Genomic DNA, 115,343 nt, shown 5'->3' on the forward strand with positions numbered 1-115,343 from the left:
TTTATTTGACTCGACATCGTTTTGATTTGCTTTTCAGCGTCTCGCCCCGTGTCAGTGGGTGCGCATTATAGGGAGAATTTAAAAGCGCGCAACCCCTTTTTGCAATTAATTTTCAGAAATGTGTTCAACCGCTCAAAAAGAGAACAAAAACACTAAAAACACTAAAAACACCATGTTTTTGTTTGGATTTCATACAAAAATCACTTTCTAGTCTCCTAAAAACTAAAAAAGCAGGCCTGTGCCTGCTTTATAAAATATCTATAACATGAATATTAGAACTTATATTCAATACCAAGACCTAAGTAATCTTCTTCTGTACCTTGCTCTTCATCAACTGTTGAGTAGAAGCCATATAGTTTGGTTGATTTATTTAGCTTGTGATCAATACCAACACTAAAACCATCTACATCTTTAGAATCTACTGCATCAAAGTCAATTGTTTGATATTGCACTTTAAAGGTGTTTTTACCGAAGCCATATGCAGCATTTAAAAGGAAGCCATCAGCAGTGCCTGTACCATCTACCTTTTCTTGCTTCTGGTACATTGCACCTAATTTAAGTGCGTCAGTTGCTTTAAATTGACCTGTAACACGTAAAGCATCATAACCTTTCACTTCACTGTCACCGGCTACGGCAATATAGTATTTAGACTTTTTCAGCTTTGAATCACCATAAGTAATTGCACCAGAGTAGCCATTTTCACCATCTGTTGAGTCTTCAGCAATGAAAGTTGCTAATACTTTAAAGCCATTAAAACTTGCCGACTTATAAGAAATCGTATCACCAAGGCGGTTTTCACCTTTAAAAAGGTTTTTCACATCAGCTTCTAAATCATTAAACTGGTCAACTTTGCCTTGTGAAAGCTTAAAAGCGGTGTCATTACGACCAATTACTACTTCACCGAAACTTCCTTTTAAACCAACATACTGGCTTCTTGCTGTAATATTGTCTTTATCACCCTTTGAATCGGCATCTGATACATCAACTTGGAATTCAAGCTTATAAATTACTTCTAGGCCGCCATCTAGTTTTTCTGAGCCTTTAAAACCAAAGCGTGACGCATTGCTTTTAATTTCTGTCGCACTTCCAGCACCTTCATCACTCGATTGAACAGATACATTTGCCTTGCCGTATACTTTAACATCTGCATTAGCATTAGCAGATAACGCACCTAGTACAGCAAGTAGAAGTGTTGATTTAACTAGTTTCATGTAATTTTCCTCAATATCGCAACACATGATGATTCAAAACGACGCTAGTTTCTCAGCTGTTAATGACAGAAATATTACACACAACATATTAGAGTCAAATAATTGCAAATAAACTGCATTAAAAACGTCATAAAAGTATGTTTCAGCTATAAATTATAGGAGAGGAATAAATTATTACTTAATTTTTGCAATAATCTTTATTACATCATCTATAAGTAATTTTGAGTTGAATTGCTTTATAGATAGGTTAAGGTTAATAGTATATGTATAGGTGAATTACCGAGCGAGTACTGAGTGACACGTCGAATCCTAATTATTGAAGACACCCCAACCATTGCTAGAGTGCAAAAGCATATTGCAGTTTCTGCAGGTTATGAGGCTGACATTGCTGAATCACTAGCACAAACAAAAGAACTACTCGACAATAATAGTTACTTTTGCGCAGTTGTGGACTTTATTTTACCTGATGCGCCTAACGGCGAAGCAATTCACTATACAGTGAACTCTGATATCCCCACGATTGTCATGACTGGTAACCTAGACAATCAAACTCGTGAAACTGTCGAAAAATACCCAATCATCGATTACATCACCAAAGAAAATAAACAAGCTTACCAATATCTTAAAAAGCAACTTATGCGTTTGCCTCGAAATGAGTATGTAAAAGTATTGGTTGTTGATGACTCCCGTCAGACAAGAAATTACATCAGCTCTCTATTAGTGAGACATAAGTATAGGGTTCTTGAGGCATGTGATGGTATTGAAGCCCTCGAAGTATTAAAACAAAACCCAGACATTTCTGTCGTGATCACTGACAATGAAATGCCAAACATGAATGGCGAAGACTTGTGCAGTGAAATACGACTGCAATATTCTAATGATGAAAAAGCCATTATCGGCATTTCTAGCTCTAATGCATTACACCTCTCAGCTCGATTCATAAAGAGAGGCGCGAACGACTATCTTCGCAAGCCATTTAACGCAGAGGAGTTTTATTGCAGGCTTAGTCAAAACGTCGATATGCTGGAATATATAGCCACAATAAAGCGCCAAGCTAACTCTGATTATTTAACAGGCTTACCTAATCGTCGTTACTTCTTTGAGTTTACTAATAAGTCATTAAGACAAAAAGCCGCTTCAAATAATGAGGTGGGGCTGGCAATGATAGATGTGGATCACTTTAAAGCCATTAATGATAACTATGGCCATGATGCGGGAGATGATGTGCTCAAAGCTCTTGCTCAAGCATTTGACTCTCACTTCCCTGGTCAACTTACTGCAAGATTAGGAGGCGAGGAATTTGCCGTTTATTTTGCTAATGCTACGCAAGAAGAAAGTTTAGCTTTATTAGATAAATTTAGAGATTATCTAGATATACATAGTGCTGGATTAACCAAACACAATATTCACTTTACGGTATCAATAGGTGTTTGTAGAGCTGTTAGTAAAAATGTTGATAGTCTGATAAAAGAAGCTGATATAAAACTTTATGAAGCAAAGCATTCAGGTCGTAATAAAGTGATCAGTTAATTAAGACTAAGTGGCTGGCATTACAATGCAGCCACTTAAAATATTCTATTATTTCTTTTTGCTTGCCCTTAAGCTGTCCCAACTATACAAAGCCAACGCCCCCCAAATACAAGCAAATGTCACTGCGCGTTCAATTGAGAACTCCTCGCCATACAAGGTCACCGCCAAGGTAAACATGATACTCGGACCAAGATACTGAAACAGACCTAATGTGGAATAAGGTAGACGTTTCGCAGCGCCAATAAAACACAACAGAGGTAAGGTTGTGACCACTCCAGCACTGACCAGCAATATATTTAGGATCACTTCATTATTAAACATATCTGAGCTAACCGTCGCAGGGGTCAAGTACCAATATATAATTGCAAACGGCATTAAGATAAGTGCTTCGATTAACAAGCCAGGTAGTGATTCTACTGGCATTTTCTTTCTCAAAAGCCCGTAGATTGCAAACGAGCTTGCCAACGCAAACGCCACTACAGGAAAAGAACCATACGCGATCACTTGTAATAACACCCCTAGTGAAGCAATCGCGACGGCGATGATTTGCCATTTTCGCAAGCGCTCGGAAAGAAAGATGACACCAAGCAATACATTTAACAGTGGGTTTATGTAATAACCGAGACTCGCGTCGAGCATGTGATCATTATTAACAGCCCAAATAAACAACCCCCAATTGAACCCGAGTAAAGTAGAGCTAACACAAAGCATCCCCAATAACTTTGGTTTCTTGATGACATGCTGGATCTGATGCCATTGCTTCGCAGCGAATACAATGAGAATTAAAAACAACACCGACCAAATCACTCGGTGAGTCAAGATCTCTAGTGCCGCTATAGACTCAATCTGTTTAAAGTAGATGGGTGCCATGCCCCACATTAAAAATGCTAAGACAGCATAAAGGTAACCCTGTTGGGTCTGATTATTTAGCATCAACACGACTCAAAAAGTAAAAAACCATTATACCTTGCTAAGTTGGTTGCAAATAGACAGAAAATAGGAACTTACAGACATAACATGGCAACTACATGTAAACCGTCAAACACAACAGCGCAAATAAATTTACAGACAAGCAATGCAAAAGCCACTAAAATGCCCGCCATGAAATCAGACCCTATCTGCGAACATTCAACCCTTGCTAAGCAAGCATTAGAAGACACTTTTGGCTACAGTGAATTTAGAGCTGGCCAAGAGGCTGTAATTAATGCGGCACTAAATGGACAAGATACGCTCGTCTTGCTGCCTACCGGTGGCGGTAAATCATTATGTTATCAGATCCCTGCGCTTTTATTTGACGGCGCATCGGTCGTCATTTCGCCTTTGATCTCGTTAATGGAAGATCAAGTCTCTCAGCTTCAAGCAATTGGCGTTAGTGCAGCATACATCAATAATACCGTAGATTTTACACAGCAAAATGCGATTTTTAATCAATTAGCCGAAGGTACATTAAAGTTACTTTATGTTGCACCAGAAAAAGCACTGCAGTTTGATTTTATTCAAAGGCTAAAGAACTTAAACATTCGCTTCTTCGCGATTGATGAAGCCCATTGTGTATCTCACTGGGGGCATGATTTCAGACCGCATTACCGTCGCTTAAGTGAACTCAAACAGCACTTTCCTCACTGCCCTATGATGGCCTTAACGGCTACGGCAGATATTGCGACACGCCATGATATTGCACACCAGCTTGGGTTAAATGCACCTTATATTCATACAGGTAGTTTTGACAGACCAAATATTCGCTACACCATTGAAGAAAAGTTCAAACCTCTTTCTCAGCTCATGCGCTATTTACGCGATCAAAAAGGCCAAAGCGGCATTATTTATTGTACTAGTCGTAAGCGTGTAGACGATATCTCAGAAAAGCTTGCCGAAGCTGGCTTTAATGTCGCCGCATATCATGCCGGAATGAGTAATGATCAGCGTCAATTTGTACAAAAAGCCTTTGCCAGAGACGATATCAATATTGTTGTTGCAACCGTCGCATTCGGTATGGGGATTAATAAATCAAACGTACGCTTTGTGCTGCATTACGATATACCTAAGAGTATTGAGGCTTATTACCAGGAGACTGGTCGAGCTGGTCGTGATGGACTTGCCGCAGAAGCCATCATGTACTTTGATCCTGCTGATATAGGACGAGTAAAACGCTTTTTTGAAGATATTCCTGACGAGGCTAGACGTAAAGTAGAAGAGCAGCGCTTTCAGGCAATGGCAAACTTTGCAGAGGCGCAAACCTGCCGTCGACAAATATTACTCAATTACTTTAGCGAATATCAGAGAGAGCCTTGTGGCAACTGCGATATTTGTCTTAATCCGCCGAAACGCTTTGACGGCACTTTAGTCGCACAACAAGCCCTATCTTGTGTATATCGCGCGCAACAACGCTTTGGTTTAGGGTATATCGTCGACTTATTACGAGGGGCAAACACCAGTCGAATTCGCGATAACGGACACCACGAATTAAGTACCTATGGTATTGGCAAAAGCCATAGCGTTGAGTATTGGTTAAGCATTTTGCGGCAGCTCGTTCATCATGGCTTACTTGCTCAAGACATAACACAAGGCGCAAGCCTTAAACTGACAGAAGCAGCAAGAGCCGTATTGCGCGGTGAATATGTATTGCAATTGGCCGAACCGCGCTTACAAGCTAAGCACATATATCAAGATAAATTGGCGCAATTTAATTACGACAAAAAGCTGTTTGCTAAGCTACGTAGTTTACGTAAAGAACTCGCCGATGCCGATGATGTACCGCCATATGTGGTCTTTAACGATAAGACACTGGCAGAAATGGCGCAGAAAATGCCGACTGATGATGCCGAATTCTTAAATGTGTCAGGCGTTGGTTTTAGTAAACTCAGCAAGTATGGCGCACCGTTTATGCAACTTATCCGAAATTATTTAGCCGCGAGTTAATGATGACGCAAATTACCTTTAATACTGAATTTAATTTTCTGCAGATCGCACCTGACTTTTTCCCCGAGGCCGATGAATTTGGCTTCTGGGGTCAAATATTCTTAAACCATGAGGCTATTTCTATTCTTGAAACCTCCGAAGGCGCAGATCGCCATCAAATACGCTTTTGTTGGCATGGACATAATTTTAATCTTAACTTTGAGCATTACAGCGAGAGTTTATGGGTAAGCCCAGAAGGGGTTGAAGCGGAACTTTTACTTGAAAAACTGCAACTATTTTTGCTTTCTACCCTTTCATAATAATTAGACAGACCTCCATTTTTCTGCTTAATATAATGATATAAAAGAGGATAAACAGCAGGAGGAAGGTAATGGTCACAAGGTATTGTCAGCCCGTATTGCTTTTATTCTCTACATTTTTCGTCAGTGGTGCTGCATTTGCAGAACCAAATATCTTCAACTCTCAAGAAAACAGCTGCAGTAATCAACGCCAAGACAGCAATGATGACATCAACCTAAAGCGCCAACTCGACACTCAGCAAACTTTTCCCAAAGAAGCTGAAAATAAGCGTATAACAAAAATCACCTTAAAACAGTTAAACGTTTTCGACACCAGCTTACCGGAAGAAAATAACTTTTTATTTCGCTTTGCAAACCACGCGCATATCACAACAGAACCTGAAGTTATCTTAAATACTTTATTATTTAATCAAGGCTCAAAATATGACATCAAGGAATTAGCAGAGTCCGAGCGTTTATTACGTCAACAAAATTATCTTTATGATGCCCGCATATATGCAGAAGAGACATGTGAAGACGAAGTACATGTTACGGTTGTAACTAGAGACTTATGGACTTTACTGCCCGACATTAGTTTTAGTCGCAGTGGTGGTGAAAACTCCTCGCGCCTTGGCTTTCGAGAAACAAACTTACTAGGATATGGCAAAAGATTATCTTTCACCGCAACTGAAGATAAAGATAGAAACGGTTATTTATTTGTTTATGACGACCCAGCTATCTTATCGAGTCGTTACCGAGGTCGCATAGAGTATGCTGACAACTCAGATGGAGAGCGGCATTATTTAGGGGCTTACCTGCCATTTTATTCTATTAAGTCGACGCATAGTTATGGGTTTTATACTTTTGCGAATAAACGGGTAGAATCGATTTATTCTCGAAACGAAGTCGTTTCTGAGTTTTTACACGACACTGAAATTAACGACGCGTATTATGGTTTCGCCGTTCAGGCACCTAAACAATGGACACATAGATATACTGTGGGTCTACACAATGAACAACACAACTTTAAAACCACCCCTTACTCTTTTCTTGCTGTTGCAGACAACCGAGCACTCACCTACCCATATTTTCAGGGTCAATGGCTTCAAGACGATTATATTAAGGTGCGTAATTTTGATTCAATTTACCGCACAGAAGATTTAAATTTAGGCTGGAATGTAAAAGCCAAACTCGGTTATTCATCGAATAACTGGGTAGATGACGACAGTCACGTCATTTATCAATTTTCCGCAAGCAAAGCGCATTACACAACCGAACGCAGTTTATGGCGATTCAATACCAGTATTCAAGGAGAATGGAATACAGACCAAAATGAAGCCCGAAACTTCATAAGTGCCGTTAACTTTCAATATTATCTAAATACCAGCATACAGCAATCATGGTTTGCGAACTTATCTTTGAAATATGCAAAAAACTTAACGGCAGACAAACAATTGGTTTTAGGCGGCGAGACTGGACTAAGAGGTTACCCGTTAAATTACCAACAAGGTAGTCGTAGCGCTTTAGTTAATTTAGAAAAACGTTACTACTGGGAATATGACCTACTGCAACTTTTCAAGGTAGGAGGAGCGCTTTTCTTCGATGCAGGTAAGGTTACAGGCAAAGCACAAGTTAATACCGATAATTCACTACTGAAGAATATAGGCATGGGATTAAGGCTTGCACCGAGTCGAGCCAATGCTGGCATTGTATTGCATTTGGATATTGCAGCGCCAATAAATAAAGAAGATAACATTGACAGTGTGCAATGGTTATTTACGGTTAAAAACCGCTTTTAAAAACAGCTCATGGCGCTCTCGGCAGGGATCGAACCTGCAACTCAGCTTCCGGAGAGCTACGTGATATCCATTTCACCACGAGAGCACACGAACGATGCATATAGTAATGTCATTCCTTTGCAAATACTAGCATTTCACTTTCAGCTGATTAAATAACAGACTAAAAACAAAAATATTAATGCTTTTTAGCGATTTTTTGTATTTTTGACTATGCTTAGATTTTGATTTACCAGTATTATAGACAGCAAGTTACTACGTTTTATTAACATAAAGCGCCGTGTAATGCGGTAACAACAACAATAAAAGCTTAACACATCAAGAGGAAGCTATTATGAGCCAAATGACCACGCAGCAAGTTGCTGAGTTTTTAGAAGTAAAAGTGGAAAGAGTGAAAAGACTTGCTCGTGAAAACCTATTAATCGCAAAAGGTGAAGACGCACAAGGTGATCCCGTATTTGATCAAGCTGACGTAGAAAAATACAAAGAATTAGCAAAGCGATTAGGTGGTATTTAGCCGCTTTAATTGTAATGTGTGTGAAGTGGCTTTTTCTACTTCACCTCGCACATCATACCAAGAGATACACAGCAATAGATAAGCATTCCTAAATACCCTTAATTTCTCTATTGCATAATCGGGTACTGCGATACCCTTACTTGCATAATAGATATTCAGCATCCACACTATTTCGTCATTCGTGAGCTGGAAGCTGGTTACAAGCCCAGCTAAGTCGAAATAAACATCGCTAACTGCTGCATATTCAAAATCAATCACAACCACTCCCGCTGCAGTCGCTATTATATTTTCTCTGACTAAGTCGTTATGGCAACACCCTAACTCTTTTGGATAACTATCAAGTAAGCGAAAACAGCTCTCTAACTCTGAATTAAAACGCTTTTTAAGAGAGGCGCTTAAATCTGACAATACGTGTTTTATACCTAAAGAGACAGGCAAATTGACCAATGGTTGTTGATGTACTGCAGAGATTGTCTCCACCAAATTACATAATCGTTTTTTATCTATGCCCTCAGCTGCTTCATCGATATACGTGAACAGCGCAACTTTAAGCCTCTCATCCCAGCGAATGACTTCTTGAATATTGGACTCTGATTTTGCTATTAGACCCTGAAAAGCGAGGCTTAGCGAGGGCATGTCATTTTGATAAAGCTTGAGCAAATATTTATTCTGTTCGACAACAATTAAATAATTATGATTACTCAACCCTGATGTGATTTGATAACACGCTTTAACTTGCCTGAAAGCAAAAGATTCAGCAACGAACCCTCTTACTTCATCAGGCAGATTTTGGAAGCTATAGGCTCGCAAGTGGTAAGCCATTTCTTTGTTCGTGTTCTTCGTACCAACGTTTGTAACCCCAACAAGCTATAACCGTATAAAACACATAAAGTACAAAGGTCGGATAATATCCTTTCACAAAGAACAGGTACATAGATGCGGCATTAATGATGATCCAATAAAGCCAGTTCTCTAAAACCTTTTTAGCCACTAAATACGTTGTCATCACGGCAAAACAGGTTGTAAAACTATCTAGATACGCAAAATCAGCATGGGTGTAATTGTCCATAACAAAGCCGACACCTGTTGCCGTTAAAGCGGTGACAATGATGATATAAATATGTCTTAACAATGGCCAAGAAATAATAGGGGCGACTGAATCAGGCTGCTTGCCTTGTTGCCACATATACCAACCCACTACCGCCATTACCATGTAATACACATTTAATGCGGATTCCATCAACAACGCACCATTCCAATACATAATGGTATAAATAAATGTACTAAGAAAAGCCGCAGGCCAGCACCATTGATTCTCTTTCACAGCTAAAAAGACATAAGCCAGAGAAAGTATGACTGCGATGTACTCCCAGCCAGACATAGCAGTAAAACCGGAAAATGTGGCGCTTAAAAATTCAATCATTGCGGCGATAAATCTCCAGAAATGAACTTACACACAAAGACAATCTTCCCAAACTCTGCAAAAGAGCGTTTCATTTCTTCTTGAAGTACCGACATAACCAAATCATATTCACCAAATACTTGGGTAGACATGGTATTCGTTAAAACCTTAAGCTCTGGGTGTGTATTTAAGCGCTCAATAAAGGCTTTGATAAAAGGGATATAATCTGAGTGAAGTGGATATTTGCTAATTTCTACAGATAGCTGCATTTTGAAATCCATAATAGAAGTGTTTTACCTATTTTAGCCTCTGAGATTTTTTAAGGAATAGTTTTATTTAGGTTTTTGCCCGTCATAAAATCCGCTTTTGGAGTGTAATTGATCCAGTCTTGCTGGTGAGTAATGAGCCCTTTTTCATTAAATTGTAGTGTCATAACAAATCGCCAAGGTCCCATTTTTTGGCCATGGTAAATAAATTCATTAAAGTGCCCTGATATAACGGCTTGCCGCTGTTGCTCATCAATAACCAAGCGCTCTACTTTAAAGGTCTTTAAATCGTCTATAACTTTAAAATTACCACCGTTCCAATTATAAAAAGCAGCAATGCCTGATTTTCCAACAGCGTGATGACCATATACTAAATCTTCTAACTGTGCAGAATCTGCATACAGCTTTAAAAATGCATCAAAATCGACTCTAGCCTGATAGATTGATATAAATTGCTCAACTTGAGGTTTTATAGTGGGCACATTATTTTGCTTAAGCGGACTTTTACAGCCGATTAAAAGCAAACCAATGAAAATAGCAAAGCACCTTGTCATATATTTTCACCTCAACAATCAAAAAAGCGCGCTCATCGCGCGCTTAAAGCCATTAACTACCGACAATACCTAATGGCGTGGCATTTTTCCATGCGCCTCGAGTAAAGTCAGGAATACTAATAGATTCACTACGATTCGCGACTGACTGAGCTGAAAGTGGTGAGATCACCGACCAAGCTGCACCATCGTATACATCTTGATCTAGCGCTTCACCGTTGCGTAAACAATAAATCATGCGCCAGAACATTAAGAAATCCATGCCACCATGACCGCCATTGCGTTCTGCTTCTGCGCCCATTTTCTTCCACAGCGGATGATCATATTTGTCATACCAAGGGGACATATCATGCTCCCATTCATGGAAGTTATCTAGATTACCGCCCTTTTCAAGTGCGATACGATTCGGGAAGCCCGCAAACACACCATTTGTGCCTTGGATCAAATTATGACGAGAGTAAGGTCTTGGCGTGGTTGTATCGTGTTGTACCATGATGGAACGACCTTTAACCGTTTTGATCATGGTGGTATTCATATCACCGGCAATATAGTTCAATTGATTCCGTTGATGATCCGCTGGGAATTCTCGTTGTGCATAGGCCGCTCGGCCCAATGCTGGAGAACTCATAGAAGTTAAGTAATCAAAACGGTCACCGCGGTTAATGTTCATATATTGAGAAACAGGGCCTAAGCCATGAGTTGGGTACAAGTTACCATCACGCTTTGCATGCCAACCCGTTCGCCAAGAACCTGTTTTATGCTCGATTTCTTTCATTTGCCAACGCAGTTCATGAATATAAGCGGCTTCACCATGCAGTAATTCGCCGAATAGTCCCTGACGAACCATATTAAGCACCATCAACTCATCACGACCATAGTTGACGTTTTCCATCATCATACAGTTTTTCTGAGTGCGCTCTGCGGTATCGACAATGTCCCACATCTCTTCGACTGTCAGTGCCAAAGGCACTTCAACAAATGCATGCTTTCCACTGTTCATAGTGTCAATGGCCATAGGTGCATGCCACTTCCAAGGCGTTGAGATGATCACAATATCTATATCATCACGGGCTAGCATATCTTGATAGGCTAAATCCGCACCTCGGTACAGAGCTGGTTTTTTTAAGCCTCGCTCAGCTAAATAATTAGCAGAACGTTCCAAAACCTCATCATGAGTATCACAAATTGCGACAATTTCAGCGCCTTCAATATGGCTCATGCGGCGCACATGACCATAACCACGCTGGCCAACGCCGATAAACCCAACTCTGACCACGTCCATTTTTGGTGCGATAAGACCAATAACCGATTTACCTTTCTGAGTCGGTACAAATGCTGTGCTTGAGTTTGATGTTTGCGCACACCCTGCAGCGACACTCGCTGCGGCAGCAACACCTGCGGCTTTGAGAAAGTCACGTCTATTTAATTGTTTCATTATTATTTTTCCTCTTTGTAACCACTTATACCAATCGGTGTAATTAAGTAGCCTATTTTGAGGTGGATAAAACTTTGCGATAGCAAGGCAAAAATTTTGCTGTTTAGTTATTCTAAATGATAAATTTTTAACACAGCTAGCGTGAGTTTTAGCTTCTCAAATTGGTTAAGTATTATGACTGATTGGTATTTACCCTAACCAATAAGTAAAGCGCTGTCATTCAGTTGCGACCAATATATGTTCCTATTTTGTTTTGGCACAAAAAAAGCGCCTATGGCGCTTTTTATATGTCTTAACTAATCAATTTAGCTATGTATTAATTTTTCAAGCAGGGCTTCTTTTGCAACCACATCTTGATATAACTTAAACTGATTTCTCGCTCGATGCAGATTGTGCTCACTGTGCTTAGTCGCAAAGTAATTATCACCATCTAAGTAATCGGTTAAGAAACGAAGACCAATCATAAATGGCATTACTTTCGCCCCCAGTAAAAAGCTTTGCTTTTCTTCTGGTGTAAGCTCATTTTCTAATGGAGCAACATAACCTTTAACTAAAGCGGCAAAAATCTCTTCTCGTACTCGTACATTATCAAGGTTTGTTGAATCTTCTTCTTCAGGAGAGCAGAACGTACGCACCATATCACCAAAATCAAACAGCCAATAACCAGGCATACATGTATCAAGATCAATCACTGAACGTGCGCCATCGGTTTCTTTACAGAACAGCATGTTGTTGATTTTGGTGTCATTGTGACACGGTCTAAGTGGAATGGTGCCGTAGATCGATTCTAGCTCATCTGCAAGACCAAATTGCGCTTGGCAAAACGCAATTTCCTCTTGGCATTTTTCAGCTCTATTTTCACTATCTGCTTCAAGTTTGTCGTTAAACGCAGCAATTCGCATAGCAAGGTTATGAAAGTCAGGAATAACATGGTGTAGTACTTGTGCATCAAAGTCTGACAATGCCAAGGCAAATTGGCCAAATGCATTCGCCGCAGTTTGCGCCTTCTCTGGGCAACTCACCACATCTTCGCTGTAACTCTTACCAATAAACTCTAGAGCACGCCACACTTCACCATCGACCTTCACTAGGTATTCTTCTGAGGTGGTCGGCAAATGCTTGATAATCTCTAATTCATAGTCATTCTTATCAGCTTTTTCTGTAAGATGCTGTTCAATAGCTCGAGCATTTTCAACCAAATGTTCAGGGGTAGGAAATACTTCGGTATTTAGCTTTTGCACAACCACAGCTTGTTGTGAATCTTTTAACAACATTGTGGTATTAATATGACCACTACCGATTGGTTTAATTGTGGCATTTTCATGGTCTAAACCAAATTCTTGCGACAAATGCTCAGCTATCGCAGTGTTAGTCATAGTCACCTCAGATACTGGTGTAATGGGCGTGATAGTTTGCTCATCCTTGACGATGTTCATAAATCTTTCCTGCTACGCTTGTTAATTCTTCTTTAAATGTGACACCAAACCAAAAATCAACGGCAGAATAAACACGCACTGAAACATGCTCACTTTCTATGCAGGCTTGGATGCAATTAGGTAAATAGTACTCTTTTTTGACATCGCTGTCATAAGCTTCTAGGAATTTTTTAAAATCATTTTCTAGTTTAGCCATCAAGATGGGTGTAATACCCCAAAAAGTCATAGAAGCTAGGCTATGGCTGTCTAGTGATTGTAATTCGCCCTCAATTTCTCCCACCAAACCATATTCTGTTTGATGAATATTTAAGGTTTCAGTAACCTGCTTGAGTGTTTGTTGCTCAACTTCACAAATACCTCGATTTACTCCACCTTGCTCTGAGAGGGTTTTCTCAATTGGGAAGGCAACCATAGCCATACAGCTATCATCTTGCGATTGATTGAAATGCTGAACCATTTGTTTATAAGCATTGGGTCCATAATAGTCGTCAGCGGTAATAACAACAGCAGGGCCATTTAAGTAAGGCTTTGCACATAATAATGCATGCCCTGTGCCCCAAGGCTTAGTGCGATGCTCGGCTAAATGCTTAAACTCAGAGGGCAGCATATCAATACTTTGCTCAACCAAAGTAATTTTCATCGAATTCGGTAGTCGCGGTAGGATTACTTGCTCTAATTCTGCACGAACGGATTTATTAATGATTAACACCGCTTGCTTGATGCCTGCATTGAATGCATCTTCAATGCTCAGTTCCATAATGGTGCGCTTAAGTTTGGGCAGTGGGGTAATTTGTTTGTTACCACCAAATCGACTTCCAAGCCCACCGGCTAGCACCACAAGCGTTAAATTATTTTGCTCTGTTGCCATTTAAAATTATTGACCAAAAATTAACAGGCGCAAGAGTGTACCAGCTTTAGGTTAGATAATCAGCGAAAAATTGTATACACATTAGTGGTATAAGGTGAGAATAACAATGCATTCTCACTAGGCCACGTTTAATTAAAAACTTTGGCAGAGATATTTAACTTCTTGGTATTCCTCTAAGCCTTGCTTTGCCCCTTCTCGACCAAGACCCGATGCTTTCACTCCACCAAATGGCGCGACTGGATTTGAGATGAGAGCTTCATTAATACCCACCATGCCATATTCTAGACTGCTCGCTACACGCTGAACTTGTGACATGTCTTGCGAATAAAAATACGCAGCTAAACCTTCATCAACGGAGTTAGCCATAGTGAGTGCCTGATTTTCATCTTCAAAAGTTTGAATAGCGACCACAGGCGCGAAGATTTCACTTCGACTAATCTCCATACTTTGGTTAACCTCAGTCAAAATGATAGGTGCCATAAACTGCCCCGCTTTTTCTTCACCTTGGTAGGCAATTTTGGCACCTTGCAAGGTGGCATCTTCAACTAGGTTTTGTGCTTTAAGTTTCGCTTGTGCGTTAATCAATGGGCCTAAATCGGCACCTTCAGTAAAGCCATTAGCCACTTTTAACCGAGCAGTTTGCAGCTTTAATTCTGCTAAGAACTCATCTAAGCATGTGTTTTGTATTAAGACTCTATTAGCTGCTACGCAGGTTTGTCCCGCGTTTCTAAATTTCGCCACCAACAGCCCTTGCACCGCTTTTTTAATATCGGCACTTTCAAATACCATAAAAGGCGCATTGCCACCGAGCTCGAGAGAAGCTCGCTTAATTGACTGGGCGCTTTGCGCTAACAAAATTTGTCCGACTCGCGTTGAGCCGGTGAACGTAATTTTTCTAACTTGTTTGTGTTCACAAAAAAATGCGCCAAGCTGTGCTGCATCTTCTGTGACTAAGGTTTGAAAAGCCCCCGCTTCCATACCCGCTTGCAATGCAAGCTGACACAACGCCAATGCACTTAATGGTGTATATTCAGATGGCTTGAGGATAAAACTACAACCCGCAGCATAAGCCGGCGCGACTTTTCGGGTGATCATAGCAAGGGGGAAATTCCACGGTGTAATACCAAATACCACGCCTACTCCCTGCTTAATGACAGTCAGCTGTTGAGTTGGACTATTAGCCGGAATGATTTCGCCATAACTACGGTGCGCTTCATCTGCAAACCATTTTACAAAACCCGCTGCGTAATCAACTTCGGCTAAAGATTCTTTTAAGACCTTGCCTTGTTCAAGGGTGACAAGTTCAGCTAATGCCTGCTTATGCTCTATGATCAAACTATGCCATTTTAATAACACATCGCTGCGTTGTTTAGCAGTGGTTGTTTTTAGCGCTTCAAAACATGTAATGGCAGCATCTAATGCATGCTGACAGCCTGCCATATCAACCGATGAAAGTGTTTCAATCAACTGCTCGTTAGCAGGGTTATTTATGGTGAAAGTATCGCTACCTTGATACGACTTACCATTAATAAATGAGCTATTTAACGCCTTATGCCAATACATGCTATGTCTCCTTAAACAAAAAACCCGTAGTAAAGACTACGGGTTTTCATAATCAAAATCGATTAATGATCTTCATTCACAATATTCAGGTTGTATTTTGGAATTTCTACAACCAAGTCTTCATCGTTGATGATTGCCTGACAACCTAGACGTGATTCAGGCTCTAAGCCCCATGCTTTATCTAGCATATCATCTTCTAACTCGTCACTTTCTTCTAGTGAGTCAAAACCTTCACGGATCACCACATGACAGGTTGTACATGCACATGACTTCTCGCAGGCATGAGGAATTGAAATACCATTTTTTAAAGCAACATCCAGTACAGTTTGACCTGTTTTTGCTTCAATTGCCGCGCCTTCTGGGCAAAGCTCTTCATGGGGTAAGAAAATAATCTGTGGCATTACTTATACCTCGTCTACAGACTGCCCAGTAAGGGCTTGTTTAATTGACATATCCATACGGCGCGAAGCAAATTCACTACTTGCCGCATCTACAGCTTCAATGGCTGTTTTAATTTCATCTGGTGATGTCGCAGTTTCACGTAAATCAGCCAGCTTTTGCATTTCACTACGAAGTGCAGCTAATTCGTCATCATTTAATAATTGACTGTCTGTTGATAGAGAAGCTTCTAATGCTTCTAATACGCGCAGCGCTTCAACTTGCTGCTCTTTCAACATACGCGCTTGCATATCTTCTTTGGCATTGCTCATTGAATCTTTAAGCATTTGTGCAACTTGATCGTCAGACAAACCAAATGACGGCTTAACTTGGATCTCTGCTTGCACGCCCGTTGATTTCTCCATCGCAGACACGCTCAACAGACCGTCTGCATCCACTTTAAAGGTGACTCGAATATGCGCTGCACCAGCCGCCATTGCAGGGATACCTTTTAAGCTAAATTTAGCCAGTGAACGACAATCATCTACCAGCTCACGTTCGCCTTGCAATACATGCAATGACATGGCCGTTTGACCGTCTTTGAACGTCGTAAACTCTTGCGCACGTGCAACTGGAATCGTGGTGTTGCGCGGGATGATTTTCTCAACCAATCCGCCCATGGTTTCTAGCCCTAGAGACAGTGGTAATACATCTAACAGTAACATGTCTGAATCTGGCTTGTTGCCTACGAGAATATCTGCCTGGATCGCAGCACCGATTGCGACCACGCGATCTGGGTCGATAGAAGTCAGTGGCTTTTTATCAAAGAACACTTCAACTTGCTCACGAATAACTGGCATACGGGTTGAACCACCCACCATAACAACTTGCAAGATTTCTTCATGCGATACATCAGCATCTTTTACTGCACGGCGACAGGCACGTAATGTCTTTTTCACTAACGGCATCACCATTTCAGCAAACTGAGCGCGTGTTACTGTCACTGTGTGAGTTGTCTCTCGTAGCTCTAAACCAACATTAACGGTTTCGTAACTCGATAGCGCTTCTTTACAAGCTTTGGCTTTATTGATAAATAAACGCAACTCAGAATTATTTAAATCATTAATTTGCGTTTGTTCTTTAAAATGTGCGACAAGTGCAGAGTCAAAGTCGTCACCGCCTAAGCTTGAGTCACCGCCTGTTGCTAAAACTTCAAATACACCTTGGTTTAAACGTAAGATAGAGATATCAAATGTACCACCACCTAAATCGTAAACGGCGATCACGCCTTCTTGTCCTGAATCTAAGCCATAAGCAACGGCAGCAGCTGTTGGTTCGTTCAATAAACGTAGAACATTTAGACCGGCAAGTTCTGCAGCATCTTTGGTGCTTTGACGCTGTGCATCATCAAAGTATGCTGGCACTGTGATCACTGCCCCTTTAATTTCTTCACCAGCAAAGCTTGCTGTTGCACGATCTTTAAGTGACTTTAAAATCTCTGCTGATGCCTGTACTGGGTTGATTGCACCCACTACAGTATTAATGGCTAAGCTGCCATTATTTTCAACGAACTCGTAAGGCAGTTGCCCATAACTTTGTTCAATCTCAGTTTGAGATTTGCCTAAGAAACGCTTTACTGAAATTAACGTATTAGTCGGGTCTTCTGCTGATGCCGCAGCGGCAGCTTGACCCACTGTGATCTTATCAGCTTCATAGCGAACCACAGATGGCAACATCGCTGAGCCATCAAAATCAGTTAGGGTTTTGGCTTCACCACTTTGTACCGTCGCAACCAAAGAGTTTGTGGTACCAAGGTCAATGCCAATAGCTAGCTTATGTTCATGAGGTGCCGCGCTCTGCCCCGGCTCAGCAATTTGCAATAATGCCATAATGCTCTACGTTCTTAGGTTCGTGTCTATACTCTTCCTACTTAAAGCTGCAGCGGTGTTGACTGCTCTCGTTCTCCCCCAATTACATAGAAAATCTATGCTCATGGGCTTTCACTCGATTGCGCCTACCTGCAACTACAAGTAGTTTGAGTATTAAACCAATTTGGTTTAGTCGAATAAACTGTCTTCAATGCGTGCTAATTCATCACGCAATTTGTATACAAATTTTAGCTTTCGAATGTTATCAGCTGCAGCGTCTAATTGCTCATCGTCATCACTGTTTAATTGCGATGCAAGTTGTGCTGAATATTGTTTATCAAGTAGCTTAATTTCTTGTTCAAAATCTTCGATAGCCACTTCTGGATCGTTACTCTGCGGAAGATCTTCTAGCGCTTCTCGCAGTTCCATTTGCTGCATTAAAAACATCGGATCTTGTAAAGTCTGCTGCTCAGCGCGAATGTCTTTGCCTTTTTCGCTCAACATATACTCAGCGCGTTTCACTGGGTGTTTTAACACTGCTAATGCATCGTTGATCTCTGCGGCTTTTTGAACAGCCAGCAGTTTTTCGCGTTCACTTTTTCCGGCATACCGGTCTGGGTGAACAATACGTTGTAATTCTAAATAGCGGGTATTAATGGCATTTAGATCAACATCATATGAAACGGGAATATCAAACAATTCAAAGTAATGCATTAGGTTAACTCATTCAAAAGCGCTAAAATTATTATGCTAAATGATATTATACAACAAAGCCCTACCAAGGCAGGGCTTTGTTAACAACAGCAAGGTCAGTTACACTGTAAAACTTTCGCCGCAGCCACATTCGTCTTTTTGATTCGGGTTAGTAAATTTAAACCCTTCGTTTAGACCTTCTTTCGTGTAATCAAGCTCTGTACCGTCAAGATAAACCATGCTTTTCGCATCAATGATGACTTTAACACCATTATGCTCAAACACTTCATCACCTTCGTCTAACTCGTCTACGAACTCTAATACGTAAGCTAAGCCTGAACAGCCCGTCGTTTTAATACCTAAACGAAGACCGATGCCTTTGCCACGATTAGCTAAGAATGTCTGAACGCGATTAGCTGCCGCGTCAGTTAATGTTACTGCCATGCCGCTCTCTCTTATTTAGCTTGTTTGCTTTTGTAATCTGCAATTGCAGCTTGAATCGCATCTTCAGCTAGAATTGAGCAGTGAATTTTTACCGGTGGTAATTCTAGCTCAGCAGAAATATCTGTGTTTTTGATTTCAGAAGCTTCGTCTAGTGTTTTGCCTTTCACCCACTCTGTTACCAGTGAAGATGATGCAATCGCACTACCACAACCATAAGTTTTGAACTTAGCATCTTCAATAACGCCTTGTTCAGACACTTTGATCTGCAGCTTCATCACGTCACCACATGCAGGTGCACCCACCATGCCTGTTGCAACGCTTGGATCGTTTTTATCTAGAGCACCTACGTTTCTTGGGTTCTCTACGTGATCAATTACTTTATCACTGTACGCCATAATTCTTTCCTCGCTACCCGCTATAAACTTGCTACACGTTAAATTAGTGGTGAGTCCACTCAACGCTATCTAAATCAATACCTTCTTGGTGCATCTCCCAAAGTGGAGACATTTCACGAAGACGGCCAATTGAGTTTTTAAGTAACTCAACAGTGTAATCAATCTCTTCTTCAGTCGTGAATCGACCGATGCTGAAACGAATTGAGCTATGTGCTAGCTCGTCATTACGACCTAGCGCACGTAATACATACGATGGCTCAAGACTTGCTGAAGTACATGCAGAACCAGAAGATACCGCGATGTCTTTTACAGCCATTAGTAATGACTCACCTTCAACAAAGTTGAAGCTGATGTTTGAAATGCCAGGCACCGATTGATCAATCGCACCGTTGAAATACACTTCATCCATGCTCATCAAGCCATCAAGTAAACGCTTGCGAAGCGTGCTGATGTGCGCATGGTCTTTTTCGAAATCTTGTTTAGCAACACGGAAAGCGGTACCCATACCAACGATTTGGTGAGTCGCTAACGTACCAGAACGCATACCACGCTCATGGCCACCACCGTGCATTTGTGCTTCTAAGCGAGCACGTGGCTTACGACGAACATAAAGCGCACCAATGCCTTTAGGGCCATAGATTTTATGCGCAGAGAAAGACATGAAATCAACTTTTAGTTCTTGTAAGTCGATTTTTACTTTACCCGCACTTTGCGCTGCATCTACGTGGAACATGATCTTGCGCTCACGACACATCTCACCGATGGTCGTAATATCTTGAATAACACCTAGCTCATTGTTCACGTGCATCACGCTCACAAGTACCGTGTCATCTCGCATTGCTGCTTCTAATTTTTTAAGGTCAAGTAAACCGTTTTCTTCAACTTCTAAGTAAGTTGCTTCAAAACCTTGACGCTCTAACTCACGGAATGTATCTAAAACAGCTTTGTGCTCAGTTTTAACCGTGATGATGTGCTTGCCTTTCTTCTTGTTGAAGTTAGCAGCGCCTTTAATTGCTAGGTTATTTGATTCTGTCGCGCCTGAAGTGAAAACAATTTCACGCGGATCTGCATTAATTAAATCAGCGATATCGTTACGCGCTTGGTCCACTAGCTCTTCGGCCTGCCAACCAAAACGGTGTGAACGTGATGCTGGGTTACCAAAATTGCCATCCATAGTCAGACATTGCATCATTTCATCTGCAACGCGCTGATCAACCGGAGTGGTTGCTGCATAATCTAGGTATATCGGTAATTTCATTGGTTTCTCCGCTTGACGCCAACTTAAAGTTGACAGCTCACTTGAATGTTATCTAGTTGCTTTATGGCAGTTTTAACAGCGCTATCTTGACGAGAAGCAACTGACTGCACATCAGATTTGGCGACTAACTCAGCTAGGGAAATATTATTTAAAAACTCAGCAATACGCTCACTTAGATCTGACCATAGTGTGTGAGTTAAACAACGCATGCCGTTCTGACAACCGCCGCCTTCACCGTGACAACGGGTTGCATCAACTGACTCGTCGACTGCATTAATCACATCACCTACAGAGATAGTTTGCGAATCTCGGCCAAGTAAATAGCCGCCGCCCGGTCCACGCACAGAGCTCACTAAGCCATGTTTACGTAAACGAGCAAATAATTGTTCTAGGTAAGATAATGATATTTCTTGTCTTTCAGAAATATCAGCTAAAGGAACTGGGCCAACATCGGCGTGCAAAGCAACATCGAGCATCGCTGTGACTGCGTATCTGCCTTTAGATGTTAGTTTCATTATTGCCCCCTCAGCGTTTTATCAGGTGGTGAATTTTAATTACCTGACTAGGATAGTCAAGTATTACTCACTACACTTACCACTAAAGTAACAAGTGCAATACTTGAGTAATTTACTCAAGTACTGCTCATTGTAATTACCCGACTAAATTAGTCAAGTATTAAGCAAAAAATAATCAGGGGTTATTTATTGCCTGTGGACTTGTTAATTGAAGTCAAAATACCGCGTAAAATATTAAGCTCTTGATCTTCTGGGCGAGCGCGATTGAACAGACGCTTAAGCTTGGTCATTACCATGCCGGGGTGCTGCTTGATGATGAAACCGGTTTCTTTCAATGTGCTTTCTAAGTGCTCGTAGAAAAGCTCCATTTGCTGAGAGCTTGGGTAAACTGCATCGTCTTCTTCTACTGGCTTATCTTGCTTATCTAAAAACGCCATACGCGTTTCGTAGGTAAGGGTTTGAACGGCCATCGCAAGGTTTAATGAACTATATTCAGGATTTGCAGGAATACATACGTGGTAGTTACAAAGTTGCAGCTCCTCATTAGTCAAGCCACTGTTTTCACGACCGAAAACTAAAGCTACAGGGCCGCTTTCAGATCCATCAACCAATTTTTGAGCGCACTCTCTTGGCTCTACCATCGGCCAAGATAAGGTACGTGAACGGGCACTTGTGCCAATTGTTAGTGAACAGTCTGCAATGGCTTCTTCTAACTTGCTCACCGTCACGCTATTACCTAGCACATCAGTTGCACCAGCTGCGAGTGCACTGGCATGGCTATCCACCTCACAAGCCGGGTCAACTAAATATAGTTTTGATAACCCCATGGTTTTCATTGCGCGTGCAACTGAACCAATATTGCCAGAATGAGAGGTGTTAACTAACACAATACGAATATCTTCTAATGCCATTTCACTAAGCCTTTACGACGAAAATTGATAATTGGCTAAGTTTACCACAGCCTTTTTCTGCCACTCAAAAATCTTCGTTTATATTTTTTAATAGCAATTTCAACACGGTCAAAAAAACAACAATTTTATTTTGTTTTTTGGGTTTACTTTAAGGCAAAAATCGCTAGAATACGCCGTCCTGTGCTTACTGCATTGTCAGTAGGCAACGAATTTATACTGTTCTTTTACAACCCAAAGGTAATGCTATGCATCCAATGTTAAACATTGCGGTACGCGCTGCGCGTAATGCAGCTAAAGTGATCTTACGTGCAAGTGAAGATTTATCACGTGTTGAAGCCCAACAAAAAGGCAACAACGATATTGTTACTAACGTAGATAAAGAAGCGGAAGCTATTATCCGTGAAACGATTTTAAAAGCGTATCCAGAGCACTCAATCGTGGGTGAAGAACTAGGTGTTACCGAGGGTAAAGATGCTGACTATCAGTGGATTATCGATCCATTAGATGGCACAACAAACTTCATCAAAGGCATTCCTCATTATGCCATCTCAATCGCACTTAAAGTAAAAGGTCGTTTAGACCAAGCGGTTATCTACGATCCTGTACGTAGTGAGCTATTCACTGCTTCTCGTGGTCAAGGCGCACAGCTAAACAGCACGCGTCTTCGTGTTGCTAAAAACAACGAAATCGCAGGTACTGTGCTAGCGACTGGTTTCCCATTCAAACAAAAGCACCACATTGATGCATACACTGATGCATTTAAAGCGCTATTTGTTCACACAGCTGATATTCGTCGTGCAGGTTCTGCGGCATTAGATATGGCTTATGTTGCAGCTGGTCGTATTGATGGTTTCTTCGAAATCGGTCTTAAGCCTTGGGATACAGCAGCTGGTGAGTTACTTATCAAAGAAGCTGGCGGCATGATCACTGATTTTGCTGGCGGTACTAACTACACGAAGAGCGGTAACATTGTGTGTGGTTCACCTAAGCTTTGCCAACAGATCGTAAAAGAAATTCGCCCGACATTAACTGAGTCATTACTTAAGTAATTACGACTGTATTGGGTTTAAAAAAGGAGCCATCGGCTCCTTTTTTGTTTTGTCGAAAGTAATTTATTCAGCATTAAAATACGGATTCTTCAACCTGATGGCCTTATCAGGCTGATACATAGATAACCGCGCTAAATCTTTGTCAAAGTAACGTGAAAATAACGCATCAAATTCACCGCTTTTTTTTAATTTATTCAATCCACGCTTTAGGTCATCTGCCAATTGTGGCTTTGCTTTATTCACGAAGAAATAAAATGCTGTTGGATATTCCAAATATACATTCGGCAATAACACAAATTTATCCGGGTTTTCTTCAAGCTCAGAGTTCACTTCAATGAAAGAACGAGGAAAGTAGTCTACTCTACCCGCAGCTAATAATTTAAACATAGCTTGATAATTAGAGAGTGGCTTTATCGGCAGGTTGTGGAAAGCCAATATTTTAGTATCTGGCCAGTCATGCCCTTGTACAGCAGTAAATGCTTTTAATTGCTCAATACTTTTAAGTTCTGCGAACTGTGCAAGACGCTCTTTTTTCACCATGACCGCCCGCTTGCCTATGTAGCCCTTGAATAAAGGTACAGGTATAGCTATTGCGATTTGCTCACGGTCAGGGCTGGTCATACTCCAATGCAAGTCAACTTTTCCTGACGAGAGTGCCATCAAAGTACGCTGTTGATGAGGGTGAACAGTGACATGCTCATAATCGTAAGTGGCTCCTGCAGCTATTAACGCTTTATCGAGCAACTCATAAAGGTAATGATCTCGCTCATAAAGCTTTCTTGGCTCTTTCGCGACTTTTATGGTTTCAGTTTCTTTTGCCTGAAGCTGAAAAGCAGCACAAACACTTATAATAATGAAAAAATTGATGAGTCTCTGCATATAGTGGGCTCCCACTCATTTTATTCTAAGCTACCCAAAATAGAGCCATGACTCAAGTATTTCTGATTAAGAAACAATCGCCACTGTTGGTCGGCGCTTATTTGCTACAAACAAATAGCTGTTACGATAACGTTTGGCTTCCTTCTTGGCATCCGTTGCTAGCGCCGCGACCTGATGACTGTTATGACAGCTATCAACATGAGGTGACACAAGGCCAATTGACAATGTGAGCAAAGGCACAAACTGCTGCTGTCCTTCTCGGTTTGTAGCCCAATACCCCCCAGCTTTAACATGCTCAGCGGTAAAATAGCTTTTAGACTTCAACTCAAACTCATTAATAATTTCTCGGCAAAGTGGTTCGGCATCATCACCATCAAACACCACCATGAAGTCATCACCACCAATATGTCCAACAAATCCAGAAAAGTCAGCACAGCACTCACTGATCACATCGGCTAGCAGCTTTATTACACCATCACCGCTGGCATAACCATATAAGTCATTAAATTGCTTGAAGTGATTCAAATCGATATAGGCCAAAGTAAACTCTTGTTTATTAAGCAGTCGCTGCTCTATGGCTTCGTTAATTGCAACATTACCCGGTAACATAGTGAGCGGGTTGGCATGCTGGGCATTGCGAATTTTCTCTTCGGTAATGTGTTTTAAAATCGCTCTAAGTGGCACCAAACCTAAATACTTTCCGCCTTGCGTCACCACAATGTGGCGACGAATATCAAAGTCTTGCTCCGTAATTAACTGACTCACTTCATCTAGCTGAGTTTGCTCATCAACAATTAATGGCTGTTTATCCATAAGAGAAGCCAAAGGCTTTTTAGCATACAAAGCATGACCATAAGGCGCTGCAAATACTTCTGTTAGCTGATCACGGTGCAATAAGCCGACAGGAGTTTGATAATCATCCACCACTGCAAGGCTCATCAGCTGTTTGTCTTTTTCAAAAACGCGGTGTGCGTCTTGGCACAATACGCCATTTAATACCGCTGGGGTGACATGTGTTAATTCCCCAATTGTTTTAACTAAACCTCGATGTATCACATTTCCCTGTGTTTGGCTCGACTCTTTTAGAGTATTTGGGTAGGCATTCAGTGGAGCATGTGCAGGTCGTGCAATTAAAAAACCTTGCGCATTGGTAATTCCCAACTGGGTGATTAGTGCTAATTCTTCAGCGCGTTCAATTCCCTCAGCAATAACAGCTGTACGCGTTGCTTTAGCAAGCTCGATAATAGACTTTAAAAACTCACGTTTAACCAAACTTTGATCGCAATGATCAATAAAGTAGCGATCGATCTTTACAAAATCAGGCTGTAACTCTGACCATTGTTTTAACCCTGAGTAACCCGCACCTAGGTCATCAATAGCAATATTAAAGCCTAATTTACGGTAATGACCGATGGTTTTAAGCAACAAAAAGCCGTCATCTACTTTATCTTGCTCTGTCACTTCAATTACAACTTGATTGGCCTGTAACCCATATTGCTGAATAAGCTGAAGAGTTTCACCTCTAGGGTGGTTTGGGTCTAACAATGTATTCGGGCTGACATTTAGAAATAATTTGCCCGACAGGTTTAATTCGGCAAAGCGCTCAATCGCTTTTTCACGGCATAATAGCTCTAATTCAGAGAGTTTATTAAAACGCTGTGCTGCAGCGAACAAGGTGTTTGGTGATTCTAGCTCAGATCCTTTAGGACCTCGACTAAGTGCCTCAAAACCTAAAATAGTTTGCCGCGCAACATCGCAAATTGGTTGAAATAAGGGCTCAACCAAGCGTTCGTCTAAAATTGTTTGTAAACTCTGCGCGTCAATTTTAAACGCCTCTATGCGACCACTCTCCACTGCAGATCACCAAAACAGAAACAGTATCCGGTTAGTTTACAACCGCAGTATGACAATTTTATTGCGCTCGAAATCTGTTCTAGCCAATTAAACTTGCAGGGTTTAAAATACTTGTTTGGAAACCAAACCACGTTTCAAGCCACAGATTTAATTATGACATCACAAACTCGCGGTAATTTATTTATTCTTTCAGCGCCTTCTGGTGCTGGTAAATCAAGCCTGATCAAAGCACTGTTAGAGAAACATGCTAATATTAAAGTCTCAGTATCTCATACCACTCGCGACCCTCGCCCAGGTGAAAACAATGGTGAGCACTACCACTTTGTCAGTGTAGATGAATTCAAAGCATTGATTGAACAAGGCGACTTTTTTGAATGGGCGCAAGTTTTCGAAAATTACTATGGCACTTCAAAAGCAGCGATAGAATCTCAACTTGAGCAAGGCATTGATGTGTTTTTAGATATTGATTGGCAAGGTGCGCGTCAAGTTCGTGAATTAATGCCATCAGTAAAAACGGTCTTTATTCTACCGCCGTCGCAAGCCGAACTTGAAAATCGCTTAAATAACCGCGGACAAGATTCTCAAGAAGTGATTGCAGGCCGTATGGCGGAAGCAAAATCAGAAAGCTCGCATTATGATGAGTTCGATTATGTATTGGTAAATGATGATTTTGATACAGCTCTAATGCAACTTGAACATATTGTTATGGCTGCTCGCCTTGAACTGGATGCACAAAAACACCGTCATCAAAGTTTAATTGCTGAGTTATTAGCTTAATCTCTCTCATTTAAACAAGATAAATTTTTAACCACCTATTGGAGAATTGGTTTGCATCAAGTAAACTTACCAATTCGACATGAATAACTTTGGAGTGCTTCGATGGCTCGCGTAACTGTAGAAGATGCAGTAGATAAAATTGGTAACCGTTTTGACTTAATCCTAGTAGCGGCGCGTCGCGCTCGTCAGATTTCTGTAGGTGGTAAAGATCCTATGGTTGATGCTGAAAACGATAAACCAACTGTAGTCGCTCTACGTGAGATCGAACAAGGGCTTGTGAACAACTCGTCTCTTGATATGATCGATCGTGAAGAGCAACAAAACCAAGAAGCTGCAGAGCTTGCTGCGGTTGCTGCAATTGTTGGCGGTAACAGCTAAGACCCCCTGCACTTCATACTCAAAGCCAGCTTTTATGCTGGCTTTGTTGTTTTTAAGCCTATACAACAAAATAATTACTCTCTGTAGACATAAAAGTCACAGCTAGCCATTGGTTTCTCTGATAATTCATCGTATATTCATAGCATCATATTACTTCACTGGAACATTGGAGTGTGAATGTATCTTTTTGAAGGCCTGAAGCAAAAGATCTCAGAATACCTTTCCCCCGCTGACGTAGAACTGGTTCAAAAAGCCTACGTGGTGGCGCGTGAAGCCCATGAAGGGCAAACTCGCTCTAGTGGCGAGCCTTATATCACTCACCCAGTTGAAGTGACACAAATTCTTGCCAGCATGCGTTTAGACCATGAAACCCTCATGGCGGCACTCATGCATGACGTGATTGAAGACACCGATTTCAGCAAGCAAGATCTTGCTGAAATTTTTGGCAATACTGTCGCGGAGCTTGTCGAGGGTGTAAGTAAGTTAGATAAACTCAGCTTTAAAGATAAAAAAGAATTCCAAGCTGAAAACTATCGCAAAATGATCATGGCGATGACGCAAGATATCCGCGTTATTCTGATTAAGCTTGCCGACAGAACCCACAACATGCGTACGCTTGGCGCACTTCGTCCAGATAAGCGTCGCCGTATCGCCCGTGAAACGCTAGAAATTTTTGCGCCTATCGCGAATCGCCTTGGTATTCATGACATTAAAAATGAATTAGAAGACTTAGGTTTTCAGGCGCTTTACCCAATGCGTCATCGCGCTTTAAAATCAGAAGTTGCTAAAGCTCGCGGTAACCGTAAAGAAGTGATCAGTAATATTCAAAATGAGATCAAATCTCGTCTTGAAGAAGCTGGTATTCAAGCGAATGTCAGTGGCCGTGAAAAACACTTATACAGCATATATCGTAAAATGCTCAACAAAGAACTGATGTTCAATGAAGTCATGGACATTTATGCTTTCCGTATTGCTGTTGATAACCTAGATACTTGTTATCGTGTACTCGGTGTGGCTCATAACTTATATAAGCCAATCGAAACACGTTTCAAAGATTATATTGCCGTACCAAAAACCAATGGTTACCAGTCACTACATACTTCACTTGTTGGCCCACATGGTATTCCAGTCGAGATCCAAATTCGTACCCACGATATGGATCAAATGGCTGACAAAGGGGTTGCTGCACATTGGATGTATAAAAAGGCCGGTGACAGTGCAGGCCATACGGCACAGCAACGCGCTCGTCAGTGGATGCAGAGCCTACTTGAATTACAACAAAGTGCTGGTTCATCGTTTGAGTTCGTTGAAAACGTTAAGACTGAGCTATTCCCAGAAGAGATTTATGTCTTCACGCCAGATGGCCGCATTGTAGAGCTTCCAATGGGTGCCACTGCCGTCGACTTCGCTTATGCGGTACATACCGATGTCGGTAATACTTGTGTAGGCGCGCGTGTAAATCGTAAACCTTATCCGCTCAGTAAAGCGCTCGACACCGGTCAAACTGTAGAAGTAATTACCAGCTCTGGTGCCCACCCTAACGCCACTTGGTTAAACTTCATTGTTACTGGTAAAGCGCGTTTAGGGGTTCGCAACTACCTGAAGAGCCAACGCGAAGAGGAAGCCTTAGAGTTAGGTCGTCGCTTACTCGATTCTGCCCTTGGCGAATATCAATTAAGTGATATCTCGCAAGAGCAAATCGACCGCGTATTAGCTGAGCACAAACTTTCAACCATGCTTGAACTGCTGGTTGAAATTGGCTGTGGCAACATCATGAGCATGCTCATCGCTAAGCGCTTATTGCAAAATGATGATCTTGACGAAGATGATGGCAGTATTGAACACCTAGCTAAGAAGGCTAAAGCTGCCATCATTGGTACTGAAGGCATGCTCGTTAACTACATGAAATGCTGTCGTCCAGTACCAGGTGATGCCATCACCGCTTATGTAAGCCAAGGTAAGGGCTTAAACGTTCACCGCCAAGAGTGTAAAAACATTAAAGGCTGGGAAAGCGAACGTTCTAAATATTTCGTCGTAAAATGGGATGACAACCCAGAAAAAGAATATATTGCAGGTCTTAGAGTTGAAATCATCAACCACCAAGGTACGCTTGCAAAATTAACCAGCGTGGTGGCAAGTACCAACGCAAATATCGTCGAAATTGCCACTGACGAAAAAGAAAGTAACTTATATATCATTGATTTAGGTATCACGGTTAAAGACCGTGTTCACGTCGCTGATGTGATGCGTAAGATCAGGGTGATGCCTGACGTTCAACGTGTATACCGTAAAAAGTAGGATTATTATGAACAAAGCAATTATTTCAACAGACAATGCACCTGCAGCTATCGGCACATATAGCCAAGCGGTTAAAGTAGGTACTGCTGTATACCTGTCTGGCCAGATCCCATTAGTGCCAGACACTATGGAAGTGATCTCAGAAGACTTTGCAGAGCAAACGCAACAGGTGTTTAAAAACCTAACTGCAGTGTGTGAAGCAGCGGGTGGTCGCTTACAAGATATGGTTAAGGTAAATATCTTCCTGACTGATTTAAGCAACTTCGCAACAGTAAATGAGATCATGAGCCAGCACTTCTCAACGCCATACCCTGCTCGTGCAGCCATCGGTGTAAGAGAATTACCTAAAGGTGTGCAAATCGAGATTGACGGCATCATGGAATTGCCTTCAACAAACTAATTGATAAAAGTTGTAATCAAAAAAGCCAGTCATTGACTGGCTTTTTTATTTTTTAAGTACTGTTAGAGGTTAAAACTGAACAGTTGCACCTACGTATAACTGACGCCCTAAAGGCACATAACCTAGTAATTCTCCACTTTTCGCAAAACCTGAGCCCGCCGTGAAGTAAGACTTGTCAGTTAAGTTCTCAACTCGAGCATTGAGCTCTAATGCATCAAATAACGCATAGTTAGCTGCTAAATTAAATACAGTATAAGATGGTAAAGTTGTGTTGTAGAAAGAAATTGATGGTCTATCCGAACGATATTGCATACTCGCATTAACGTTTAACTTTTCCCATGACTTTGAGATTGTGTAGTTAAATGACTTACTTGGGCGACGAGGAAGATCTGTACCTTTCGTATCGTCTTTAGCATCTAAGAAGGTTAAGTTTACGTTGTGATCAAAACCATATGCCGAAGTCGTTAAGCTCAGCTCAGCACCTTTCATCGTTGCACTGTCAACATTGTAAGGAATGTATTTGCCTGTATCTGCGTCATATTGATTAGAGATTAAGTTATCAATCTGATTACTAAAAATCGCAAATTCATAACGAGCAGAATCCGTTGTTACACTCAAACCTAGCTCATTGTTGGTCGCTTCTTCTGGTTTAATATTTAGGTTTGGTAGATACCAAGGGCTGCCTTTCACAAAAGCATTAGTTAAAGAAGGCGCTCTAAATGCTGTTCCGTGGTTGAAATGCATGCTCACATACTTGTTCGCTTTGATACCAAAAGCACTGCTATATGTATTTGCTCGACCATGAAAATCGTAGTCGTCAGAACGCGTAACTAAGCTTGCTAAAAACTTGCCGTCATCATAAAAACCACCGACAAAAACAGCTTGGTTATCACGAGACGTTTCAGAGAATGAAGCACTAGAACCACTTAAATCTTCATCTAACAGATTCGCTCCAGCTGTTAATTGCAACTCTTCATTAAGAGTATATAGAGTTCGATACTCTAATTCTGTTCGCTCTGTACTGTAAATATCTTCAGCATCAGTGCCCGTTTGTATGTTTTCTTCTTGCGAAAGACTGATTGCAGCAGTGTGGGTAAATTGTGCTGTTTTCTTTTCCCAGCCTAACTTACTCGTAAAGTTTTCGAAGTTATACGCATCGTTGCCCCAAGCATTATCATAATCTGCTTGACCGCTGCTGAACTGGCCAATGACGTTAAATACACCAAACTGATCAGCATCGTAGTTTAAATTAACGCCTAAATTGCGATTTAGGTAGCCATCCTGATCATGATCTTTACCTATTTCAGATTCTGGATCTTTGGCAATTACGTCATAACCATCAGTGCGCTCAAAACCAAAGTTAACGCTCACATCTAAGTTATCACGACTAAATTTAGTCGTACCTTGTAGATTAAAATAGTTATGCGCACCCGTTGTCACGTTTACTTGATGCTGTTGAGCTTCACGCGTAATAATGTTGATCACACCAGCAACGGCATCAGAACCATAAATTGCAGCGCGAGCGCCTTTAACTACTTCAATACGCTCAATACTATTTACAGGAATGTTAGTAAAAGACACATCGCCAGAGTTCGCATCGCTAATACGCACACCATCTACTAATACAAGTGTATGCTTGGTTGCTGCACCACGTACAAACACACTCACTTTTTGCCCATAGCCACCATTACGAACAATATCGACACCTGACAATGTATTTAATAGAGACGGAAGATCTCTGACATTTGATTGCTCAATTTGAGCTCTATCAATAACACTCACTGTCGCAAGTGCGCTATCAATAGATTGAGAGAATTTATTCGCGGTAACCGTGATACGTTCGATAGGTTGAGCCTGCTCAGCAGACACAGAAAAAGATAGTGCAGCAGCAACGGCAGCACCAAGCAAAGATTTTTTAAGCATAATAATTCCAAACTTGCGCCCACCGCACAAGTAACAACAAGTAAATTAGCTCAAGGCCGGTCTCCGGACTTTGCATTTATCAGAGCAGATATCTGCATCACCGTTGCGGGGGCAGTGTTGGACTACATACTTCCCTGAGTATATTCACCAACTTCCCGATTATCTCGATTTAATTCAAAGGTATTTTGGTGTTACCCACCACAAATCGAGCACCTTGAAAAGAGGCGCTATTGTGCACAAATATTATAAAAAAGGCAATGGACGTCTAGAAATCTAAAGGGCGTGAGCGCCCTTTAATTTTGAATTATTGAATTAATCGCGGAAGTTTTTAAACTGGAAAGGCTGACCTAGTTCACCAGTACGGATCAATTGCATTACTTCTTGTAAATCGTCGCGTTTTTTACCTGTTACGCGCACTTCTTCACCTTGAATAGACGCTTGGACTTTGATTTTTGAGTCTTTAATAAGCTTAACGATTTTCTTCGCCATATCTTTATCAATACCCTGCTTAAGTGCAACTTTACGTGACACATATTTACCAGAGCGCTCAATATCTTTAAGCTCAAGGCTTGAAACATCTAAGCCACGCTTTGACGCTTTTGCAGCAATGATATCGAATAACTGCATAACTTGCTGATCAGCTTCAGCTTTTAGTGTAATTGTTTCGTTTGCAAGCTCAATTGATGCATCCACACCACGGAAGTCATAGCGTGTTTCAAGTTCACGGTTTGCATTATCTACCGCATTTTTAGCTTCTGTCATTTCAATTTCAGAAACAATGTCAAATGATGGCATTATCTATCTCCTAATCATGTTATGGGCTGATTATAACAAGCAAAAACCAACTCGGTGAAAAAATTTATCTCAGCTGATAACATCTATTTACAGAGCACTTTCGTATATTCACCCACCATCCATTTTTCGGTGATATACTGGCTCTACTTTGCCTGCATAGAGATATAGGAAGTTTTGTGACTCGGCGTATTTACCAAGTTCTACTAATCATCACTTTAAGTATTTGTACTTTTTTATTTGCTAAAGAGATCCAGCACTCTGGTATACGTTTCGAACATGCCGACAAGGTTGCGCATTTCGGTATTTTCTTTGTGCTTGCCTTTATTATGCACCACGCTATTCGCTTTCCAATCTGGCTTCAGCTTTGTTTATTAACTGCTTACGGTGTAGGAATTGAATATATGCAGGATACACTTCCTTATCGTCAGGCCTCGATAGGTGATTTTGTTGCTGACTTCGCGGGCGCAGCCAGTTATTACCTCGGATACTTTGCTTGGCGAGAATGGCGAGTTCGAAAGAATGGCTAACATTCACATTCTCGGTGCGGGCGCTGTCGGTTTAAGCTTTGGATTTCATTTAAGCAAGCATCATCCAGTCACGCTACTGACTCGAAATAAACAAAACGTCGCATTTAATTATCAAGAAGACGAAACCGTCACGCCAATAGCCGCCAACATAGCTAACGTAACAAGTTTTACCCCACAAGATACAATCTCTATTTGCTTTATCTGCGTTAAAGCTTACCAGCTCAGAGATGCGTTCAATGCCATTCAACCCTTTCTAACGCCTGAAGCCAAGATAATTATCAGTCATAATGGTATTACTGATTTAGCTGAGATCACGTCGCAACTCAGTACGACTCAAAGCCTATACTTTATGAGTACATCACGCGGTGCACTTAAAGCATCGAGCAACACAGTGGTTCAAACAGGCATTGGTGCAACCTATTTAGGTGCTTGTAATACTGAAGCTGAAAATAGCATTGATACTTTTTATAAAGCGGTATTTGCTGAAAGTATTTCTCACAGTGCTATCCATCACGACATTACATTGCTGCGCTGGCAAAAGCTGATGGTTAATATTGCCATTAATCCACTCACCGCTTTGCACCAAGTTCAAAATGGACAATTACTCAAACCGAATTACGCCACACAAGTGATGAACTTATTAAACGAAGCCTGTTTCATCGCAGGCAAGCTAGGCGTTGATATCACTTTAGCTGAAGCGCTCAACAGTGCATATACCGTTATGCGACAAACTCGCAGCAATAACTCATCAATGGCACAAGATATTAAATTGGGTAGAAAAACAGAAATTGACTCTATCTGTGGCTATATCGTCAGTGAAGCAGAAAAGCTGGGATTGGATGCACCGTATAACCGGGCCATGCTTGAACAAATCAACCGTTTGGAACAAACAAGCTAATAGCAAAAAGCCGAGTTAAACTCGGCTTTTTAACAGACACTAATACATGTTATGGACGGTACACTTTTACATTCATGTAGCCGTTTTCATGCAAAATAAGTGCTTGTAACTGACTCATTACGCCACGGGCACAATATAAATAATATTCTTTATCTTGAGGCAGATCACCAAACTTAGTCGCTAATCTAAAGAATGGAATATGCTCTACTTCTACCCCTTCAAGCTCAAGTGGGTTTGCATCCTCTTCTTCTGGCGAACGAATATCAAGTACCACAGCATTTTCAGGAAGTTCACTAACAGTTTCGGCTTCTTTAACTTCTTCTTTCGCTTCTTCTTCGATTTCGCGAATGTCTTTTACTGTCGCGTTTTTAATCACGGTATCTAAAACATCAAAGTCGAACTTGGCTTCTTCTTCCAAGATCTTTGACATTTTCGCTTTTACAGTTGGTTTCTGAGAAATAACACCACAGTATTCAGGCATAGATTCTGCCATTTCTACCGTACCAATTTCACGGGCAATCTTAATGATATCTGCTTTGTCATGTTGAATAAGTGGGCGTAAAATCAGTGTTTCAGTTACACGGTCGATCACACTTAAGTTAGCCAGTGTTTGACTTGATACCTGACCGACACTTTCACCTGTGATTAACGCGTGAGCATTTACTTTTTCAGCTACTGCTGCGCCTGCACGCATCATCATACGCTTAAGTACGACACCCATTTGGCCGTTTTCTACATTTTCTAAAATCTCAGCAACGACAGGTTCAAAGTCTACCGTGATGAACTTAACTTTGTGAGTAGAGCTATATTGCTTCCATAGATAGTGACTTACCTGTTTCACGCCGATTTCGTGGGCAGCACCACCAAGGTTAAAGAATAAGAAGTGAGTACGCGCGCCTTTACGCATCATCTGATATGTCGCTACGCCTGAGTCAAAACCACCTGAGATCAGTGATAATACATCTTCTTGTGTCGGCAGAGGGAAGCCACCAATACCATAGTGAGTGTGGGTAACAATATAAGCCAGATCTTTTTTGATCTCGATTTTAACCACAACTTCAGGCTTACTTAATTTAACCTTAGCACCTTCAACATTTTGGTTAAGACCACCACCAACATAACGTTCTACGTCTGTTGAAGTGAAATCATGATTACCGTTACGTTTTACACGAACGCAGAAGGTTTTCCCCTCAATGGTATGGCTCGCAAGTTCTAAGGTGCGCTGATAAATATCGTCAATGGTTTCAAAAGGTGTTTCTTGTACTTCGATAAATTGCACAATACCAGGTACGCGTTTTAGGTTATCAATAAACCATTCACGGGTTTGTGCATCGCTAATATCCGTTTCAACTGCAATGTTATCCCAGTTATTTTTTACGCGAACTTTTTCATCTCGACGAATTAAAATCATCTTGATGTTTTTCTCAAGTAACTTGGTAAAGCGTTTACGAACAGATTTACTCTTGATCGCGATTTCAGGGTGCAGTTTTACGATAAATTTAAGCATAGAAACACTCTTAAGGTGGGCGAATGCGCGCCGCGTCAGTCGGGCGCGCGATTATAGCAAATTTCTATGCGATGAGGAAATAAACAATATTAGTTGATTAGGCAATACTCGGCAAAGCCTCATCAGCCAATTGCTGATACTGCTTTTGCAGATCGCTAATTTTCTTAAAACTCAAATCAGTGCAATATGGTTTGACTAAAACCAATACTTTGACAATACCGTTATAGATATCTTGTTGCTCTAATACCCCTGTCATACGACGTGCTTTAACGTAAGGTGTCCAGAAGCTCACCGTCATCTTTAACATGTGCGCAAATTCAGATGCATCTTCATCTGAAATTTCTATTACGCCAGCACTGCGTAATCCGATCACAACAGAGCGCACTTGATTAAACAAATCGGCTTGAAACTCTATGTATTGTCTTTTTAACTCACTGTCTTTTGCAAGAATGTCAGTTAGGTTGTCATAGAAGAAGTGATAACGCCACATAAGCTCAAACAATGAATCTAAATATTGTGTTAATTGTTCTAGTGGCTCGTGAGATGTGTCGAGTGGTTTAAAGTGGGTACTTAAATGCTCTCGATACAGAGTGAAGATATTACGGATAATGTCTTCTTTATTTTTAAAGTGGTAATACAAATTGCCGGGACTTATACCTAAGTTTGAAGCGATATGATTGGTAGTGATCGCTCGCTCTCCATGAAGGTTAAATAAGGCAATACTGGTACGAATAATTTTTTCCTTGGTATTCATATCCTGCTCTCAGACACGCTAATAATGATGAATATAATAACTAAATTCTGCTTTAATTACTTATTTGATTCTGTCATAAGACATAAATTATGTGACATTACCCAAAAAGAAAACAGTTCCATAAAAATTATATCCATACTGAAAATACCATTAAAATGGCTTAGTTATAAGCAACAAGTTGCTAAGCAGACCAGTGATATTTGCAGCAAAGCTTGATAACATTACAGAAATTTTATTCTGACTAAACTGTTATGAAAGTTACCGCGCTATATCCAGGTACATTTGACCCACTCACCAATGGTCACGCAGATTTAATTAAGCGTGCCGCTAAGATGTTTGATGTCGTACTACTCGCCATTGCCAATAATCCGAGTAAAAAGCCTTGCTTTAACTTAGATGAGCGCGTTGCACTCGCTGAGCAGGTGCTGAGTGAATACAAAAACGTTAAAGTCATCGGTTTTTCTGGACTATTAGTCGATTTAGCTAAGCAGCAAAATGCCCAGGTACTAATTCGCGGCATTCGCGCAGTCTCGGATTTTGACTATGAGTTTCAATTAGCGAATATGAACCGCCGACTTAACCCTGATCTTGAAAGCGTATTTTTAACGCCTTCAGAAAGAAACTCATTCATCTCCTCAACACTCGTTAAAGAAGTAGCTTTACATCATGGAGATGTAACCGAGTTTGTCGATCCTATTGTTGCCAAGGCCTTATTGGAAAAATTACACGGATGAAATTAAAAGTATTAGCCCTAGCAGTCGGCCTAAGTAGCTTCTCGGCTATTTCTAGCCCATGGATAGAAGCTGAACAAGCGCAGCTTAAGCACTCTATCGACTTACTTGTTAGTCACAACCTAATTCAACGACCAGTTAATCAATACCCGTTATTATGGCGAGGTATAGTGCAAGACTTGGCTGCTGTTGATATGAATGAAGTACCTGAGTCGGCAAAATTCGCGATTGCGCATATCAAGCATGCTTTATCTAATTCGAAACAAAAACGCCGCTCAAGCATTCGCGCCTTCTACAACCAAGACCCTGAATTAAGTGAAGGGTTTGGTGAGCGCAAAGGCGCAAAGTCTGGTATTAAAACGTTTGGTCAGATAATCAGTGATGACGTTAGCGCCAAAGTGCAAGTAAACTACACGGATGATGCTATTGATGGAAAGTACATCAATCATTATGGTAGCCATGTCGCGATATTGCTAGATAACTGGTCTGCCAGTATAGAGCAACTGAACTATTGGTGGGGCCCAGGTAATGAGCAAGCTTTACTGCTTAGCAATAACGCGGCCCCTATGAAGGCGTTTAGACTGAGTAGAGCCAATAGCGACTACCAAGGCCCTTCATTTTTATCATTTATCGGCCCTTGGCAAGTCACTGCTATCGCGGCCAAGCAAAAGCCAACATTAGCCACAAAGAAAGAAGGTGATTTTTGGGGCGTCCGCTTATCTAGCATGCCATTATCAGGATTAGAGATTGCGTTTAGCTCAACATCAAGTGACTTTATTTTTAAAGAAGGCCCACAAAACTCCGAGCTTAGAAGCAAACAACGCCTAACAAGCTTAGATGCGAAATACTCTAACACTTTTCAAGGTTTACCTTTTGCTGTCTATGCTGAGATAGCTGGTGAAAATGACGCAGGGTTATTACCCAGTAATAGCAGCTATACCCTTGGTATTGAAGGTCACCTTGCAGATATGACCTATCGAGCAAAAGGCTTTATTGAATTAAGTGATACAGAACTGAATTGCCAAACAGAGCAAGCCAGTTTCCAATGTAATTTTAGCACTCCAAACGAAGGTGCTGATTACATGCAACGCGAGCAATGGCTGGGTGCAGCCATGGGGCCGCAAGCTAAAAGCATCACTCTTGGTATTGATTATTACCGTCTAGCTGGTTTCGGCGGATATGCTAAATTAAAGCAGTTAAATTTTGACTCTTTAGATTTAGATAGAAGCTTACTCGAAGTAGGCTATCAGCAAGGCGTATTAAAAGGCTTAGGAAAACTAGGCTTGAGTGTTTGGAAAGATAAACTACCCAAAGATTCTGAGACGCACACAGCAGTCTCAGCAAGCTGGGAAATTCAATTTTAATTAAGGGCGCGTATTAGCGCCCTTAATTTTTTTGCTCAGTTTATACCAACCTAAAAAATCTTTTTGTACAACTAAAACTAGGACCATGATGAGGTCAGAACCATTTATTCCATAGCTAAATACAGTCCAAAACCACCAATAGCCACTCTCCTTCAACCCCTCATGTATAAGTAAAAGATCAAGCTGTAATAAGAAAAATAAAGAAGCGTTCACTCCAAGTGCAACCGTTAAATAAAAACGACACAATTCCCCCAAACTTGTTCCTATTTTTACAAAACTGTAAATAAATAGAATTGTTAGAATATCCAGCACCATATAGGGTGTATTAGGCATGTAAACTGAACGTACCTCGGAGAGCCAATATATGTAATCGAATGGCATGGGAATCGCGTATGACACAGACATAACAAGCGACAAAATCAAAACTTCATGTGCTTGCTGTTTTTTTAAAGGGTAGCTGTTTCCTCTGGAGGTTCTGACAAAGTTCACCAGAAGCACCATAAAAAAGATAAACGTTGTAGTATGTCCATATAAAAACTGCACTATTGGCTCAAAGTACAATATTTCACCAAAAAGATACAAAACTTCTATCATTTTAATTCACCAACTCTAAGCTTTTTATTTCTCCTTGCTAAAAATTGTGACTCGAGCTTATGTAAAAGTAATATATCCCTATAACTCAAGAGCACCAGAATCATCACTGCATCGAAAAAGTTTACACCTATCGTAAATACATCCCAAAACCACCAAGCTTTGAAAGGTTTAAAGTCGTCATACATCAGAATTAAATCGATTTGTACTAAGAGGAATAAAATAGAGTTACACGATAAACAAAAGACAATATAGCGTTTGCATAGTAATGCTTTGTTACTTTGGGTATTCATCAAAAAACATATCAGCAGAATGGTGAGTATATCTAGAAAAAGATAAACCGTATAAGGGAAGTAACGCGAAGAAAAGTCGAACAAGGTAACTAAGAGTTCTATTGGTATCATTAAGGCATAAGAGATGAACATTACAACAGATAGCTTAAGCACTTCTTTTCGTTCAACTTTTGCATTTTGACTTGCATGTATATTGGATGTTCTTACATAACTTGCCAGCATGACTAAAAAAAATAACCAAGTTACAAGGTGCTTGTATAGAAATCTGGTGAAAAGATCCCAGTCCATTTCCACTCCAAAGTAGATTATCCCGTAATTATCCATAACCACCTGTTACTCATTGCGGAGTTGAAATTGATTGAAAAGAAAGTGGAGCTTGAGAAAATCTTTATGTAATAACAAGACTAAAATCATCATGGCATCGAATGTATTAACCCCTACTGCAAAAACATACCAAAGCCACCATGGCTGGTAAGATTTTAATCCCTCAAAGACCAAAAATACTTCTATTTGAATAACTAGAAAAAGTAGTGAATTACACAACAAGCCTACAAGCAAATAAGTTTTGCATATCTTGCCTTGCTCAGAACGCGTATTCACACAGTTATAAATAAATAATACAGTTAAAATATCAAGTAAAAGGAAGTAAGTATTGGGGTAAAGATAAGAGATTAGCTCTTTCAAATTTACGAAGTAATCAATCACACTACCAATAAAATAAGATAAGAACATGATAGTTGATAACTGTAATGGTTCTTTTAATTTTGCTTTATCTATATTCTTGAATTGCCAGCCAGACATCCTCACAAAATTTAATAAGGTCGTCATTAAGAAGTTCCAAATGACAAAGTTGGCTAGAAAACTAGAAAAGATAGCAGAGGAAAAAAGGGTAACCACAGTAATACATAACCCGAAGTAATAAACTCTATAGAAAAAGGCGCAAAAAGAACTATAAAGCCCATTTAACTGCAATTAGACAAGTTAAACTTTATTACGTATCGATACAAGCCTTTCATTACAATGAGTGCGCATTATTACAACGGTAAATCTGATTGGCCAGACAGCTTGAACGGGAGAAGTAATCTCTTTTTGTATTACCCATAAGGGTATATTAAGTTGAAATTGTTTTTTGCTTTTTAGAAAAATAGATTGAGATTTTGTTTTTCAAAAATTTCATACCTAAATAGTCTCGATCTAATATGAGTGCTGCAACCATGATCACATCTATAGTATTAATCGCTAATGTATAGAAATACCAGAACCACCAAGGTTCTCTATTAGCTAACACCCTTAAATCAATATGAATAAGTAAACAAAGTAAAGCGTTTAATGTTAAACCAGCAATAACATACTTAGCAGCTGTACATAAAGTTTGTTTGAAAGCCTTATTTAAAGAGATAATCAAAGAAATTGTAATTAGATCATAAGCAATCCAAGTGAGATACATACCTTCTCTATTCGTCTCAGTTAGATCTATAAAATGATTACTTGTGAAATAAGATAAAGCCATTACAACAGAAGTTATAAGGAGGGATATATTTCTACTTATGCCTGAAACATAAAAGAAAGAGTTTAATAGAAATGCTAAAAACATCCCTATTAGAATTACCGTATCAAAATGAAGGCCAAGGGTAATTGATGTAATGATATATCCCACCAAAAGAGCTAGTTAAAACTTGGCTTACTCACCTTTTTTTTCAGGTAACGGATCTACAAGACCACCACCGCGAGCGCCAGTAATTTGCTCTAAAAACTTTTCAGATTTAATTACCTTACCAGAAAGAGAATTGATTTGGCTAGTGCTTTGAGCTGAACGTTGTTTTGATACTAAAGTTTTAATTACCTTTAACATAATGTTTCCTTATTTACGCTGTGAAACAGAGAGTCACAAAAGTGACGTTTAATTATTGTTAAAAGTTATTTAGCAATGATCGATCCAATATTACACCTTATTACACTCACCTTGATTGAATGCTGTTTTTATGTTCATAAGAAACAAAAAAGCACCAATTTGATATAAAAATGGTGCTTAATTAATAATTTAAAGCTTTACTAAAATAAATTAGTACTGGCTTGATTCAAAAAGTATTGGCTTAACACGCCAAAAATGCATTCAACAAGCCGCTAAAAATTTATCACTACTTAGATTCTGCTTGCTGTTTAGCAAATTTTATAGCTTGTTCCACTTGTGGCAACGAGGTGCCGCCAAGGGCTTGCCGTGCGGCAATACAGGCATCAATTTCTAAAACAGGATAAACGTCATCTGCAATGACAGGACACACTGTCTGAAATTCATCAAGTGATAAATCTTCTAGGTTTTGGCCTTTGCTAATCGCATGCTGAACAAGCTGCCCAACAATATGGTGACCTTCTCTAAATGGAATACCTTTAGCAACTAGGTAGTCAGCGAGCTCAGTGGCATTAGCATGCCCGCCTTGCGCTGCTTTTAATGTTGCTTCACCGTTTACCTTGATACCTTTAATACAGGCTTGTGCCATATGGATACAAGCAAGCCAAGTCGGCATAGCATCAAACAAACCTTCTTTGTCTTCTTGCATGTCTTTATTATAAGCAAGCGGTAAAGCTTTTAGTGTCATCATCATGGCGCTAAAAGCACCAAAGACACGGCCCGTTTTACCACGGATTAACTCTAAAGCATCTGGGTTTTTCTTTTGTGGCATTAACGACGAACCCGAAGTCACATTATCAGCCAACTCAATAAAACCAGCTTCGCCTGAGTTGTAGAAAATCAAATCTTCCGCGAAGCGCGATAAATGCATCATCGAAATACTGGCACAACTTAAAAGCTCAACCACAAAGTCGCGATCAGACACTGCATCTAAACTGTTACGGCTGGCATGGCTAAAACCAAGATTATGCGCTAAAGCCTCTCTATCAATCGGGTAAGCTGTGCCTGCTAACGCACCACTGCCCAGTGGGCTGACATTTAGTCTATTAATGGCATCGTTTAAACGAGACTCATCCCGCTCTAGCATTTCAACATAGGCCATGCACCAATGACTGAATAGTACCGGCTGTGCACGCTGTAAATGTGTATAGCCAGGTAGAATTGTGCCAAGCTCACGTTCGGCAAGGGCGACGAACTCTGCTTTTAAAGCTTGAATGGCTTCAACTATTTGTTCGGCTGTACTTCGACTCCAAAGACGAAAATCAGTCGCAACCTGATCGTTGCGACTGCGGCCCGTGTGTAGTTTTTTCGCCAAATCGCCTACTTTATCTATCAGCTTAGCTTCAACATACGAATGGATGTCCTCATACCCAGCACTAGCAACCGCCGATAAATCTTGTTGTACTTCGCTTAATAGTTCATTCAAAGCTGCAACCAGCTCAGTATGCTCTTGTGCACTTAACACATTAACTTGCTGCAGTGCACCGGCCCAAGCGATTGAGCCGATAATGTCTTGCTCTGCCATTTGATAATCAAACGGCAAAGAATCATTAAATTGTTTAAAAGCCTCATCAGGTCCTGATGAAAAACGACCACCCCATAATGCCATGCTGAAATCTCCGAACTTAACTCTTATTTAGCCTTTGCGTTTAACGCGGCAATTCTGCTCGACAACGAGAACAGGCGAATAAACCCTTCTGCATGCGACTGGTCGTATACATCATCTTCACCAAATGTGGCAAAATCTTCACTGTATAAGCTATTAACCGATTGCTTTTGTACCGCAGCTACTTGGCCTTTATACATTTTTAAGATCACTTCACCTGTTGCAACTTCACTTAGCGCTTCTGCACCTGCTAGCACTGAGTCTTTTAAAGGCGTGAACCAACGACCGTCATACACTAAATGTGCAAATTCAGAAGAAAGCGCCTCTTTCCATTTTCGACTTGCTTTATCTAGCACTAACTCATCGATTGCTTGCAGTGCAGCCATCATGACTGTGCCACCTGGCGTTTCATAACAACCACGAGACTTCATACCCACTAAGCGGTTTTCAAGTATATCAACTCGACCCACACCGTGTGGCGCTGCTAGTTTATTTAACTCCATTAAACATTTATATGGACTATAACGCTCACCGTTAACCGCAACGATTTGCCCCTTCTCTACCGACACAGCAACAAACTCTGGTTTGTCTGGTGCTTGCTCTGGCGCTGTAGTCCAAGTCCAAACTTGATCGCTTGGTTGGTTCCACGGATCTTCTAGTTCCCCACCTTCATGCGAAATATGCCAAGCATTGGCATCGCGGCTATAAATCTTGGTCGCAGATGCTGCACATGGAATATTACGCTCTGCTAAATAATCAAGTAATGACTCACGGCTTGATAGATCCCACTCACGCCAAGGTGCGATCACTTTTAGATCTGGCGCCAATGCCGAGAAACAAGATTCAAAACGGACTTGGTCGTTACCTTTCCCCGTACACCCGTGAGCTAACGCATCAGCACCTACTTTGCGAGCCACTTCAACCTGTGCTTTAGCAATGATAGGACGTGCCATAGACGTGCCTAGTAAGTAAGTGCCTTCGTAGATTGCGCCTGTTTTCAGTGTTGGGTAAATATAGTCACTCACCATTTCTTCTTTAAGATCTACTATGTGACACTCTGATGCACCCGAGGCTAAAGCTTTCTCCTCAACACCCACTAGCTCTTCATCGCCCTGACCTACATCGGCAACAAAGGCGACGACTTCACAGTCATAGTTTTCTTTTAGCCAAGGAACAATTGCTGATGTATCGAGGCCACCAGAATATGCCAATACAACCTTTTTGATTTCGCTCATTACTTTACCCTTACACATAATTTGGATTTAACAGTGATACCAGCAGTGCATTTTGAGCATGCATGCGGTTTTCAGCTTGTTGAATAATTTTTGAATTTGCACCGTCCATCACCTCTGAGGTGATCTCGTACTCACGATGCGCAGGTTGGCAATGTAGAATTGTGCTTGCGCCTGATTGTTCTACCAACTGCTGATTTATTTGATACGGCATATATTTAGCTTTAACTTGCTCAAGTGGTGTCGTGTCACCCATTGACACCCAGGTATCTGCATACAAGGCATCAGCACCTGTTGCTGCTTCTATGTCATCGCTTACAGTGATTGACGCACCTGACTCTAATGCCAGTTGTTCTGCTTGCTTTAAAATCTGTGCATCTGGTGACGCGCCTTTTGGACTAATCGCCACAAAGTCAGTACCCAATGTTGCAGCTAATAACATAAGAGAATGAGTGACGTTATTGCCTTCACCTAAATACGCCAGTTTGATTTTGCTGACATCGCCATAAACTTCTTGCAACGTTAAAAAGTCGGCCAATGCCTGACATGGATGGTAAAGATCACATAAGCTGTTCACCACAGGGACACTCGAAAACTCAGCCAATGTTTGCAATGAACTATGTGCATTAACACGTGCCACGATGCCATCAGCCCAAGTAGCAATATTGAGGGCAAAATCTTTCACCGACTCACGACCGCCCATCGCACCGTTTTGTTGATCAAGATAAACCGCATGGCCGCCTAAACGGTTAATACCAATATCGAAAGACACACGAGTACGTAAACTCGGCTTTTCAAACAAGGTAACGATAGATTGACCTGCAAGGGCTTGGTTAAACTCTTTTGGTTGCTGCTTGATGGTTTGTGCAAGCGATAATAGTTTTAACGCTTGTGCTTTATTTAATTCTAATCCTGTTAAAAAATGAGATGTCATTGCTATTTCCTAAGGTGTAATTTTTGTACCGACATGGATGCCTTGAACTAAGGCAATAAGATTTTCTGGCTTCTGCCAGCTCGATATGTACACCCCGCGTCGTAAGTGTTGTGCAGCGTGCAGGCTGGTCTTCACTTTGACCTCCATGCCGCCAACAATGACTCCTTCTTCGATAAGAGTTGCAATGTGTTGTTCAGATAGTTGATGTAAAGGCTGTTTGTTCGCATCAAGCACCGCCTCTACATCTGTCATATAAATAAGTTCAGCATCAAGTTGCTCAGCAATCGCCGCAGCCGCTTCATCTGCATTAACGTTATAAAGTTGACCGTCAGCGCCGATACCTATTGAGCTCACCATAGGTGTTCTGCCCAGCTCTAACAGAGTAGGTAAAATACTTGCTTCACCCTGTTGGCACTCGCCCACTTGACCCAATGCTTTGAGTTTTTGCGAAGCAATTAAGCCCGCTTCATATAAACAAGTACCTACAGGTTTTAAACCCGCTTTAATCGCTTGACCACTTAGTTGCTTGTTCGCAGTACCTGCCAATGCGCCCACAATATATGGCATTTGTTCTTTTGGACTGATACGAAGGCCTTGGTGCTTAGCAGTTGCAAAGCCCGCCTCCGACAACCATTTATCAACGAGCGCACCGCCGCCATGTACCACAACAAACTGCTTGTCGATTTGTACCTTTGTCAGCTCAGCAATTGCAGAAAATAGTCCCATCGCTGCATCTTCCGTGTTTAACACCGCACCACCGACTTTAATGACCCATGTTTGCATCTTCATGACACTCCTTTTAAGCCAAGTTCAGCAGGTAACAATGCTGCGATATTCATACACTGTAGCGCTTGACCAGCTGCCCCTTTTAACAGGTTATCAATGGCAACCACCACAATCAGTTGCTCACCTTGTACTTGCCAGCCAATATCAACATACGGCTGTTTGGCCACACCTTTAATTGAAGGCATTTGCTTAGTGCCTTTTAAACGAATTAACGGCTCGTCGGCGAGCACCTGAAATGCTTCGTTAACCTGGTGCTCACTCACACCCGGCTTCAGCTTCACATAAATGGTTTCAAGAATACCGCGAGCAAAGTTGCCTAAGTGCGGGGTGAATAACACTGAATGACCAAGATACTGTGAAATTTCAGGCGTATGCCTATGATTGAATAACCCATAAGGTGCGAGAGACACTTCGCAAAACTGGGTGCCTATATTGGCTTTACGACCCGCCCCAGTTACGCCCGATACCGCGTTAACAATGATGGTATCGTCGGCAAGTAAATCTGCTTGTTTAAGTGGTTTTAAACCATTTAACGCAGCAGTCGGGTAACAACCAGCAACGGCAACCAGTTGCGCCTGTGAAATACCCTTTGCATTCCACTCCGCCAAGCCATATTCAGCTTGTGCAAGCCAGGTTGGTGATTGGTGCGTAAAACCATAAAAACTGTCGTAATCTTGAGGGTTTTTAAGTCTAAAACCGCCTGATAAATCAAATACTTTTTTGCCCATAGCTAAAAACTTAGGCGCAAGCTCTACGCTGACTTTGTGATCTGTACACAGGCACACAAAGTCTGAATTTGCTTCGATATCAATAAAGGCTTGTTCATTAAGAGGTAAAAGAAGCGTGTCGAGCAAAGAGGCATGTTCTGGATACAAGTCACTCAGTAGTTTTCCTTTGTCTAAACTTTGCTCTGACACAAAACATCCAGCAAGGGAGAAGTTGGGATGTTTGGCAATTAAACTGGCTAATTCAGCGCCGCTATAGCCGCTAGCGCCAATAATAGTTACATTCAACATAGTAAAAAATCTCTAAAAATTTGGTTCCGTTTCGTGCCCAATGGGCATTATTTAAAAAGTGTTGAATGTATATCGTCGCATCTTAGCCTCAACTTATATTTATGCTTAAAAAGTGAATTGATATTCATACTAAACACATATAAATTATTATGCAAACATTTTGAATAAATATTTTGGACTGATATGACCACTCCCGCTTTTATTAATATGTACCAGCAGCTTATCGCCGAGCCTTCTATTAGTGCGCTCGATCCACAGCTCAATATGAGCAATTACTCCACCATAGAATTATTAGCAGCTTGGTGTGAAAATTTAAGCTTTCAGGTTGAGATAACTGAACTTAAAAGCGCACCGGGTAAATTTAATTTACTGGCAAAACGTGGCGAAGGTGAAGGCGGCTTAATGTTGGCAGGGCATACAGACACTGTGCCTTTTGATGACAGTCGCTGGCGTTACGATCCATTTAAACTCAGCGAAGTCGATAACAAACTATATGGTCTAGGTTCAATTGATATGAAAGGCTTTTTTGCATTTGTAATTGAAGCCATTAAACAACTTGATACACAAGGCGCGAATCAAACAAAACCCATTATGATTCTCGCCACGGCAGATGAAGAAACCACTATGGCAGGCGCACAAGAAGTGGCAAAACATCAAAACTTAAAACCTGAGTTTTGTGTTATTGGTGAACCGACTGATATGGTGCCAGTATTCACTCATAAAGGGCATATGAGTACCGCCATTCGTGTTACCGGTAAGTCGGGTCATAGTTCTGATCCTGCACGCGGTTTAAATGCCATTGAAGTGATGCATAAGATTATTGCAAAGCTGTTGCAACTTAAAGACACTTTAAAGAATAAATATTCAATTGAGCATTTTGCAATACCCTACCCCACTCTAAATCTGGGGCATATTCATGGAGGAGATAATGCTAATCGTATCTGTGGCTGCTGTGAGTTGCACTTAGACATTCGTCCATTACCCGGACTGAGTATTCAAGAGCTGCAATTATTATTGCTAGAAGCGGTTAAACCCATTAATGATGAATACCCAAATAGCGTCGCGGTTATCGACTTGCATGATCCTATTCCAGCCTTTACTGGCACAACCGACAGTGCATTAGTAAAACTAGCTGAAGCAGTTTCAGGAGAACAAGCAATCGCGGTGAACTACTGCACTGAAGCACCATTTTTGCAGCAACTTGGCTGTGAAACGATTGTTATGGGTCCAGGCTCTATCGAACAAGCCCACCAGCCTGATGAGTTTTTAGCAATGGAGAAAATCAAACCATCGCAAGAGAAGATCACACAGTTAATTCATAAATTATGTTTTTAAAACTAAAAAGCCACCGAAAGGTGGCTTTTAACATCAGATGCTCAATTACATGTCACAAGGAATTGATTTGCAAATCTCAACACTCATTGTGTAAGTTGTTGGTCTCTGGCAAATATCTGACGTTGTATCGCACTGGAGTGAATTAAAACCACCCGCGACCGCTGGAGTTGCATTTACTGGAAGTGCTTTGTTGTCTTTTGAAAGGTTTTTTACGCTTTTTTTGTTTAGTTTAAGTTTCATTTTATTTTCCTTAAATGAATGAGCTTGGTACCTATGGATGATTTACTTTCGATCCATCAGAACCAATGGATGAATAAAGTATTGTTCTTTAACTTATTAAGATAAACAGTCGTTTCTGTAGCTTGGTGGCAAAGTAGTAATTGTGATACAAGGATTTGTATGGCAAACCTCTGTTTTTGCAAACACTGGCACACCACCTGCGATTTGTGGCGTTGCTTCTAAAGCAACTTGAGCGTTATCTAAACTTAAGTTTTTTACTTTCTTTTTGTTTAACTTCAATTTCATAGTGACTTTCCTTATTGAGTGTGACCTAAAGGTCAAAAAAGAAACTACCAAAAAGGGGACAAGCTAGCAAGAATTTAATTGAATATTTCTCAAGTAAGGAAAATGATAATTAAAAAGCAATTAAACGTAAAAAAAGAGCGCATATTTGCGCTCTTTAAACTAAAAATTAGATAGGTGAACCTGGCGGCATTTTTAATGCTGCAAAGCCTTCAGGCCACTTTCCTGATTCTAAAAACGCCTTCACTTGACGTGCAAGGTCATGTCTAAATGCCGTGTCCTCACTGACATTGCTAAAGAGCGATCTTTGATCAAACTGTTTTGCTACGCGCATTAACTGAAAGCGCAACTGCGCTTGCACTTCTGGCTCAACTTTATCTGAACTTGCTAACTGGGCTAGTCGTGCCGCTGTTAAAAATTGCACGCGTTGAGTTAGTTTTTGTGCCATACCTGCTGCGCTATCCGCTTCAAAAACCTTGTTGTATAGCGTATTCATTAGGTCGCTCAAACCAAAGTTTTTACTGTCTCGCGCATAATGCTGAGATAAACGATTTAAGCGCTCAGCGTTTAACAGTAGTTTCAAGCTATGATTTGCTGCCACTTCCGGTAACGCCATGGCATCAAGGGCTAAGCCTGTTCGGCCATAAACACTTTCACGGGTTTTACGCTCACCATATGCTTTAGGCGGGATCAACGCTAAGATGCCCTCAGGTATCATCAACTGCTCTGCTTCAAGGGTTTTCAGCATCGCCGATAGAGCTTGTTGCTGCGTCGCTTTATCTACAATTTGCGCACCTTTAACAGCACGCTCGCTGCGTACTTCATAATCGTAATCAATACCTGCGATAAGCTTCACAGCCGACTCAACCTGGTAGCGATGGAATAAAAACAGGGGTACTAATTTCTCTTCTAACTGAGACAGTGCAACACCAGTTTTAATGTTATTAATACCAAATGTATTCAACGCTTGCTGACGAATATCGAGTACTCGCAGTAATTCTGCGGCTGGGTTTTCACCGTTATCCCATAAATGTGCGGTTGGATGACCGCCACCTTGCGGGCGCGCATCAGGGTCAGAAATAAACTCTAACCCCTTGTTGTGGTTTTCAGTGATGATATTGGCAAGCTCAGTCGCTTCGTCTTTACCGCTGAAATCACTGTAACCATATTTCACCGCTTGAATATCCCAATCACCCATCCCTTTGGCATAGCCTTTAGAAATATCTAATTGACCTTGTGCGTCAAAGCCAACCAGTGGGTGCGGATAATCCATCACAGATGCTCTGTTTTTAATAGACGCCGAGAAGTTATGCGCAATACCCAGCGTATGACCAATTTCGTGAGCACTCAGCTGGCGAATACGATCAAGGGCCATATTTTGTAAATGTGCGTTTACTTCGTCACCTTTCACGAAAGGCGCTGCCAACGCTTCTGCAATTAGAATATCTTGGCGCACACGTAATGAGCCTAATGTGACGTGACCTTTGATGATCTCACCAGTACGCGGGTCAATAATTGACGAGCCATACGACCAACCGCGTGTAGCTCTGTGCACCCACTGGATCACGTTGTAGCGTACATCCATAGGATCGGCATGTTCTGGTAAGATTTTCACTTGGAAGCCATTGCTATAGCCCGCCGCTTCAAAAGCTTGCTCCCACCAGCGTGCACCATCTAATAATGCAGTTCTAACTGGTTCAGGAACACCTGGGTCAAGGTAATACACAATCGGCTTAACCGCTTCGCTTTGCGCAGCCGTTGGATCTTTTTTCGCTAAACGATGACGAGGAATATAACGCACCAGCATAGACTCGCTCAGCGGTGCCGAATAGTCCTTGTGCTCAATACTCCAATATCCTGATTGCGCATGGAATTGGCGAGGCTGATACTCGTCATCAGGTAATTTAATGAGTGAGTGATGCTGGTGAACTGTCACTGCATATGGGTCTGCACTGACTTGACGAACATACTCACCTGGCTTGCTGCCTTTAAACGTTAAGACGGCTTCAAGCTCTGTGTTATCTACGAATGCTTTTGAGCGAGGCATAAATACCGCACTGCGCGAAGTATCTAGGCTAAAGCTACCCTGTTTACGATTTGCTAGTGTACGGCTCACACCATGCACATCTGATAACAGATAAGGTGTGTAATCAATCAAGACGCTGTCGTTATCTTCAGCAACAACTTTAAAGCCTTGCAAAATACTTGAAGCAAACGCCTCATTGATACTTTGCTTTTCAGCGGCGTTGTTCGAGCTCGCACGATAGTAAGTATTTAAGGCGCGAAGCATGATTTTGTCGCCAAAGCGTTCAAATTGCGCGATATGCGTACCGCCTAATTGGCCTCTATCTAGGCCGATATCATTCGACCCCACCCCGTACGGTAAACTAAACTGCAGCAAGAATGGCTGCTTGAATTTATCGACATCAAGGTAAATTTTGCCGCTTTGCGTGTCGGCATAGAAGGAATAATGACCCGGAAAATGATTAAACTTTTCAGTAAACTCATCAATAGACTTAATTGCGGCGTGCGCTTGGGTTATCATAGTGCCCAGCAAAGCTGAGAATATGACAGGTAAAAATCCAATTTTTCGCATAATCTTATCTTTGTTATTAGAGGTTTTAAGTGGTTGTCATTGTAACAGTATAATTTATCCAATCTGTTTAACAGCTATTTAAGACAAAATTCAGCGCGGCACGCAGCCCTCTCTCACACTATACTTGGCTGCGACCATAACGTTATCAGGACTATTTACTATGCGTAGACTTCCTCCGGTGTTAATTGAAGACGGTTGTTCTAGAGAGTTAGTTTCATTGATCCGCACTATCCTTGCGGCTTGTAAAGAAATTTCATTCCGTGTTGGCCAAGGCGCACTTTCTGGCGTATTAGGTTCAACATTAGACGAAAACATTCAAGGTGAAACTCAGAAGAAGCTTGATGTACTGTCTAACCAGCTTTTAAAAGACATCTTATTAGAGTCTGGCTATGTAAAAGCGATTGCATCTGAAGAAGAAGACTACACGGTGGCGGGCAACCCTGACGCTGATTTTATCGTCGCGTTTGACCCACTTGATGGCTCTTCAAACACCGACATCAACTCACTGGTTGGTACAATTTTCTCAATCATGGAAGCGCCTAAAGATTCAGATCCTGCGGATCCTGCTATCTTCATGCAACCAGGTCACAAGCAAGTTGCTGCAGGTTATGTACTATATGGCCCATCAACAACGCTTGCGCTTTCTACTGGTAAAGGCACACGTATTTTCACTCTTGATAAAACGCACGGCAGCTTCTTATTAACTGAAGACTTTGCGAAAATTCCAGAAGATACCAAAGAGTTCGCGATTAACGCTTCAAACCAGCGTCACTGGCAGCCTGCAATGAAAAACTACATTCAAGATTTGTTAGCTGGAGATACAGGTCCTCGCGGTAAAAACTTTAACATGCGCTGGATTGCAGCCATGGTCGGTGACGTGCACCGTGTACTATGCCGTGGTGGCTTATTCACTTACCCTGCTGACACCAAAAACCCAGAAAAACCTTATAAGCTTCGCTTAATGTACGAAGCAAACCCAATGGCAATGCTGGTCGAGCAAGCGGGCGGTTTAGCGCACACAGGTGAAGAGCGCATTATGGATATTCAACCAAATGACATCCACCAGCGTGTTGCGGTAATTCTTGGTTCTAAGAACGAAGTTGAAGCGTGTTTGGCTTATCACAAATAAGCTGGCTTCAAGTTTTACGTATTAAAAAAGCAGCTTCGGCTGCTTTTTTACTTTTTAACTCGCTTCCAGTTTCTAACTTTTAGCTTTTAGCTTTCAATAATTTGCTTAATTGCTGAATCTTTTCCATTGTAATCTCTCCCATCTGCTCAGGGTTACTTAAAGCATACAACACGCCTTCCACTTGTTGTGCATCTATGTCTTCTCGCATATCGAGTAACTGTGCCCACATTTCTAATTCATCCATGTCTAACTGCTTACTCAGTACTTTATCTAACACAGCTAAAACATCTTGATTGCTAACACTATAAACCACCTCTGATTGCGATACAGAGAGTAAGACTGAAAAAGCCTCTGAACGCTTTTCACTAAAGTGTACGATGGCTTTAACCGCCTCTAGGTGAGTCATGTTATTATTCACGCAAATTTCTCTTATTCGAATGTCTTCATGAACTGCTCGCAATGCCAGCAAACTCTAAAATGTAGTGCCGATACTGATTGCTGGTGTATGACACTGCCAAATATTCTACCTATTTCCGAGTCATCTGGCTGCGTTTGTCGCGCTTGTTTAATAAAAAATATTAGGGCCTACATCGAAAAGATAAAAAGCAAACCTATTAAGGAGCAGCTTGCGCTCGCAAGTCCTTATCAAAACGATACTAATTTTATTGAAGGCATTGATTACAATATGGAAAATGGCTTGCTCGTGATGAGTCGTTGGGCACATTTAAAACGCGGTAAGTGCTGTGGCAACGGCTGCCGCCATTGCCCTTATAAGTAACCAGAACTCAGGTTAAGTAGTCACTTATACTTCGCCTGTTTCTATGGGTAGGTTATTTTCGGCATTGCCCCACTCAGACCATGAGCCGTCGTACACGGCTAAATCTTGATAACCACATTCATCTGCGATCATAGCTAAAATACAGGCTGTTATGCCCGAGCCGCAACTAAATTGCAGTGACTTGCCTTCGGCATCCAAAGCTTTCAATCTTGCATGTAATTCAGAGATCGGTTTTAAGCATTTGTTGCCATCGAGCACACTCGCATAGTGCATACTTTTGCTGTTTGGAATATGCCCGGATATCATACCCGCTCTTGGTTCAGGCTCCTCGCCTGTAAAACGTTTATAGCTGCGCGCATCAAGCAATAAGGTGTTTGGATCGTCTATGGCATTGAGAACCGCTTGCTTATCAATAAAGTAACCCGCTCTTGGGTGCGCCACAAAATCACCTATAGTTTTAGCTTGGTTGTACTCAATCTGAGTAGGTAAGCCTAATTCAAGCCAACGCACTAAGCCACCATCTAGTACGTATACTTCGTCAAAGCCCATGCTTTTGAACATCCACCAAGCCCGTGCGGCACTGAAAAGGCCTTTGTCGTCATAAACAATCACAGTGTCAGTGTTATTTACACCTAGCTGGCGCATTTCTGCCTGAAACTGCTGTGCACCACACATGGTGCTAGAAAGCTTTGCATTAGGTTCACATAGCGCACCTTTGATATCAAATCGCTTAGCACCTTGGATAATCGCTTGAGGGCAATATGCCCCCTTTTCGCCGGCATAAACTATACCCGCATCGAAAATATGAACGCGCTCCAGGTTTTCATTTAACCACTCGCAAGACTTAATGTTTTTCATCCATACACTCCCAAAGCACCTATCAATCAGGCTATACTAGACGGCAATTTTCACAAGTACAATATAATCGCCATGGTTAAAGCTATTAAAAAAGAAGCTATTTCAGGCCCTATTTTAGCCGTACTACCAAAGTTTATTGGCGATGCAATCAATACTCTATCTGCTATCGAACTACTCAGAAAACTCTACCCTGATAATGAGATTTACCTATTAGCTAGGCCCTATATGGTTGAGCTTTTAGCACGTGATGAGTTTTATAATATCAAAGTGATTGCAGATGAACGTTATAATGAAGCCAAACTTTCGGTATTTGCACTTGCTAAAAAGTTAAAACAACATCAGTTCTCAATGGCGGTGCTATTTAGAGGGTCTTTCTCTGAAGCGCTGCTGGCTAAACTGGCAGGTATCAAAACCGTTATTGGCTATGCACAAAATGGCCGAAAACCCTTTCTTAGCCATTCATTAAGTTTAAATGTGAATCATCATTACTTACTCAGATATTGCCGTTTAATTAACGAAACACATGGTGACTATTTTGAGCAGTTTAATATTCCCAAATTAACTTATCGAAAGATTGAAAACACCATCCCGAATAACGGCAAGCCAAGTATTGGTTTGTACTTTGGTGGAAAAAACAAAGGTGCGCGCCACTACCCAGTCGAACAAGCAAAACAAGTGATTGCTTTACTGAATGAAAAGTACTTGCCTAATTTAATTCTAATTGGTGATAAGTCGGAACAAGCTGACAATCTAAAACTGCTCGAATACGCAAGCAATTTAAATGTAGCCTGCACAGATTTAACGGGGAAAACGTCATTAACTGAATTAGTCGACCATATTGCTGCGTTCGATTTACTCATTAGCATAGATTCTGGCCCAATGCATATGGCTGCGGCAGTGCAAACGCCTTGCGTTGCCATTGTTGGGCAAGGCACGAGTCCATGGTCTTTAGTCGTGCCTAAAACCCCTAATGTTGTCGCAGCAACGGCTGAGCACAGCCTTAGACTAAACGAAAACCTGCTCGTAACAGATATTTCAGCACAGCAAATTGTCGAAATTAGCCTAGCTTTAATTCAGCCTAAAGCACCTTACATAGATGAAGCCACATTGCTATTATCTAAACACAATAATAAATAAGAAAGTAAATTATGCAGCCTCCTATTTTTATCATCAACATGGCCAGTAGCATCGAAAGATGGCATACCACCTCATCTCGATTACAAGCCATTGGTTTAGAAGGCACTCGCTTCGAAGCCACTGTCGGTAAAGCTCTCTCAGAGCAAGAAGTCGCTTCTTGGTACAGTGCAGAGCTAAACTTAAAACGCCATCATAGAAATATGACACCGGGTGAAATTGGTTGCTACATTAGTCATATGCGTATTTGGGAAAAAATGCGCGATGAGCAAATCCCTTTTTGCATCGTGCTAGAAGACGATCTTAAAATCGAACCACATCTCGTCGATGTTATTGAACAAATCGGTAAACTAAGAAATTGGGATTTAGTGAAACTGTCTGATAATTGTGCAAATCCATTTATTGATGAAGTAAAACTTAGTGATACATTAACACTAGGTAACTATTTAAAAGTACCTAACTGCACTCATGGTTACGCTATTAGTCTTGATGGTGCGAACAAACTACTGAAGAGAAGACCCTTTTTTAGAGCGGTTGATGTAGACATTCAATTTCATAGCGAAGTGGCTTTAAACATTACCGGCGTTAAGCCCTATCCTATTGATGAAGATTTATCATTTGTTAGTGATATTGCAACCAGCAATAATGGCCGACATTCAAATAGAAGTACTTTTTGGCGAAACTTCCGCCATCGCAAAGACATGTATTTTCAGCGCAAGAAAATTTCAGCCGACCTGTCTAAAATCACCCAAAAATAAAAAACGAGCCCTCGGCTCGTTTTTTATTTTAATCATCACTCAATAAATTTAACCCGCCTGATGATAATTCCCAAGCCAGTTTAAAAAATCTGTCGCTTGTAATGGCTTACTTAAATAATACCCTTGTGCATAATCACACTGCATTTGATCGAGTAGGTTCAGAGAGACTAGGTTTTCAACTCCTTCAGCAACCACAGAAAAACCTAATTGATGACCAAGCGTAATTGTTGACTGTACGATATGCTGATCTTGCTGCGATTCATCAAGTTTTAAGATAAATACTTTGTCTAATTTTAACTCATCAATAGGCAGCATTTTTAAGCGTCCGAGAGATGTTTGGCCAACCCCGTAATCGTCCAGAGAAATCATTACTCCCAACGCTTTTAAAGCCTTGAGCGCAGCAATACCTTTCTCTTCATTTTCGATCATATCTCGTTCAGTGAGCTCTATAGTGACAAGCGCTGGAGGTACTTTAAAGTTGGCTAACTGCGCTTTCAAGTGTGGGAAAAAGTCATCATGAGCAATATCTTGAGCCGACACATTAATGGCCGCTTTCATACTTAACCCTTGCTGCTGCCACAAAGCCACCTGCTTAACCACTGTGGTAACAACCCACTGAGTTAAATCGACAATCAACCCTGACTGCTCAGCTAAATCAATGAATAGCTCAGGAGAAACCCATTGTCCGTCCGGCTTGTGCCAACGGATCAACGCTTCAACCTTATCAATTTGGTTCGTTTTTAAATTTAACTTGGGCTGGTACGCCATAAATAGCTGACCATCATCTTTAATCAGCGCTTGCTTTAATTCATCGATGAGTTTCAGCCGCGCCAGGTGCTCTTCATCTTCACCATCTTGGTAGTAGTAAATTTCATGACTATCTTGCGCTGCTGTGTCGACCGCGATTAAAGCTCTACGGACCAGATCTTCAGGATTGTCAGCCTGATCCGGATAAATCACCACACCCATACTAAAGCGCAGTGAGATATCTAAGTTACGGATCATATAGCTTTTCACTAACGCTTTATTTAGCTTAGCGACACAAGCTTCAACGGTACTGCCCTCGGTAGGCTCCATAACTACTAAAAACTCATCGCCACCTATACGTGCGTGTAAACCATTAGAGTCTTTAGTAACTTCTTCTATTCGTTTAGCAACCGCGCGAATACAATCATCACCTACTCTTGGGCCTAGCTTGTCATTGATGTGGCGTAAACCACGAATATCAATCGCGATTAAATATAAGGTAGGGTTGCTTGTTAATTTCTTTGCAAGACGCTCTAAGGCCGCAGAGCGATTATAAAAGCCCGTTAAATGGTCGTGCTGAGCTTGAAAGCGAATTTGCTTCTCACGAGCTTGAATGTCTTCACCCATTTCTTGGAAAGCATCTACTAGCTCACAGATTTCTTTACTTGGGCTGTGGTCCGTTAAACCCGCACTATAGTCCCCTTTTGAGAAGCGCTTTGCCATCTCAGTCAAATGCTGAAGTGGGGTCGTCAAATTATTTGCTAAGAAGCCGCTGGTTAAGAAACCAAGCACTATAGTACCGCACGACAATAAAATAATGCTCAACACTAGCTGATCAAATTCGTCGTATTGCTCTGTTAGGTTTGCACTGAGGATAACGCTAATTGGATTGCTCGATAAAGCAGGTAAAGGTACTTCAGCACTTATAAAAACAGGGTAATCAGACAGCCAGCGTGTTGTTGTCTGCCCGTGAATGAAGGCTAGAAGATCGCTTTGCGCATCTGGTAGTTCTATTGAGCTGGCTTTAAGACCCGTAGCGTGAGAAATGAAGCTCATCTCAACACCAGTTAATTCCTTTAGCTCTTGTGCAATATTCTCGTTAACGGCAAAACCCACCACACTCAATGCGATGGTTCGCGGTGCTTTAACTGGTAAAATAATGGCTTGGTAAAGTTGATTGTCAATCACTATAAAGGTCGACTCTTTACCATTGCCAAGCAATTGCTTCATGAGTTGCTGACTGTTTTTAGGTAGCACCAACCCTTCTTTGTTAGACGCAATAACATTACCTTTTAGGTCCATCAATAACATCAGATCTGCATCGATACGGTTACTATGATTAAACAATGCACTTTGAATGGTGTCTTGATCGCGACTCGCTACAGCTTGCTTAAAGCCAAAGTCTGCAGTGAGTACTGTAGAAGCGGTCACTAACAGGCGCTCTTTGGCTTTTAAATATTGCTGATAAACATTCTGCGCAACTTTAATGCCTTGCTGCACTTGCTTATCGTTATATTGATTTGTCGACCACCAAAAGCTTGCTAAGCTTGTGATTGCCGTAAGCAATACAAGCCCGACACACAGTAAAATAATACGTTGTTTTAAAGTGGTGCTCATGATGTTCCTTTTGCACGCTGCTTACTAAACATAGTCACAACAATTTACGCAGTAAAATTAGAATTCAGAGATGGTTATGAATATAGACCAATATTGCCCTAAATTCATTGACCGAGATCTTAGTAAAGATAAAGGGATAACCTTGTTAATTGCAAGGATTTTGAGAATAAAGCCTGATAATACAAGTTTTTAGTATTATCAGGCTGAAAATTTAATAGCTTTAGGTATGACCTATTAAATCACTTTAGCGAACACACTAGTCAATTAGACCATACTCGCTATCAAGAATAGCAATCACTTCTGAACGCGGATCCGCAGGAATTGTTAACTCTTTACCAACAATCTTACTCGCGATACCTACATAAGTGTCTGATACTGACATCATCACATCTACGGGTAGCTTGTAATCTTGTGCTAGTTGCTCACGCTCAGGCATTCTGTCTTTGTTAAGCAGTACATCGCTGTCTGGTACATTATTGATCAGTAATTGACGGAAACCTTCTTTCGAGTTTTCAATTACTTTGCCATCACGGAATGCAGGACCATCCCAGATACGAGATGAATCAGGCGTACCCACTTCATCAATGTAGATAAGCTGCTCAGTGCCATCTGTTTGCTCAACGTAACCAAACTCAAACTTGGTATCGACAAAGATCTGATCAAGCTCAGCAAGTTCTTTGCTGATTAATGCAAAACCTTCTGTTAAAAGCTTTTCGTACTGAGCCACATCAGCTTCTGATTTGAAGTTAAATGCCGCTAGGTTATCTGTGATGTTTTTACGCGTGATGTTTACATCATCCACTGGTGGTACTTCTGGTACGTCAGTGATAATGCCTTTAGTAGACGGGGTAATAAGTACTTCGTCTAACTTCTGGTTAGCTTCTAGGCCTTCTGGTAACTCAATACCACAGAAGTTACGTACGCCTTTGCTGTAATCACGCCACATGCTGCCAGTAATGTACTGACGCGCAATCGCTTCAACACGCACTGTGCTTGCTTTACGCACGATCCACACATAAGGGTGTGGAATGTCTACAATGTGGTTGCCCGCAAGACCTGCTTGATCGAATAACTTAAACCAGTGTGATGCCACGCTGTTTAGTGCAATACCCTTACCTGGTACGCCATTTAAGCCATTTTCGCCCTGCCAAATGCAGTCAAACGCAGAAATACGATCAGAAATTACCATGATCGCCAGCTCCGTACCTTTAGGTACATCGTAGCCTTTTTCTTCGATTAAACGCGCACTGTCTTCGTCGGTTAACCAATAAACTGAACGAACTTTACCACTGTGAACGGCACCTTTTGTGCGGATCGGTAGATCATCATTCACTTCTAAAACTTTGTAGCTACTCATTATTACTCCAAGGCCGGATGCACCTTGCTAAGGGGTGCAAAAAATATGAGGGGGTTAGAAGTGCATATAATAATCGCAAGACCCTTAAATCACAAACTAAACCCGAACTCTTATGTTGCTAAATGTGGGGTTTATCGTTGAATTTTGGTAATTAAACCGAGCAGAGTTTAGCCGATGAGAAAACTGTTATACCATCACAGTGTTTTTAGTTTATTGAGCCCATTATGATTGAGATAAACAACCTCGTATTTAGCTGGCCTAAACATCCCACACCCACGCTAGATATTGCTGAGTTAACAATTAGCCAAGGCGAACGGATATTTTTACACGGCCCAAGTGGCAGTGGTAAATCGACTCTGCTCGGATTATTAGCGGGGATTAATGCCATTCAAGCGGGCGATATTAAAATTTTAGATACGCAAATGCGTCAACTCTCAGCTGCAAAACGAGATCAATTTAGGGCCGACCATATAGGTACGATTTTTCAAAACTTTAATCTGCTGCCATTTCTAGACCCAATTGAAAACGTCATGCTTGGCTGCCAATACTCTAAAATGCGAAAAAGCAAACTCACTCAATCTTTACAGCAAAGTGCTATTAGCTTGCTAGAAAGTTTAGGGATAGACCACACCCTACAAGCCAAGTCGGTCAGTGAATTAAGTATCGGTCAGCAACAGCGAGTGGCTGCTGCACGGGCATTTATTGGTCAGCCAGAGCTTATCATTGCCGATGAACCGACCTCGGCGCTTGATGCCGACAGCCGAGAAGCCTTTATCGAAACCTTGTTTAGCCAAGCAGAAAAATACCAAGCCACCATTTTATTTGTCAGTCACGACCACAGCTTAGCGCAGCTATTCGATAGAAAAGTGAGTTTGAATGAGATCAACGGAGCGGCACAATGAACTTAGCATCTCTGGCTTTCAAAAGTAGTTGGAATCGTAAATCGAGCGTACTACTCACTTTGTTCACCATTGCCATCAGTGTAATGCTGCTACTCTCGATTGAGCGAGTGAGACAAGAAGCAAAAAACAGCTTTGCCAATACTATTTCTGGTACAGATTTGATCGTCGGTGCACGCACGGGCGACATCCAGCTGTTGCTCTCAAGTGTCTTTCGTATAGGCCATGCCAATAATGCCGTGCAGTGGCAAAGTTATGAGTATATTAAACAGCAACGTGGTGTGGCATGGACCATCCCGATAAGTCTTGGCGACAGTCACAAAGGACATGCGGTATTAGGCACAGATAGCAGCTACTTCACCCATTTCCGTTACGGGAAAAAGCAAATGCTGGCGTTTGCACATGGCCGCGCATTTCATAATGGTCGAGAAGTGGTTCTGGGTAGCGATGTGGCGAAAAAGCTCAACTATCATCTCGGAGAACAAATCGTGATCTCTCATGGTATGGGTAACACCAGCTTTCATCATCATGATGATAACCCAATGACCATAGTCGGTATTTTAAAACCGACCGGCACGCCTGTTGATCGCACCGTGCATGTGCCACTCATCGCCATTGCTGAAATGCATGGCTCCGGTCATAACAAATCGCCACGCATGATTGGTAAGGCCATTAACAAACCAACAAACGAAGCAGTGCATTCTCATGATGAGCATAAAGATGAAGATCATCACTCACATGACGACCATGAGCATGACGAGCATAGTCATGGCGAGCATAGTCATGGCGAGCATGAGCATAAAACCCACCAACTTGTTGAGAGTGAACCGGGCGATTTAATTGGTGAGCCAAAGCAAATCACTGCGTTTCTAATGGGTTTTGATTCACCTCTTTATACTTTGCAAGTTCGTCGCAATATCAACCAATACCAAGGTGAGCCACTGCTGGCCATTATGCCCGGCGTCACCTTACGAGAACTCTGGGGCATGTTAGATATTGTCGAAAAGATCTTACTGCTGTTTTCAATTGTGGTGGTCATCATCAGCTTGCTCGGTATGCTGACAACTTTACTCGCGACGCTCAATCAAAGACGTCGTGAGCTGGCCATTCTGCGCTCTGTCGGCGCACGCCCTTGGCATATTTTCAGTTTGCTGACCAGTGAAGCTGTGCTCATCACACTACTCGGTTGCTTGCTCGGAACGGCATTATTCTTTGTGGCAATCTTACTAGCGCAACCTGTGTTACAGGCACAGTTTGGTATTAGCTTGTCGCTTTCTATGCTCAGCAGCTATGAAGTTAAGCTATTGAGCGCTATTATGCTGGCTGGCACTGTGATGGGGATCTTCCCTGCACTGCGCGCCTATTATTATTCACTCAGCGACGGCATGAGTATTAAAGTTTAAAAGGTTATCTTAAGTATGAAATTATTTTCACTCTGCTTTGCTTTGTGCTTTAGCGCACTGAGTTTTGCCCAAGCACCGAAAGAAATTTTTTGGGAAGACTTAATCCCACAAGGTCATGTGCAAATTAGCAATCAAGACGCAGCCAGTCATGATGGCGCAGACCAAAACTGGGTGCAACCGGATTTAGATGCACCAGTAGTGAAAGCATTGGACGGTCAGTCGGTGAGTTTACCGGGTTTTGTAGTACCCCTTGAAGGTGACAGCGAAGTGATCACTGAGTTTTTATTAGTACCATATTTTGGCGCATGTATTCACGTGCCACCCCCACCGCCAAATCAGATCGTCCATGTAAAAATCAAAAACGGTGTACCAATCGAAAGTTTATACGATGCAATCACAGTCACTGGGATTATCAAAGTCGAAACTTGGAGTGGCGAATTAGCGCAAACCGGTTACACCATGCAAGCAGTGGGTGTTGCCCCTTTTGAGCTTTAAACATTTTGAAGATAAATCTATATGAATAAAGGCCACAGATGTGGCCTTTATTTTTAAGTACAACGTTGCTAGTAGGTAATTTTCAGTTCTATTAAAAAACATCCAACAACTTCTCCAAATCAGCTATTGTTCGAAAATTCATTAGCGCCTTTTGTATTACAAAATACTTAGCTATCACTGTTTGAGATTCAACCGAAACTGATGGTAGAGTAAGCACATCTATTTATTCAAGGACTTGAAGTTTAATAGTTCATTATGAAGTTATCGACTCTGTTAATATCGCTTTCTGTGCTAACACTTTGCGCGTGTAATGCCAATACACCTAAACCTATCGACTCAGCAACATCAAATTTTCCCATCATTAACGAAGGGGTAGCTTTTATTAGCGATGGCAAGATTAAAAGTACACGCTGTGCTGGCTATACCATTTACGATGGTCGTGACCATGGTATTGAAAGAGCAAATGCCGATGCGGCCGCGGCAGCAATTGCAGCCATAAAAACCGAGGTATTAAGCCAATACAGCGCACATACACAATGTAAAAGAGATCAAAGTGATACACAGTGCGCAACGCATAACTCTATGGTCGAGAAGCTTGTTTCTCATAACTTTTTACAAGAAATTCAGCAAATCATAATTGATAAACCTAACCAAGTTGTTTGCGTGACCCTCATAGGTAAGGGGGGAGTCGTAGACGAAACAATACTAAGGCTACCGCAACAACACACTCAGGCACAAAAAGCAGCTTCTGTAAAAATAGCTATACCTGAAGCTTCACCTATTGAAAAACAGCAGCCTAAACCTCTAAACAAAAACTCGCGTAAAATCAGTACAGATAGCAACTTACTCATTAATGGCGACTTTAAATCTCACTACTCTAATGGTTGGACACTGCTCGAAGGCAAAATAAAAGGCATAAAGAAAATCAAAGCCACACCGCACGGCTTAGTGTTGAGTTATAGAGGAAAAAGCGCGGCAAATACTCAATGGGCCATTAGTCAAACAGTCCCCGTTTTAAATAATCAACATTATGTATTTAGTAGCCAAGTTAACCTACAAGATAAGCTGACCAGTCCTTTCTCTGCCATCAAACTCAATATGCTTGACCAGCAAAATAAAGTGATTTACTCAAAAGTATGGACATCAGATGAGTATTACAAAGCCACGCATCCACATGACGTTGAGCTACTAACTGAAAACCAAGCCGCAAGTTTAAAAGTGAATTTACAAAAGTTGTGGCGAACCAAGTTATCACAACAACAAATTCAACATATTCAAATTGTCTTTGATGTCAGCCCACCAGCGCAAGAGCGATGCCTAGGTTGCCAAATGACCATCAAACACGTTCAAATTAAACGACTTTAACAAGGAACAAATATAATGCGTAAGTTATTACTTTTAGCGACTCTGGCAGGAATGGGGTTTGGTGCCCAAGCTGCGGAGGTAAAATTAAACTGGGTTCATAAACAAAAAGTCATTGATGAAAGTTGTTATGATAAAGGCACTAGAAGCAAATACTTTGCAGGTAATAGGTGTTCATCTGGTGCATTCATATTTAAAAAAGCAAGAGTGGTAAGAGATAAACTCGAGTTTGATATTATTGCTCATAACGATAATAAAAAGCGCTACTATCAATGTATATATATTACTTCTACTGACCACCATGTGTATATGGATGATGACTTAGCAAATGAATACAAGAATTTAAAAGTCAAATTCCCAAACGGGCAAAGTAACAAGCTTTCTCCTAACCAAAGAAAGAAAATTACCCTATCCATACCCAAGCCAAACAATGACGCAACCTCGGTGAATGTTCACTTTGGGTTACGCTTTCATTTTGTAGACTCCGCAGATAAATGCGATAACCCTATTGGTAATTTTGGCATTAACTTCAATAAACTAGATTGGGATATCACCGAACTACTAGGCAGCTAGCCTGAATCAAAAAGGCCACCGATGTGGCCTTTATTTTTAAGCTATGAAATTGCTTCTACCACTTTTTCACAAAGTTGGTGCGTTAATAAAGCTTGCTGTAATTCAATATTATCAGCTTTGTTGAGCGCTATTGCGTTTAACCAAGCCGTTAACATGTCATCAAAACCACGCTTATACAAAGTTGTCTGCCAATCATCAAAGTCACGATTGAAACTGGCGCCATCTTGCATCAATACAGCCTCAGTTAAAGAATTGATACGCCATTTTTGATGAATACCCGTTATCTCAATAACTTCTTCTGTTTTACCATTGTATCTATCCATTGAGCCCTGAAATAATCGCCCCTGATGGGTGAATTGAATATGCACAGCAACTATGTCACCTTCCGATGTTTTTTGAAAAAAAACTTGCCAATCATTTAAATCAGAGAAACTTTTAACACCAGCATAAAAACACAACCCATCAATCACATGGATAAAGTCATCAAACACAAAACTACGAGCTGGAGCACTCAAGTTATGGCGATTCTTTTGCCAACGTAAATGCCTTATTGGCTCTATCGTGGCTGCTGTTAATTTAGGTGCAAAACGGCGATTAAAACCTAAGAATAAGGGCACATCTTGCTGTTTTGCTAATGCTATAAGCTCTTCAGCTTGCTCTAGGTTATCAGCTAAAGGTTTATCCACAAACGTGGCTATGTTGGCCTCTAAGGCCTGTTTAGCCATTTCAAAATGCGCACTCGTATGACTATGAATCATAACTGCATCAGGTTTACTGGCTAACAACTGCTGATAATCTGTAAAGCCTTGCTCTACACGATATTTAGACTGTAGCTCTGACAATGTTTCTTGATTTCTAGTACACAGAATGGGAGTAATATCTTGATGTTGAGTGACGATAGGCAAATATGCTTTTTGAGCAATATCACCCAACCCAACCATGGCAATAGACAATCGACGCATAACAACTCCAATACATCAAATGTGAAAAAGCTAAACATCATATCACTATGTTTAGCTTTAAAGTATTAGACCTAGGTGGATAAAATAATTCGTTAACTTTAATAAAATCAGAAAGTAAGAACTATTTATTTACGCATCAACTGGCTGCTTACCCAAATAATACACCGCCGCGGGTTCTGAATAATTTGGCGCATGATCGTAACTAAACACCGCATAATATTTAGCGATATCAGGGTTACCGAAATTATCGAGCGTGTATTCATCTGGGCCACCGTAAAGCTTTACGCCATCAAACGGAGAGCGCGGTGGGTGGAAGCAATTGCGAACCACAAAACAGCCGACAAAATCATCGTTCTCTGGGTTTTGCCAAGTCAATTTTACCACCCCATTTTCGACCTGTGCTTGTAATTCTGTGGGGGCAGGTAAAGCTTGATTACGACGGTTTATGTAGCGAATATTCAGCGCTGCATTACTCCACTCAATTAACGCATTTTTTGCCTGAGACTCAGCGGTGGCACGGATCACAAAGTAATATGGGGTTTGTGTTTGATGTAAGCGCGCCAGCTCCTTCAAGCTGTAGCTGTCGAACATAAAGTCATGGGCAGTGCGCTCTTTAAGCTGGGCGTTACTCACTTCATAGCCGATATATTCGATTTTCTGGCGCTGTTTAACGTGTTTAAAGTCAACGTCTTTTAACTCCACCAGCTCCACGGTAAAGCGCACGTCTTTGCTCGATGGCAGTGAGTTTTGGCTGTACAAGGTTAAGCAAGCTTGGGTGAACACGGTTTTTTCTGGCTCTAACTCGTGTTGATGCTCAAACGCCATTTGCCCGTAGACGATTTCACCTTGGTCGTCGAAACCTGAACATAAGCTATCCGCAATCACTTTCTCTTGATAAATAGTATTACAGCTGTTTGGCGTCAGTTTTAAGCTTTGCTCTGGTAGTTGATAAACCAACTCTAAATTAGGACGATAGTGTAAGCCGCTGCCAAATGGCCCATAACCAATGTCGAATTGCATGACTTGCGAGTCATTACCTAGTGGCAAACTGGTTGGCCCTTGTAAGCGTAAGATCAGTTTTTGATCGTCTAAAAGTTGAGAGATCAAATCTCGCTCGACACCATTAAACGACCATTTTAGCCAAATACCTTGGGTCATTTTATCAGACTCAATAGTCTGCCCAAGGGTATGCAAAGCAGGCGCTTCACAAATGGCACTGTAGTCATAAATGTTGTCGATTTGATTTGGATCGAGCACCGATATCGACCATTCACCATACTTCTCTATTTTCGCATTCACCCGATTCATCGGGTATAAGAAAAACTCAGCCCGATCAATATTCGAGCCTTCTGGGATATTCGCCAAATCAAATACCACTACGCCCACGCTCGTACCGCGTTTTTTATCGACACCAATAAACATCGAATTATAACCAAAGCGCTCGCGCGCCTTTTGCTGATAGTTAGCACTTAAATACCCAACTTGCTCTTTGGCTGGGAACAATGTGCGGCTACATTGATGCTCTGCCAATAAGGTTTTTAAACGCAGCTCTGGGCTAAACGGCGATTTAATTTTAGTAACTTTATCGACAGCGCGGATGTTGTAAAAATAAAACTGCCCGCTTTCTAGTTGTGTATCGGTGAACGACAATGATTTAGTAATCGCCACTAAGTTGGCTTCATTACAAGGGCTTTTATTATGTTCAGCACGGTACAATTCAAAATAAATATCTTCGCGCTGTTCATATTCCCACTCTAGCTCCACGCTATCGTGACCCACCTGTTTAATGGTGAAGTCAGGTACTCTTGCTGGCGCAAGGTTTGAGTAGTTAATGGCTTCACCCAATGCATAGGCAACCGCTGGAATATTCTCGGCAACGCTCTGCGCCATATTCTTCATATAATCAGGAATATTACGGGTCCCTACCTCAACGACTGTGGCAATAATCCCTTTACGATAATAATACTCGCGGCCGCTGCCCTGAATCAGCTGTGCAGGCGGCTTGCCACGATGAATACCATACTGACGCCCCGTGACTTTTTTAATCTCGTTGTTCATGTTTGCACACAACACATTTAAGTCTGTGCCTTCAATCTCAACTTCATGATTAAACTTATGGGCCGGAAAGAACACATTCCCCTGTGAATGGTAGTCAAGGGCAATACAAATGTTGCTGCGCTTTTCGACGAAGTCACGAATGGCACAGGTTTCAGGTTCTGAAAATGCATGCGGACCACCATAGGTGTTCGACTGCGTATTGGTATTTCGCATGAATTTAGCGTCGAAGTTGCGGTTAAGATCCACCCCAAAAGTGCCATCACCATTATTGCGGCGGTTTTTACGCCAAAATGAGAAGTGATTACGCGAGTACTCAAAGCCGTCAGGGTTTAGACAGGGCACCATATACAGCGTGTTTCGTGTTAACGCTGTTTGTAACTTAGGGTTAAAGCGATAGTTGTCTATGACATACTGAATAAACTTGATCGCTAACTCATTCCCTATCCATTCCCGTGCGTGAATGGTGCCCGTATACAATAACGCGGGTTTGTCATCCGCATAGGTGACATCTAATGACAAAGTAACCAGCATAATGGGCCTGCCCTCCCAGGTTTCACCGATACTTTGTAGGCGAATTAGATGCGGATGTTCACTCATCGCTTTTTGTAAAAAGTCGATGGTGTCTTGATACGACGCGTATTGTATTTTCATGCCTAATTCCCGTTATGCTTTTGTAAAGACCTGCCAGTGATCAACGATTTTCTCTAGCTTTTTCGCTTTGAGGTTTTTTACAACACACAGCTGTTCAGGCTCAGTATTTAAAGCCTCAACCACGCCAGTTGCGCCAAACGTCGCTAAGATGTCATCAATCATTTTGTCACCCACACCTTTTACTTCGCCCAGCATGGCGCGGATTTGTGACTCATCAAATGCCACATTCGGTAAATCGGTTTCAGACATGGCTTCATCGCTACCCGGCACAGGTTGCATGGCTGATGCTGCTACTATTTTGGCAGGCAGTTTAAAGTTATCTTGTAGATTCCAGATCTCACTCGGCCACTCTTCACCCGCGCGGAATTGGGTATCAAAGATTGGATATCTTTGCTCTGTCATATCGGTAAATAATTCGCCGCAGTCTTGGCTTGGGGTATATTGAGAGAAACCAATATGGCGCATAGTACGCAGAAAGCGTGCATCGATTTTGCCCAGCTCTTCCCAGTTATAAATAGGAATATTTGGTTTACGAAAACGCCCTTCGCCCAATAGCCACATCAAATACTGGCCAATCCAATCTCGAATATAAGGGAAGGCTGCAAAGGCAGTCGCACACTCTAAAATACGCAGCTTGCCATCTTTTCCTAGCGCAATATCACAAGCCCAATACTCTGCATTCGCTGCTTTTGAAGTTTTAGTCGCTAAATCAAGCACTGACTTTGGAATACCTTGGTAATCCATGCTACCGCCCTGACTGGTATTAGTGAGCCACTCCCCCTCTGGCGGTCGACGCCAGAATGCACAAACTGGTTTGTGACCAATCAGCATAACGCGAATATCGGCTTCCATCGGCACAAAATCTTGCACATAAACCGGGTAATAACGCTTTTCACTCAACAGGCTCTGCGCTTCTTCGTAGCTATCTACCTTATGGACAAAGTAGCCACCATAATTAGATGGGCCGTAAGAGCGTTTAATTATTTTCGGATAAGTCGCCGACGCAAGATAAGACTGCGCTTTTTCAGGAATATAGAAAATTTCAGTATGCGGGATAGGTAAGTCGTACTTACGACAAAAGTGCGTGACGTTCTCTTTTGATTTATTAGAAAACTGACTATCTAACGACGGTAAAAAGCGCACTTCAGGTAGAGCACGGGCAATGTCACGAAATGTCTCATACGCTGTAGCTGGAATATTGCCAATTAACACATCGATTTTTTTGCGTTTCACTTCTGCAATAAAGCGGGCTTTGTCATTACCCCAATGATAGGTCACTTGCTCAATTTTATCGGGCCAACCTTTAAAGTTAGATTTATCAAAAAAGCGCAGTACATAGTCTAAATAAAGCAGACCGATTTTTGGCAGTGAGGTTTTCTTCGTCATGATTTAAGCCACCTTGGCAGATTGCAGTGAAAGTTTGCGTTGTACAGTTTTGTCTATCAGCTCGACCATGGCCGAGATTTTGCTGTGATTAAAATTAATCCCCAGCGCTTCTTGTTCGGGCGTGGCAAAGGCAGGAATGGTATTCACTTCAAGCACCACATATTCTTCTCGTTCTCGGTCGTAAATAAGGTCAACACCTGCGATCTCTAAACCGAGCGTTTGTGTGGCTTTAACTGCAATATCGACCACTTCGTCACTTGGCTCGCGCACAAATACAGAACCACCGCTGGTGATGTTGGTTTTCCAGTCGTCCTTTGGCGCCTTACGGCCATAACAGCCCACACATTTGCCATCAACAATATCAATGCGGTAGTCGGTGTTGTCATAATTGATAAAGCGCTCTACGTAGAAATAACGTAAGTCGGTGCGGCTTAAAAAGGGCATTAACATGTCGAGCGCCTGCTCTGAGTCAATTTTTACTATGCCAACGCCGCCCCAGCCGTCGGTTGGTTTATAAACCAGCTTGCCACCGAAGTCGCGGATCGCTGACTTTAAGCCGTCCATGTCGTTCTTGTGACATAAACGGTAATCTGGCGTTACGATGCCTTGCGAGCTTAGTAAGTGAGAGGTGCGGAATTTATCTTCAGCAATTGAGAAAGCGTTGTAATTATTTAGCGTCGGAATGGTTTCGCTCAGTGTTTGATACAAGTAAAGCTGATACTGAGTTTGCTGCCCTGCGTTATAGCTTAAAAACGTATCTAACTTTTCCATGGCGATGCCATTACACATAATTGAGCCGCCCTGTGCTCTAGCATCTCTTAAATTTAATCCTGTTGAGGTTTGAATGCCTCGCTCAGCCAAAGCGTGAACTAGTTTTTGCTCGATGGCTTTACCGCCACCATTTTCGTACATCCAAATGCCTACATGAGGTGCTGTCACAATGTGCTCCTTGTTTTCAAAAACGGGTCTAATGCAAAAGGGTTATTTGCGCTGTTGGCGGCAATTTAAACGGATCAAGATGACACTTTTTTGACCAATTGCAGTGAACAAAATTTGTTCATAAAACATTCACCTCCTTGAAACATAGTGTCGAGAAACTGGCGGCAATTAAATACAGGGAAATCCGTTATGACACAGATAGATTTTGCAGAATTAGCAACCCTTATTAGTTGTAATTCTCACAGTAAAAACAAAGCAGGGATTGATGAACATGGCGAGCAAATGATAGCACTGCTTGCGCCTTTGGGTTTTGCTATGACCCGTTACCAAAGAGAAAATATTGGTGACCACTTGCTTTTCCATACCCCTAAAAGAGCAGGTAAGAAAGTCTTATTGCTCGGCCACCTAGATACCGTTTTTCCGCCCAATACCTTTACCGAGTTTAAGCAAGATGACTACTGGGTGTATGGCCCTGGTGTGTGCGATATGAAAGGGGGTAACTTTGTCGCTCTGAATGCACTTCGTAATTTAAAAGCGGAATTTGGCCCACTTTATAACATCGATTTTTTATTGGTCAGTGATGAAGAAACTGGCAGCGATGACAGTAAATATTTAACTGCAAAACTCGCCAAAGACTATGACGCGTGTTTGGTATTTGAAGCGGCAGGTAAAGATCACGAGGTCGTTATTGGTAGAAAAGGCATTGCCACTTTCGATATTGAGATCATAGGCAAAGCCGCCCATGCCGGCAATCACTACGCCGATGGCATCGATGCAAACTATGCATTGGCAAATATGCTCACCGAAATGACAGCTCTGACCGATTTAAAAAAAGGCAGCACCGTGAATGTTGGTAAAATCTCAGGCGGTTTAAGTACCAATACCATTTCACCAAAAGCCAACATGATGGTCGAAGCCCGCTTTAAAACTTTAAAAGAGCAACAACGTTTACTCAAAGGCATAGAAAATATCTGTTTCGCCATGCAAATCACCGGTGTGCAAATTAACGTGAACGGTGGCTTACAACGCGGTGTGATGAGCCCTGACGCACTGCAACAGCAGCTTCTTGATGAGATTGCCATGATCTTAGATGAGCCGCTGAAAACCGAACAACGCGGCGGTGTGTCAGATGCGAACGTAGTCAGCGCAGCAGGTGTGCCAACCTTAGATGGCTTTGGCCCGTACGGCGATGGAGACCACACCATTCATGAGCGCGCATTAAAAAGCAGCTTTGAGTTACGTATTAGGCAAGTGACACAGATATTGTCAGCATGGTGTTATCAAGCTGACAATGAAGCATCTAAACAAGATGCGCTCGAAGTTTAAAAATATTCATGCTTTAAGCTATTTAAACGAAAAAACAGCTTTTAAAAGCCTGTTATTGAACATTTTTCAAACAGCCACCGACTGTACACATGTTTAGCTGTGAGTTTAAATTTCTTCAATTTAAATTGACTGATTTTTGTGCAAGTTTTGTTGTGCTTATTTACCGATAAGTACAACAAATATAAGGAGCATAAAATGAAACTAAATAAAATTAAGAAGCAACAGCTTAAAAACTTAAGTCAGAGTAAGATGAATAACGAGCAAACGGCTGCTGTTGCAGGTGGTACATACACTAACCCAGCGCTTAGCTGTATCTCTTGCTTAACTGACTGCCCACTCTATAGGTGTTCTGCATTCAGTAAACTTGTTCATGCCTGCTAAGCTCTAGCCTATAAAAAATAAAGCCGGTTTGCACCGGCTTCATAAGTCACTTGTATTGTAGTTTTTCGCGTCTCTCTCTTAACCAAGAATGATGAAAAAACCAAATAATAGAGTGCGAGAAAACAAAAGCCAAAAAGTACTGATATGTTATTTCTGTAACAAAATTAGCTAACACCACTACAGACAAAGTAGTCAATAAAATCGTCTTGAGTATTAGTTGAATACTTGGCTTTACACTAATTGTATGATTATGCTGAGCTAAAGTTTTAACTAAAGGCACAGAGATTAAAAGGGTAAATAACAACGACAACCCAAAAACCGCGAGGCCTTGCTCAAAGTTTAGAGTCTGCGTAATTGCTAAATATGTGTAAGCAACAGCACATACGGCATGAAGTAGATAAAAAACTGCATACTTGCGTGCTACTGGCACATATCTATTTAAATAATGTGCTTTTTCTGCCTTGCAAGCCTCTCCAACCAGTCCCTGCTTAAGTAACATAACCAAAACGATATGACCCATCGCAAAAAAGAGTGGCAATACCTTTGTTCCACTGCTGGTCATTATCATGAACACGATAACAATCAGACTGAAAACATATGATACAAGACCAGCTTTGTTTTTAAGCTGGTTATCTTTCAATGAAGACATTAGATAACTTTTTCCCATAAATAATCCTTATTTAAGAAATGTAAAAATACAGCTGTGAAAATATTAGTCTCTGTAAATCATGGCCGTTAACGATACGATTAAAAAAGGTACAGCACAACTAGAAATAGAAGATACTGGCTAGACACTAGAGAATTCGCATTTAATTCTGACACTTAGGGCAATACACGGTACTTCTCTGTCCCAAACGAATTTCTTTCAGTACGGTTTTACAGGTCACGCACTCTTCGCCTTTGCGTCCATAAACCAGTAATTGTTGAGCAAAATAACCCGGTTTACCGTCAGACTGTGCGAAGTCTTTCAGTGTTGTGCCGCCTTGAGTGATGGCCGCAGCTAAAGTGTCTTTGATGATTGGCGTGAGTAATTTATAGCGCTTTAACGACACCTTGCCGGCTTCGCGTTTTGGATGAATACCCGCTTTGAACAACGATTCGTTGGCGTAAATATTACCGACGCCCACAACCACATGGTTATCCATAATAAATTGCTTTATGGGTACCTTCTTATTGCGAGAGCAGTCAAACAAATGCTCGGCAGTGAATTCATCGGTGAGAGGCTCAGGCCCAAGCTTTGCAAACAACGCATGAGATTCATTCGGTGCTTGCCATAAACACGCACCAAAACGACGGGCATCGTTTAGACGTAACGCTTTGCCATTATCGAAGTGGATCTCAACATGATCGTGCTTTTTTAGCGGCTCACTGATTGGCACAATGCGTAGGTGCCCCGACATACCCAAGTGTAAAATCACACTGCCAATATCCGTATCGAGCATTAAATATTTCGCTCGACGGCGCACACTGTTGATCGTCATCCCTTCAATGTCTTTCACTTCATCTGGCACTGGCCAACGCAAGCTTGCATTGTGTACCAATACTTTGCTGACTGCTTGTTTTTCAATGTGTGGGCTAATGCCTAAACGGCTGACTTCGACTTCTGGTAATTCAGGCATGAGGTTCTCTAATGTCTCTTTCTTTAAATATGTTGAGATTATTGTGTGGTTGCTTGCGCTAAGTTAAGCGGCTCAAACAGTTGATACGCTAGCTCTGATTCTAAGATCAACCAAGATTGCTGCTGCTTATCAAAAATATAGTATTGCTCGGCGTCTTGGTAGAGTTGAAAGCTCCAAGGTAACTCCTCACCTGCTAACCAAAACTGCGCCACACTGACGGCTTTGCTACTCGGCAAAGAAATATCTGTCAGCTCTAACTCAACTTGCTGCCATGCATCGATCAACAAAGGCAGTTGATTCGGACTTACTTGCCACGGCCCTTCACTACGCCAAGCTGTGCCAATGCGTTCAATTTTGTAGCCAGGAAAAGCCAATGTCAGTACAAATGTTTGCTCGGGTAAGAGTCGCTGAGGGCCAGACACCTGCTCATCCGGGTTGAGCTTATGATGCAGACCATTTAAAAAGAAGATCATGATCAGCATGGCGAAGATCACCACGTTATTCCATGCTTTACGACTCAATCCCATGCGCTTGCCTCTGTGTTTTATTGCTTTTATTAAATAGTCGTTTTGCAGTGTATCGAAAAACATCTTCACTGTGGAGCATGCTTTTGCCCTGTTTTGCTTCGGTTAGGCTTAGATTTAGGTCTAAAAATGCATCGACTTGCTATTAAACTGTCGTGATTGTTTGCTAGAATATCGCGCAAAATTTAAGGAGTTCCGTCCATGGCAATGTATGTAGTGGGTCATAAGATCCCTGATTCAGATTCTATTTGTGGTGCAATTGCACTTGCATATTTAAAAAATCAAATTGGTGAAGCAGCAATCGCAACGCGTTTAGGCGATGTATCACCTGAAACTCAGTTCATTCTAGACACGTTTGGTTTTGAAGCGCCTGAGCTTAAAATGAGCTACGCAGGTGAAGAGGTTTACATCGTAGACCACACAGAAAAAACACAAGCGCCAGATGACATTGATGAAGCAACGGTTGTGGGTGTTGTTGACCACCACAAACTTGGCGACTTGACAACCTCTACACCGCTTGAGTGTTGGATCCGTCCTGTGGGTTGTTCAAACACCATCATTAAGATGATGTATGACTTTTACGGTGTTGAAATTCCAAAGAACATCGCGGGTCTTATGTTAGGTGCAATCCTATCTGACACAGTAATCTTCAAATCACCAACTTGTACGACTGCTGACATCAAGTGTGTTGAAGTACTTGCTGAAATCGCAGGCATCGAAGACTACAAAGCATTCGGCATGGAAATGTTTAAAGTTAAATCAGCGGTTGAAGGCACGCCTGCTCGCGACTTAGTTATGCGTGATTTTAAAGACTTCAACATGAACGGTAACCTAGTAGGTATCGGTCAGTTAGAAGTTATCGACCTAGCGGTATTTGACGACATCAAAGCTGATCTTGAAGCTGACATTGCAAAACTAAAAGAAGAAGGCGGCCGTCACTCTGTATTCTTACTACTTACAGACATCATGAAAGAAGGTTCACAAATGCTTATCGCGTCTGATGACGAAGGTATTGTTGAACGTGCTTACGGTGTTGCGCCTGAGCAAAGCCGCGTATGGTTAGATGGTGTACTAAGCCGTAAGAAGCAAGTAGTACCACCACTACAAGACGCGTTTGCATAAGCAATAACTAGCAAGTTATGTAAATAGCTGATAAAACCGAAGCAATGTCTTCGGTTTTTTATTGCCAATAATCTATGCAGCAACATGTATCTAGCCAACTACTTATCGAGCCCGGCGTATTAGCTATTTTTGGCGCAGTGCCAAAAACCGCAGCACATCAACACACGCTTATTCAGATCACCTTACCCATGGGTAACGCAGATATGCGCCTAACTCTGCCAAATCACGATGCAATCCAACTCTCTGGTGCAAACATCATTAATCAAACAATCAGCCATCAACTAACCATGCAAGCTGGGTGGGTGATCTTAATCGAGCCTAGCTGCTATGTTGGCAAGCAGCTCACGGCAAAACTGGCTGATAAAAAATTTATTGAAATCGAGATAAATAAACCCTTAAACAGTACTCAGACCCTAAGTGAGCTGCTTGATTTATGTGGTTTAACCCCAGCACTTCAAACCACGGCACCGCAATCCACACTTGATACACGTATAGCTCGCTTACTCGATAAACTTAATCGCTGCATTGGTAATGAGTGTGTAAAACCACAACAGTGGCGCGCAGCCGACATTGCCATTGAGCTCAATCTCTCAGAAAGTCGCTTTTTGCATTTATTTAAAGACACCATGCAGATCCCCTGGCGACCTTACTTATTATGGCGGCGTTTGATCTGTGCAGTACAGACATTACAACAAGGAAAAACCGCCACAGAAGCAGCGTATATTGCAGGTTTCTCAGACAGCGCGCATTTGAGCCGCACCTTTAAAAAGCAGTTTGGATTAAGCCTGAGGGAATATCAAAAGCGTTAAGAAAGAACCCTATAGAATTTGCAAATATTGTTACAGACAATCAGCAAAACTACTGAGCCTCAGTCAGGGCCACTTGCTCCATTCGCCCTAGGTAAGCCTCAACGATTTTTGCATAACCCTTACCCTGTTTAAACTTCTTCAACTCATAATTAAACCTATCTCTGAGCATTTTATCTTTAAAAGCGACACTGGCAGTGACAGGTGGTATTAAATAATGATGTTTAAAGATATCTATGGGTCTTTGTTTGTCGTTCAGACGATAAAAATAATAGAAAATGTACTGGTCTAATACTGCAAAATCGTAACGAGACTTAGTAAGCATCTCGGGGATCACCGACATATCTGCCAGCTCTTTATATCGCGCTTGCTCCGACATGGCTTTAAACGCATCGCCAAAATAGCCCGGCGCACCTTGAAAGGTAATCACAGAATACTTTGCAAGATCGCTGATAGATTCGGGCGATAAATTACGCTCAGATAAAGAAAACACCATAGGTTTATAGGTAACAATAGGGTCGCTGATATAAAAATTATCGCTATCTTTTGCAAAAAATATCGGAGCCATTAGATCGTACTGGCCAGAGCGAACTAATTTTTCTGCACGGCCAAGCGCGACAAAATGCAAATTAACAGAATAACCTAGCTGTCTGAGCACGGCTTTGGTCACATCTAAATCTATGCCGCTGTAGAGTTGATGATTTATGGTATGAGGCGGCCCTTCACTGGTGACTAGATCAAGCGCTTTGCTTAATGGGCTGAAAAGAAATAGTACATTAACAAAACTGAGCTTTAAGAATACTAATGCTGCTTTAAGGCACTTATACAAACCTGAAAACATTGCCCCCTCATCACCTAACTTCATTCCATGCTCCACTCATTTAAACTCTCTAAAGATAAGTCTAGGAACTATTGGTAAGAGGTAAAGTATAAACCAAAAAACCCAGCCGAAGCTGGGTTGTGATCGGGGGAGATCGTTAAAGCGTGTTAGTAGGCGAGATTAAAAATCAAATAACCTTGCGTACGAGTATTATCGAATAGCGCTATATTCGAGCTGTTGGTATAACTTTTAAAGCCTAGGTCTGCAGTTAACCAAGGCACAGATAAGCCCGCAAAATTGTAAGAAACTTGCACGCCTAAGCGAGACTGCGTGTCAGTTCTTACTTCTTCAAAGCCTGGGATAATGGCATCATAGCTGACGTTGTTCATATCATAATTCAATGACAAAACAGTATGATCAAATGGGTAATAATTCACGCCAAAACCAAGTCCAAGATCTGTAAAGCTATATTGATCTGCGCTACCTGCACCCATACCATAAGTTAAGCGACCATTTAAAATTACCGAAGGTAATAGCTGATAGTCCACCATAAAACGTGGTTCGATGAGTGTTGTGTCTCGCTCTGCATCTTCACTGTATGCATAACCTTGATAACTCAAGACCGAAGTTAAACGCATTTTTGGACTGTATAGCGTCGAATAGGCAAAATCAGCGCCCGTAACATCAAGTAACGCGCTGCCACCAACCGTAACCATCGCCATGCGAGGCTGAGCCATCACTTCACCGCCCCAGCGCTTACTCTTATAAGCAAACGACAAGTCCATTACCGTGCTGTCAAAGTCACTGTAATCACCATATAGAGTCGAATCGACAACGACTTGCGCCTCTATCTGCGTTTTAGGGTCGAGCAGCTTACTGACATAGCCTCTAAATCCGGCATGAATACCAGCAGTAGACGTCGGACGTGACTCAGAGTTAAAAATAAACTCAGTGCCATATATTTTGATTGATTCTGAAGTCGGGGCATTATTGATGTTTGAATCTGTGATCGAGCCCAATGAACCTGAGATCTGCCACTTAATGGCATCTGGACGTTGTGCCAGTAAGGCTTCTACATTGTCACGCACAGGCTCAGAAAGAGAATCTAGCTCGAGTAACTGCTCATAAGTGTCAGTGGCCTTTGAGAACTCGCCTAAGTATTGATAAACCAAAGCTAAATCTAAATAAGGTCGAGCTGATTTTGGATCGAGTTCAACTAACTGTTCGAAATATTGCTTTGCTTCTTCATTTAGCCCTAAACCAGCATGACACTGGCCTTTCAAGAACAAGCTGTTTAAACCCAACTGACGCTTCGTTGTATGCAATTCAGCGGGTAAAGTATCAAGTAGATCACAAGCACTGGCGTAGTTGCGCGCTTTGATCATTTTTACCGAATCAAGGATCGCCTGATTGATTTTTTGCTCTTCATTATTTGCTGAAACAGCCCCCGAAAACAGGACTGCTGATAATAGAGGGAGTAACGCTTTCTTTATCATCACTTCTTCGCCTTAAAACGACCAACTGCGGCTTTACCACCACGAGAATCCACACCTAGTGCCCATACACCACCAACTTCTTGAGCCGCACTGCCAAAGAAACTGCCTGTTAGAGCCCCTTTTTGACCGTCACCTGCTTCAATTGGGGCACTAAAATTATTTGGCCCTGAAATAGTCGTTTGCTGGATCACACCCGCCATACGATCTTGCGAGTCTTGTAATTGAAAGCTGCCAGAAAGCTGAGTATTGCTATTACCATTAAACGACACATCTAGGGTGATAGCACCGGTCAGCGTGTCGCTACCATCAAGGTAACTACCTGACATTTCGCCCTTGTATCTCGCTGTGGCTTCGGTTGGTAATTCTCGAGTTAGCTCACCCTGCTGCGGGCCTAAACTCGCCTGTAAAGCACTCATATACTGCTGTTGATTTTCTGTAGTAATGGCATCTTGCGGCAGTGTTGGCCAGGTATCTAGCTTATCAATGGCAAAATCTCCAAGCTGCTCATACACCAAGCCAGGATTATTTGGATCTGGAATTGGCTCAGGTTGAGTCGTGACAACCTCTTCACTCGGTACAGGAATATCGTACAGTTCAACTAAGTTTTGAAACTCCATCAATTTTGCATCTAACTCTGCCTGAATACTGATAGGACTCGTTGCTGTTTGCGCGATCAGTGCGTCATCTACTTCATAAACGCTCAACACGATACCTGAGCTCGCGGTTGCCTGCTCCGGCTTAGTGATGGCTAAACCATTCATCACTGCCGCTTTTACATCTGGCTTCTGTAATGCTTGCGTTAGGCTAATGCCCGAGTCTTGCAGTTGGATAAACTGCTCTTTTAAATATTCAGGCAAATACTGTTGGATATCTTTGTGTTGTAATGCGATTGCTAAACTCGGCGCATCATTACCTAGCTGCTCTAGTGCTTGCACCAACAGCGCGGTTTGATCAGGTAATAACTCAATACGCTCACCTGACAGTAAGCGCTGCTTAAGCGTGTCGATGTTTAAAGCGTGATTTGCGATGAAGTCAGCATCAATAGTTCGCTTAATATTTTCAAGCTGCTGGGTTTTGCTAAACAGCTTGCCTTGAAGACGTGCCAGCTGTGAAGCTGAAGCGTCTATGTCTTGTTGATATTGACGGCTGCGCAGTTGCTCTTTTAGAACTTGCTGCTGGTTATTGCTTAGCTGCGTTTGTTGATTATTTTGATAATCTGCAAACGCTTTAACAGACTGCTCATGAGCTAGTCGCGCTTCTTCTACATAGCCTTTTAGGCGCTGAATTTCTGATTTAAGTAAGACAAATTCATCTGCCTTCTTTGGATCAACTTGTAACAGTTTTTCAAAGCTAAATGCTTGCTCATTGGCAAGCACAGGTGCATTTGCCAATAAGGCAAATGCAAGTGTGGTTGAAGTAATGATTGTTTTTTTCATTGATATTATTTCACCGTGAATGTGGTTGTCATAGCAAAGAATGTTGCTGTTACAACAACATCTCCGGCTGCTACACGGGTGATTTCACCCGAATCAATTAAGTTGAATGTAATTAGGTCAGCGGTATCTACAGACCAAGTAACCAGGTGTGTCACATTGTATTTAGTGCCATCTGCGGCTGTTGCATACACAGCGACTGTAGACGAAGCACTGTCAGCAATGGTTACCTCTGTCACAACGCTGCCTGAGCTCTGAATTTCCAGTGCAGTTGTACCGCTAAAGTCAAAGTCATACTCTTCTTCGTCTATTGTGTCAGAAGCGGCGCCCACTAATTGGGCGGCCACTTTGAAGTTAGTGTCTTTGCTAGTCACGGCCCCTAGTGGCGCTAATTCAGACATTGTCTGTTGATAACCTAATACTTGATCTAAAGTATTGCCCGCCGTGTCTGTGGTCTTCCATGCAAACCATGGCGTGACATCAAATGCCGTATCGCCATTAAAGTTAGACGTTGCAATAAATTGCCCAAAGATAGGGTTCGATTGTGCATCTTGTTTATTAGCAACCGCATAGCTTGTTGGCTGGGTTGCAATAAAGGTCAATGTGATCGATTCACTGAATAGTTTGCCGCTGATCAAACGCTCAGCTGTCACTGTATGTGTGCCAGTAGTCGTCGGCGCAAGTACATTACCTTGGTAATCAACACTTAATGTATTGCTGGACCAACGCACTAACTCATTCGCAGTCACCGTATTGCCCGACACATAGTTAAACGAAGCCGTTAATGGAATTTGCAATGACTGATTAGTCTGTGCAATCGGCCAAGTTTGCGTGCTTGCAGTAACCGCCATTGCAGTCACAGTATCTTCAATCACAACAGTGTGAGTGACTGTTGTGCTATCAGCTAAAGTTGCTGTGAATGTAACAGAACCCGCAGTCTTTGCTGTTACAACACCTTCAGTACTGATTTCAGCAATCGTGGTATCACTGCTTGCCCAAGATGCTGGCGTTTCTGCAATTTTCTGAACGCCAAAAACATGGCTTGCAGCTGTGGCTTGTGCAACCACAGTTAATTGCTCAGTAGTGCCTATCTGTAATGTTTGCTTACCCTGAATGTCGTAGTAGCTTATCGTGCTCGTGATAACGTCTACGTCAACATCTGTTGGCGCTGTTACTTGCTTAACAGTAGTAAACTCTGTTTTCAATGCTGCTGAAATACGAGTTTGACCCGCTGCTGGTGTATCTGCAGTTTCGGTAATATCGAATAGTTCAGTCACATCAAAGCTCACACCTGAGCTATATATTGCTTTAACCGAACTTTGAATCGCGTGCTTATCAGCAACATCATTACTTTGTGCTGATAGGGTTACACTGCTTTCAGTAATACCTTGTGCAAATACCACATCAAAAGTTTTATTTTGACTGTTATAAGTTGCTTCAATCGTCGCAGTTACATCGTCAGTTAAGGCTGGCGCCGAACTATTAATGAATACATACGCCGTACCTGAGTTGGCCTCTAGCTGCTGAATCGCCACATCACTTGTAGAGAAGCCTGTGCCTGTAATTGATGACACACGCCAGACTACACTGTCTGTTGCAGTGAGTAACCTCACTTCTTTATCTGAGTAAACAGCAAACGCGTTGAGCTTAGCGACCATATCTTCTGGTACTCGTGCCGCAGTTTGGTTTTCAATAAACCAATCAGACACTACTGGCGAAACCACTTTAAGCGCAATGCTTTGTGTCATTGTTTCGTTGTTGCTGGTGGTCACAGTCACTTGAATATCGCCTTCAGTCGCAGAGCTACTGGTTTGCGCTTTCATTGCTGTTACTTTACCGCTGCTATCTACAGAGAACAGTTCACTTGCAGTATTCCAGAAAGTAGAAGTGATTGTCGGTGTTGAGTCGTCAGAATTTTTAGCACTTGCTGTGAGTGTCAAACTATTACCCAAAGCAATCTCAGTACTAGATGCATTGATCGTTACTGAGCTTAATTTAGCTGCTGTAACAGTCACAACTTGGCTGCTACTAAGCACCACATTATTAACTTGCTTGAACACACTGATACTGGTTGAGCCCGTAGCTTCACCTTTCACTAGGCCAGCCGATGTCACTGAAGCAATCTGGCTATTTGCACTTTGCCAGCTGACATCACTGGCTGCTAACGTTGCGTTTGTTCCATTGCTATATGTGCCTTTCACAGTGAACGTTTGACTATTACCTTTTGCCAGAGACACATTGTTCTCAACCAAGGTTAGAGACACCAACTCTGCCGCAGTAAGTGAAACTGAGTGTGCTGTTGCTGATGTAACACTATCAACTGTCGCCGTCACACTGGCTGTTTCACCAGCCGAACCTGTATGGGTTAACACGCCCTCAGTGGTAATTGAACTCACACCAGCGTTTACACCAGATAATGCCCAAGTGATGTCACCCTGATAGTTGTTAATAGTAATGCCATTAGCGAAAGTGACATTGACGTTTAAATCAAGCTGATTACCTTCAGCAAGTGTGTTTGCACCTGTAATCGCAACCGTTGAAATCGCTGCACTGCCTACATACACATTCTGTGTTGCACGAACTGTCATACCGTTATTGGTGTACTCTGCCGTGACCAGTACAGTCCCCTCAGCAACACCCACTAACTGATTTGAACTATTAATACGTGCAATCGCTTGGTTATCTACCGTCCACTTAACATCGGATGCCGTCACGCTTGATGTCACATCTGTGTCTACTGAGTTTATCGCTTTGAATGTTAAATCTATTGGTGCATTAATGGTCGTGCTACTTGCTGACGTAATCGTGAGCTCTGCAACATATTCTCCTGATACCGTCACAGTAAATGCTGCACTGGTCGTCTCTACTCCCGCTCTCGTTACTGTCGCAACTAGGCTATAAGTATCCGCTTTAGTCGTGCTGAACTTACCATCTGTGACAACACTTTCAGTCGATGTTGAAGCATCTGTCGCTGTAAATAAGATGTCGCCTACCATACCATTTTCAATACGACCGCTGCGATACTCTAAGTTCGCTGCGTATTGGCCTTGCTGACCACGCATTAGCGTTGAAGGACCTGTTACTGTCACTTTATCAAGCGGGTCGTTATCTGCCTGTGCAGCGACCACTGTTACAACCTGGCTATGACGTAACATCACATTACCAACTTGCTTAAAGATACTCACAGTCGTCGTTCCCGGTGCAATCGCTAATAAAGTACCGTCTTCATCAACCGTCACTATGTCAGTATTACCGCTTTGCCACGTAACTTCTGTCGCAGCCAATGACGCTGTAGACGCGTTACTGTAAGTACCTTGTACCGTTAGTGTCTGGCTTTGGCCTTTTACCAGTGACAGGTTATTTTCAATTAAAGTTAAGGCAACTAGCTCTGCTGTATTCAGTGTCACTTTATGACTACTTGACGTCACGCCACCCACTTGCGCTGTAATATCCACAGTCACTTGAGCTGTCGCTGTATGGCTTAACACACCCGTTGATGTGATGTTGGCATCATTACTACCTGAAATAGTCCAAGTAATATCACCTTGGTAGTCATACAGTGTAATGCCGTTGGCATAAGTCACATTCACAGTTAGGTCTGTTTGGTTACCCGCAGCAAGTGTGCTTGTGCCTGTAACTGCAACCGTTGAAACCGCAGCACTGCCTACATACACATTCTGTGTTGCACGAACTGTCATACCGTTATTGGTGTACTCTGCCGTGACCAGTACAGTCCCCTCAGCAACACCCACTAACTGATTTGAACTATTAATACGTGCAATCGCTTGGTTATCTACCGTCCACTTAACATCGGATGCCGTCACGCTTGATGTCACATCTGTGTCTACTGAGTTTATCGCTTTGAATGTTAAATCTATTGGTGCATTAATGGTCGTGCTACTTGCTGACGTAATCGTGAGCTCTGCAACATATTCTCCTGATACCGTCACAGTAAATGCTGCACTGGTCGTCTCTACTCCCGCTCTCGTTACTGTCGCAACTAGGCTATAAGTATCCGCTTTAGTCGTGCTGAACTTACCATCTGTGACAACACTTTCAGTCGATGTTGAAGCATCTGTCGCTGTAAATAAGATGTCGCCTACCATACCATTTTCAATACGACCGCTGCGATACTCTAAGTTCGCTGCGTATTGGCCTTGCTGACCACGCATTAGCGTTGAAGGACCTGTTACTGTCACTTTATCAAGCGGGTCGTTATCTGCCTGTGCAGCGACCACTGTTACAACCTGGCTATGACGTAACATCACATTACCAACTTGCTTAAAGATACTCACAGTCGTCGTTCCCGGTGCAATCGCTAATAAAGTACCGTCTTCATCAACCGTCACTATGTCAGTATTACCGCTTTGCCACGTAACTTCTGTCGCAGCCAATGACGCTGTAGACGCGTTACTGTAAGTACCTTGTACCGTTAGTGTCTGGCTTTGGCCTTTTACCAGTGACAGGTTATTTTCAATTAAAGTTAAGGCAACTAGCTCTGCTGTATTCAGTGTCACTTTATGACTACTTGACGTCACGCCACCCACTTGCGCTGTAATATCCACAGTCACTTGAGCTGTCGCTGTATGGCTTAACACACCCGTTGATGTGATGTTGGCATCATTACTACCTGAAATAGTCCAAGTAATATCACCTTGGTAGTCATACAGTGTAATGCCGTTGGCATAAGTCACATTCACAGTTAGGTCTGTTTGGTTACCCGCAGCAAGTGTGCTTGTGCCTGTAACTGCAACCGTTGAAACCGCAGCACTGCCTACATACACATATTGAGATGCACTTACATAAGTGTTGTTTGCCAGTTTTAATTCTGCATTGATTTGAACTACACCTTCGCTGATCCCAACCAGTTGATTACCATTTTGAATTCTAGCAATGGCTTGATCGCTCACCGTCCAAACAAGATCACTGCTATTGAAGCTGACTGTGCTACCCACATGGTCATAAGCTGTTGCGCTTAGTGTTAGTGGCGCGTTAATCGTGATATTACTCGCTGAGTCAATGCTAAGACGCGTAGCTAAAACACCAGATACTGTCACTGTGAATGGGTCACTGCTAACCGTCGTGCCATTTCTCGTTGCCGTTGCAACGACACTGTAGTTACCATTTTTAGCAATCGTCAATTGACCGTCTAACATCACTGTTTGCGCATTACTGCTATCTGTGCCAACAAAAATCACCTCATCAGTAATGGCCGTTAATGAAGACCCATCGCTAAACTCTAGATCAGCATTGAAATCAGCGGTTTGACCAAATGCTAAAGTCTCAGGCCCCTTCACTGTCACTTTAGTAAGTACTTCATCGCCCACTTTAATATCGCTTGAAGCACTTAAATAACGTGTACCATGGGCAACACTAATTGCAACACTCGCTGTGCCTGTATTGATACCTGTTACTGTGCCACTTTGATCTACACTTGCGACGTTCAGATTAGAGCTAGACCAAACAGGTGTTAAGCTTTGGTCATTAAAATATGTAGTTAATTCACTCTCATTCAGCGTCACCCCAGTCGATAATCGCCCTTGTAGAGTGTAATTGTGTGTGCCATTGATAGTGACTTGTTTACCCTGCTCAAGGATCTGAATATCAACTAATTCAGCACTCGAAATAGTAACGTCCTTAGTGGCACTTACCGAGTTATCTGCGTTGCGCACAGTCAGTGTGATCGTCTCATTGGCAGTGTTACCCGCCACCAGCATACCGCGACTATCCACCACTGCATTACTAGACGTCACTTGCCAGATCATACCTTGTTGATATTGCTCAATCTGCGTGCCATCCGATAACGTTGCTACTGCATGATATTGGCTTTGTAAGCCTGCAATCAGGCTATTAGCACCTGTGATCTCAAGACCTGTCAGCACTGCGTCAGATACCGTAACCGATGCATTAGCCACTAATGATTCACCCGTTGCTAGTGTCAAGGTTGCGCTGATCCCAACAACCCCTTTGCGCAAGCCAAGTAGCTCACCTGCCGTGCTATTAAATCTCGCCACCGGCTCTAGGGCTGGTTCATTGTGCACAACCCAAGTCAAATCGCTTGCCGGCACGCTAATGAATTGATCAAAGGAGGTTGTTGTTTGATTTGAATAAAGCGCTTTCACACTAAACTGCTGAGTTTGATTAAGGTTTACAATGGCATTGTCTTCGACGATCACTAACTTGATCGGCGCAGCTGCTGCAATGGTTACCGCTTTTGCAGTTACTGTAACGCCACTGTCTGTTTGTGTCGTTACTGAGAAAGTTTCTCCCTGCGTACCAATTGCTTGTACGCGACCTGACGAGTTGATTACTGCACTGCTGGTATTTGCAGTTAACTGCCAAACAAAGCCAGTTGATAAATTCTCTACAACCGAGCCATCTGAATAAGTACCTGTTGCGGTATATTGACCGTAGGCACCTGCTGCAATTTCGCTTGGCCCTTTCACTTCAATATTAGTTAGAACCGCAGGGCTCACAAACAGATAAGTCTCACCATAAACTTGTAAGTTGGCTTCATTAATTTCAGCCACGATTTCAATACGAGTATCTTCTGGTGCGCCCGGCTGTACTGTTACCTCACCAGTATTCACATTTACTGCGGCAAATTGGCTATCAGCTGCCTCTTTTAACGACCATTTTACTTTTGCCAGATCAGTAGCATCAAGTGTGATTGGTGCGCCAAAGGCATCGAAAGTATTCGCGATTGTGAACGTATGGCTTCTGCCAGCTACGACCTTAATACCCTTGTCTGATAATTCAAACTGAGTGGCTTTTGGTGGCTGTACTGTGAAAGTAATTTGGCCATCTTGGACTGAGCTATTCTTCGCACGCGCGGTCACTGTCACTGACGTTTGTGCCGCTGTATTTGATACATTGACCACACCTGTCGAGCTCACTGTTAGTACGCTTGGGTTACTCGACTCAAAACGTGCCACTTCTGTGCTGCTTGCCACTGACACTTCAGAACTATCCGTCAAAATACCCGATACATTTAACTGCACAGTACTGCCTTGCTGTACAGACGTAGACTGCCCTGCCTGGGTCGATAGTTTTAAACGCTGTAATTGTGCAGGTGTTACAGTGACTTCAATCATGTCACCAGCATTGTTAATTTCAACACCCGTTTGCTCTGTATCACCAATGCGTATTTGCGATGTACCTGGGTTATCTGCAATTAAACGACCTGTACGCTGACCTTGTGCGTTTAGCTCAAACTTCACCGCACTCGGGTTGCTGGTTGACCAGTTCAAGCGGTTAAAATCAACTGCAGTAACACGAGAACCATCCGAGTTAGTACCAGCGACAGGCAGTTCAAACACTAACCCTTTCGCGATTGACTTACTGGTTCCTTCAGTAAATTCAACATTACTTAGCACTGGCGCAATAATGTCAATTGATGTACTGGCTTCAAGCAATGAATTAGACTCAGGTGCTAAATAAGCTGCAGTGTATTGCGCTTTTAGACTGACATTACTTTGTACTGTTTTAGCCGTTTGTAATACGCCCAGAGAATTGATATTTTCAACCAATGCGCTGTCGTATTGCCAGCTAATACCATCAAGTTTATCGAGTACCTTAGTGGTGCCATCGGTTAATATCGCACTGACATTCATTTGCGTATTTAAGCCAGCAGGCAGTTGTGTGCGTGCTGCAGAGACTGACAGCGATTCGATTTCAGGTTTACCAATCTTAAATGTAAGCACATTAGAAGTGATGGTTTCGCCCTTGTCGTTTTGCGTCTTAATACTCAATTGAGTTGACGTTTCTGGCGCTTCATATTGGAATGTCTGCAGTTGAATTGCATCAGCTTGTTTCTGAACTCTCACAAAACTGCTATTAAACAACCACTGCATAGCGCTAGATTCAAGCGGTTCAAGTTCGTTCGCCGTTAACGTTCGGCGAGTTTCATCAGAATACACACCGTCAACTGACAAGGTACGATGATAGCCCAGCGGCACTGAGGTGTTGCTTGTTGATAATACTAAGTTGGTTAGCAATGGCGCTTTAATTGTAAGATCAAAGGTATTGCTAAACTGCGCTTGACCATCATCATAATCTAAACGAATTTGCGCCAGCTCTGCCGCCGCTAAAGATGATACAACCACACTCGCTACACCACTTTGCGATGTTTGTGCATCATTGAATACCGCAGCACTAGATAGACTTTGCCAAGACAATAAGCTGCCTTGTAGTTTTTCTTTATGATTAACGGTTGGCGTGGCTTTAAATACGCCATATGCCGTCAGTGTTAATGTCTCACCTTTATAGATCTGCTGTCTGTCGGCAACAATTTCTATGCTATCAAGTCCGGTGATGCGCTGAGCACGACTTTGCACTCGCGTGTCACCATAAATATCGATGTAATCAACATTAATAGAAATATCACCAGCACGCTGTGCGTTAAACAAACCCGCATTTTCACCACTGCCCAATGTACCGAAAGTAAAGTTAGGATCAGCAATGATTGACCATTTTACTAACTTGCTAATATCGACACGATTAACACCGTCAAGAGTTTGAAAGCTTGCCCATACTTGGAACTGGCGAGAGGTATTCACTGGCATAAACTCAGTCACAATACCCGCTGGTAGTACTTCTAAGCCCGCTAACGGGTACACATTCTCAATACGAATTGGCAATGTATTCGTCAGCGTTTTCTGTACTTTTTTGTATTCAGAGCGCCCGTCAACGGTCACCTTCTCGTACTGAGAAATAGTTTGTGTCACGGTTACTTCAGCATTACCCGCTTGAATAGGTGTGATCACACCCGTTTGGTCAATACTTGCTACTTCGCCAGCTTGTTCAGCGCCATCTACCTTAGTTGTAACAATCGACCATTGAGTGTTATTTACCTCGGCAATATCTATAGCTTCTAGGTTATCTTGGCTGCCATCAGAATAATGACCAGTGGCTAAAATTGTTGAACGGTTCCCCATCGGGAAACGTATGCTGCCCGCTGGCATATCTTCAGGCGTCGCAATATGAGCGGCAATGGCTCTATAGCCAGATGACGCGCCCAGCTCAATGCGGCGTAGCACTTTTGGACGCACAACCACTGACGCCTGAGCCTTAATTGGTGTTTGGCTCTCTGGTGTGAGTGTCATTTCAATGCCAATCGGTCCAGTTGAGATTTCAACGGCTTTGGCTGTTGCAACCGTTTCATCAGCAAAATTGATAATGGCAGGATCAGTAGAACGCCAAGTCATATTTTCTGTTTGAGGTTTAGATGTACCGTCTGTAAAAAAGCCTGTAACGGTAAAATCGATGCTATCGCCTTTATGAATAACCGGTGTTTGTGGTGCTATCGCTGCATGTCTTAATTTTGGAATGCCCATAGTGAAATAAGCATTACCCGAAATACCAAATGCGCGACTATTGGTTTTTGTAACACTTAATACCGGGATAAGATCTGCACTGTTTGCCAGTGAAGTCACTGTGCCTTCATTAACCGAAGTTGTTGCTTCTTCACCATTATTCACTTTTAAGAAGCGAGTAAATTCACTGCCAACCTGCCATTCAGTATTTACCTGTTCACTTGGTCGACCATCAGCGTCTTCATCAAAGGTGATATTTTTATAACTGCCATCTGATAAAGTTGCCCATGCCACCATGAACTGATTTTCACCGACAGACATCTTAAACGGCGAATCAGGAGACGTTGTAGTATAAGTGTACTGACTTAACTGATCTTGCGGGATGGTCTTAACACTACGTAACGGATGGTTTGCATCGCTCACCGCCCATACATTGATTGCTTCCATCACTGGCGCAACCGTTGTAAATGCTAAGGTTGCCGACACTGTCTGATTTGCTGAATTTACTAGCTCAGCTTTAACGTCGAAACTTGAATTTGCTGCGATGGCTTCAACCACACCACGACTAGTCGCAATCTCTTTATCGTTATCTTTTTCGCCTTTCGCTAAGACTTTTGCTACGCTCTCATCTGATACCGTCCAATCGATATTTAGCTCAGCCAGTCCTGTTTCATCTAAGTGCAGTGATGAGCCATCTGAATATGACGCTTCAATATCAATATAGCTTGCAACACCTGCTGGTATTGCAAAACAAGATAATGGCGTTGCATCACCTTCTTTAGGCATATTGCGGCAGTAATCTTCTAATCGGCTATTATCGATAAATAAGCGGATCGCCTCGAGTAAGGCTGGTTTTACGATGATCGCCAAGTCCGTTTTAATTAACTCTTGGTTGGCATTTGCCAGCTCTGCTGACACTGTCAGGTTTACTTTGTCAGCTTCTGTTGGACGCGTTGCTTTAGCCACATTTTTGTCTGGCGTCGACGCGTCGCTAAAATTTAAATACTCAGGATGTGAGCTTGCAAAAGCGACTAAGTTCGTCAGGTTTTGCGCAAAGTTTTCATCTGTGTACTGGCCTACGACATCAAAACTGATGCTGTAACCCGATGCAACAGAAGTACTGTTGGTAAGAATTTTTAACCCTGTTAGTAATGGCGCAACAATATCAAAAGATAGGTCTGCAACCACTTTAGCGTTATTGGCATTTGGGTCGATAAATTCAGCAGTAATGGTCACTGAGCCTTGTTTATCTAATCTAAATTGATTGACCGTTGCTTGCTGAGTCACTGTGTCTGAACTCGAACGCCAAGTGACGTATTCAGTTAAATCTTGAGCTCGGCCCGTAGAGTAAGTACCTAGCGCTCTAAAGTTCTCAATTTCACCTTGGTTGTAGCCTTTTTGAACCGAATCAACAGCATCTTCGTGCACAACAATCAGCTTGTTTAATACAGGTGGAGTTACAAAGATGGTGATCTGATCGCTAAACGTATTGTCAGCAATAGTTCGACTCGCAATTAACTGCACTTCACCTAAATAAGCGGCTTCAGCATCGTCTGAGTCTAGCGTTTGTGAATTTGCAACGGCTTCGCCTGTTTGCTTATTAATAACAACTTTTTGGTTGGTTAAAACCCATTCATCAAAGTTGGCTGTTTGCTCAGAGTCGTCCGTGTAAATTTCGGTTAAACGGAATACCGCATTGGTACCTTGTGGCATCACAATGCGTTTATCAGTGATCAAACGCGGGGCTGCAACATCAATGCGAACCGCTTTCACTTTAGGTTGATTGATGTTTAATTCAAATGGCTCTGAAACAATTAACTCACCCAGAATATTGGTGCTTTCTGCGGTTACTTGCACAGTGCCTTGTTTATACGTTTTTAACTCGTAAGGCACTTCTGTATTAACAAAGTCAGCTAAGTTGATGTCTTTTGAGCGCCATGTAAGTACGACATCTTCGGTCTTGAGTAAGTCGCGCGTCGTATTATCTTGATAGGTCCCCAGTACCGCAAAAGTGCCACTTTCACCTGCAGCAATGTCACCGCTTTGCCATGTTAGTTCAATTTTGCTTAATGCTGGACGGTTTACATTTAATGCCCAGGTTGCCACGACATCTTCATCACGACGATTCTTAATAGTTGCTGTGATCTGAGTGTTGCCTTCAATAAAAGTACGAATAAAAGTCCCTTCTTCGTCGTGCTCCAGCACTGCAACTTGTTCATCTGACGACTGCCACACTAACCCATCAGCAATACTAAATAACTGTACTTCTTGGTTTGAATAAGTGCCCTGTACGGTCACTTTTTTGCGTTTTTCTAATGCAATAACCGGGTTTTCAGCGTTGATCTCTGGGTCAAGAGGAATAATCTCTAGCTTATCTAATAACTTATCTTCAACCGTTACCGCCATGACATTACTGTTAATTGTCAGACCGTAACCGTCGTCAATTTTGCCCTGCACGCTTGCTGTTCCTTGTGATAGCGCATTCACAAGGCCAATTTCTGTGACATAGACATTTTGCTCATTGCTTGAAAGCCATTGAGCTTGTTCGGTTAAATCTGCCGTTGTACCATCCGTGTAAGTCGCCATGGCTTGTAATTGGTAGGTACGACCAAGCGGCATATTTTGAGATTCGGCAATGCTTAATGTTGTAATAGCTGCAGGTGTCACGGCTTTTACCGCAGAGCCTGAAATATCACCTAACTGCGCGGTTACTTTCGCTTCACCAACAGCCATGGCTTTTGCCATACCCGTTTCACTCACCTCAACGACACTGCCTGAAGACGCCCAAGTTACAGCCTCGGTGAGATCAACAATCGCACCATCACTGTAATTACCTGTCGCTCTAAACTGGAAGGATTGCCCTTTATAACGGCTCACATTAGTAGGTGAGACATCGATACTTTGTAAAACAGATTCAGAAACACTAATGCTTGTTTCAATGATGCGTTTATCATTTTTAGCTGTTAATTTGAAATCGCCCGGGATTAAAGCGGTCACTTCAATCTCGTACCCTCTTGTGCTACTCAAGCGTGCCATATGACTCGGCGTGACCGTCCAAGTGTATAGGTCTTGCTCATAAGACTGGTGATCTTGAGACACATACACACCAAAGTCTTGCTTGCCTGTTGCTGAGTCAAATATCGACAATTTCAGTGATTCACCTTGCCTTACCGAGGCAGGCTTTGTGCCAGCTGTATCTTCATCGATATTGAAGCGGAATTCAAAACCACCAGCATCTACTGGCTCGGCATTGTCACCGTCCTCTTCACCCCCACCACCACAGGCACTGAGTGTCACTATCATTAACAACATAAGTAGCCTTGCGCTTAAGGCCACAAAATGATTTAAAACTTGCATTATTATCTCGTTACTTCTTGATTTACCGCGGTAATTTAGTAGGTTTCAAACTTGAGGTTCAGCTTTTCAATTTCTGCTGATTCAGGCATTTCTTGACGCATCTGATCATAGCGATCAGCTATATGGTAAGACAGGTACACACTCGTATCTGGCCAGTAGCGGATAACATTAATTAAGGTATCTTTTACTTGCCATTGGTAGTGGATTTTACCGTAACTTATTTCGCCTGTCGCTTTGATTGGCGCACCATATTTATCTTTTATCAATTCGATAACGTCTAAGACCTTGCTCGGATCATTATGCGCAGGGAAACGATATTCGATAGAAGCCAATTGATTGGTTTTCAAACTGTAACCCGTGAAGACTCTGTCTGTGCCTTTGAGTAATTGTGATGACTCGTAGATATCAAACCAATAGTTGTCTTCTTCACGGATCTTCAAAGCACCGCTATTGACTAACTTATCGCGCATTTCAACACGCGTTGTTTGAGACAGGGTTAGCCCGTAAAGCACCAATGATGAATCTAAAAATTCAATTCGCTTTTGTAATTGCGGTAAATGTTGCTGTGCTTTTAAGTGGCCGTTGCTCGCTGCTTTACTTAACCAGAACAGCGCGTTTTGTAAGTCAATCTGTGCGCCTTTACCATGTTCAAGTAACAAGGCTAAATTATATTGCGCATCTACCACACCGAGTTTTGCAGCACGTTGGTATAAGTCGAATGCTTGTGCTTCATTTTTTTCTACCCCTTTACCGTGAAGATATAACCAAGCTAAGTTATTCATTGCTGCGCCATGATTTTGCAACACCGCACTTTCATACCATTTGAATGCTTGTTTCAGGTTAGCTTCTTCTGATTGCTCACCTTGATAGACCGCCATCAGATTAGCTGACATCGGAATACTATTTTCTTGATACAACAAACCAACTGCAAACTGGGCCGCAGTATGCCCTTTTCGAGCTGCAGAGAATAACCAACGTACACCTAGCTCAACGTTTTTCTCAAAACGCACACCCGATAAATACTGGCTACCTAATTCATATTGCGCTTCGATAAATCCGGCAGAAGCACTTTGCTCTAACCATGCGCGCGCTTGTTCGTAATCAAGCGTCAGACCCTGACCTTGCAAGTACATCACACCAATATAATATTGCGCTTGTGGATCATTATCTTTTGCCAACGGATACCAATGCGACAGCGCTTCGGTGAACTGCTTATTTTGGTAGGCAATCAAGCCTTTATTAAAGTCACCAATTGAACGCAGCGCATATAGTGGATCAAGCACCTCGTAATTAGGAAGAACCTTAGTAAACATGTCTTCACTGACTTGACCCGAGGTAATATCAGACTCTGCTGTTGTGTCTTTCGCTGTATTTGGCGTGTCATCTGCAAATGGATTCATCCCCTCAAAATCTGGGACTAAATTACAGCCTGACAAGGCCATTGCAGCAGCTAATGCCACTGCTAATGGTTTTTTATTCATTGTTCACTCCACCTGTACTTATAGCGCTGCCGCAGTGCTGGCAGAGTGCATACCAACGTTTAATTTGTTTTGGATCTCGCGGATCACATGATCACATTGCTGCATAAAGGCAACAAACACATGTGAATCAAGCATGTCTAACTCAGTACCGACCGCTAATCCATCTTGTTTGATCTTACGCGCCTCTTCTAAACGACGCACCAATAAACGGTAGTCTTTAGTTTGAGCTTGTAGGTTTTCATGTTCGTTGATCTCTTCAAGTAATAACTGCATACGACGAAGCTTTTCAACATTGTCAGCTGTAATACAAGATTGACGATGCGCTTTGATGCGTGAACGCAGTGTCAGTACAAGCACAATCACACAAAGTACCCAATACTTCACATGCCAAAGTGACAACAAAGCATCGTAAAAAGTGGTCTTTAACGCACCATAAGGATTAAAGAAACGCACTGCTGCCGGATGACTTTCAAGATCTAACCACACACCTTCTTGCGCTTTAAAATCGGCCAATACAGGGTAAGACTGCACCAATTGCTTGCTGTATAAAACATTCAAAAAGGTTTCTACCATGTACGCTGGCGCCGACTGTTTGGTAACAAAAATACCCTGATTAATAATGCTCGGTGTCCAATTCGCAGGTAGTGGGCCATCCACTGATGCATATGCGCCAACCGAGATATCACTGGCAATCACATGTGTATTTGCATTGGCAATACCTTCATTTGCATCAATACGAATTAGGTAAAACTGACCAGTTTTTAATAATGTTTTCAGGAATTCACTGTGTGTACTGGCCGAGATAACTGCACCGTCTAATTCATTTGAATCAAGTAGGCGTGTAAATTCAACTTCTTTAGCACGCACTGTGCGAGGGTCTACGTGGTAGTGCTCTAACATTTTAATTGCTAACTGGCGATCATCACTTTGTGCGTCGCCCATCGCAATACGACGACCCGATAAATCAGTAATGGTATCGATACCACTGCCCATACGTGCAATCACATGAAGAACATTTTCGCTGATCGGTGCAATCGCAGCTAGGTTATTAAATGATGATACCGCTGGCGACATAATCGCGATATCGGCTTTATTCGCCTGAAGTAAGCTGCGGTTAAAGTTTGAATCACCACTGGCTACTAGTTCAACATTAAAATCTGAACGTGCTTCTATCGCCTTTTTCAATTCCAGCCCTACTTGGTGCTCATAGCTGCCGCGCTCACCTGTGGCTAACTTTAAGATATTACTTTGGTTACCTTGTAAGTAACCTAAATAGATAACGCCAAAAATTGCCGCGATCATTAAACCCCAGCTAAGATAAGGGCGAATTGAATAGAACTGCATGGTTTTCTTTTCCTGAAAATAAATCTATAAATCTGTGTTGTAATTGGGTCTAAATTATAAAAACTCGGTCACTATCACTAAGTCATTGCCATCACCTTAGTTTGTGCTGGTTTGACCGTAGTACCCATAGCATTCATGTTATTTTGGGTCGTTTGATCAGTAAGGCGCGTTGCTGGCATACCGACGATCATCATTTTAGTGCTGCCTTTGACATGCCTAGCAGGACCTTTAATCATATTTGATACCATGCCGCCCATAGCACCCGCTTCATCGCCACTGGTCATCATTGTGGTGGTGCCCAAGTTATGTGCCGGCATAGCTAAAATCATCATCTTTGTTTGATTCGGTGTGGCCATCGTAGACATTGCCATATTCGGAAATGGCGTTGGTATGAACGGTGGCGCTGGAGCATTTGGCACTTTACACACATCAGGCATCGCCATACTCATTGCACCCGCTTGCGTATTTACAAACATATCAATTACCCCATGTGAATACGTTTAGCATCAATACGCATCTCACCAGATGCAGTAGAGATGGTGGTTTTTGCCTGTGTACTAAAAGTGTGTCTGACAGTCTGCAGTACGTTACCCGCAGTAAGCTTATCTAGCTCTTTAATCTGACGAATACATTGCTTGGCATTCTGTACAAATGTACCCACTTTCATGGTTGCTGTTTTGCCCTGGCATGATGCAGTCTCAAACTGTAACTGGGCATCTTCTGTGGTTTGCTTGTAAGATTTTGAGATACTCACTTCTTGCTCTGATAAGCGTTGTATCTGCTGCGCAGATTGACCAAGTTTATCTACAGCATGCTGATGTATATTATTTGCCTGAAGGGCAATGTCACCTTGCGCTGCTTGCAATGTTAAATTGCCTTCAACCGCTAATACACTTTGTTGCGCCTGTTTTTGTTCAAGCACCGCTAGCACCCAAACTTTACCTTCAAGGTGTTGGATTAATACTAGGTCGCCAAGCTCTGGCTTTAATAAACATGACGCTGCTTTAGTTGCTTTGTATAAACCATGTGCCGACTTTACTAACAGACCACTATTAGCAATCTGCACTATGTGGGCGCTTTCTTGGCCACTGGCCATCACAGGGTTAAAATGAGAAATATTTGCTGACATGACTATTTCGCCTTAAATTCTTCTGCTTGTTTGCGTTTAGGATCGGTTGGACGCACATCACCTTTGTTTGCCCCTTGCCAAATCACACCACCATCTAATAATTCGTGAAAGTTCGCATTGCTCAGTGTCGCGCCTGAAAAGTCGCTCGCGTATAAAGCGCCATGTGAAAAGTCTGCATAGGTAAAATCAGCCCCTTTAAACACACACGCATCAATTTTCACTTCGCTAAAAATCGCCTCAACTGCGGAAATATTTGCCGCCTTACAGCCTACCCAACGAGTTTGCTGAAACACGCCTTGGTCTAAAGTGCTATCGCTAAAATCAACCTTGACCATTTGGCTTTTCGAAAATAAAGCTTGTGTTAAATTTGCGCCCTTAAAGCAGGTCTGGTCTAAATTCGTCTCCATAAAACCCGAACCCGTTAAATCAAGACCCGTGAACTGACATAAACTCAGATCACAGCCACCAAACTGCAAGGTCTTGACCCTGGCTGTTTGAGAAAAATCGAGTCCTTTGGTTTTGCTCGAGGTGAACTGAACGATTTCAAGAGAGGTATTGTTAAAGCTTGCAGCGCGAAGCTCTGACTCCAAAATTACGACGCGCTTTAAATTAGCACCATCGAAATTCGCTTCCAATAAATCACTTTCAATAAAAGACACCGCTTCCATCTGCGCATGAGTAAATTGCCCCTTTGTTAGCTGACATTCGACCCAGTTGGATTCATCTAAATCGGCGTAACTACAATTAAGCGCAGGAAACTGGCCTTCAATGCAATTAAAGTGGCGCATAATAGCACGAGAAAAGTTTACCGACTGCCCTTTTGACGACACCCAGTCTGCATTTCGCAAATCACACTCACTGAAGTTGGTACCATTAAAACTACATGCTAAAAACTGGGTTTCTCGAAGGTCACTGCCTGTGAAGTCAACACCATCAAAATTAACATCAGAGAAAATACCACCGGTAAAATCAACCCCAGATAAATCAAGGCCACTGAAATCAACTTCGCTGATTAGTGCCTCGCCACCCTTTACCCTTGCTTGAATGTCTAGCTTACTCATGGACGATACTCCTCAAGTAAAGTCTGTGATAAATCAGCACCAGCAAAGTGTGTATCACCTAAGGTTGCTTCTAAGAATAAGGCATTAAATAAGTGACTCAGCCTAAAGTTTGCAGAGACCAAACGCGCACCAGTGAAGTTTGCTTCCATCAAGTCCGCACTGTGTAAATTAGCGTCTTGTAAATTCGCAAATGAGAAGTTAGCACCGCGTAGTACCGTTCTAGATAGGTCCGCATGACTAAAGTTACACTCAGCAAAGTAGCCCATTGTAATATCAGCGCCTTTGAAATTAGCACCACTGAGATTTGCACCAGCAAGGTTAACTGTTTCGCCCGTTACTTTAGAGAAATTGGCACCTGATAGGTCGCTATCGCCAAAAAATGCCACCACAGTCATGCTACAACCACTAAAATCAGCCTGCTCAAACTGTGCGTCAGTTAGTACTAAACTGCTTAATTGTGAATTTTGACATAACAGCGCAGGGGCTTTGGTTTCAATAAAAACGCAATCTTTCACACTGCTTTCAACAAAACCACACTGAGTGAGCTCACTTTCGATAAAGTTCAGGTCATGGACTTCTGAGCGAGTAAAAAGCACTTGCGACATGGCAATCTCTAGTGAGTCATTGTCATGGAGCAGACACCCAGTAAACTGAGTTTTGCTTATGTTGGCATTAGAAAGAATGGTTTGCTTAAACTCACACGCTTTAAAAGTACACGCGTTTATCTCACTTGCGCCTAGTGTTGCCTCATTAAACGTACAACGTTCAAAATGACATTCTGTAAATTTCGCACGCGCCAAAATCGCCTTATCGAAGTTAACGTCGGTGAAGGTACAATGACTAAACTCTGTTTGCTCAAAGTAGCTGAAAGACACATCGACTAGTAGCCACTGCTCATCACTAAAGCTCAGGCATGCCCAGTCACCATCGTGAAGAGACTCATCAGCTAAACGCTTAGCGTTAAACAGCTTCTGTACTTCAGTAACCGGTAAAAGATGTGGCGATAGCCCCTCAGCCATCGCATGCGCGCCCATCGCATAAGCCGACTTTAATTCAGGTACGCTTTCATCCAGTTCTATTTTTTGTTGCTGAATGGCCACCAGCCCTTCATTTAATTTGTCTAAAATATCTTCTGAGTCGAGTTTGTTTTGCAATTCAAAGATTTCAGCACGTAACTGCTGAGCTTGCTCACTCTCAGCAGGCAATTGTGCGAGTTGCGACTGCAAAACCCCAACCTGCCCTGTGATAAGCTGAGATAACTCAGTTAGTTGCTGTTCGGCTTCGGTAATTTGCTGCTTAATTTGCTGTTCTGCATCATCCAAACTATCGCCGGCCGGAGGTCTTATCAACTCAGATGGCTTATCTTCATCAGAAAGCATGGCTAAAACATCTTGCTCAGATGATTCTAACTTTGCTTTGGCAGCCAATAATTCTTGCTCTGCTTCTTGCGCTTTTTCAGGCGCTTCAGCTTTCAGCTTTGTCACTTCTTGCAATGCGTTATCTAACTGAGCTTTACCCTCAGTAAACTGCTGTTGTACATCAGGTAGAATAGCCGCCATTTGCGTCGCCATGTACGCCGCAATTTTTTCATCTAATTGGTCTAGTTTCTTTAAATCAACCGCAGCCAAATCTATTTCGCTTGGCTTGTCTTTGCGCATAGGGGTAATTGACGCGATAAAATCCATCAACTTTTGTAGCTCTGGGTCATCTACTTGCTTTGATGCCAAAGCGGCCTGCACGTCTTTCGCCATCAACGCCTGAAATGCGATGGTTTCTTTTAGCTTTAAAAGCTTCTCTTTTAGTGGTTTTTGCTCTGCTTTGAGTTTGTCGAGCAAGGCTTTATCTGCTGCACTAAGTTGTGCTCCTTGCGCTTCTAATGCTTTGATAGATTTGACGGTTGGCGCCATAGCAGCTTCAAGGTTTTCTACGACACCACTCTCTAATAGTTGTTTATGAGTTTCAACTGCTTGCTTAGCCACATCACTCATCACTTGCGCTTCCATGCTGTCCATAAAGCTGTCGATATTACCTGTCATAAAGTCTTGCAAGGCGTCAGGATCATCATCGTCACTGTCGCTCTCAAGTTCAACCGACTCAGGAATAATATCTCGGCAATACAACATAAATTTAAGCGCTAGCTCATCGTTTTCACGGTTACGCAGGGCGCGTTCATACCACGCTTTATCACGGCTATGGTCATCTGCGTCTTCAAAGGCCAATAGTAAATGTTTAACGTCAGTTGCAGAGCGGTCTGAAACGCCCATTGAACCATGAAATACCAAAGCGCCTAGCTCTTTATGAGGACAAAACCACAATGTATCTAACACCATAGGAATTTCGTCAATTTGTGAGTCTTCTATAGCAGCTTGTTCACCCTGAGTATTCAACACTCGTTTTGCAAACGCACGACAACGCCAAGTAGGTAATTCACCTGAAAGCATGACGAAATTAGGGTGCATGTTTTGAAAGTGATAACGCTCTTGCCCAGTTAAAGGCGCATCAAACCACTGATCTTTTGGGGCATCATTAAAATACAGCCAATTAATGTCTTTAGGTAACGCATATGGATCGTCGTCTGCATTAACTGGGCCTAATAATTTGGCTCTCGGCATATCTTGCACACTGGTTTGTGAGAAAAATGCAGGTTTACCCTCGGCACTTTTACTGGTAACCAATGACAACGGATATTCGATATTCGGTAACCAATGTACTCCCTCTTCATCAGCGTGATAGCCTTTGCCTTGCGAGTTTAAAGAGTAACCCTCACCGCCAAACGCATAATTTGATAATAGCGGTAAAGACACAAATTTACTCGGTTTGCTTGGTAAACCGCCAAGTTGCCAAAAGCGCTCGCCACTGACGAGTAGTTTTTTTGATAGTTGACCTACCTGTGCTTGCACATAACCAGCTTCAACAGGTTCTGCGTTAGGCGCAAAGAAACAGCCATTAATTAGGTATTCTGGCTTGTCTTTAGGTAACCCTGAATCGAACTGGCCTAATTCAAGTACTTCGCCAAGGGCCTCGTAAAAGTCTTGTTCCATTTTTACACTGCCATCAAGCAATGAAAACGGAATGATGCCTGTCACTGAGAAGATATTCTTCTCAGCGAAACGTATGGTTTTATGTGAGGCGACTAAGGGCGTGCTTTTAGAAATCTGCATTCTAAATAACCGTTATAATACTAGCTTTCTTAATTTCAACTTTGGTGTCTTTAATAGAAGCTTTAGCTTTTTCAATTCTACTTTTTAGCTTTTTAATTTCTGCATTAGTTTTCGAAATATCAGTATTTGAGTTTTTTAGATCGGCATTGAGCTTACTTATATGCTGACCAATCTTTTTGATTCTATTAGCCTTTTTCTGAACATCAAGTTTCTTCAACTGTATTTCTAACGCAGTATTGAGCGATAATTCCTTACCAGCTTCAAAAGTAATTTTTCCACCTACAAACATTTCATTTGCTAAGCCAACCATAATAGAACTTGCAGCTCCTACAACAGTCTCGTGAGAAGCTGCTAAATTCGAAGACACTGTTCCCCCCATGAACATTTCATTTACGCCACCGTGATAAATTGATTTGGTATTACCGGTTACCTTTTCTTTTGTATCACCATCAACTTCACAAAAACTATAACCAGTTATATATTCATAGGTATCACCATGGACATGAGCCTCGGTATCACCAACAACCACCTCAATGGTGTTTCCTTTGGTGTAGCCATATGCATCTAAGACTGTTTTTTCTATATCAGCCACGTCCATATTTAAAGAAACTTTTTTCCCTTTAATTGATTTTACATCGGGACCGTCTTTCACTATGTCATGAGGCCAACTTTTGCTATTTATTTCGGTATCTTCAGGAAGGTTTTCAGCATATCCACCACCAAAAGCATAATCACAGGTATCGCCCCATTCGTAGTTATTTCCGCTTTGATAGGTAAATGTATCTGCCCATGTTTTTTCGACTAAAGCATTCTCAGCAATCTTCTGCGTGTTCTTTTTTACTGCACGTTCATATTTAGTTCGAAGCGTTTCTAATTGTGAATACTCAGATGGCTTTTCAGGTACAGAAGCTTTTTTCAAGTTTGTAAAGTTTTTATCATAGCTCTCAGAAAAACCTTCATCTGTTGTAGGCTCTAAATTCAATTCTGAAATCCAGCCTTTTCTGCTGTCTGATAAATCACTTTCTTTTTCTATTGACTGTTTTCTATTTATAAACTCTGGGTAAATATCATTCTTATAAACTTCTAAATTTTCTTTTTTTATTTCATCATCTTGATTATTTTTATTTGCTTCTGGGGTCTTAATTCTGGAATGAAAGTCTGCAATGGTGAAAATGAACTTCTCGTGCAAATCTAGCGACTCTTCATAATCTGAAATCTTTTGATTCGACTCTAAAGATTCTATTTCAGTTTGTAACTTTTCAATATCACTGTCATTCGTTGTTGCACCAAATAAGTTAGGTACACCAAGCCTGTTTTCTTTATCAGGCCAGTATTCTTCACCATCACAACCACCTTCATCCGCATGCACTTCGGTGTAACCATTGCCAAACTCAAATACATTACCGCCGCCATAATAGTATTCTTGACCATCAGTCCAAGTGTATTTATCACCGACACGACGCTCTATTAAGTATTTACCTGACAACTCTGTTTCTCGCGTCATGGTGCCAGCTTCTTTAACTCGGTTTGTCTTGCCTTCAGTTAAAAGTTGAATTTTGTCTAATTCTGACAAATCTTCAAAACCATCATCATGTTTGCCACAACCTGTTTCATCTTTTATTGCAAATTGAAACAGTCCCTGCTCGATGATTAGATCTTTCGTATCTGCAACGTCTTTCTTACCCGTTTCTGTATGCGCTAACTGGTCGTAATTACTTGTTCGGTTTTCTTCATCATCAGATTTAACAACGACAGTTATCTGTTGCCCCCCCATCACTTCTTTGCGTTCCATGCCTTTAGTTAAAGTTACTACACCATCTCCGGCATGATTAGGCGCACCTAAATGCATGTAACTTTCAGAGTCACCCGTTTCAAACTTAATGCGGTTTTTACCATCTTTATCTTCAAGCTCAATCTTATTACCCGCACCGGTTTTGATCAGGCTGTTAGTTTGGTTTTCTTCGTTTACCACGCTAGGCTGTGAAGCATTAGGGATCGAGCCTGAGATCACTGGGCGATCTGGATCGCCGCCAATGAAGCTTAATAATACTTCTGCGCCCTTGCGCAGCGGGAAGTGCATACCTTGATTTTCGCCAGAGAAAGGTTGGCTCATACGAATGTAATGTGAGGCTTTTTTACCTTCGCGATCAACGCGATCGAAAGGTAAGGTAATGCGATAACGCCCTTCTTTATCAACTTCGGCATAATGACCATCACCAGAGGCGTCAACAAAGGCGTTTAAGTTGCCATGAATTTCAGGGCGCGCCGTCAGTAACTCGGCTCTGAACTGAGTATCGCTGCTAATGGCAATAAACTGATTTTCGTATGCCTGTTGCTTTGTCGCTTCTTGCACAATCTCAGGGTTAATACCTTGGTGCTCGATGCTGACAACTTGATATTCAATATTACACTTAGCTCTGAAATGACCTTCTAGGCTAGCTAAAAAGCCCGGCACGAGTCGACAAATAGTGCTTTCGCCACTGTAAGTATGGTGCTTTGCAATTAATCGCTCGGCACTGACTTTTGCCAAATGTAGGCCTTCATCTGAGTTTTCGATGTTTAAGCCCCAGACGTACACTTCGCCTTTACCACGTGGTTCAACCACGTATTCGCCTTTGATATCAAGCGACGGCGTATTGTCGTTGTAGTCACGTAATAATACCTTGTTAGGTAGACGCTGGCGCTGAGCAATAAAGTTAGACACCGTATTCGCCGCTTGGTTAATTTCTAACGAACTGGCTGGTAGGTATTTAATGGTGCTGTTTTCAATACCGCTGTGATGGTTTAAGTCATCACAGAAAATGATTTTTTCACCATTTTCTGTGGCTTCAAAGAAGTAATAAATACCATCGCGTTCCATCATACGCGACATGAAATCTAAATGACTTTCAGCATATTGCAGCTTAAACGGCCACTTGCGGTATTTTTTTGTATTGCCTTCATCAACACGAGAAAAATCGTAATCGATATCGCTCAAACCACCTTCTGTTAAGACCGCTTTGATCATTTCTGGTGTGGTCATGTCTAAATAGACTTCATTGGTTTTATACAATGACAGCTGCCATAGACGTGGTACTAGCACGGCTTGATATAGAACTTGGTTATTAACCTGTTTAATGGCGTCAAATTCACTCAAGATACCCTGTACAACACGCTTGTCGTCACCCATTGCAAAGCTGAACGTGGCATCTTTATCGAGCATATCGTCCTGATCAAGATCTGCGTTGCTACATAATAGCTCTATGGTGAATTCAAATAACTGTGAAATGCCTTCACGGCCTTCAAAGCGCACTACCTGCACATGATCGGCTGCGGTCAGTGCTTCGTGAGTAAATTGATATGAAACTTGTGTCGCCATTAATTCTTTATCCTATTAGTCTGCTGCTCAGTTTACTTTTAAGCGGTTTATGAACACCGCGTCTGAGTCTTGCGATTTCGCTAAGCTCGCTTGGTTAAAACACCAAGTATCAAAGCCCAGCTGTCCCCATTTTTGTTGGCCAAGCTGAATTTGCTGCGCCTCGGTTTTTGGCACAGAAATCTGTAATTCAACTTCCAGTGGGGTGTTGAGATAAAACCGAATAAATTTAACTAAGGTTTGCCATTGCGTTGGTTCATTCACCAAGGCATCAAAACGGGCTTGACTGATGGGGCCCATTTTTATGGCGAGCTTGCTGTGTCTGTCTTTAAGCTGATCGCCTAACATCAGGTCGTTGCCCAATTCATGACACTGCTTACCGAGTGCGTTTTTAAACTGTGCGGGTACTAGAAACTTGCGCTCAGCACATTGCTCAATAGTGAAAGGAATATCACTGAGTAATTCATTGAGAATTTGCTCTAATCCCAAAATGCCGCGACGAGGCTGATTAAACAACGGGGCAAATTTTAGCAACTGTGCAATGTCAGGCAGCACGTCATCACGACCCAAGGAGCCTGAAAATGCATGCAATAACTGGCTGTAGTCTTGATTTTGTTTTTCAACCACTTGGGTTAATACGTCATACTTTCTGAGTGCATCTAGATACAAGCGATATAAACGCTTATGGATCAGATCTAAAAACTGCTTAGGTGCACGTAAGTCATCTTGTTCATAACTTTGCAGCTTGATGGTATCTTGCTTTGGCAGTGGTGAATTGGCACCGTATAAACCAAATAGATTGACTTCAACACAATAACCACCTTGCTCTTTTTCAGTCACAGACAACACACTTTGTTGCTGCACTTTTAAGCTTAAGCTCGGCACGATATCGAGCGCCAGTTCAGGATCTAAGCCGGCAATAAGCAACGCCTGCTCAAGCACTGAAATAGCACGTTCAAAACTAAATGCAGCAGGATTATTCAGCAGTTGCTGTAACTGCTGATTGTCATCTTGAACTCGAGTTAGGTACTGTGGCTGCGACATTAGATAAACGCCTTATCACCAAGGTTTACCGCCCAGTCGGTGGCTGATCCGGTTGTCTCATCAATGATCTGAAGCTGAGAAAACACATTTACTGGCGCCATACTCGCCATAAACGCATCAAGTACCGCACCAAATACATACATATCACCAAAGCTTGCAAACCCTTCAGGTTTGATGGTCAGCGATACTTGTTGACCGTGTATGAAGTGGCCTTTGTATAAGGTTTCTTGCTGATTAACACTCAGTTTGCTAATGGCTTTTAGTTTTTTCTCATTGGCAATTTTGCCCGCTAAATCTTGATGATCCGGTGCAATGTATTGGCTAAGTAAAGCTTTCAGTTGCTCTGCATCAGTAAGTGACAAGTAGTTTAACGATAGATTGCTAATCAGCTGCCACAAACGCTTTGACTCGAGCGGTAGACGCCTTGCCTGAGTGGGTGCCACAATGTTTTTAAACGTCGCCAGTTCTGGAGAGTTTTCAGTCGCCACAGAAATTTCACCAATCAACAACTTATTGGCGTATTGGCCGTTACTACAAGTCAATTGCGCAGATAGCATTTCTTTATCTTGCAATGGGTTGTGCTGAGACTGCACCAACTTAACTGCGATATCAGGGTTATCTTGTGTCCCTTGATAGACCAGCTCGTAATAGTCTCCCTCAACACCTCGCTCACTAAAGCCAGCAAATAACGCATAATCGCGTGCTTGCTCTGCACCACGGGCAATACTGCGCAGGCTATTGATCTGGTAAATTTCAGTACTGTCGTTGGTTTGCGGACCATTAGGAAGAAGCTTGTACTGGTTCTCATCATTGCTGATCATCACAGTTTTTGAGTCCTGCTCAAACAGGTTCACCGCTGGCGTCGCAAATAACTGCAGTGACTTATTAGTCAATAAGCCTAAGCGGTGTGAGGTTTTCTCAAGTTGGAACTCAATACTAAACTGACTACCCGCACCGCGGCTTTGCCAATGCGATAAGTCTAAGTCTAAGAATAAGTAGTGCGCAGGTGATAAAAAGTATTGCTGCAGTAAGTCATAGCTTGGCATCATACCCAACTTTTGCGGATATATACTTTGCCTTGGGTTGACCAAAGGTTGAGACAGCGCTTTGGTAGGCAAATTCACGCTACCATTGGCCGTGATGGTAATGGCCTGTAAATGCTGCGACAGTAAAAAGAACAGATCGGCCGCTTCACTGTACTCGTCAGCTAAGAAAAAGCGCAGTTTAGAGAAAGCCACCGCGTCTAACGTCATGCCGCTCAGCATTTTAAAATCAACGCGTACTTTTGCACCTTGCTCGGACGTTGCATCGATTTTAACGATGTTACTAATGCTCAATGGCAACAATTCAACATCTTGCGTGGTTTTAAAGCGACAGCTAATGCCATTTTTTGCTTTCGAGTCGATATAAGTGCCTTTCGCAGTTGTTTGCGCATCTAATAAGCTGGCTTTTGGCTCAAATGCGATCACGGTGCTGCTCGGCAATGGACGTAAATATTGCGGGCAAATATGTTGCGCCAACGATGTTAATAAGCGCGGAAATTGGCTGTCCAGTTCATCGCGAATACCAGCGGTTAGATACGCTACACCTTCTAATATACGCTGCACATCAGGATGTGCTTGCGGGTTGTTTAACGCATCTTGTAACCCTGCACTGGCAGCACCTGGCTGAGTTGCAAAGGTTTTTAACTTATTTAATTCTTGTCTAAAAGTCAGGGTATTCACACTTCACCTTAACGTTTGTCTGTCAGCTCAAAACTGCCATCAGATAAAATTTTCCCAAATAGCGTTAACGCTTCAGGCTGACCTTGAGTTTGCAAATCAGCGTGAATAACCACCTGGGTTGCTAAGTTCTCAGGGCCGTTCAATAACACTTCAATTTTTGGCTCAAGTAGCCTAGGTTCATAATGATGCAGTGCCGTTAATAAGCTTTTAGCAATGTCTTCACCGGTACTAGCTTGTTCATTAGCGACCACCATAGACAGATCATCAACGCCATAATTTAGATCGGCCTTAACGCTGCCTTTTCTGGTATTGAATAGCGAGGTTAGATTGCTCTTTACAGCATCAAGCAAACGATGCGTGCCGTTAAGCACACGGAGTTCGTCATCGTTTCTGTCTAAATCAGCAAGCTGTTCAAACACCGCAAGTCCAATCATGGTTATGCTTGACTCCCTACTGCTTGTACTTCGTATTCAACTTCTCGGTCGGCGCCTGTGCTCCAGATGATTTTTTCGTAGCTGAAAAATACATCTTCCATTAAACGGTATTTATCTTGCTCCGTTTCGTATAAATGCGGCGTCCAAGCTTGGATTTTACTTACTAGTGCATTTTCTAATTTGATCTCATAAAACAGTTCAGCTTCACCTAATTTATTAGGTTGATACCAACTGATGATCACCTCAGTTAATACCTCGCGATTCCACATCGCTTGCTGTAATTTAGGAGACGATTTATCAATCAACTTATTGATGCGCAGCGCGTTATGAACTGGCTTACCTGCACTCAAACCTATGTCTGTTTTTGGTACTTCAATAAGGTGTTCAAAGCTCAATACTTCAATTTGCCCTTCATGCAAAAGGTGAGTTGAACTACCAATGATCTCGCCTTGCTCGCTGGCATTAATTTGAATGTAACCGTGAATTGCCATGTATGTTCTCCTTAAATACCAACTTGGATACCAAGCACAAAGTCTTGGCCCATAAATTTCATATGCGGGGTGATCGCTAAACGTATGTCGACCAGCTCTTGATCGTCATTTTGCGTGACCGTTAGTTCGGCACTTTTAAGTGGCTTACGTGCCTTAATTGAAGCCGAAGGGTTTTCAACTTCAGACACGTATTGTTTGATCCAGCGTAAGAGTGTTTGCTCAATTTCGCTGGCGCTTTGCATGCCGCCGAGTAATTCTCGCTGTACCATTTTTAAGTAATGCGCGATTTTACTGGTGATGAATACATAAGGCAGTTGCGATTGCGCTTGTGCATTTAAGTAGCTTGCATCTGGACGACGTAACTGTGCTGAATAAGCTGCCCAACGCACACTGTTTGCAGTGGCGAAGTTTAAGTGATTATCAGCCACATTATTGGCCAAAGGCATAAACCCTAGCTTGGCCAATAAGCTCACTTGCTGTTCGCTGAATAGCACATCTAAACCAATATCAGGCAAACCAAACTGGCTTGGCGCCAATAACGCCGGCACTTGACCGCCTTGGGCACCTGCAACCTGAGAACAGACACCGAACTGCTGATAACTTTGCAGTAAACACTTGGCAAAAGCGAAGCTAGCGTTACCCAGCAGCAAGCCTGTTTGCTGTTCATTGTCTTGCGTCATACCTTCGACATACGCCATCGACATTAAATCACCTGCATTAAATGCATAGCGTGCTCTAAGCGCTGTACTTGGCAGCGTTAAGGCCACAAAGTTTGCTTCTGGTTGCTCAGTGAATTTGCGCCATTTAATGTATTTTGCTCCAAGAAATAACTCTTCTAGCTCATAGCCTTGCGGTAACTGGGCAAAGTCCTGCACTTGCATCATGGCTTCGTCGACCGCAGCGATAAAGGGCGCATGAGCCGCAGCAGAGACTTCTGCAATACGCGACAATAAACGTAGGTCTTGCGCACCGGCATTAAAGCGGTAATTCGCAATGAGTGCGCTGTAAGGCTGACCACCATACTGAGCAAATTCGCGGGCATAAACTAAGTCAAATAACGCACTTTCTGTTAGGTTAATATTGGCTTCGAAGTCATCAAACAACACTTCTTTGTCTAGATTAACTAGCTCAATAATGGCGTTCTCGACTTGCTCTGCTTGCATCACTAAGTCATAGGTACTACGCCATAATGACTCCAGCTCGCGAAATTGTTCGTCATGTAATACAGTGTCTAACATTTCACTTAAATGAGTATGTAAGTCACCGATTAAGAACAACAACTCGCTGCTTGATAGGCGTGATTGTGTTACCCCAACCGAGGCAAGCACTTGCTGTTGCGCAACTGATAACGCTGCGCAATCAAACTCACTAGACTGGTGCACTTCTAAGCGTTGGATCAACTGCTGTACCATCGCCAAGTAAGGCACATTTTGTAGCAATACTTGTGGTTGAAAGTCAGCCATAGAGTTCAATTGCACAACCAAGGCATTGGCACTGAATGCTTCTGCATTCATATAAACCGACTCTATGAACAATTCAATATTGAAACTGCGCATCACAGTTGCAAAATTGTTCTTGTTAATACGCTGAGCCTGTAAAGCGCCTTCAATATCTCGGGCATAGCCCGAGAAATTACCGATAACCAATAACTTGCATGGCAGAGTTCGGGCTTCGTCACGCTCCAGACTTTGGTAAGTGAAATCCAGTCTAGTCATACTTAGTCAGCCTGTGCCAATTCTAGGGTATTACTTACCCAACACTGTGCGATCTCACTTGGAATATCTAACTTCTTATTCTCTAGCGAATCTAACAGTGACTGGTGACCATCAAAGCTGTACTTCACTTCCATGAAGCTCACACCTGATTGACGTAACTGTTCAGCTTGTTTCGGGAAGTCAGCTGCGGTGAAGCGCTTAGTGCCTGTCTTAAAGTCATTTAAGAATTCAGGGAAGCCCAGTGCACCTTCGTAACGTTTTTCTAAATTGATACGACCTACTTCTAGCTTAAGTACCACGTCAGCACAGTTTTCATTCCACTCAAACAAGCTGTTCGATGGGAAGTTCATGTTCACCAATTCTGTGTTGCCTTCAGCACACTGCATAGTCAGTGCTGTTTTACTTACATGGTATTTCGCATCTAAGTTAACGCTGGTTGGCTTAGTCGCCACAGACACTTTATAAACATCTTGTTTTGCTTGCTTGGCATCTTTAGCACGTGACGCAAAGGTTAAGAAATCGCCGCTTACTGGGTAGCGAATATCACCCAGTGATTTAGCCACATAACCTGCACCTAAACGCTCACCAACAAATGGCGCTGTGTTGGTATCCATAAAGCCCCAAAGTTTACCTTCAGAACCAAACGCTAAACCACTTAGCTTGTACTCAGGCACACCTTCTAGCTGAGCTAGGAAGTCACGTGACCAAATATCTTGCAGCTCACACGCAGACTCTTCGACCATGTAGTCTTGCATCAACATAAGTGCGCCAGTATATAACTGCCAGAATGCACGATTGTCTTTGTTTTCTTTACCAACAATTGCTTGTAGTTTCTTGATTGAGGTATACCCAGCAGCCAAGGTACTTTCACCCGCACCTGGGTTATCTGGGCTAGCAAATACACCTGATACTGCAGCATGTGACACTGAGCGCATTTCAGCACTGTAAACGAAGTTTTCCATCGCCATGCGGTAGTCACCTAATAGCTTACCTGCCGCTTCAAGCTGCATTGCACGCTCGTCAACGTTTGGACCGCCCTTGCCTTTCGCTTTATTAAGTTTCTTCTGCGTCTTCATGCCTGACTTACCCGCACCCGCTAGCGCTTTACCAACAGGACCGGCTTTGGCTGCTAGCTGCATACCCATCTTTGCGAGTACTTTACCTTGCTTACCGTTATCGGTTTTTTCTTCTGGACCAAAGGCACGCATTTCTTGGTAGTAACCCACCATATTGACCCAGTCAGGTACATTTTCAGCATCATAGAATGGCTTTAATTGCTCATCCAAGGTGTTCAATGCGTTGAAGTAAATGTTACGACCTGTCGAAAGGTTATTTAATACTGTTAACCATTCTTCACGACCGCGCAGCTTAGTTGAACCCGCCATAAAGTTTTGGCTGAATTGCTCCCAGCTTTGTAGGTATTGACGCTGATATTGACGTCTAAATTCAGGCTCAATGTCATTCAAAATAGCGTCATAGCGTTTGGTTGCACGGATCTGCTCAATAAAGCCATCAATTTGTGCTTTACCAGCTAGGGTGAATGCACCTTTAACAACGACATCACCTGTCATTGCACCTGTGCCCGCTTGCCAGAAATCTGAAATACGCGTTTCGCTGTCTTTCGCTACCGCGTTTGCCCAAGGGATCAGCCACTTCGCGAAATCACGGCTGTTGATCAGAATGTCGTTTAGTTGCTTGTTCATTAGACCAAGCTCTTGCTCCAGTAGACCTTTATCTTTGGTCCACATCAGCGATTGCACATACAGCGTGTTTAGACGATCAATCGAGCTTTCATCTTTAATATCAAAGAAGTCAGCATCTGAGGCGTTATACGGCATTGGCATTGCCGAAATGCTGTCAAATGACTCACCTGCCATATACGCATCAAGGATGTTAATTCGACGCACCAAAGTACTAATGAAGGCAACAATTTTCTCTTCCGAGATATCTGCATCTCTATCGAATGCGGTGGCTAGCTCTTTGCTAAATGCTCTGTCGGCTTCATCTACTAAACGCATCTGTACACGCTCAGAGAAAATACCTTCTAGCTTAGTGATAAACTCAGGCTTACCGGCATTAGCCAACCAAGGTGTCCAGCTATAGCCATTTAACATCTGTACCATAGTGCGATATTCGTACATGGTTTCGATGTTTTGTGAGAAGTCAGTGCTTTTCTCAAAGTTACCCGCATACAGTGTGAGCGCTTCATCTAAAATGCTCGCTTTGTTTTGATACGCACCATATAAGCTAACTAACACCACAGCGGCAGCAATATTCCAAACAGCAGCTTTACCAAACTGTTTGCCCTGCTCTGCGCGCTCTGAACGCGTTAATGATTCTAATAAATGACGCTCTGACGGTAAGATTTCAGTCAGTAACTGACGGGCAAATACCGTTTGCTCATCTTGTTGTGCTACAAAGTATAAGCCTCTAAAGAATGGTGTCTTTTGATATGGGTTGCTTTGGAATACGCTATCAGTGAATAAGCGCAGCGGGCGCTCTAAGCTTTCAAACTGGTTAGCAAGCAACAATAGATCTGGGTCGGCTTTGGTATTGGCAAGGGCATTTAAAGTTAATTGCTTCAAACGCTCTGACATCTCAGCCATAGTGCGTTTAATAAATGGCTCTACCGCTTCTCTGTCTTGGTTCGATTGACCCATTGCTTGCTCAAGCTGCTCATCTTCTAATGAGTTAACAAGTTCAGAGAAACCTGATAAGGCATCTGAGCCCGTTACCACAACGTAGACAGGCACTTCAATGTGCATTACTTGCATCAGCTGTTCAATGTTCTTACGTACATTTGTGCCGTACTCAATCAGCGCTTGGTTGTTGTCAGCCAATAACTCAGACATAGACACCGATACCACAAGGCCATTGATAGGCTCGCGCTCACGGTACTTTTTCAACATGCCAAGTAGTTTGATCCACTCGTTATTTTGACTGCCTGATCCACTGATATAACTGGCTGGGGTATCAATTAAAATACCTTGGTTATATAAATGCCAGTTAATTGCCTGCGCGGTCTTGCTAAGGCCTTTGTCTTCAATCGTTGGGCGCGGAAGTGCTGCTTGCTTGATCACACCATGCGGTTGGCTATCTTCATTGCCCAGCACTAAGTACCAAGGCAATACATATTCAGGTTCACCGTGATTTTTTAAGTAACTACCACGTAGTAGCTTAACCATGCCTTTAAAGTTTTGTTCAAGCTCGCTCTTTGGCTCGCGCTTTGGCAATGCAAAACGTTTCTTTTCAGGCTCTTCAACCTCGATTAAGGCTTCTACTTTCTTTTTAGCTTGGTAATGAATAATCGCCTTGCGAATACCCAAAAACAGTAACCACGCTACAAATAAGCCGGCACTGATCTTGGCACCTAACTGCCAATCATTGCCTGTAAAAATAGCCCCAGCCACGGCCACTGCCGTAATCAAGGTCCATACAAATAATATCAATAAAAATTTAAGAAACTTCTTCACTATCGTCACTTACTTTTGTGCTGAGATTAAACCGAAATAACCAAGATATTTGCTAAGTCCAGCAGGGCTTTCTTGAAATAGAAAAATGCACCAATTGCTGCCAGCACAGGTCCACCATAGAGTAACGGTGACCAGTTTTTCTTTACTTTAATCGGAGTTGATTCAGCTACTTTACCGACTGCAGCAGGGAATAACTGTGACGCTTCTTCTGCAAGTATTTGGTGGTTCTCAGTTTGAATGGCATTGAGCTTGGCACTGCCTTCGCTGCCGAAAAATTTACCTTGGAAGCCCAACATCAAGCTGTAGTAGTACACTTCACGGATGTCGCGCTCAGCAGGGTTAAATGGGTTTAAACCACTTAAATGGTCATAAAACTCAACACCCGCATTGGCTGTATCAAAGTAATGACGTTGCAATAAGTTACGAGCCCATTGCGTCTTACCCGCCCAATCAACGGCCACTAAGGTTTCATCAATATAAGCAACCGCAGCAAATAAGCCTTGGCGATACTGCTGTTGTGAATAGCCGCCTTCTAGCGCTTTTTGATATTGGCTATCTAAAAAGCTGCTCATTAGCTGACGTACCTGATGGTAATCTTGACCTTGTGGTGAAGCTTTAACTTGTTGAGTAAACGCTAAGGCTTCGATAAAACAATCAATTAATCTCATCGTTACCCTCTCACTACAACCATTTCTACGCTCAAGTCTTCTGGTGCGTCATCCCAGATCAATGCAGCCATACCTTGCTGTTCGATCTCACGCCACTTTTCGCTATCGCGATTCACTGTGAAATATGTCACTTTCGCACGTTGCTCTAGACCACTTGGTTGCTCTGTTTGCAACTGAGTCTCAAGACCTGGTAGTGCACGGGCAGCGTAAATATCCACCATGTTTTCAGCAGCAAGCTTAGAGAAGGTATTAAATGAATTAATAAAATCAGCTGTTGGCGTGCTCGTCTCAAGTACAAAGTACAAGCTGTGTTGACGCGCAAAGAACTCTTTCGATAACTGACATGTGAAGCGACCTTGCTCGTCTTTTTCAAAACGTGCTAATAACTCAGGGCTTACCGTTAATTCATCTAATAGTTGTACAATAATTTTCTTCGCAGCTAAGAAGCTCTGCGCAGCATTGCGGTGCTGATAAGCCGGTAAGCCTTCAGCGCCTGAAGCCTGTGGTTCACCTAGGATTGAATATCTATGTGAGTAAGTGCTTAGTTCACCCACTAACCCTCTTAATATGGCGTACGCATCCGACGGCTTAATAAATGGGTTTTCACAAACATGGTGAATACTTGGGATGTAACGTGCTAATACACGCAATGCACTGCGGTATCGCTCTGCAACAGGGTTAAACTCTGCGGCACGTGACGTTGATGTGCTTTTATAGTTTTCAAGCTGTTTTGAGCGGCCCATTAATTCGTCGCGTGTCGACTTTAACAAGTCGTGTAATTGCTTAGCGGCACCAACATATAAACTTGGCGCTGAGAATGACGTGCTTAGAGTCACTTCTTCACCTGCTAGCTCTAGTTGCGCAACTTGAACAAGTTGATAGTCTGCAGCATCTTCTACTTCATCATTGAAGAACACATTCAGTGCATGCTTCATGGTTTTAAGCTGAGTTGTGCCTTCACCCTGGTGGAGATCTAGTAACTCTTGTCCTGCATCAGCGCATACATAACGGCTATTCATATCGCCGGCAGCATCATAGCTAGGTACTAGCGTGGTATTTTTTACCTGCTTTGATAGGTTTTTTAAGCCCACAAAGATTTTTAAAGGCAGTGATTTATCTGGCCAATTCGACTCAAAACTACGTGGTTTAACTAACGCATTGCTGTGCATGTCAACGGCCGTGCCATCTTCAAACACAAGGTTTAAATAATTTAATTGAAAAATTTGACTGTTCAGCGCATGTTCGTCAATGGCCATATTTGCCACCCCCCAAACATTGCCTGACGCTAATTTGAACGCGTTTGCGCTAGCTGACTGTGCATTTAAAGATTGGTACTGCAGATGCTGAGGTTGCAGAAATAAGCCTTGATGCCAGAAAATGGGTTGCTCGAAACTCACGGGGATCCTTTACTACTTCTTCTATTTGGACTAATTACTCTGCAAGCATTTGCAGTTGGGCTATTTTGGTAACACCTAGGTCGACCCAAGCTCGGATCCTTGCGCCATCTGGTGCTTCTGGATCTTGGAATGGCATAAAGTCTGACGCGGTTAAATTCAGATCATCGACACGGTTTGCAACGGCTGGCACTTCAAAAACTCGCACTGACTCAGCCACATCTAAATTAAAATACCCGGTAACAATCGCCACAAAACGGGTTTCTTTTAAACGGTCGATTTTTAAGATTTCGCTTTCGTTTGGTTCAACAATCAGCTCATGATGGCTTAAGATTGAACTATCAATATCTTGCTCTGTTAACAGTTCACGAAGCCCT

At 42.2% G+C, this 115,343-nt stretch carries 95 protein-coding genes, 1 tRNA gene, 1 pseudogene and 1 riboswitch (1 of these 98 running past the window's edge); of the genes and pseudogenes, 28 read left to right on the plus strand and 69 right to left on the minus strand.

Annotated elements, in window-relative coordinates:
• Positions 1 to 272 precede the first annotated feature (272 nt).
• On the minus strand, positions 273 to 1,211 hold the full coding sequence (locus tag AC1HJP_RS09140) for a porin (RefSeq protein WP_480361544.1): 939 nt from the start codon (positions 1,209 to 1,211) through the stop codon (positions 273 to 275).
• A gap of 294 nt (positions 1,212 to 1,505) precedes the next feature.
• Here AC1HJP_RS09140 and AC1HJP_RS09145 point away from each other — a divergent pair, with 294 nt between their 5' ends.
• Positions 1,506 to 2,741 carry a diguanylate cyclase gene (locus AC1HJP_RS09145; protein WP_480361545.1) on the plus strand — a complete coding sequence of 412 codons (1,236 nt, stop codon included), beginning with the start codon at positions 1,506 to 1,508 and terminating at the stop codon, positions 2,739 to 2,741.
• Between the two features lie 48 nt (positions 2,742 to 2,789).
• On the opposite strand, the gene rarD is transcribed toward AC1HJP_RS09145, so the two are convergent.
• Entirely contained in the window at positions 2,790 to 3,677 is an 888-nt protein-coding gene (gene rarD / locus AC1HJP_RS09150) for an EamA family transporter RarD (RefSeq protein WP_404391688.1), read from the minus strand.
• 165 nt (positions 3,678 to 3,842) lie between these two features.
• Here rarD and recQ point away from each other — a divergent pair, with 165 nt between their 5' ends.
• From recQ to AC1HJP_RS09165, 3 genes are all read left to right on the plus strand, one after another.
• Positions 3,843 to 5,660 (plus strand): DNA helicase RecQ, encoded by a 1,818-nt coding sequence (gene recQ, locus AC1HJP_RS09155; protein ID WP_480361682.1) that lies wholly within the window; start codon positions 3,843 to 3,845, stop codon positions 5,658 to 5,660.
• Positions 5,660 to 5,959 carry a DUF3630 family protein gene (locus AC1HJP_RS09160; RefSeq protein ID WP_480361546.1) on the plus strand — a complete coding sequence of 100 codons (300 nt, stop codon included), beginning with the start codon at positions 5,660 to 5,662 and terminating at the stop codon, positions 5,957 to 5,959. Before recQ ends, AC1HJP_RS09160 begins: the two co-directional genes overlap by 1 nt.
• Before the next feature lie 71 nt (positions 5,960 to 6,030).
• Complete coding sequence (locus AC1HJP_RS09165) at positions 6,031 to 7,737, plus strand: BamA/TamA family outer membrane protein (protein WP_480361547.1); 1,707 nt, start codon at positions 6,031 to 6,033, stop codon at positions 7,735 to 7,737.
• Positions 7,738 to 7,747: 10 nt separating this feature from the next.
• Here AC1HJP_RS09165 and AC1HJP_RS09170 read toward each other — a convergent pair.
• A tRNA-Arg gene (locus AC1HJP_RS09170) sits at positions 7,748 to 7,822 on the minus strand.
• A 246-nt stretch (positions 7,823 to 8,068) separates the two neighbouring features.
• Between AC1HJP_RS09170 and AC1HJP_RS09175 the strand changes: the two genes are divergently transcribed.
• Positions 8,069 to 8,251 carry a helix-turn-helix domain-containing protein gene (locus tag AC1HJP_RS09175; RefSeq protein ID WP_480361548.1) on the plus strand — a complete coding sequence of 61 codons (183 nt, stop codon included), beginning with the start codon at positions 8,069 to 8,071 and terminating at the stop codon, positions 8,249 to 8,251.
• Here AC1HJP_RS09175 and AC1HJP_RS09180 read toward each other — a convergent pair.
• The 16 genes from AC1HJP_RS09180 to trmJ all read right to left on the minus strand — a co-directional run bounded on the left by AC1HJP_RS09180 (position 8,237) and on the right by trmJ (position 22,234).
• Positions 8,237 to 9,073, minus strand: a complete 837-nt coding sequence (locus tag AC1HJP_RS09180) for a phosphotransferase (RefSeq protein WP_480361549.1) — start codon at positions 9,071 to 9,073, stop codon at positions 8,237 to 8,239. The two genes, AC1HJP_RS09175 and AC1HJP_RS09180, sit on opposite strands and share 15 nt — an antisense overlap.
• The gene (pnuC, locus tag AC1HJP_RS09185; protein WP_421965440.1) at positions 9,048 to 9,671 is read right to left on the minus strand and encodes a nicotinamide riboside transporter PnuC; all 624 of its coding nucleotides are present in this window, start codon (positions 9,669 to 9,671) and stop codon (positions 9,048 to 9,050) included. Before pnuC ends, AC1HJP_RS09180 begins: the two co-directional genes overlap by 26 nt.
• Positions 9,671 to 9,922 (minus strand): hypothetical protein, encoded by a 252-nt coding sequence (locus AC1HJP_RS09190; protein WP_480361550.1) that lies wholly within the window; start codon positions 9,920 to 9,922, stop codon positions 9,671 to 9,673. The genes pnuC and AC1HJP_RS09190 overlap by 1 nt, the downstream gene beginning before the upstream one ends.
• 50 nt (positions 9,923 to 9,972) lie before the next feature.
• Positions 9,973 to 10,473: a nuclear transport factor 2 family protein gene (locus AC1HJP_RS09195; protein WP_480361551.1), complete on the minus strand. Its 501-nt coding sequence runs from the start codon at positions 10,471 to 10,473 to the stop codon at positions 9,973 to 9,975.
• Between the two features lie 52 nt (positions 10,474 to 10,525).
• Positions 10,526 to 11,905, minus strand: coding sequence for a Gfo/Idh/MocA family protein (locus AC1HJP_RS09200; protein ID WP_480361552.1), 1,380 nt, complete (start codon positions 11,903 to 11,905; stop codon positions 10,526 to 10,528).
• A gap of 305 nt (positions 11,906 to 12,210) precedes the next feature.
• A complete protein-coding gene (locus AC1HJP_RS09205) occupies positions 12,211 to 13,281 on the minus strand; it encodes a phosphotransferase enzyme family protein (protein ID WP_480361683.1) in 1,071 nt (356 codons plus the stop codon).
• Between the two features lie 40 nt (positions 13,282 to 13,321).
• Complete coding sequence (locus tag AC1HJP_RS09210) at positions 13,322 to 14,209, minus strand: nucleotidyltransferase family protein (protein ID WP_480361553.1); 888 nt, start codon at positions 14,207 to 14,209, stop codon at positions 13,322 to 13,324.
• Positions 14,210 to 14,341: 132 nt separating this feature from the next.
• On the minus strand, positions 14,342 to 15,772 hold the full coding sequence (locus AC1HJP_RS09215; protein ID WP_480361554.1) for an NAD-dependent succinate-semialdehyde dehydrogenase: 1,431 nt from the start codon (positions 15,770 to 15,772) through the stop codon (positions 14,342 to 14,344).
• A gap of 62 nt (positions 15,773 to 15,834) precedes the next feature.
• Positions 15,835 to 16,173 (minus strand): ISC system 2Fe-2S type ferredoxin, encoded by a 339-nt coding sequence (gene fdx / locus AC1HJP_RS09220; protein ID WP_058031045.1) that lies wholly within the window; start codon positions 16,171 to 16,173, stop codon positions 15,835 to 15,837.
• A gap of 3 nt (positions 16,174 to 16,176) precedes the next feature.
• Entirely contained in the window at positions 16,177 to 18,039 is a 1,863-nt protein-coding gene (gene hscA / locus AC1HJP_RS09225) for a Fe-S protein assembly chaperone HscA (RefSeq protein ID WP_480361555.1), read from the minus strand.
• Positions 18,040 to 18,207: 168 nt separating this feature from the next.
• Positions 18,208 to 18,732 carry a co-chaperone HscB gene (gene hscB, locus AC1HJP_RS09230; RefSeq protein WP_480361556.1) on the minus strand — a complete coding sequence of 175 codons (525 nt, stop codon included), beginning with the start codon at positions 18,730 to 18,732 and terminating at the stop codon, positions 18,208 to 18,210.
• 99 nt (positions 18,733 to 18,831) lie between these two features.
• Positions 18,832 to 19,155, minus strand: a complete 324-nt coding sequence (gene iscA / locus AC1HJP_RS09235; RefSeq protein WP_480361557.1) for an iron-sulfur cluster assembly protein IscA — start codon at positions 19,153 to 19,155, stop codon at positions 18,832 to 18,834.
• A gap of 11 nt (positions 19,156 to 19,166) precedes the next feature.
• Positions 19,167 to 19,550, minus strand: a complete 384-nt coding sequence (gene iscU, locus AC1HJP_RS09240) for a Fe-S cluster assembly scaffold IscU (protein ID WP_138628348.1) — start codon at positions 19,548 to 19,550, stop codon at positions 19,167 to 19,169.
• A 43-nt stretch (positions 19,551 to 19,593) separates the two neighbouring features.
• Complete coding sequence (locus AC1HJP_RS09245) at positions 19,594 to 20,808, minus strand: IscS subfamily cysteine desulfurase (RefSeq protein ID WP_421965421.1); 1,215 nt, start codon at positions 20,806 to 20,808, stop codon at positions 19,594 to 19,596.
• Between the two features lie 23 nt (positions 20,809 to 20,831).
• Positions 20,832 to 21,323 (minus strand): Fe-S cluster assembly transcriptional regulator IscR, encoded by a 492-nt coding sequence (iscR, locus tag AC1HJP_RS09250; RefSeq protein WP_058031051.1) that lies wholly within the window; start codon positions 21,321 to 21,323, stop codon positions 20,832 to 20,834.
• Positions 21,324 to 21,505: 182 nt separating this feature from the next.
• The gene (gene trmJ / locus AC1HJP_RS09255; RefSeq protein WP_130254076.1) at positions 21,506 to 22,234 is read right to left on the minus strand and encodes a tRNA (cytosine(32)/uridine(32)-2'-O)-methyltransferase TrmJ; all 729 of its coding nucleotides are present in this window, start codon (positions 22,232 to 22,234) and stop codon (positions 21,506 to 21,508) included.
• Between the two features lie 245 nt (positions 22,235 to 22,479).
• Between trmJ and suhB the strand changes: the two genes are divergently transcribed.
• On the plus strand, positions 22,480 to 23,283 hold the full coding sequence (gene suhB, locus AC1HJP_RS09260; RefSeq protein WP_480361558.1) for an inositol-1-monophosphatase: 804 nt from the start codon (positions 22,480 to 22,482) through the stop codon (positions 23,281 to 23,283).
• A 63-nt stretch (positions 23,284 to 23,346) separates the two neighbouring features.
• Here the strand turns inward: suhB and AC1HJP_RS09265 are convergent, their stop codons facing one another.
• Together AC1HJP_RS09265 and AC1HJP_RS09270 are read right to left on the minus strand one after the other, a co-directional pair.
• Entirely contained in the window at positions 23,347 to 24,162 is an 816-nt protein-coding gene (locus tag AC1HJP_RS09265) for a substrate-binding periplasmic protein (RefSeq protein WP_480361559.1), read from the minus strand.
• 66 nt (positions 24,163 to 24,228) lie between these two features.
• Positions 24,229 to 26,016: an EAL domain-containing protein gene (locus tag AC1HJP_RS09270; RefSeq protein ID WP_480361560.1), complete on the minus strand. Its 1,788-nt coding sequence runs from the start codon at positions 26,014 to 26,016 to the stop codon at positions 24,229 to 24,231.
• Positions 26,017 to 26,169: 153 nt separating this feature from the next.
• Between AC1HJP_RS09270 and gmk the strand changes: the two genes are divergently transcribed.
• The 4 genes from gmk to AC1HJP_RS09290 all read left to right on the plus strand — a co-directional run bounded on the left by gmk (position 26,170) and on the right by AC1HJP_RS09290 (position 29,869).
• On the plus strand, positions 26,170 to 26,793 hold the full coding sequence (gmk, locus tag AC1HJP_RS09275; protein WP_480361561.1) for a guanylate kinase: 624 nt from the start codon (positions 26,170 to 26,172) through the stop codon (positions 26,791 to 26,793).
• Between the two features lie 102 nt (positions 26,794 to 26,895).
• Positions 26,896 to 27,171 carry a DNA-directed RNA polymerase subunit omega gene (gene rpoZ, locus AC1HJP_RS09280; protein ID WP_138478438.1) on the plus strand — a complete coding sequence of 92 codons (276 nt, stop codon included), beginning with the start codon at positions 26,896 to 26,898 and terminating at the stop codon, positions 27,169 to 27,171.
• A 177-nt stretch (positions 27,172 to 27,348) separates the two neighbouring features.
• The gene (spoT, locus tag AC1HJP_RS09285) at positions 27,349 to 29,469 is read left to right on the plus strand and encodes a bifunctional GTP diphosphokinase/guanosine-3',5'-bis pyrophosphate 3'-pyrophosphohydrolase (RefSeq protein ID WP_480361562.1); all 2,121 of its coding nucleotides are present in this window, start codon (positions 27,349 to 27,351) and stop codon (positions 29,467 to 29,469) included.
• Between the two features lie 7 nt (positions 29,470 to 29,476).
• Positions 29,477 to 29,869 (plus strand): RidA family protein, encoded by a 393-nt coding sequence (locus AC1HJP_RS09290; RefSeq protein ID WP_058031058.1) that lies wholly within the window; start codon positions 29,477 to 29,479, stop codon positions 29,867 to 29,869.
• Between the two features lie 69 nt (positions 29,870 to 29,938).
• Here the strand turns inward: AC1HJP_RS09290 and AC1HJP_RS09295 are convergent, their stop codons facing one another.
• Positions 29,939 to 31,792: a TonB-dependent receptor domain-containing protein gene (locus AC1HJP_RS09295; RefSeq protein ID WP_480361563.1), complete on the minus strand. Its 1,854-nt coding sequence runs from the start codon at positions 31,790 to 31,792 to the stop codon at positions 29,939 to 29,941.
• A 37-nt stretch (positions 31,793 to 31,829) separates the two neighbouring features.
• Positions 31,830 to 32,024, minus strand: a riboswitch (cobalamin riboswitch).
• 80 nt (positions 32,025 to 32,104) lie between these two features.
• Complete coding sequence (locus tag AC1HJP_RS09300; protein WP_138478415.1) at positions 32,105 to 32,587, minus strand: YajQ family cyclic di-GMP-binding protein; 483 nt, start codon at positions 32,585 to 32,587, stop codon at positions 32,105 to 32,107.
• Between the two features lie 176 nt (positions 32,588 to 32,763).
• On the opposite strand from AC1HJP_RS09300, the gene AC1HJP_RS09305 reads away from it, so the two are divergent.
• Both AC1HJP_RS09305 and AC1HJP_RS09310 read left to right on the plus strand, forming a co-directional pair.
• The gene (locus AC1HJP_RS09305; RefSeq protein ID WP_480361564.1) at positions 32,764 to 33,114 is read left to right on the plus strand and encodes a VanZ family protein; all 351 of its coding nucleotides are present in this window, start codon (positions 32,764 to 32,766) and stop codon (positions 33,112 to 33,114) included.
• Complete coding sequence (locus tag AC1HJP_RS09310) at positions 33,107 to 34,012, plus strand: ketopantoate reductase family protein (protein WP_480361565.1); 906 nt, start codon at positions 33,107 to 33,109, stop codon at positions 34,010 to 34,012. Before AC1HJP_RS09305 ends, AC1HJP_RS09310 begins: the two co-directional genes overlap by 8 nt.
• Before the next feature lie 49 nt (positions 34,013 to 34,061).
• Here AC1HJP_RS09310 and thiI read toward each other — a convergent pair whose 3' ends face one another.
• Both thiI and AC1HJP_RS09320 read right to left on the minus strand, forming a co-directional pair.
• Positions 34,062 to 35,519, minus strand: coding sequence for a tRNA uracil 4-sulfurtransferase ThiI (gene thiI / locus AC1HJP_RS09315; RefSeq protein WP_480361566.1), 1,458 nt, complete (start codon positions 35,517 to 35,519; stop codon positions 34,062 to 34,064).
• A 97-nt stretch (positions 35,520 to 35,616) separates the two neighbouring features.
• Entirely contained in the window at positions 35,617 to 36,273 is a 657-nt protein-coding gene (locus AC1HJP_RS09320) for a TetR/AcrR family transcriptional regulator (protein WP_480361567.1), read from the minus strand.
• A gap of 251 nt (positions 36,274 to 36,524) precedes the next feature.
• On the opposite strand from AC1HJP_RS09320, the gene coaD reads away from it, so the two are divergent.
• Both coaD and AC1HJP_RS09330 read left to right on the plus strand, forming a co-directional pair.
• A complete protein-coding gene (gene coaD / locus AC1HJP_RS09325; protein WP_138478405.1) occupies positions 36,525 to 37,007 on the plus strand; it encodes a pantetheine-phosphate adenylyltransferase in 483 nt (160 codons plus the stop codon).
• Complete coding sequence (locus AC1HJP_RS09330; protein WP_480361568.1) at positions 37,004 to 38,368, plus strand: capsule assembly Wzi family protein; 1,365 nt, start codon at positions 37,004 to 37,006, stop codon at positions 38,366 to 38,368. Before coaD ends, AC1HJP_RS09330 begins: the two co-directional genes overlap by 4 nt.
• Here AC1HJP_RS09330 and AC1HJP_RS09335 read toward each other — a convergent pair whose 3' ends face one another.
• From AC1HJP_RS09335 to argC, 10 genes and pseudogenes are all read right to left on the minus strand, one after another.
• A complete protein-coding gene (locus tag AC1HJP_RS09335) occupies positions 38,369 to 38,962 on the minus strand; it encodes a hypothetical protein (RefSeq protein ID WP_480361569.1) in 594 nt (197 codons plus the stop codon).
• The gene (locus tag AC1HJP_RS09340; RefSeq protein ID WP_480361570.1) at positions 38,959 to 39,540 is read right to left on the minus strand and encodes a hypothetical protein; all 582 of its coding nucleotides are present in this window, start codon (positions 39,538 to 39,540) and stop codon (positions 38,959 to 38,961) included. The genes AC1HJP_RS09335 and AC1HJP_RS09340 overlap by 4 nt, the downstream gene beginning before the upstream one ends.
• 45 nt (positions 39,541 to 39,585) lie before the next feature.
• Complete coding sequence (locus AC1HJP_RS09345) at positions 39,586 to 40,080, minus strand: hypothetical protein (protein WP_475162991.1); 495 nt, start codon at positions 40,078 to 40,080, stop codon at positions 39,586 to 39,588.
• 283 nt (positions 40,081 to 40,363) lie between these two features.
• Positions 40,364 to 40,909: a hypothetical protein gene (locus AC1HJP_RS09350; RefSeq protein ID WP_480361571.1), complete on the minus strand. Its 546-nt coding sequence runs from the start codon at positions 40,907 to 40,909 to the stop codon at positions 40,364 to 40,366.
• Positions 40,910 to 40,933: 24 nt separating this feature from the next.
• Complete coding sequence (locus tag AC1HJP_RS09355) at positions 40,934 to 41,104, minus strand: hypothetical protein (protein WP_480361572.1); 171 nt, start codon at positions 41,102 to 41,104, stop codon at positions 40,934 to 40,936.
• A 295-nt stretch (positions 41,105 to 41,399) separates the two neighbouring features.
• Positions 41,400 to 42,770: pseudogene (gene argH / locus AC1HJP_RS09360) on the minus strand (argininosuccinate lyase); the annotation flags it as partial.
• 23 nt (positions 42,771 to 42,793) lie between these two features.
• Positions 42,794 to 44,002 (minus strand): argininosuccinate synthase, encoded by a 1,209-nt coding sequence (locus AC1HJP_RS09365; protein WP_475162999.1) that lies wholly within the window; start codon positions 44,000 to 44,002, stop codon positions 42,794 to 42,796.
• A gap of 10 nt (positions 44,003 to 44,012) precedes the next feature.
• Complete coding sequence (locus AC1HJP_RS09370) at positions 44,013 to 44,933, minus strand: ornithine carbamoyltransferase (protein WP_138478390.1); 921 nt, start codon at positions 44,931 to 44,933, stop codon at positions 44,013 to 44,015.
• 9 nt (positions 44,934 to 44,942) lie between these two features.
• Positions 44,943 to 45,722, minus strand: coding sequence for an acetylglutamate kinase (gene argB / locus AC1HJP_RS09375; protein ID WP_480361573.1), 780 nt, complete (start codon positions 45,720 to 45,722; stop codon positions 44,943 to 44,945).
• Positions 45,719 to 46,732 (minus strand): N-acetyl-gamma-glutamyl-phosphate reductase, encoded by a 1,014-nt coding sequence (argC, locus tag AC1HJP_RS09380; RefSeq protein ID WP_480361684.1) that lies wholly within the window; start codon positions 46,730 to 46,732, stop codon positions 45,719 to 45,721. The genes argB and argC overlap by 4 nt, the downstream gene beginning before the upstream one ends.
• Positions 46,733 to 46,918: 186 nt before the next feature.
• Here argC and argE point away from each other — a divergent pair, with 186 nt between their 5' ends.
• The gene (gene argE / locus AC1HJP_RS09385; protein ID WP_480361574.1) at positions 46,919 to 48,070 is read left to right on the plus strand and encodes an acetylornithine deacetylase; all 1,152 of its coding nucleotides are present in this window, start codon (positions 46,919 to 46,921) and stop codon (positions 48,068 to 48,070) included.
• A gap of 45 nt (positions 48,071 to 48,115) precedes the next feature.
• On the opposite strand, the gene AC1HJP_RS09390 is transcribed toward argE, so the two are convergent.
• From AC1HJP_RS09390 to AC1HJP_RS09400, 3 genes are all read right to left on the minus strand, one after another.
• Positions 48,116 to 48,310: a hypothetical protein gene (locus AC1HJP_RS09390; RefSeq protein ID WP_480361575.1), complete on the minus strand. Its 195-nt coding sequence runs from the start codon at positions 48,308 to 48,310 to the stop codon at positions 48,116 to 48,118.
• 96 nt (positions 48,311 to 48,406) lie between these two features.
• Positions 48,407 to 48,595, minus strand: coding sequence for a hypothetical protein (locus tag AC1HJP_RS09395; RefSeq protein WP_138478381.1), 189 nt, complete (start codon positions 48,593 to 48,595; stop codon positions 48,407 to 48,409).
• Positions 48,596 to 48,761: 166 nt separating this feature from the next.
• On the minus strand, positions 48,762 to 51,188 hold the full coding sequence (locus AC1HJP_RS09400) for a zinc-dependent metalloprotease (RefSeq protein WP_480361576.1): 2,427 nt from the start codon (positions 51,186 to 51,188) through the stop codon (positions 48,762 to 48,764).
• 160 nt (positions 51,189 to 51,348) lie between these two features.
• Between AC1HJP_RS09400 and AC1HJP_RS09405 the strand changes: the two genes are divergently transcribed.
• Entirely contained in the window at positions 51,349 to 52,317 is a 969-nt protein-coding gene (locus AC1HJP_RS09405) for a class 1 fructose-bisphosphatase (protein WP_138560505.1), read from the plus strand.
• Positions 52,318 to 52,396: 79 nt separating this feature from the next.
• Here AC1HJP_RS09405 and AC1HJP_RS09410 read toward each other — a convergent pair whose 3' ends face one another.
• Complete coding sequence (locus AC1HJP_RS09410; protein WP_480361577.1) at positions 52,397 to 52,735, minus strand: hypothetical protein; 339 nt, start codon at positions 52,733 to 52,735, stop codon at positions 52,397 to 52,399.
• A 27-nt stretch (positions 52,736 to 52,762) separates the two neighbouring features.
• On the opposite strand from AC1HJP_RS09410, the gene AC1HJP_RS09415 reads away from it, so the two are divergent.
• The gene (locus tag AC1HJP_RS09415) at positions 52,763 to 53,095 is read left to right on the plus strand and encodes a C1orf53 family protein (protein WP_480361578.1); all 333 of its coding nucleotides are present in this window, start codon (positions 52,763 to 52,765) and stop codon (positions 53,093 to 53,095) included.
• Positions 53,096 to 53,119: 24 nt separating this feature from the next.
• Here AC1HJP_RS09415 and AC1HJP_RS09420 read toward each other — a convergent pair whose 3' ends face one another.
• A complete protein-coding gene (locus AC1HJP_RS09420) occupies positions 53,120 to 53,953 on the minus strand; it encodes a sulfurtransferase (RefSeq protein ID WP_480361579.1) in 834 nt (277 codons plus the stop codon).
• 72 nt (positions 53,954 to 54,025) lie between these two features.
• Here AC1HJP_RS09420 and AC1HJP_RS09425 point away from each other — a divergent pair, with 72 nt between their 5' ends.
• On the plus strand, positions 54,026 to 55,090 hold the full coding sequence (locus AC1HJP_RS09425; protein WP_480361580.1) for a glycosyltransferase family 9 protein: 1,065 nt from the start codon (positions 54,026 to 54,028) through the stop codon (positions 55,088 to 55,090).
• An 11-nt stretch (positions 55,091 to 55,101) separates the two neighbouring features.
• Positions 55,102 to 55,845: a glycosyltransferase family 25 protein gene (locus tag AC1HJP_RS09430; RefSeq protein ID WP_480361581.1), complete on the plus strand. Its 744-nt coding sequence runs from the start codon at positions 55,102 to 55,104 to the stop codon at positions 55,843 to 55,845.
• Positions 55,846 to 55,893: 48 nt separating this feature from the next.
• Here AC1HJP_RS09430 and AC1HJP_RS09435 read toward each other — a convergent pair whose 3' ends face one another.
• Both AC1HJP_RS09435 and AC1HJP_RS09440 read right to left on the minus strand, forming a co-directional pair.
• Positions 55,894 to 58,209: a bifunctional diguanylate cyclase/phosphodiesterase gene (locus tag AC1HJP_RS09435; protein ID WP_480361582.1), complete on the minus strand. Its 2,316-nt coding sequence runs from the start codon at positions 58,207 to 58,209 to the stop codon at positions 55,894 to 55,896.
• Positions 58,210 to 58,465: 256 nt separating this feature from the next.
• A complete protein-coding gene (locus AC1HJP_RS09440; RefSeq protein WP_480361583.1) occupies positions 58,466 to 59,566 on the minus strand; it encodes a phosphoribosylaminoimidazolesuccinocarboxamide synthase in 1,101 nt (366 codons plus the stop codon).
• A gap of 224 nt (positions 59,567 to 59,790) precedes the next feature.
• Here AC1HJP_RS09440 and AC1HJP_RS09445 point away from each other — a divergent pair, with 224 nt between their 5' ends.
• From AC1HJP_RS09445 to AC1HJP_RS09465, 5 genes are all read left to right on the plus strand, one after another.
• Complete coding sequence (locus AC1HJP_RS09445; protein ID WP_480361584.1) at positions 59,791 to 60,468, plus strand: ABC transporter ATP-binding protein; 678 nt, start codon at positions 59,791 to 59,793, stop codon at positions 60,466 to 60,468.
• Positions 60,465 to 61,868 carry an ABC transporter permease gene (locus AC1HJP_RS09450; RefSeq protein ID WP_480361585.1) on the plus strand — a complete coding sequence of 468 codons (1,404 nt, stop codon included), beginning with the start codon at positions 60,465 to 60,467 and terminating at the stop codon, positions 61,866 to 61,868. The genes AC1HJP_RS09445 and AC1HJP_RS09450 overlap by 4 nt, the downstream gene beginning before the upstream one ends.
• Positions 61,869 to 61,883: 15 nt before the next feature.
• Positions 61,884 to 62,363 (plus strand): DUF3299 domain-containing protein, encoded by a 480-nt coding sequence (locus AC1HJP_RS09455; RefSeq protein WP_138628404.1) that lies wholly within the window; start codon positions 61,884 to 61,886, stop codon positions 62,361 to 62,363.
• 255 nt (positions 62,364 to 62,618) lie between these two features.
• Entirely contained in the window at positions 62,619 to 63,728 is a 1,110-nt protein-coding gene (locus tag AC1HJP_RS09460; protein WP_480361586.1) for a hypothetical protein, read from the plus strand.
• Positions 63,729 to 63,743: 15 nt separating this feature from the next.
• Entirely contained in the window at positions 63,744 to 64,298 is a 555-nt protein-coding gene (locus tag AC1HJP_RS09465; RefSeq protein WP_480361587.1) for a hypothetical protein, read from the plus strand.
• A gap of 41 nt (positions 64,299 to 64,339) precedes the next feature.
• Here AC1HJP_RS09465 and AC1HJP_RS09470 read toward each other — a convergent pair whose 3' ends face one another.
• From AC1HJP_RS09470 to AC1HJP_RS09485, 4 genes are all read right to left on the minus strand, one after another.
• Positions 64,340 to 65,260 carry a Gfo/Idh/MocA family protein gene (locus AC1HJP_RS09470; protein WP_480361588.1) on the minus strand — a complete coding sequence of 307 codons (921 nt, stop codon included), beginning with the start codon at positions 65,258 to 65,260 and terminating at the stop codon, positions 64,340 to 64,342.
• Positions 65,261 to 65,389: 129 nt separating this feature from the next.
• Positions 65,390 to 67,969 (minus strand): M14 family zinc carboxypeptidase, encoded by a 2,580-nt coding sequence (locus AC1HJP_RS09475; protein WP_480361589.1) that lies wholly within the window; start codon positions 67,967 to 67,969, stop codon positions 65,390 to 65,392.
• A 12-nt stretch (positions 67,970 to 67,981) separates the two neighbouring features.
• Positions 67,982 to 69,355, minus strand: coding sequence for an ATP-grasp domain-containing protein (locus tag AC1HJP_RS09480; RefSeq protein ID WP_480361590.1), 1,374 nt, complete (start codon positions 69,353 to 69,355; stop codon positions 67,982 to 67,984).
• Between the two features lie 3 nt (positions 69,356 to 69,358).
• Positions 69,359 to 70,294 (minus strand): ATP-grasp domain-containing protein, encoded by a 936-nt coding sequence (locus AC1HJP_RS09485; protein WP_421965392.1) that lies wholly within the window; start codon positions 70,292 to 70,294, stop codon positions 69,359 to 69,361.
• A 189-nt stretch (positions 70,295 to 70,483) separates the two neighbouring features.
• Here AC1HJP_RS09485 and AC1HJP_RS09490 point away from each other — a divergent pair, with 189 nt between their 5' ends.
• Both AC1HJP_RS09490 and AC1HJP_RS09495 read left to right on the plus strand, forming a co-directional pair.
• The gene (locus AC1HJP_RS09490; protein WP_480361591.1) at positions 70,484 to 71,620 is read left to right on the plus strand and encodes a M20 family metallopeptidase; all 1,137 of its coding nucleotides are present in this window, start codon (positions 70,484 to 70,486) and stop codon (positions 71,618 to 71,620) included.
• 195 nt (positions 71,621 to 71,815) lie between these two features.
• Positions 71,816 to 72,001: a hypothetical protein gene (locus AC1HJP_RS09495; RefSeq protein ID WP_480361592.1), complete on the plus strand. Its 186-nt coding sequence runs from the start codon at positions 71,816 to 71,818 to the stop codon at positions 71,999 to 72,001.
• 46 nt (positions 72,002 to 72,047) lie between these two features.
• Here AC1HJP_RS09495 and AC1HJP_RS09500 read toward each other — a convergent pair whose 3' ends face one another.
• From AC1HJP_RS09500 to AC1HJP_RS09510, 3 genes are all read right to left on the minus strand, one after another.
• Positions 72,048 to 72,668: a hypothetical protein gene (locus AC1HJP_RS09500; protein ID WP_480361593.1), complete on the minus strand. Its 621-nt coding sequence runs from the start codon at positions 72,666 to 72,668 to the stop codon at positions 72,048 to 72,050.
• A 142-nt stretch (positions 72,669 to 72,810) separates the two neighbouring features.
• The gene (mutM, locus tag AC1HJP_RS09505; protein WP_480361594.1) at positions 72,811 to 73,620 is read right to left on the minus strand and encodes a bifunctional DNA-formamidopyrimidine glycosylase/DNA-(apurinic or apyrimidinic site) lyase; all 810 of its coding nucleotides are present in this window, start codon (positions 73,618 to 73,620) and stop codon (positions 72,811 to 72,813) included.
• A 38-nt stretch (positions 73,621 to 73,658) separates the two neighbouring features.
• Entirely contained in the window at positions 73,659 to 74,210 is a 552-nt protein-coding gene (locus AC1HJP_RS09510; RefSeq protein WP_480361685.1) for a hypothetical protein, read from the minus strand.
• A 135-nt stretch (positions 74,211 to 74,345) separates the two neighbouring features.
• Here AC1HJP_RS09510 and AC1HJP_RS09515 point away from each other — a divergent pair, with 135 nt between their 5' ends.
• Positions 74,346 to 75,266: a manganese-dependent inorganic pyrophosphatase gene (locus AC1HJP_RS09515; protein WP_010562021.1), complete on the plus strand. Its 921-nt coding sequence runs from the start codon at positions 74,346 to 74,348 to the stop codon at positions 75,264 to 75,266.
• Between the two features lie 74 nt (positions 75,267 to 75,340).
• A complete protein-coding gene (locus AC1HJP_RS09520; RefSeq protein WP_480361595.1) occupies positions 75,341 to 76,075 on the plus strand; it encodes a helix-turn-helix domain-containing protein in 735 nt (244 codons plus the stop codon).
• A gap of 49 nt (positions 76,076 to 76,124) precedes the next feature.
• Here the strand turns inward: AC1HJP_RS09520 and AC1HJP_RS09525 are convergent, their stop codons facing one another.
• The 20 genes from AC1HJP_RS09525 to AC1HJP_RS09620 form a co-directional block, all read right to left on the minus strand.
• Positions 76,125 to 76,937 carry a substrate-binding periplasmic protein gene (locus AC1HJP_RS09525; RefSeq protein WP_480361596.1) on the minus strand — a complete coding sequence of 271 codons (813 nt, stop codon included), beginning with the start codon at positions 76,935 to 76,937 and terminating at the stop codon, positions 76,125 to 76,127.
• A 122-nt stretch (positions 76,938 to 77,059) separates the two neighbouring features.
• On the minus strand, positions 77,060 to 78,388 hold the full coding sequence (locus AC1HJP_RS09530; RefSeq protein ID WP_480361686.1) for a surface lipoprotein assembly modifier: 1,329 nt from the start codon (positions 78,386 to 78,388) through the stop codon (positions 77,060 to 77,062).
• Positions 78,388 to 79,824: a transferrin-binding protein-like solute binding protein gene (locus tag AC1HJP_RS09535; RefSeq protein WP_480361597.1), complete on the minus strand. Its 1,437-nt coding sequence runs from the start codon at positions 79,822 to 79,824 to the stop codon at positions 78,388 to 78,390. The genes AC1HJP_RS09530 and AC1HJP_RS09535 overlap by 1 nt, the downstream gene beginning before the upstream one ends.
• A gap of 5 nt (positions 79,825 to 79,829) precedes the next feature.
• Positions 79,830 to 92,447, minus strand: coding sequence for an Ig-like domain-containing protein (locus AC1HJP_RS09540; protein ID WP_480361598.1), 12,618 nt, complete (start codon positions 92,445 to 92,447; stop codon positions 79,830 to 79,832).
• Positions 92,448 to 92,527: 80 nt separating this feature from the next.
• Entirely contained in the window at positions 92,528 to 93,973 is a 1,446-nt protein-coding gene (locus AC1HJP_RS09545) for a tetratricopeptide repeat protein (RefSeq protein ID WP_480361599.1), read from the minus strand.
• Positions 93,974 to 93,991: 18 nt separating this feature from the next.
• On the minus strand, positions 93,992 to 95,317 hold the full coding sequence (locus AC1HJP_RS09550) for a TAXI family TRAP transporter solute-binding subunit (RefSeq protein WP_480361600.1): 1,326 nt from the start codon (positions 95,315 to 95,317) through the stop codon (positions 93,992 to 93,994).
• 77 nt (positions 95,318 to 95,394) lie between these two features.
• On the minus strand, positions 95,395 to 95,793 hold the full coding sequence (locus AC1HJP_RS09555) for a DUF4150 domain-containing protein (RefSeq protein WP_480361601.1): 399 nt from the start codon (positions 95,791 to 95,793) through the stop codon (positions 95,395 to 95,397).
• A gap of 5 nt (positions 95,794 to 95,798) precedes the next feature.
• Positions 95,799 to 96,446 (minus strand): DUF3540 domain-containing protein, encoded by a 648-nt coding sequence (locus AC1HJP_RS09560; protein ID WP_480361602.1) that lies wholly within the window; start codon positions 96,444 to 96,446, stop codon positions 95,799 to 95,801.
• Between the two features lie 2 nt (positions 96,447 to 96,448).
• Positions 96,449 to 97,507, minus strand: a complete 1,059-nt coding sequence (locus AC1HJP_RS09565) for a pentapeptide repeat-containing protein (RefSeq protein WP_480361603.1) — start codon at positions 97,505 to 97,507, stop codon at positions 96,449 to 96,451.
• Positions 97,504 to 100,668 (minus strand): DUF2169 domain-containing protein, encoded by a 3,165-nt coding sequence (locus AC1HJP_RS09570; RefSeq protein WP_480361604.1) that lies wholly within the window; start codon positions 100,666 to 100,668, stop codon positions 97,504 to 97,506. The genes AC1HJP_RS09565 and AC1HJP_RS09570 overlap by 4 nt, the downstream gene beginning before the upstream one ends.
• Before the next feature lies 1 nt (position 100,669).
• Complete coding sequence (gene tssI, locus AC1HJP_RS09575) at positions 100,670 to 104,026, minus strand: type VI secretion system tip protein TssI/VgrG (RefSeq protein ID WP_480361605.1); 3,357 nt, start codon at positions 104,024 to 104,026, stop codon at positions 100,670 to 100,672.
• 27 nt (positions 104,027 to 104,053) lie between these two features.
• Positions 104,054 to 105,067, minus strand: a complete 1,014-nt coding sequence (gene tssG / locus AC1HJP_RS09580) for a type VI secretion system baseplate subunit TssG (RefSeq protein WP_480361606.1) — start codon at positions 105,065 to 105,067, stop codon at positions 104,054 to 104,056.
• Positions 105,067 to 106,791, minus strand: coding sequence for a type VI secretion system baseplate subunit TssF (gene tssF / locus AC1HJP_RS09585; protein WP_480361607.1), 1,725 nt, complete (start codon positions 106,789 to 106,791; stop codon positions 105,067 to 105,069). The genes tssG and tssF overlap by 1 nt, the downstream gene beginning before the upstream one ends.
• A gap of 8 nt (positions 106,792 to 106,799) precedes the next feature.
• Positions 106,800 to 107,225, minus strand: a complete 426-nt coding sequence (gene tssE, locus AC1HJP_RS09590) for a type VI secretion system baseplate subunit TssE (RefSeq protein WP_480361608.1) — start codon at positions 107,223 to 107,225, stop codon at positions 106,800 to 106,802.
• A gap of 2 nt (positions 107,226 to 107,227) precedes the next feature.
• Positions 107,228 to 107,716, minus strand: coding sequence for a type VI secretion system tube protein TssD (gene tssD / locus AC1HJP_RS09595; protein WP_480361609.1), 489 nt, complete (start codon positions 107,714 to 107,716; stop codon positions 107,228 to 107,230).
• 11 nt (positions 107,717 to 107,727) lie between these two features.
• On the minus strand, positions 107,728 to 109,431 hold the full coding sequence (gene tssC / locus AC1HJP_RS09600) for a type VI secretion system contractile sheath large subunit (protein ID WP_480361610.1): 1,704 nt from the start codon (positions 109,429 to 109,431) through the stop codon (positions 107,728 to 107,730).
• Positions 109,432 to 109,433: 2 nt separating this feature from the next.
• Positions 109,434 to 112,904: a type VI secretion protein IcmF/TssM N-terminal domain-containing protein gene (locus tag AC1HJP_RS09605; protein WP_480361611.1), complete on the minus strand. Its 3,471-nt coding sequence runs from the start codon at positions 112,902 to 112,904 to the stop codon at positions 109,434 to 109,436.
• A 26-nt stretch (positions 112,905 to 112,930) separates the two neighbouring features.
• The gene (locus tag AC1HJP_RS09610; RefSeq protein WP_480361612.1) at positions 112,931 to 113,572 is read right to left on the minus strand and encodes a DotU family type IV/VI secretion system protein; all 642 of its coding nucleotides are present in this window, start codon (positions 113,570 to 113,572) and stop codon (positions 112,931 to 112,933) included.
• Between the two features lie 2 nt (positions 113,573 to 113,574).
• The gene (gene tssK / locus AC1HJP_RS09615; protein ID WP_480361613.1) at positions 113,575 to 114,969 is read right to left on the minus strand and encodes a type VI secretion system baseplate subunit TssK; all 1,395 of its coding nucleotides are present in this window, start codon (positions 114,967 to 114,969) and stop codon (positions 113,575 to 113,577) included.
• A gap of 34 nt (positions 114,970 to 115,003) precedes the next feature.
• Positions 115,004 to 115,343: the final stretch of a type VI secretion lipoprotein TssJ gene (locus AC1HJP_RS09620; RefSeq protein WP_480361614.1), read on the minus strand. Its footprint extends 371 nt past the window's final position; 340 of the gene's 711 nt are visible here — the last part of the coding sequence; its start codon lies off the right edge, out of view; the stop codon is at positions 115,004 to 115,006.

The sequence above is a fragment of the Pseudoalteromonas sp. NFXS53 genome (assembly GCF_056629255.1).

What these genes read in the sequence shown, in the direction of transcription:
- AC1HJP_RS09515 (WP_010562021.1), top strand. Translation starts at nt 74,346, where the DNA reads ATGGCAATGTATGTAGTGGGTCATAAGATCCCTGATTCAGATTCTATT.
- AC1HJP_RS09210 (WP_480361553.1), bottom strand. Translation starts at nt 14,209, where the DNA reads ATGGCAACAGAGCAAAATAATTTAACGCTTGTGGTGCTAGCCGGTGGG.
- AC1HJP_RS09355 (WP_480361572.1), bottom strand. Translation starts at nt 41,104, where the DNA reads ATGTTAAAGGTAATTAAAACTTTAGTATCAAAACAACGTTCAGCTCAA.
- AC1HJP_RS09200 (WP_480361552.1), bottom strand. Translation starts at nt 11,905, where the DNA reads ATGAAACAATTAAATAGACGTGACTTTCTCAAAGCCGCAGGTGTTGCT.
- AC1HJP_RS09195 (WP_480361551.1), bottom strand. Translation starts at nt 10,473, where the DNA reads ATGACAAGGTGCTTTGCTATTTTCATTGGTTTGCTTTTAATCGGCTGT.
- AC1HJP_RS09265 (WP_480361559.1), bottom strand. Translation starts at nt 24,162, where the DNA reads ATGCAGAGACTCATCAATTTTTTCATTATTATAAGTGTTTGTGCTGCT.
- AC1HJP_RS09550 (WP_480361600.1), bottom strand. Translation starts at nt 95,317, where the DNA reads ATGCAGTTCTATTCAATTCGCCCTTATCTTAGCTGGGGTTTAATGATC.
- AC1HJP_RS09570 (WP_480361604.1), bottom strand. Translation starts at nt 100,668, where the DNA reads ATGCAGATTTCTAAAAGCACGCCCTTAGTCGCCTCACATAAAACCATA.
- AC1HJP_RS09320 (WP_480361567.1), bottom strand. Translation starts at nt 36,273, where the DNA reads ATGAATACCAAGGAAAAAATTATTCGTACCAGTATTGCCTTATTTAAC.
- AC1HJP_RS09610 (WP_480361612.1), bottom strand. Translation starts at nt 113,572, where the DNA reads ATGAGATTAATTGATTGTTTTATCGAAGCCTTAGCGTTTACTCAACAA.
- AC1HJP_RS09310 (WP_480361565.1), top strand. Translation starts at nt 33,107, where the DNA reads ATGGCTAACATTCACATTCTCGGTGCGGGCGCTGTCGGTTTAAGCTTT.
- AC1HJP_RS09560 (WP_480361602.1), bottom strand. Translation starts at nt 96,446, where the DNA reads ATGTCAGCAAATATTTCTCATTTTAACCCTGTGATGGCCAGTGGCCAA.
- AC1HJP_RS09500 (WP_480361593.1), bottom strand. Translation starts at nt 72,668, where the DNA reads ATGGGAAAAAGTTATCTAATGTCTTCATTGAAAGATAACCAGCTTAAA.
- AC1HJP_RS09465 (WP_480361587.1), top strand. Translation starts at nt 63,744, where the DNA reads ATGCGTAAGTTATTACTTTTAGCGACTCTGGCAGGAATGGGGTTTGGT.
- AC1HJP_RS09470 (WP_480361588.1), bottom strand. Translation starts at nt 65,260, where the DNA reads ATGCGTCGATTGTCTATTGCCATGGTTGGGTTGGGTGATATTGCTCAA.
- AC1HJP_RS09425 (WP_480361580.1), top strand. Translation starts at nt 54,026, where the DNA reads ATGGTTAAAGCTATTAAAAAAGAAGCTATTTCAGGCCCTATTTTAGCC.
- AC1HJP_RS09365 (WP_475162999.1), bottom strand. Translation starts at nt 44,002, where the DNA reads ATGAGCGAAATCAAAAAGGTTGTATTGGCATATTCTGGTGGCCTCGAT.
- AC1HJP_RS09525 (WP_480361596.1), bottom strand. Translation starts at nt 76,937, where the DNA reads ATGAAGTTAGGTGATGAGGGGGCAATGTTTTCAGGTTTGTATAAGTGC.
- hscA (WP_480361555.1), bottom strand. Translation starts at nt 18,039, where the DNA reads ATGGCATTATTGCAAATTGCTGAGCCGGGGCAGAGCGCGGCACCTCAT.
- AC1HJP_RS09440 (WP_480361583.1), bottom strand. Translation starts at nt 59,566, where the DNA reads ATGAGTAGCTACAAAGTTTTAGAAGTGAATGATGATCTACCGATCCGC.
- tssD (WP_480361609.1), bottom strand. Translation starts at nt 107,716, where the DNA reads ATGGCAATTCACGGTTACATTCAAATTAATGCCAGCGAGCAAGGCGAG.
- AC1HJP_RS09245 (WP_421965421.1), bottom strand. Translation starts at nt 20,808, where the DNA reads ATGAAATTACCGATATACCTAGATTATGCAGCAACCACTCCGGTTGAT.
- AC1HJP_RS09530 (WP_480361686.1), bottom strand. Translation starts at nt 78,388, where the DNA reads ATGATAAAGAAAGCGTTACTCCCTCTATTATCAGCAGTCCTGTTTTCG.
- AC1HJP_RS09495 (WP_480361592.1), top strand. Translation starts at nt 71,816, where the DNA reads ATGAAACTAAATAAAATTAAGAAGCAACAGCTTAAAAACTTAAGTCAG.
- argE (WP_480361574.1), top strand. Translation starts at nt 46,919, where the DNA reads ATGACCACTCCCGCTTTTATTAATATGTACCAGCAGCTTATCGCCGAG.
- AC1HJP_RS09415 (WP_480361578.1), top strand. Translation starts at nt 52,763, where the DNA reads ATGAACTGCTCGCAATGCCAGCAAACTCTAAAATGTAGTGCCGATACT.
- AC1HJP_RS09455 (WP_138628404.1), top strand. Translation starts at nt 61,884, where the DNA reads ATGAAATTATTTTCACTCTGCTTTGCTTTGTGCTTTAGCGCACTGAGT.
- AC1HJP_RS09140 (WP_480361544.1), bottom strand. Translation starts at nt 1,211, where the DNA reads ATGAAACTAGTTAAATCAACACTTCTACTTGCTGTACTAGGTGCGTTA.
- AC1HJP_RS09435 (WP_480361582.1), bottom strand. Translation starts at nt 58,209, where the DNA reads ATGAGCACCACTTTAAAACAACGTATTATTTTACTGTGTGTCGGGCTT.
- AC1HJP_RS09205 (WP_480361683.1), bottom strand. Translation starts at nt 13,281, where the DNA reads ATGACTAACACTGCGATAGCTGAGCATTTGTCGCAAGAATTTGGTTTA.
- AC1HJP_RS09190 (WP_480361550.1), bottom strand. Translation starts at nt 9,922, where the DNA reads ATGCAGCTATCTGTAGAAATTAGCAAATATCCACTTCACTCAGATTAT.
- AC1HJP_RS09370 (WP_138478390.1), bottom strand. Translation starts at nt 44,933, where the DNA reads ATGACATCTCATTTTTTAACAGGATTAGAATTAAATAAAGCACAAGCG.
- AC1HJP_RS09445 (WP_480361584.1), top strand. Translation starts at nt 59,791, where the DNA reads ATGATTGAGATAAACAACCTCGTATTTAGCTGGCCTAAACATCCCACA.
- tssG (WP_480361606.1), bottom strand. Translation starts at nt 105,067, where the DNA reads ATGTCGCAGCCACAGTACCTAACTCGAGTTCAAGATGACAATCAGCAG.
- gmk (WP_480361561.1), top strand. Translation starts at nt 26,170, where the DNA reads ATGACATCACAAACTCGCGGTAATTTATTTATTCTTTCAGCGCCTTCT.
- iscA (WP_480361557.1), bottom strand. Translation starts at nt 19,155, where the DNA reads ATGGCAGTAACATTAACTGACGCGGCAGCTAATCGCGTTCAGACATTC.
- iscU (WP_138628348.1), bottom strand. Translation starts at nt 19,550, where the DNA reads ATGGCGTACAGTGATAAAGTAATTGATCACGTAGAGAACCCAAGAAAC.
- AC1HJP_RS09335 (WP_480361569.1), bottom strand. Translation starts at nt 38,962, where the DNA reads ATGATAGAAGTTTTGTATCTTTTTGGTGAAATATTGTACTTTGAGCCA.
- AC1HJP_RS09295 (WP_480361563.1), bottom strand. Translation starts at nt 31,792, where the DNA reads ATGCTTAAAAAATCTTTGCTTGGTGCTGCCGTTGCTGCTGCACTATCT.
- AC1HJP_RS09160 (WP_480361546.1), top strand. Translation starts at nt 5,660, where the DNA reads ATGATGACGCAAATTACCTTTAATACTGAATTTAATTTTCTGCAGATC.
- AC1HJP_RS09535 (WP_480361597.1), bottom strand. Translation starts at nt 79,824, where the DNA reads ATGAAAAAAACAATCATTACTTCAACCACACTTGCATTTGCCTTATTG.
- thiI (WP_480361566.1), bottom strand. Translation starts at nt 35,519, where the DNA reads ATGCTTAAATTTATCGTAAAACTGCACCCTGAAATCGCGATCAAGAGT.
- AC1HJP_RS09480 (WP_480361590.1), bottom strand. Translation starts at nt 69,355, where the DNA reads ATGACGAAGAAAACCTCACTGCCAAAAATCGGTCTGCTTTATTTAGAC.
- AC1HJP_RS09450 (WP_480361585.1), top strand. Translation starts at nt 60,465, where the DNA reads ATGAACTTAGCATCTCTGGCTTTCAAAAGTAGTTGGAATCGTAAATCG.
- AC1HJP_RS09345 (WP_475162991.1), bottom strand. Translation starts at nt 40,080, where the DNA reads ATGACGACCTTATTAAATTTTGTGAGGATGTCTGGCTGGCAATTCAAG.
- suhB (WP_480361558.1), top strand. Translation starts at nt 22,480, where the DNA reads ATGCATCCAATGTTAAACATTGCGGTACGCGCTGCGCGTAATGCAGCT.
- trmJ (WP_130254076.1), bottom strand. Translation starts at nt 22,234, where the DNA reads ATGGCATTAGAAGATATTCGTATTGTGTTAGTTAACACCTCTCATTCT.
- coaD (WP_138478405.1), top strand. Translation starts at nt 36,525, where the DNA reads ATGAAAGTTACCGCGCTATATCCAGGTACATTTGACCCACTCACCAAT.
- AC1HJP_RS09395 (WP_138478381.1), bottom strand. Translation starts at nt 48,595, where the DNA reads ATGAAATTGAAGTTAAACAAAAAGAAAGTAAAAAACTTAAGTTTAGAT.
- AC1HJP_RS09510 (WP_480361685.1), bottom strand. Translation starts at nt 74,210, where the DNA reads ATGTTTTTCGATACACTGCAAAACGACTATTTAATAAAAGCAATAAAA.
- fdx (WP_058031045.1), bottom strand. Translation starts at nt 16,173, where the DNA reads ATGCCACAGATTATTTTCTTACCCCATGAAGAGCTTTGCCCAGAAGGC.
- AC1HJP_RS09490 (WP_480361591.1), top strand. Translation starts at nt 70,484, where the DNA reads ATGACACAGATAGATTTTGCAGAATTAGCAACCCTTATTAGTTGTAAT.
- AC1HJP_RS09545 (WP_480361599.1), bottom strand. Translation starts at nt 93,973, where the DNA reads ATGAATAAAAAACCATTAGCAGTGGCATTAGCTGCTGCAATGGCCTTG.
- AC1HJP_RS09460 (WP_480361586.1), top strand. Translation starts at nt 62,619, where the DNA reads ATGAAGTTATCGACTCTGTTAATATCGCTTTCTGTGCTAACACTTTGC.
- AC1HJP_RS09475 (WP_480361589.1), bottom strand. Translation starts at nt 67,969, where the DNA reads ATGAAAATACAATACGCGTCGTATCAAGACACCATCGACTTTTTACAA.
- AC1HJP_RS09540 (WP_480361598.1), bottom strand. Translation starts at nt 92,447, where the DNA reads ATGTTGTTAATGATAGTGACACTCAGTGCCTGTGGTGGTGGGGGTGAA.
- AC1HJP_RS09180 (WP_480361549.1), bottom strand. Translation starts at nt 9,073, where the DNA reads ATGGCTTACCACTTGCGAGCCTATAGCTTCCAAAATCTGCCTGATGAA.
- spoT (WP_480361562.1), top strand. Translation starts at nt 27,349, where the DNA reads ATGTATCTTTTTGAAGGCCTGAAGCAAAAGATCTCAGAATACCTTTCC.
- tssE (WP_480361608.1), bottom strand. Translation starts at nt 107,225, where the DNA reads ATGATTGGACTTGCGGTGTTTGAACAGCTTGCTGATTTAGACAGAAAC.
- tssC (WP_480361610.1), bottom strand. Translation starts at nt 109,431, where the DNA reads ATGACTAGACTGGATTTCACTTACCAAAGTCTGGAGCGTGACGAAGCC.
- AC1HJP_RS09420 (WP_480361579.1), bottom strand. Translation starts at nt 53,953, where the DNA reads ATGAAAAACATTAAGTCTTGCGAGTGGTTAAATGAAAACCTGGAGCGC.
- AC1HJP_RS09165 (WP_480361547.1), top strand. Translation starts at nt 6,031, where the DNA reads ATGGTCACAAGGTATTGTCAGCCCGTATTGCTTTTATTCTCTACATTT.
- hscB (WP_480361556.1), bottom strand. Translation starts at nt 18,732, where the DNA reads ATGCATTACTTTGAATTGTTTGATATTCCCGTTTCATATGATGTTGAT.
- AC1HJP_RS09175 (WP_480361548.1), top strand. Translation starts at nt 8,069, where the DNA reads ATGAGCCAAATGACCACGCAGCAAGTTGCTGAGTTTTTAGAAGTAAAA.
- AC1HJP_RS09555 (WP_480361601.1), bottom strand. Translation starts at nt 95,793, where the DNA reads ATGTTTGTAAATACGCAAGCGGGTGCAATGAGTATGGCGATGCCTGAT.
- AC1HJP_RS09430 (WP_480361581.1), top strand. Translation starts at nt 55,102, where the DNA reads ATGCAGCCTCCTATTTTTATCATCAACATGGCCAGTAGCATCGAAAGA.
- AC1HJP_RS09300 (WP_138478415.1), bottom strand. Translation starts at nt 32,587, where the DNA reads ATGCCATCATTTGACATTGTTTCTGAAATTGAAATGACAGAAGCTAAA.
- AC1HJP_RS09330 (WP_480361568.1), top strand. Translation starts at nt 37,004, where the DNA reads ATGAAATTAAAAGTATTAGCCCTAGCAGTCGGCCTAAGTAGCTTCTCG.
- tssI (WP_480361605.1), bottom strand. Translation starts at nt 104,026, where the DNA reads ATGGCGACACAAGTTTCATATCAATTTACTCACGAAGCACTGACCGCA.
- AC1HJP_RS09405 (WP_138560505.1), top strand. Translation starts at nt 51,349, where the DNA reads ATGCGTAGACTTCCTCCGGTGTTAATTGAAGACGGTTGTTCTAGAGAG.
- iscR (WP_058031051.1), bottom strand. Translation starts at nt 21,323, where the DNA reads ATGAAACTAACATCTAAAGGCAGATACGCAGTCACAGCGATGCTCGAT.
- argB (WP_480361573.1), bottom strand. Translation starts at nt 45,722, where the DNA reads ATGAAGATGCAAACATGGGTCATTAAAGTCGGTGGTGCGGTGTTAAAC.
- AC1HJP_RS09340 (WP_480361570.1), bottom strand. Translation starts at nt 39,540, where the DNA reads ATGGACTGGGATCTTTTCACCAGATTTCTATACAAGCACCTTGTAACT.
- AC1HJP_RS09290 (WP_058031058.1), top strand. Translation starts at nt 29,477, where the DNA reads ATGAACAAAGCAATTATTTCAACAGACAATGCACCTGCAGCTATCGGC.
- recQ (WP_480361682.1), top strand. Translation starts at nt 3,843, where the DNA reads ATGAAATCAGACCCTATCTGCGAACATTCAACCCTTGCTAAGCAAGCA.
- mutM (WP_480361594.1), bottom strand. Translation starts at nt 73,620, where the DNA reads ATGCCTGAATTACCAGAAGTCGAAGTCAGCCGTTTAGGCATTAGCCCA.
- AC1HJP_RS09565 (WP_480361603.1), bottom strand. Translation starts at nt 97,507, where the DNA reads ATGAGTAAGCTAGACATTCAAGCAAGGGTAAAGGGTGGCGAGGCACTA.
- AC1HJP_RS09400 (WP_480361576.1), bottom strand. Translation starts at nt 51,188, where the DNA reads ATGCGAAAAATTGGATTTTTACCTGTCATATTCTCAGCTTTGCTGGGC.
- AC1HJP_RS09390 (WP_480361575.1), bottom strand. Translation starts at nt 48,310, where the DNA reads ATGAAACTTAAACTAAACAAAAAAAGCGTAAAAAACCTTTCAAAAGAC.
- rpoZ (WP_138478438.1), top strand. Translation starts at nt 26,896, where the DNA reads ATGGCTCGCGTAACTGTAGAAGATGCAGTAGATAAAATTGGTAACCGT.
- AC1HJP_RS09215 (WP_480361554.1), bottom strand. Translation starts at nt 15,772, where the DNA reads ATGTATTGGCATAAGGCGTTAAATAGCTCATTTATTAATGGTAAGTCG.
- AC1HJP_RS09520 (WP_480361595.1), top strand. Translation starts at nt 75,341, where the DNA reads ATGCAGCAACATGTATCTAGCCAACTACTTATCGAGCCCGGCGTATTA.